Here is a 115,343-nt window from a genome sequence, read left to right as displayed (position 1 = left end):
AAATCACTTGGTCTTTCCCGCCATTGGTAGACATGATGATGAGTGTATTGTCGTCAATCCAGGCATGTGTGTAGGCACGCACCTTATAGCTGTTGGTCTTGAAGGGACGTTCTGCAATTACCTGAACAGCATTGTTCTTGATTTGATATTTCACGAAACGGTCATTGGTTGCGGGAATCTGGTAGTAATATTTTCCTTTAGAGATAGTCTCCATGGAGTAATCTCCCAGTTCCGAACCTTCTCTTTTCACAGTGATGACACCCTGCTCTGCGGCCAATGAGTTGACGCTATGGACGATAGTGGTATTCTTGCTACTCATCCCGCCGTGCTTGTCTACGGTTACAAATAGGTCGAAGTGATAGTTATCCTCATTGACTTCCGGGTCCGGATTAGGATTAGGTTCCGGGTCATCATCGGAACACGCTGTGAATGACAGTGCCATCATGGCAGCCATAAAGGCAATCAGTGTAAATTTGAATTTTCTCATTTTGAATGAATTATTAAATGATTAGTTAATGAATAGTCTGAATTTAGCAAAAAAAGCACGTCCGGGCTTCTGCAGCTTGTAGTTGTCATAGGCTGTCTTGTCGAGGAAGTTGGTACACTCCAAAGCCAGATTATAGCGTCCGCGTCTCCATGAGTAAGTGATGTCGGCATTACAGATGTGCTGGGCGGGAATGCGTGCCTTGTTGTCATACGAGCCGTAAGCTTCCCAGGTCAAAAAGTACCAGTGCACCCACTGATAGGTACAACCCAGGCGCAGTCTGCTTTCGGGCAGGGCGATGTTGCGGAAGGTATAGTATGCTTCTACACTGCCAAAGAGCCAGGGACGGTTGGGCACACGGTTGTTGTAGGTGGCGGAGGGTTTTCCGTCGCCCTTGTACTTCTGCTGGTCGCGGGTGTCTTGGTAACTGACGTTGGTGGAGAGCTGCAGTCTGCCTTGCCAGTCGTAGCGTATTTCCCCTTCCACACCTTTCACGTGGACGGCAGGGACGTTGGTATATTGCATCGTGCCTTCTTTCTCGGCAATGCTGGTCTGAATGTAGTTGTTTACCTTGCGGAAAAATCCGCTCATCTCGTAATAGAATGTATGTCCATTGCCCGGGTGCCATGTGCCGAATAGAGAAGCATTGAAGTTGTTACTGTTTTCCGGTTTCAGTGCCACGTTGGCATAGATGGTGGTACCGTTTCCCAACAGCTCGCGGGCAATGGGTAGTCTCACACTATGTTCGTAGGATACTTTGATGGATAAAGGTTCTACGATGGTGTATCGAAGTCCAGCACCGTAGCCCAAGTAGTTCTTGGTGGTGGAACCTTGCACATCCTTCGAGCCGGTCACGCTGGATTGGTCGGTCTGCCGGATATTGGGATGGTTGATGTAGTCTTTTATGAAGAATACGTTTTCCATCTTGCCATCCAACAGAGACTGGTTGTAGGAGAGTCCCAGGATATGTTTGGTAACCACATCTTTTGACGGCTCGAAGCTGGTATCAAGGTCATCGAAGCGGTCGTTTCCGGTACGGCTCAAATGGTAGTTCAGATTAAAGCTGTGATGGGTATTCAGCTGATAGTCCAGGTTGGTGCGCATAATGGTGAGCGGACGCTTGTAGTGGCGTATGGATGGTTCTTTGCCCATAATCTCGTTGCGCTGGCTCACGATGTATCCTCCATCCCAATAGTACTTCCGATAGGCAGTGTCCACGGTCAAGGAATGGTCCCAGGTGTGGGAGAGGGAGGCATTCAGTTGCATGTTCTTCAGGATGAAGTTGTACTTCTGATAGCGGGCAGAGATGTTCCAGGAATCGGAATTCCTTTCTGCCATTCCGTATACTTTGTTTTGGACAGACCCCGTCTGCAGTTCCTTGTCTGTTTTTGAATAGGAGGCGGAAACAAAGAAGGCATCAGCCCAGGATTTGTTGACAAATCCGGCTTCCACCTGTGCCAGTAGCGAGAAGTAGCCGTCATGAAAACGCTTGGGATTGCCATATATGAAATTGTCTCCGCTTTCGTCGCGCATCTGCACATTCTTCATTCTATAATCGTTTTTGGAGTAGTTGATGCCAACGGTTGGCCGGACTATTAGTCCGGTTCCCTTTTCTACGAACTGGGTGTTCAGGTCCGTCTTGTGTGTATGGAAGGAGCCGATGCCGTAAGATACATCCAGATAATTCTTCTTCTCCTGCTTTGTAATGATATTGATGGCACCGCCCAGTGCATCTGTTCCCAAGCTGGCAGGGACTACTCCTTTGTATATCTCAATCCGGTCTATGATGTTAATGGGTAAGTTGGCGAGGGAAACACCGCTTCCTTTGGTGTCCAGTGGCATTCCGTCCAGAAAGTAGCGGATTGAATTTCCGGACAAGCCGTTGATGGAGAGGTCGAAGTCCGAGCCAACCCCGCCTTCCTCTCTCACCTTGATGCCCGTTGTACGGTTCACCAGGTCGTTGAGGTTATTTAGTGAGTTTACTATCGGCTTGATGTCGAGTGCATTGACAGCAAAGGCCCCTTCCTTCACTTTCTGCGTTTGGGTCTTTCCGTATACTTCGACAGAATTCAATGCCACGGCGCTTTCCTGCAATGTGAAATTCTGTTTTTTATCCTGCCGGATGTCGAGGGATTGTTTCACGGTTTGGTAGCCCAGGAAGGAGACGATGAAGGTATGTTTACCCGGAGCGACTTGCAGTGAATACTTCCCCCGGTCGTCCGTATAGGTGCCGGAGGTGGTGTTTTCCACTGCGATGGTGGCTTGGGCTACCGGTGTCCCGTGCTGGTCTTTGACTTTTCCGGATAAGGTGACCTTATTCTGTGCCATACTACCTGCAGGCAGTAGGCAGATAAATGTAAATAGCAGTCCTGTGATGAATCTCATTTCAGTTCCTTATAAGCGTTCGTAACTTGCCCTCAAGGAAAAATGAACAAAGAGAAAGATTCCTTTATATGGATAAAGAATGCCTCGACTCAATGTTTTGTTGCTTTATTCCCCGAAAGCACTAAAACTATGTTGTCTTGGCAGGTCTTCTGACTTATCCCTCTTTGAATGCCTTCCCATCCGCCGGGCGGACAGTGGCTTGTAGAATATTCAAAGATTTTGGAAGGATTTACAGCAGCGGGTCTGTTCAGGATTTGCACCTGATTCCCTTTTTCATCACTCATCTCCAACAGAACCGGGAGAGGTGAAACCAAAACTGGGACAAAGATAACAAAAACTATTAGGTTTGCGAATACTCCTGATAATTTTTGTTATCTTTGCCCGCGAATTGGTTCCGGATGCATGTTTCCATCATCTGGATTAAAAGGGAATCGGGTGTAAATCCCGGACAGTCCCGCTGCTGTGAAGCTCCGTTTATATCATGAAAAACACCCTTGCCACTGATATGCATTGAAATATCGGGAAGGCTTCAGGATTAGGAGTCAGTCAGAAGACCTGCCATTCATTAAAGGCTGCCTTTGCTCGTGGGTTAGGAAGACAGTACGAAGATATTAGTTGAACATTTAAACAAGAAATGGAATGCCTTTGTTAAAGGTATGTCCGCATTGTGGTGTGACTATATATATCCTTTATATATTAAAGAAAAAGTAAAATGATTAAGAAAGTATTGATTGCCAACAGAGGTGAGATTGCCTTGCGCGTCATGCGTTCGTGCCGGGAGATGGGACTGCTTACAGTTGCGGTCTTCTCCGAGGCCGACCGCACCTCTCATCATGTGGCATATGCCGATGAGGCTTATCCGATAGGACCGGCCGTGGCAAAAGAGAGTTATCTGAATATTGAAAAAGTGATTGCCACGGCAAAGCGATGCGGTGCCGATGCCATCCATCCGGGTTACGGCTTTTTGTCGGAGAACTCGGAGTTTGCACGCCGTTGCAAGGAGGAAGGGATTATCTTTATCGGTCCCGCCGCCGAGACGATGGAGGCGATGGGCGACAAGATAGCTGCCCGCAAGCGAATGATTGCGGCAGGCGTACCCGTGGTTCCCGGAACGGAACAACCTTTGCAGAGTGCCGAAGAAGCCGTGCGCATCTGCAACGAGGTAGGTTATCCCGTGATGCTGAAGGCGTCTATGGGTGGCGGTGGTAAAGGTATGCGCCTTATCCATAACGAGAGCGAAGTGGTGGAAGCCTACAACACGGCACGCTCCGAGTCCATGTCCTCCTTTGGAGACGACACGGTCTATCTGGAAAAGTTCGTGGAAGAACCCCACCACATCGAGTTCCAGATATTGGGCGACAACCACGGCAACGTCATCCACCTCTTCGACCGCGAATGCTCCGTGCAGCGTCGCAATCAGAAGGTGGTAGAAGAAAGCCCGTCACCCTTCCTTACGCCGGAATTGCGCCGGGAGATGGGGGAGAAGGCGGTTGCCGCAGCCAAGGCAGTGAACTACTCCGGTGCAGGTACCATCGAGTTTTTGGTAGACAAGAACCGTCGGTTCTACTTCCTCGAAATGAATACGCGCTTGCAAGTGGAGCACCCCATCACGGAAGAAGTGGTAGGCGTGGACCTGGTGAAAGAGCAAATCCGCATTGCTAACGACGAGGTGCTGCACCTCAAGCAGGAGGAACTGTTCCAGCGCGGCCATGCTATAGAGTGCCGCATCTGTGCCGAAGATACGGAAAACAACTTCATGCCGTCTCCCGGTGTCATCAAGCAACTGACGGAACCGAACGGAATCGGTGTCCGCATTGATAGCTACGTGTACGACGGCTATGAGATTCCCATCTACTACGACCCTATGATAGGTAAGCTCATCGTATGGGCAACCACCCGCCAGTATGCCATCGAGCGTATGCGCCGTGTGCTCTACGAGTACAAGATTACGGGCGTAAAGACCAACCTTGCCTATCTGAAGCGCATCATGCACGTGCCCGACTTTGTGAAGGGAGAGTACAACACCCTCTTTATCGAGAAGAACGCCCGCATGCTGGTACGTACCAACACTGCCAACGAAGAGTTGGAGAACATCGCCATGATAGCTGCCTATATGGACTATCTGGTCAATCTGGAGGAGAATGTTTCGGCACAGCTGTCCGATGGCCGCCCCATCAGCCGTTGGAGGGAATTTGGCTTGCAGAAGGGAGTGCTCAGGATTTAAGGAATGGATAATTGATAATGGATAATTAATAATGGAAATACATATAGGAGACCGTATCGCAGACATTACCCTGGTGGGTAAGGAAGGGAATAAGGTACAACTTACCATTGACGGAAAGCCCTACGAAGTGGACATTGTGATGGCAGAGAACGGAAGTTGCTCCATCCTGCACAACGGAAACTCGTTCAACGCAGGCCTTGTGCGCGGCGAGGGCGGCAAGAGTTATGACATCAGCATGCTCCAGCGTTCCTTTCATGTGGACATCGTGGACACGCAAGCCAAGTATCTGCACATGAAGAAAGGAGCCGACGAGAAGCAGGGCGACAAGATTCTGGCGCCGATGCCGGGCAAGGTAGTGAGCATCCCCGTCAAGGTGGGCGACCGACTGGCTGCCGGAGACATTGCCGTGGTGCTGGAAGCCATGAAGATGCAGAGTAACTATAAGGTAAATGCCGACTGCATCGTCCGCAACATCCTCGTGAGCGAGGGCGAACCGGTAAATGCCAACCAAGTATTGATTGAATTGGAGTTGATAAAGGAGGAATAATCCCGAGTCGCATTCAGTCCGTATATTATAAATCACTAAATTGTAAATGCAAATATGAACAGAGAAGAAATATACCGCCAGTTTGAGGAACTGGATAAACGTGCCTCGCTGGGTGGGGGCGTAGACAAGATAGAGAAACAACACGCCTCCGGCCGCATGACTGCCCGCGAACGTATTGACATGCTGCTGGACAAAGGCTCGTTCAATGAGCTGGACAAGTTCGTGAACCACCGTTGCACCAACTTCGGCATGGAGAAGAAACAGATTGCCGGAGACGGCATGGTGTCCGGTTACGGAAAGATAGACGGCCGCCTTGTATTTGTCTATGCCTACGACTTCACGGCGCATGGCGGTTCGCTCAGCGAGACGAATGCCGCAAAGATTGTAAAGGTGCAGCAGCTTGCCCTGAAGAACGGTGCTCCCGTCATTGCCCTCAACGATTCGGGCGGCGCACGCATCCAGGAAGGTGTGAACAGCTTGGCAGGCTATGCCTCCATCTTCTATCAGAACACCATTGCGTCGGGTGTCATTCCGCAGATATCCGCTATTCTGGGTCCGTGTGCCGGTGGGGCATGCTACTCTCCGGCGCTTACCGACTTTATCTTCATGGTAAAGGAGCAGAGCCACATGTTTATCACCGGTCCGGACGTGGTAAAGACCGTGACCCACGAGGAGGTGGACAAGGAGGAACTGGGCGGTGCCTATACGCATAGCAGCAAGAGCGGCGTTACCCACTTCATGTGCAATACGGAGGAGGAGACACTGATGAGCATCCGCGAGCTGCTGAGCTTCCTGCCGTCCAACAATATGGAGGATGCTCCCTTCACTCCCTGCTCCGACGATATCCATCGCCGGGTAGAGGCGCTTCAGACCGTCATTCCTGAGGACCCGAACATGCCCTATGACATCAAGGATATTATAGAACCGGTGCTGGACAACCAGTACTTCTTCGAAGTGATGCCTCACTTTGCCAAGAACGTCGTTATCGGTTTCGGTCGTCTGAACGGGCGTTCGGTAGGTATCGTGGCAAACCAACCTGCCTATTTGGCGGGTGTGCTCGATATTGATGCCAGCGACAAGGCGGCACGTTTCATTCGTTTCTGCGACTGCTTCAACATCCCGCTGATAACCTTCGAAGATGTTCCCGGCTTCTTGCCCGGAACGATGCAGGAGCACAACGGCATCATCCGCCACGGCGCCAAGATTGTCTATGCCTATGCCGAGGCCACCGTGCCCAAGATAACGCTGATTACCCGCAAGGCATACGGCGGCGCCTACATCGTGATGTCCAGCAAACCGACGGGTGCCGACGTGAACCTGGCTTATCCGCAGGCGGAAATCGCCGTGATGGGTGCCGAGGGTGCAGTGAACATCCTCTACCGCAAGTCCTCTGCCGAAGAGAAGCAGGAGATTATCAAGGAGTATGAAGACAAGTTCTCCAACCCTTACCGCGCCGCCGAGCGTGGCCTCATAGATGAGGTCATCATGCCGCGTGACACCCGCTACAAGCTGGTGCAGGCATTGGAGATGGCGCACAACAAGAATCAGAGCAATCCACCGAAAAAGCACGGCAACATGCCTTTATAATAGTAGTTATTTTTTATGTGTGAAATGCGTATCCCCGGAGAAGTGATTTCTGTGGGGATACACTTTTTAAATAGAGAATTAAGAATTAAACAATAAGGCTGAAAAGTAAAAACTAAAGATAGAAACTATGGAACTATTAAGAAACCTCTTTGAGGGTTATCCCAACCTTTGGGGCGGAGGAGTGGCACACTCTGTCCTAATTCTGTCCCTGGTCATCACCTTCGGTATCATGCTGGGCAAGTTGAAGGTGGCAGGCATCTCGCTGGGTGTCACCTGGATTTTGTTTGTGGGCATTGTCTTCGGACATTTCGACATGAACCTCGACGAACATCTGCTGCACTTCCTGAAGGAGTTCGGCTTGATACTGTTTGTCTATTCCATCGGTCTGCAAGTGGGACCGGGATTCTTCTCCGCTTTCAAGAAGGGCGGACTTACGCTGAACATGGTAGCAATGCTTTCCGTCTTCCTCAGCGTGGTTATCACCATTGTGTTGCACTTTGCCACCGGAATCCCCATTACTACGATGGTGGGTATCTTGTCCGGAGCCGTGACCAATACCCCCGGTCTGGGTGCTGCCCAGCAGGCAAACAGTGACCTCAACGGGGTGGATGCTCCGGAAATCGCACTCGGATATGCCGTTGCCTATCCGCTGGGTGTGGTGGGCTGCATCCTGGCGCTGCTAGCCTTGAAGATTTTCATGCGGATTAACACCCAAAAAGAAGAGGAGGATGCCGAGCACGGGCTGGGTCATCTGCAGGAGCTGACCGTGCGTCCCATATCGGTAGAGATACGCAATGAGGCAATAGACGGCAAGCGGATCAGAGATGTGAAACCATTGTTGAACCGTGCGTTTGTCATCTCCCGCATCCGGCACACCGGCAGTCAGGAAACAGAACTGGCGAATGCCGATACGGTGCTGCACATGCAGGATGAAATTCTGTTCATTGCCAACCCGAAAGATGTGGAGGCCATTGTTGCCTTCTTCGGAAGAAAAATTTCGGTGGAGTGGGAACGGGAGGACAAGAACTTGATTTCACGCCGCATCCTCATCACCAAGCCGGAACTGAACGGCAAGTCTCTGTCTCAGCTCAAGATACGTAACAACTTCGGTGCCTGCATCACCCGTATCAACCGTTCGGGCGTGGACCTGGTGGCAACTCCCCACTTGCAGTTGCAGATGGGAGACCGTGTGACGATTGTAGGCAGTGAGCTTGCCGTGAGCCATGCGGAGAAGGTGCTGGGTAACTCGCTGAAGCGTCTCAACCATCCCAACTTGATTCCTATCTTCCTGGGTATTGCCCTGGGATGTATCTTGGGCAGTCTGCCGTTCATGTTCCCCGGCATTCCCCAACCCGTGAAACTGGGACTGGCCGGCGGACCGTTGGTGGTTTCCATCCTCATCAGCCGTTTCGGGCCTCAATATAAGCTGATAACCTACACGACGATGAGTGCCAATCTGATGATACGCGAAATCGGTATCGCCTTGTTCCTGGCCTGCGTGGGGTTGGGTGCAGGAAAGGGATTCATCGATACCATTATCTACGAAGGCGGCTATGTGTGGATTGGCTATGGGGCCATCATCACGGTTGTCCCGTTGCTGGTGACAGGATTCATGGGGCGCTATTTCTGGAAGCTGAACTACTATACGCTGATAGGTGTGCTGTCCGGAGCTAACACCAATCCACCTGCATTGGCCTATTCCTCGGACTTGACATCCTGCGATGCCCCTGCGGTGGGATACGCCACAGTCTATCCGCTGGCTATGTTCCTGCGGGTGCTGACGGCTCAGTTGCTGATACTGGCGTTGGCGTAGTTTCACCATAGATAATCTATGGTACATAGGTTGATTTGATAACAAGTAATGTAAAGGGAGCTAACAAGTAATGTTAGGCTGCTTTACATTACTTGTTATTTTTGTTTGTAGTATTCCTCCGCTTGTGCCAGTGTCTCCGGTTTGCCGATGTCGAACCAGCGGAATCCTTGCAGCGGATAGCCTTGTATGTGCACCTTTGTGCAGGCGGACAAGTAGAAAGGAATGATGGAGAACTTGCCGTTCCACTGCCCATCGTCCATCAGGTGGAAGAGGGAGGGGGAGATGATGTGGATACCTCCGAAGGCGAGTTCCCGGTACTTCGTTTCCCGGTAGTCGAAGCCTGCCGGTTTCACCTCTCCGGTGGACTTGTTTATCCAGCCGTGCAGGTGGTAGTCGTCGTCAAAAAGGAGATAGCGGGAAGTCTTGCGCTCGCTCACAAGCAGGGTAGACTCCGCATCGCTCTCCAGATGGTGGCGGTAGAGACCTGCAAGGTCAATGTCCGTCAGAATATCCGCGTTGTGCACCAGGAAAGGTTCTTGTCCGTCCAGAAAGGGGCGTGCCTTTTTGATGCCTCCTCCGGTGTCGAGCAGCATGCCGCGTTCGTCGCTGATGTGAATCTCCGTGCCGAAGTTGTCGTGGGCACGGAGGAAGTCGATAATCTGCTCCCCGAAGTGGTGGATATTGACCGTTATCTCGTTGAATCCTGCTTCCTTCAACCGCAGTATCACCCGTTCCAGCATGGGCTTTCCTGCTACGGGAACGAGGGCCTTGGGCATGTTGTCCGTCAAGGGGCGCAACCGGGTGCCCAGGCCGGCGGCGAAAATCATGGCTTTCATATTGGCATATTCTCACATTAGCACATTAAACTTTGGCCTTAAACGTCTGTTCAATATTCTGTTCTCTATGTATCAGGTTCACTTGCACGCCGAACTTCTTGTGCAGATGTTCCGCCAGGTGTTGTGCCGAATATACGGAGCGGTGCTGTCCGCCGGTGCAGCCGAAGCAGACAGACAGATTGGTGAAGCCGCGTTCCATGTAGCGCTTCACGGAAGCGTCGACAAGGGCGTAGGCATGCTCCAGGAATACGGCTATCTCGCCGTCGTCTTCCAGGAAGCGGATAACGGGTTCGTCCAGTCCCGTGAAGGGTTTGTAACGCTCGTACTTGCCGGGGTTGTTCACAGCGCGGCAGTCAAAGACGAAACCTCCTCCGTTGCCCGTGGAATCTTCGGGGATACCTTTTTTGTAGGCAAAGCTGGTGACTTTCACCACGAGGCGACGCTTTTGCAGGTCGTCTGTAAACTGTTTCAGATCGGTGAGTTCGCGCAGAATCCGGCAGAGGTAGGGATATTCTGGATAAGGTTCTTGGAGCAGTTGGCGAAGGTTCTCGATGGCGAAGGGGACACTTTGTATGAAGTGGGGCTTCTTCTCGAAGTAACCGCGGAAACCATAGGCACCCAGCACCTGCATGGTGCGGAACAATACGAAGTGGCGAAGCTGGGCATAGAAATAAGCCTCGTCCACGGGCTGGTACTTGCGCAGGGCGTCGATGTATTCCTTCAGCAACTCTTGGCGCAGGCTGTCGGGATAGTTTGCTTTGGCCTGCCACAAGAAGGAGGCAACGTCGTAGTAGACCGGACCTTTGCGTCCGCCCTGGAAGTCGATGAGCCACGGTTCGCCGTCCTTTATCATAACGTTACGGCTCTGGAAGTCGCGGTACATGAAGGTGGCGGAGCTGCTACGGAGCAACACGTCTGCCATCTTCTGGAAGTCGTCTTCCAGCCGGTCTTCCTGGAAGTCCATTCCCGTAGCCTTGAGGAAGCAGTATTTAAAGTAGTTCAAGTCCCACAGAATGCTGCGGCTATTGAACTCTGCCTGCGGGTAGCAGTAGGAGAAGTCCATGCCGTCGGCTCCGGCAAACTGTACGGCGGGCAGCAGACGGATGGTCTTGCGCAGCAACTGTTTCTCTTCCTCACCGAATACGCTGGTCTTGCGGCCTTTCTCGATGGCATTGAATAGGAGCGAGTCGCCCAGGTCTTCTTGCAGATAATAGATATCATCTTCGGAGCGGATGAACACTTGCGGTACGGGCAGTCCTTTCTGGCGGAAATGTTCTGCCATGTAGAGGAAGGCGCGGTTCTCCTCCACAGACTCTCCGCTGACGCCGATAAGTGTAGGACTTCCGATGAGGCGGAAGTAACGGCGGTTGGAGCCGGAGGAGGGGAGTTCGTCAATCTGTTCCGGTTCGTGTCCGGTATGTGCGATGTAGAGTTTCTTAAGTTCTTCGGTTATCATGGTGGTATGTTTTATTTTCGCAGCTAAGATAAAACTTTTGTCGGAGATATGCTTACCTTTGCAGGAGGAAAATATTTAATTTGATAGCTTCATAATGGATTCCATTCCTCAGTTTCTCATAGCCGCCCCTACATCGGGCAGTGGAAAGACCACCGTCAGTCGTGGACTGATGGCATTGTTTGTGAAGAAAGGTCTGAAGGTGCAGCCTTTCAAGTGCGGTCCCGATTATATAGATACTAAGTATCACGAGGCGGTATGTGGCCGTCCTTCCATCAATCTGGATACTTTCATGGCATCTCCGGAGCATGTCCGCAGTCTGTATGCACGCTATTCGGCAGATGCTGATGTTGCCGTGGTCGAGGGGATGATGGGGATGTACGACGGGTACGACCGCGACCGGGGCTCATCGGCAGAAGTGGCACGGCTCTTGGGTATTCCTGTGGTGCTGGTGGTCGATGCCAAGTCGGCTGCCTATTCCATGGCTCCTTTGTTGTCGGGGTTCATCAATTTCCGTCCGGATATACGTATTGCGGGAGTTATCTTCAATCGTGTCGGCTCACCCCACCACTACCGGATGCTGCAGGAGGTCTGTGAAGACTTGAACGTGACTTGTCTGGGCTATCTGCCCAAACGGAAGGAACTGGAGCAGGAGTCACGCCATCTGGGGCTGGATTTCAGCCGTTCTAAGGAGACGGAGGGGCTGGACATGCTGGCAGGCTTGCTGGAGGAACATGTGGACTGGGAACTGCTACTCTCGACAATCGGGCTTCCATTGCCTGCGGCGGCTGTGGAGGAGAAGTCGGTACTATCAGAGCCGGGGAAGCTGCATATCTCGGTAGCGCGCAACGAAGAGTCCTTTTCCTTCCTCTATGCGGAGCATCTGGATATTCTGCGCTGTATGGGCACGGTCACTTTCTTCAATCCGGAGCAGGACCGGGCTATTCCGCAAGAGACGGATTTGCTCTATCTGCCCGGCGGCTATCCCGAGAACCGTCTGGAGGAACTTGCCGGGGCAAGGCTTGCCAGGGAGTCTATCCGCAGCTATATAGAGGCTGGTGGCAGGACGCTGGCAGAATGCGGGGGGATGATATATCTTTCGCAGTCCGTTCTTTCTGATGGGGATACGGACGGGGGAGGCAGTGATACAGACGGAAGAAGCACCGGGAACAGTGTAAGCAATGTCGGAAATGAGATGGTGGGAGTATTACCTTTCAGCATCACGAACGAGCGTAAACGCAGGAAACTGACATTGGGATACCGTCGATTCGACTATAACGGATGGCGGCTTAAAGGACACGAATTCCATTATACGCAGCTTGCTGTGCCCGAAGCTGGTGGAAAAGAAAGTGGTGCGTACAGTCTTACTCCCTCGATAGTGCAGGTTTTCAATGCCAGAGGAGAGAAGGTCGCTACTCCCATTTTTCGTTATAAGAACCTGATTGCCAGCTATACACATCTGTATTGGGGCGAGATGGATGTGATGTCTTTGTTCGGTGGAGCCTAATCTTGTAAAACATCTTTTGAATCTGCTGGACTTTCCTTCTTTTTCCTTTCATGTTTTGCTTGAAAAGTCCCGGTATTTCTGCATATTTATATTCCAAATTTGTTTGTATCTTTGCGATAGAGAAAAGGTCTACGGGCTGTGAGGGAGTCCCCTTTACAATCCGGGCTATAGTAGCTGATTTTGAAGAGTTATCCCATGCAGGAAAGTCCTCTACACGTACCTCTGTAAAGGATGAACATCTTAAAATGGAGTTTGTCGATGGTGATTCGATTGGTGTTTTTGCCATAAAGGACGGTGCTATAATGGATGATATTGATAATGCCAAATTGGTTTACAATAGGTCAAGCGGCAGTTGGAATCCGGTGGGAAATGGTACACTTTATTGGTATGATGGAGTGAGTTATGTCGCATACTATCCATATAGGAGGAATATCACAATAGATGTCTCAAAGGGTATGGACGGAGCTATTGCCTCACTGACCGGGAATGAAAAACTGCAACCTTCGAAAGACCAGTCCACAACAGAAAAGCATATTGTCAGCGACTTGTTGATTGCCACCGGCGTACCTGCTATTGACAATTCTTCCGGAATAATCTTGAGCTTGCAGTTTCAACACCAGTTTGCATTGCTTGTGTTGCAACCGCAAGTATACGTAGGTTGTTTTGCTCCTGAAAAGGCAGGCTTTGTTTACCATATGGAATCGAGGGTTTTAGGAACAGACTCGGTAGCTATTAATGTGAGTCTGAATGGTATTACTCCATATCAGATAGATTCTTTGAAATATTGTGCCATTGTTCCGCCACAAGCAAATGCACGGGTTACCGGAAACTATACGACTACCAATGGAAGAGATGATACGAATATAAAGATAAATTATTCGGGCAGCTCCATTACTCTTGTTTCTGGAAAATGCTATACTCTGAAAGTTATCAGTCCCGTACCCGGTAAAGGAAGTATAGAAAGAAAGCTTTATCCCGGGGATTTTATCTTTCAGAACGAAATCGATAGAAGAATAGAGGTACATCCAGGAAATGGAATGTTGGAAGAAGATGGGAAAATCTATGATTATAAAAATGCTATCGGAATGGTAATTACTTGCGATCCGGAAAGGATGACAGACAAGAAGTGCAATGAAAAGGGATGGAATCATGCCTATGTGATGATGTTGGATAGTTTGAAAGAAGGGAATTGGGGACCGGTGGATTTAATCGAAGTGGGTATTGACACAATATCAATAGCTGATGTAAAGTCAAAGCATGATTTTAGTAGAATCAAGAATAACATGAATGGCTACTCTGAAACTTTACAGATGCTGGCAAATCATGAGGGTGATGCATCTTTTGTAAGCGACTGTCGTGCTTTTTATCTGGTGAAAACTTACAATAACAGCAATAAGGTACCGGATGGGATTGAACGCAGTCCGTGGTTTCTGCCAAGTATAGGGCAATGGTTTGATATGTTGGTGAATATTTGTGGAAGATCTCCGGAAAACTTCCAACACAATACCGGTAATGGTTTACAAGATGAAAAGTGGGGACAGGAAACGTTAGATAAATTAGAAGGACAGTTATCCAAAGTTGGTAAATCGTTACCGCAGTTTAACGTGAACTACAGACTTGGTTTCAGTTGCAGTTCTCAATATGATAAAGATAGAAACTGGATGCTTCTCTGGCATATCGATGATCCCTTATACAAATGGGAAAGGGTTTGTTTACAAGGATATAATAAGACTTCTGTATGGCATGTCCGGCCGTTTTTTGCTTTTTAATCATTCCTTGATTAAAAACAGTTCTAATCTAAGTTTGAATTCATTATGAAAAAGTCCGGATAGCGCATTGATATTTTATGTAATTTCGTTTGTGTTCTCGAAATAGTGGAGTATCTTTGTTTTCATTTAAATATATTATGATTATGAAACTGAATACTTATCGCTTGTCTTCTTTGGAAGACCCTACTGATGAACAACTGCATGCTTTGATGGAACAAGTGGCTGTTGCGGCCCGTGAAAGTTCTCGCAAGGCAAAAAGAGAATTGGAGCGGAGAATGCAAGAGGTGAGAGAAAAATTGAAAGCATATAGAGCTAAAAATGTAAGTGATATATCCATGTGATGAACGAAAAAAATCCGACACTTTGTATAGTAGCTGGTCCGAATGGTTCGGGTAAAACTTCTACGACAGTGCAACTGCTTCATAATGAATGGGCAGAAAATAGCCTTTACATTAATCCTGATAATATAGCGCAAGAACAATATGGTGATTGGAATTCTCCCGTTGCAGTATTGAAGGCAGCAGAATTGGCGACTAAAATGCGTTATGAGTGTTTAAGGAAAAGGCAAGATTTTGTATTTGAAACAGTCTTTTCCTCAGACGAAAAACTTGCATTTGTTGAAGAAGCAAAAAAAGCAGGATTTTTTATTCGCATTTTTTTTGTCTGTACAAATAATCCTGAGATAAATGTACGGCGTATTACACAGCGCTATTTGAATGGAGGGCATGAAGTTCCCATTTCCAAAATTATTTCCCGTTATTATAAATCGTTATTGAATATAGGCAAAGCAATATCCTTGGTTGATAGGGTATATGTCTACGATAATTCAATAGAAAATCAAATTCCTCGATTATTGTTCCGCACTGTAAACGGGACCCTCTTCAAACAATATGTAGAGGAAATCCCGCAGTGGGCACAGTTCCTTATCAAATAGAGAATGAAAAGAGTCTATACCAAAACTGGAGACAAAGGAACAACGGGTATTCATGGTGGCGCGCGTGTGCCGAAAGATGACATCCGTATCGAGGCAAACGGATGCCTTGATGAATTGAATGCCGTGATTGGTATCGTGCGCTCCATGCTGGCGGCAGAAGATGGATGGCAGGAGTTGCTGCATGCTGTCCAGCGGGAACTGATGGTGGTGATGAGCCATGTGGCCACTCCCTCGGGAGTGGTGAACCCTAATCCGCTTTCTGCCGCAGAGCTCACGCTGCGCTGTGAGCAGGAGATGGATGCCATGACCGTCCTGCTGATGACGGACAACGGCTACTTCCTTTTGCCTGGTGGCACTCCCATATCAGCCCAACTGCAGTTTGCCCGTACCGTGGCCCGCCGTGCCGAACGCCGTTTGTGGACACTCCATCGCCAAGACCCCGTGAACGAGGATATTCTGCGCTTCATCAACCGCCTTTCGGACTTGTTCTTCGTCATGGCCCGCATGGAGATGCAGCGGCAGGACTGGCCGGAGGAGAAATGGCAAGAGTTTGCCTACAAAAGGAAAAGACAGTAAGCACTTATCGCTAACCGCCGGGAAGCTGTTTTCAGCATAGGGGTTCTATTTGCTGTCCGAGCCTTAAATCATACAGACATGCCCGTACTTCCGCTTCGCTGCCGATATGCTTTCCTGCATCGTCGGACAGCTTCACGCATTCGCGCCATTCCTGGTTGACGTTCATCTTGCATTGCGTCAGTTTCATTACGATGTTGGAGGGCTTGAATCCGGTATCATTCGTCAGATTGGTGCCGATGCCGAAGGAGCAGCGGATTTTGCCCCTGCAATGCTCCTGGATGTCGAGTGCCTTGCCAAAATCGAGCGCATTGCTGAAGACGATGGTTTTAGTGGTAGGGTCGATGCCCAGTTCGCGGTAGCGGGCAACGAGCTTGTCGGTGAAATCGAATTCATCGCCGGAGTCGCAGCGTACACCGTCGAATAGTTTGGCCTGCTTGCGGCTCAGGTTACTTAAGAAAATGCCGGAGGTATAGGTATCGGACAGTGCGATGCCCAAGTCACCGTCGTACACGTTCACCCAGTTTTCCAAGGCCATGTAGTTGGCGTGTTTGTAGCCGAACTGTGCGCCGTGGAACATGAACCATTCATGCGGATGCGTCCCCATAGGCTTCATGCCGTATTTCATGGCGAAGTGGCAGTTGGAAGTCCCGGTACAGTATTCGGCGGCTTCCTTCAGACGGTCTATGACTTTGTCCTGCACTTCGAACGAGAAGCGTCTCCGGGTGCCGAACTCTGAAAAATACAGCTGGTGTCGGTTGGAGAGTGCCACCTTTTCGGACAGTTTGCAGAGTATGCCGTCCATGTCGGCCACGTTTCCCAAAGAACGGTTCTTTATTTCGGATACGATAGAAAGCAGGGGGACTTCGTAAAGGGTGGCCTTGTACAGATAGTCCGTGATTTCAATGTTCAGGTGCCGGTCCTCGTCCAGATGGATGCTTACCTTCTCCGGCTGGAAGCGGAAGGAGGAGAGCCACTCCCAATAGACCCTCGGCAGGAAACGGCAGTGGCGGGTCATGTATTCCAGCTCTTCGGCAGTAAGTACGGTCTGTGCCAGGCTGTCCACCGCCTCTTGCAGTTCTTTCAGAAACGTGTCCGTATAGGCGGTGTCGTCTCTGTCCTTGAAGCTGAAAGTGCCCATGGCATAGGGAAACAATTTGATGTAGGCATACGAGGTGGTGAATTTGTAAAGGTCTGTATCGAGTATGGTATGAATCATGGCAAAATATTCTTTAGTTATGATGTTCGATTTTGGGGATGAAGATAGTGAAAATTTCTTATTTGACCAGCCTCTATCTGTTAACAACGGCATATTCCTATTAAACCATGTTATAAATGAGACCGTCATGGACAGAAATTTTGGATATTTCGGGGAAGTCCGTACATTTGCAATGTGTTTTTCATAGTATTAGATTTAAGGTTAACAAAAGATTGGCTGTCTGGGATAGATAGCCTTTTTTTATGCCTTCACTTTTCCTTTTCCGTAGAGGTGGCGTGTAGTGCAGAGCGCCAAAGTTCCATAGACCAATACTTGTATCCACATCGTCAGCATCTGCGGCCATACGTCGGCCAGCGTTCCACCCATTGAATTCAGTTTTACAAAAGCAAGTACGGCAGGACCTGCCGGAAACAGATAGTGGGCTGCCTGCCAATACCATGGCATCAGCTCCAGCGGATAGGACACGCCCGAAAGGAAGATATAGCCCACAGAGAAGAAGGCTATCATCAGTAACGGCGCTTCGGAGTCTGTAAACCAGCGGGAGACGGCCAGGGCAAGGAAACTCGTGCCCAGCAGGAAGGGTATCATCATTGTGACGATGTCTCCTCCGCTGCCGATGTGGGGGATGCTGAACAGATGCGGCAGCAGTCCCAGCAGGAATAGGGAGAACACCACATACAGCATGAAGTATACGAAGGTCCTGCCCCCGACAATCCGTAATGTATCCTTCAATGAGTCGGCACGCATCAGCCGTATTCCTTTTCTTCGGGCTTCCGCTTCCTCGCCCGTTAGCATGGCAATCACCATCAGCATCGTCTGGAAGATGATGACAATTAGGACGGCGGGAATCAGATAGGAACCGTAGCCCTCCGTATAGTTGTAGAGCGCCGTGCCGGACACGCTGACGGGAGCGGACGAAGCCACTGCCAGCAACCCTTGCGGAGGTAGGAATACGGTGCCCTCCATGCGGTGGGCATCGTTCACGGCAAGCATGACGCGCGCACTGGATTCTTGCAGTCCTTTGAAGTTGAGGAAAGCGTCCGTGGCGGCATAGAGTACGAAGACCGAAGTTTCGCCCCGTGCCACACGTGCCTCGAAGTCGGCAGGCAGGTAAAGGATGCCTGCCACGTCGCCCTGCTTCATCCATTGGCGGGCTTCGAGGATGTTGGGTGTCTGGCCGTAGACGGCGGTCTGGGGAGTGGCGTCGAGCAGTCGGATGTATTCGCGGCTGAGGGCAGAGTGGGAGAGGTCTACCACTGCGACAGGAGCCTTGCGCACCAGGTTGGGGGCGTACATGTAGTTGTAGAGCAGTCCGTAGAGGAAGATACCGCCTGCCAGCACGAGCAGGATGGCGGGATTGGTGGCGATGGCATGCCACTCGTGGCGGATGACGGAAGCTGTTGACAATGCGGTAGGTGGGCAAGGTGATGGGGAGGCGGAGATTGCTTCTTCCCTTATCTCTTTTTTTATCCACCATTTCAGCAACGGCAGTATCAGCAGTGCCGTCAATAGGAAGATGAAGAGTGTAGCTACCGACTGCCAGAAGTAGGCAAACCCTGCATCGAAGTAAATCATGGCTTGTGCCGCCTCCGTGAAGTGCCGCACGGGGAAGAGGTAGGAGGCCGCATGCACGGGCGCATACATGGCTGTAACGGGAAACGTGACTCCGGACAGCGTAGCCCCCAACGACCCCACCATGGATACTACACTGATGATATAGGCAATCTTGGGAAAGACAGAATAGATAAAGACCGCCAATGCCTGGGTAGCGATGATGAAGAGCACGGTCACTGCATTCATCAGCCACAGACTGCCAGCGGAGGGGATATGTAGCGGGCCGAACAGTACATAGTTTGCCAGGATACCGATGGACGAGAAGATGAGGGTATAGGGCAGCAGTTTCCCTGCTACGGCAGTGAGGATATTGCCTCGTGCCATCTCCAGCCATTCGCCGGCGCTGCCGAATTTCAGTTCGCTGCCTATGGAGTAGACGGTGGTGAGCAGGATGAGTATCTGGAACAGTACGAAAAAGAAAGGCTGGCTCAGGTAGATGGAGTAGTCCATGTCCGGATTGTAGAGGGGATGGGTACTGGCTTCTACGGGGAGCAGAAAGGTCTGTATCTGTTCTCCGCTGACTCCCAGAGCTTCGGCCTGCATCACGATGGGCGAGAGCGCCACGGGGGCAAGCGTATTCTCGAACGCCGCCATCAGCTCGCTGCCTACCGAAAGAAGGGCATAGTGGTAATAATAGGTGAGCGTTGCGCCAGTTCCCGTCACCGCCTTCTGTTCGAAGCGGGGCGGGATGACGAGGTAGCCGTATATGTCCTTCTGTTGCAATGCCCGGCGGGCGTCGGCTTCGTCGGTGAAGTGCTCCGTCACACGGAAGGTGGGGGCGGCAGAGATGCGCCGGGAGATATTGCGCGAAGTGGCAGTGTTGTCCAGGTCGACGATACCCACGGGAATGTTCTCCATCTGTCCGTTTCCGAAGATGGTGGCCATGAAGAACAGACAGAGTAAGGGTAGCACGACGCAGACGCCGAGGTATAGACGGCGGGAGGTCATGCGGTGCCATTCGCGACGGATAACCATGCGAAGCGCTTTCATTGCGCAGCCAAATTCTTTATCTTTCATTTTTCATTCTTCATTTTTAAAAGTACGGACATCCCCGGTCTCAATCCCTCTACCTGCTGTGTGGGACGTGCGTGTATCTCGAACGTCTGCATGTCATAGCTGCCCGTCTGTTTGGTGGATTTCCAGGTGGCGAAGCTGCCCAGCGGACTGATGTAATAGATGCGGAATTCAATGTCCTTGCCGTCGATGGCGGGGACATCGGCACGGAAAGTGCCTCCCATCTTGAACTGCGGCATCAGGTCCTCGCGTATGTTCAGTACCACGTGTGCATCGTCCATCACGACAAGGCTCATGATGGGAGTGCCGGGGGCCACCAGCTCTCCGCGTTTGGGGAAGATGGTGGCTATCTGGCCGTCTTCGGGAGCAGTCAGGCGGGAGTCGACGAGGAGGGAGGAGACTTCATCGACGGTGCTTCGCGCCGCTTCCACCAGGCTGCGGGCCGAGGCGCGGTCCTCGCTCTGCGCTCCGTCTACGGCCATCTGGTATTGCTCGTAGGCGGCACGTTCGGCGGCTTGGGCGGCTTTGTACATGGCTTCCACCTCGTCACGCCGCTGGGAGGTGACGACACTGTCCTTATAAAGCGTTACAATGCGCTGGTAAGTGGTCTTGGCGAGGGCAAGGTCGCTCTGCGTCTTGTTCCAGAGTTGCCGGGCGGTGGCCACAATCTGGCGGCGGGTACCGGCGTCTATCTTCTTGTTCTGCTCCTGGGCCACCTGCTCCAGGGCATTCACCTGGCGGTATTTGGCTTCGATGGTGGGGCTGTTGATGACGACAAGCGTATCGCCTGCCTTCACCCAGTCGCCCTCTTGTACGAGGAAGGAGTCCACACGTCCGGGCAGCTTTCCGCTGATACGTATTTCCGTTGCTTCCACTTGTCCTTGCAGGACCAGGGGCTGCCGGCTCATGAGTAATATGCCGGCAAGCGAAATGATGACCGTTGCGGCCAGGATAATGACGAATGCAATGCTGATGCTTTTATTATTGATTTTCATAAAGGGTAGGTTTTAATAAGTTGTCTCGAAATATTTCTCGAACCGTTCCGGCGTTCCGCAGATAGCCAGCAGGTTCATCAGTGCCACATCATATTCGTAGTAGGCTGCCAGACGCGCCACGCGGACGGTTGCCAGCATCGTTTCCGCATCTACGACCTCGGTACTGGTTGCCATGCCTTCGGTAAAGGATTTCTTGCGGATTCGCACCAGCTCTTCGCTCAGTTCGATGGTGGTATTCAAGGCGCGTACGTTGTCTTGTGCCTTTTGCAGTTGGGTGTAGAGCTTGTCGATGCCTACGCTCAGGTCTTCTTTGGCTTTTTCTTGTCCCAGGGCAAGGGTCTGTTGGGCTATCTTCGACTGGCGGATGCGCTTCTCACGTGCCAGTCCGTCGAACAGGTTCCAGGTGAATCCCACGCCTACGATGGTGCGGGGGACGAGGTTGCTTTGTATGCCGTGGGCATAGAGGGTCTGCTTGCCGAATACGGCGATGTCCGGCAGGTAGCCGCTCTGGTCGATGCGGAGCTGCTGGCGGGCAATCTGTGACTGCAGTTGCAGTTGGTTCACGGTGTAGTTCTCCACCCGCATGGCTTGCAGGAACTCCTCTTTGGCGGGCAGTTGGTCGTTGATGAAAAGCTCCGAAGTAGGATGGATGCTGCATGTGTCTTGCAGGTTGAGCAGGGTGCGCAGGGCACTTTGCACGACGGAGGCCTCCTTCCGGGCAGCCTCCAGTGAACGGGCAGCTTCATCCATATTCACTTGGGCAAAGAGCCGGCCTGCCTTGTCTATCATGCCGGCAGCTTCCAGTTTAAGGGCATTCTGGTAATGGCGTTGCAGGCTGTTGTAGGTCTCCTGCCGCACGCGTACTACCTCTTGCGCAAGTTTCAGCCCGAAGTAGCTTTCTGCCAGCAGGGTGCGTTGCGTGGCATCGGTCTGTCCCCGGTTTTCGCGGGCGATGTCTATCATGGTGTTGCCTATCTTCGAGGCCCGGATGCGCTTGCCGCCGGAGAATACGACCCATTCGGCGGTCAGGCCGACGGAAGTCAGGTTGCGTGGAGCCAGTGGAAAAGCGAGGGTATGGGAGCCTATCTGGTCGAGTATGCTGCTGATGAATTGGTCGTCCGGCACGATGTTGTGCACAAAGTCTTTTGCCGGGTCGGTGAACTGGGAAAGGGGCTGTTTTACCTCTATCTTTTCGGAAAGATGCACGAACGTACCGGCACCTTGCAGGGAGGGGTACCAGAGGGCATTCAGTTTGTCACGTTCCGCACGGGCGGCTTCAATTCCCTTGTCAGCTATTTTCAGGCTGCGGTTGCCGTTTTGCATCTGCCTTAGGGCATCACCGAAGCTAAGGGGAAGGGAGGTTTGTGCAGCCACTTCACCGATGGCAAGCAGCACGCAGGCAGCAACCGGAAAAAATCTCCGGCATGATAGATTATTCATAAGTTCGTTCGGTTTAGGGGTTCTTGTTTCTCTAAACAAGAGGAGGTGGGAATTGTTCAGTAGTCATCTTTTTGAATAGAACGTTACAAATATAGGAATAGTTTCCGAAGATATGGCTTATGAATGGGAGAGATATTCGGATTTGCACTATCTTTGCATTCGCTAAAATGGAATTTATGGAGAAACTTCATCCGATTATGTTTGCCGGGACGGGCAGTGATGTGGGAAAGAGCATCATTGCTGCCGCCTTCTGCCGCATCTTCAAGCAGGACGGCTATCAGCCCGCACCGTTCAAGGCACAGAATATGGCGCTCAATTCATTTGCCACTCCCGAAGGGCTGGAGATAGGCCGTGCCCAGGCTGTGCAAGCAGAAGCCGCCGGAGTGCTTTGCCACACGGACATGAATCCGCTACTGCTGAAACCACAGTCGGACCATACCTCGCAGGTTGTCCTTAACGGGCGTCCTATCGGCAACCGCAATGCTTATGAGTATTTCCGCAAGGAAGGACGCGACGAGCTGCGCCGGGAGGTTTGTGCTGCCTACGACCGCCTTGCCGCCCGCTATAATCCCGTCGTGCTGGAAGGCGCGGGAAGCATCTCCGAAATCAATCTGCGGGATACCGACCTTGTCAATCTGCCGATGGCCCTGCATGCCGGAGCCGATGTAATTCTTGTGGGCGACATTGACCGTGGCGGTGTGTTTGCCAGCGTCTACGGTTCGCTGATGTTGCTTCGTCCCCATGAGCGGGAGCGAATTAAAGGAATTCTTATCAACAAGTTCCGGGGGGATATACGTCTCTTCGAGTCGGGCATTACGATGCTGGAGGAGCTTTGCGGCATTCCCGTTGTCGGGGTGGTGCCTTACTACCGTGATATCTACATTGAAGAAGAAGACTCCGTGGCGCTTGCCGCAAAGTCTGTCCGTGCCGAGAAGGGAAAGGTGAACATCGCCGTCATTCTGCTGCGCCACCTCAGTAACTTCACCGATTTTAATGTCCTGGAACGTGACCCGCGCGTACATCTCTTCTATACCAACAATGTGGATGAGTTGGCAAAGGCCGACGTCATCCTGCTGCCCGGCTCCAAGAGCACACTTAATGACCTTTACGAATTGCGCCGTAACGGTGTGGCGGCTGCCATCATCCGTGCCCACCGTGAAGGTGCCACCGTGATGGGTATCTGCGGCGGCTATCAGATGATGGGGCAGGAGGTGCTCGACCTTGAGCATGTGGAGGGGGACATTGAACGCCTGCCCGGACTGGGACTGTTGCCCATCAGTACCCGCATGTCGGGAGAGAAGGTGACCCGTCAGGTGAAGTTCGGTCTGTGCAATCCCCATTCTCCATCTTCCACTCTCCATTCTCCATTCATGCAGGGCTATGAAATCCATATGGGAGTGACCACCCCTGTGGAAGGTACTCCCGATTCTCCCTTGAATCTTTTGGAGAACGGCTCTACCGACGGTTACTGCGTGGACTCCACCTGCATGGGGACCTATATTCATGGCATTCTCGACAATCCGGAATTCATAGATTTCCTGCTTGCGCCTTTTGCAGACAAACTGTCCGGGAATGCCGGCGCTTTCGATTACCATACATTCAAAGAAGAACAATACGATAGGCTTGCCGAGCACGTGCGTCGCCACGTTAACCTGCCGCTTATCTACCAAATATTGACAAAGAACCATGATTGAAGGACACGGAGACGATTCCTATAAATACAGCCGTCCCATTACGGCAAACTTCAGCTCGAACGTTTACAACAGGGTAGACCTCTCTGCCTTGAAGGCGCATCTGTGTGCCCGGATTGACGGCATCGGCAACTATCCCGAACCGGAGCCTTACACGCTTGAGGCCTGCCTTGCCCGCCGCCACCGTCTTCCTGCCGAGGCAGTGTGCGTGACGAACGGAGCTACCGAAGCCATTTATCTCACCGCACAGACTTTCCGCGGGACAAACACCGCCATTGTGCAGCCCACTTTCAGTGAATATGCCGATGCCTGCCGCATGCACGGCCATCGGGTCACTTCCCTCTATCGGCTTCCTGCGGAGAGCGAGGGGTATCGCTTGTCGGAAGAGGTGCGCATGCTGTGGCTGTGTAATCCCAACAACCCTACCGGAACGGTTGTGGAGAAGGAATATCTGGCAACACTTATTAGTCATAATCCGCAGGTATGTTTCGTCATCGACCAGTCTTACGAGTTTTTCACCTTGCGTCCGCTTTTCTCTGCTGCCGAGGCGGCAGAGTTTCCCAACGTCTTGCTGCTGCACTCCATGACCAAGCGTTATGCCGTTCCCGGTCTGCGACTGGGATATGTCACCGGCGCCCCCCACCTGCTGCACCGTCTGCGTACTAACCGTATGCCCTGGTCGGTCAACCAGCTTGCCATTGAGGCAGGGCTCCATCTGTTGGAACATGATGTTCCCAATCCGCTGGATGTGGCGTCTTACTTGCAAGAGGCTGCCCGCCTGCGCAGTGCGCTCGAGGCATTGGGAGGACTGGAGGTATGGGCCACCGAAACCCATTTCATGCTGGTGTGCCTCCGTATGGGCAAGGCTTCCGCCTTGAAAGACTATCTGGCCGGGGAGCATGGCATCTTGATTCGGGACGCCTCCAACTTTGACGGGCTGAATGAGCACTTCTTCCGCATAGCCGCCCAGAGCCGGGAGGAGAATGACAGGCTTGTAAAAGCAATAGGACAATGGCTTGAGGAGGAATAACCGATGGAAGAAGATGTACTTATACTTTTGGGTGTCGCCTTCAACTTGAACCTGCCGCTTCTCACTGCCTGGCTGCTCGACCATTGGCTGGGCGACCCGGCGTGGCTGCCCCATCCGGTTGTGGCTTTCGGCAAAGCCATTTCTTTCTGTGAGCACCGGTTGAACCGGGGCGATTTGCGTTTTCTGAAAGGTGCGTTTGTGGCGGTGTCTCTTGTCTTGGGGGTATACGTCATTACGCTTTTGTTGCTCCGCTTGGCGGCACTCTTTTCTCCGGGCATGCTTCTGACGGTGCAAATATTGCTGATATTCTATTGCTTGGCGGGCACTACGCTGGTTCGCGAGGTGCGTATGGTGTTCAAGGCGGTGGACCGTTCCTTGGAGGAAGGGAGGATGCAAGTGGCACGTATCGTAGGGCGTGATACGTCTGCACTCTCGGCGCAGGAGGTGAGAACCGCGGCATTGGAGACTTTGGCAGAGAATTTGAGTGACGGGGTAGTTGCCCCCTTGTTCTGGTATCTGCTGTTGGGAGTTCCGGGCATGCTTGCCTATAAGATGGTGAACACGCTGGATTCCATGGTCGGCTACAAGAATGAACGCTATCGTCGGTTCGGCTGTTTTGCTGCCCGTTTGGATGATGTTGCCAATTATATTCCCGCCCGTCTGACAGCCTTTCTGATGGTACTGGTTTCCGGTCGCCTTTCCTTGTTTGCTTTTGTGGGCAGATATGGCAGCCAGCATGCCAGTCCCAATTCCGGTTATCCGGAAGCCGCCCTTGCCGGTATTTTGAATTGCCGTTTCGGGGGTCCGCACAACTATTTCGGCGAGGAGGTATGGAAACCTTATATCGGTTCTAATGAACGGCCTCTGAAGACGGAAGATATGCGTGTGGCTGTCCGCATCAACCGGCGTGTGGAGTGGTGGATGGTGGTTGCCGTAATAGTGACATCGACCTTGGCTTCCTTTTGTTTTTAAAATGTTGTTATTTTAACTGATTCTTTGTCCGTTCCAAAAAGATATAATATCTTTGCAAGACCGCGTTGCATTAAAAATGTAACTTTTAAAGCAGACAAAGTCTTATAAATGAGGATAAAGCAACTATATATATTCCTTTTCTTTATTTGGTTCGGGAGCACAATAATTGCATCGACAACAGATAAAGCGGATTCTTGGACTAAAGAAAAGGAAAGTATAGTCCATGAGGTCATCTCCACTTTTCACAACAGCCTCGGTTTCGACTATCTGACCCGGGAGGAGTGTGACTCGCTGAATGCCGACGGCCTTTTGTCCCAATTGGATGAATCCCAGCGCTACTACACCTATTTCGAACTGGAAAGGATACTTATAAAATCCTCCCTTTTCCGTGGAGAAATCCGTATGGCCATTGCCCAGAGCGACCAGATGTACTCCAAAGCCCGCGCGCTTGCCTACCCCTTCGGCAATGCCCTTGCGCTGAATGCCATGGGAGAGGTGTACAGCTATACCGGCAGGCTCCGGGAAGCCGGTGCCGCTTATGAAGAGTCCTTGAGACTGCTGGATGGGATGGACGGGGAGGATGTGCATATCCGTATGCTACTGGTGGAACTGATAGATTATAACCTGCGCATACGGAATGTAAACGGCGCCTCGCGTTATCTTGCACGTCTGAACCTCTATCCGGAAGACCGGCTTTCTCCGCTGGAGCTGGCCATGCGCCACATCTCCAATGCTTCCTGCCAATTATTCAAGGGTGACTTGAAAGCTGCCAGCCATTGTCTGGTACAGATAGGCCAGCTTGAAACGCAGCTGATTCCGGAGATACGGCAATACCTTCTGATTATAGATGCCCGTTATCTGGTGGCCACCGGAGAGCATGAGGCAGCCTTGACCGCCTACAATGATTTCCTTCAAACCGAATATGCCCGGATAAACCATAACATCTACAAGGAAGCTCTGCTCGAAAAAGCGGATTTACTGGTGAAGATGGGAAACAAGGAAGAAGCCTACGGACAGTACGGCAAGGTCTTTTCGTATATCAAGACTTCGTTCGAGAAGAACTATCCCAAGGAGATAGACCGGCTCTGTACCCGTTTCCAGGCCGACCAACTGGCCTACCAGAACGAACGCGACCGCATTGTATCCATGCGTTTCTATCTGGCAGGCATCACTGTGTCCGTACTGTTTCTGATATTCCTCCTGGTGTTGGGCTGGAAGAAAATATTCCGTTTGAAGCATTCCCAAATGCGGCAGGAGGCGATGAAGGAGAAAGCGGTGCAAGCCATACAACGGAAGAATATGTTTCTTTCGAACATGAGCCATGAGGTACGTACACCGCTGAATGCCATTGTCGGATTCTCGGCGGTACTGACGGATGAGGACGAGTCGTTCGATGACGAATCGCGCCGGGAATTCTCCGAAATTATCAAGGTGAATTCCTTTCAGTTGCTGAAACTTATCAATGACATTCTGGATTTCTCGGATTTCGAGAATGACAATATAACCTTCAACATCCGCACGCATGATGCCGTGAAGTTGTGTAATGAGGTCGTGGAGACCGTGATGGCCTCGCGCAAGCTGGAGGTTGAAATGCGTTTTGACACGGATTTGTCCGTCTTGATGCTGGATACGGACGATGCGCGCCTCCGCCAGGTCTTGATAAACCTGCTGGTGAATGCCGCCAAGTTTACGGAACAAGGCTCCATTGTGCTGGAACTGAAGATGGCTGATGCCGGTACGGCACTTTTCTCCGTGACGGATACCGGATGCGGCATTCCACCGGAGAAGCAGCACTTGATTTTTGAACGCTTTGAAAAGCTGAATGATTTTGTGCAGGGAAGCGGACTGGGCCTTTCCATCTGCCAACTGATTGTGAAATATATGAACGGCAAGCTGTGGGTGGACAGTGGGTACACCCGTGGCGCGCGTTTCTGCTTTACACATCCTTTGAAGTATAATCCCGCATTACACGGAGGAACGGCGCAATGAAACGAATACTGATTCTCATCCATGTTTTGTTTTGCGGATATATCTGTCCGCTGCTGGCAGAAGACACGGGGGCTGTCCGGTATCAGGACAGCATCCTGAAGGTTGCCGATGCCCTGCCGGCCACCCTTGTCCGGCTGACGTATCTCCGTGACATGGCCTACAAGCACCAGTATGCTCCCTATAACATGACTTTTTCCACCCGTCTGTACGAGGAGGCGCGGCGGCAGAAGAACGCTTTCTATGAGAATATGGGCGCTTACTATCTGGCGGCATGTTATGACAAGAAACACGACCCGGACAGTCTGTCGTATTGGGTGGATGTGCTGAAGGATTTTGTCTCCCAGGTAGGCACTTACGATTATTATCTGGAGCAGAAGGCTGCCATCAGCCGCGCCCTGGCTTCCAAGAGACAGATAGAGAAAGCGGTGTATGTGGCTAAGGAGACGTTGGAGGAATCAAAACTCCGCCATAGCAATAACGGGATGATAGCGGCGTATAACAGCTTGGGATGTGCCTACGGAGTGTCCAGCCGCCCGAATGAGGCACTGGACTCTTTCTTGGAGGCTTACCGGAATTTCTCTCCCCAGACAAAGGCCAGCCTGAAGGTGGATATACTGTCGCGTATTGCCCAGGTATACGGCAATGGCGGTAAAGACAGCTTGAAGCTGCCCTATTTGCATGAAATGGACATGACGTTGCAGACGGTTATTTCCAAAGAACCCGAGACAAGGAAGAACTGGAGCAATTTCGAGATTGACTGCGAAGTGAAGTATATCCTGCACTACATGAACCGGAAGAACTTTACAGTGGCGCACGAGCATATCGAGAAAGTAAAGAAACTGCTTGAACCGCATGTAGATCCCGTCTTTTGGCTGAATGTCCAGTTGATACAGCTTCAATACTATGCCAAGACCGATGAGTATGACAAAAGCATCGCATTGATAGACGAGGTGACCCCTACGGTACTGAACAACTACGTCTCCACCTTTGCCACTTTGATAAACTACAAGGCGAGTACGCAATATGACAAGGGGGACATTGACGGGGCCATCGAGACCCGGCGCTACCTCATACGCAAGCAGGATTCGCTGAACAATGCCTTCTCGGCCAACCAGTTGAAGCAGGTGAAGGAGATTTACCACATTGACGAGCTGTTGTTGGAGAAGCAGAAGATTCAGGACATGAATTACCGTATAGGATTTATATTCCTGGGCGTCTGCCTGCTGCTGATGCTGCTTTTCTACTTGTATACGCGCTATGTCTCCGGAAAGATTGCTGTCGTAGAGAAGAAGACGGCTGAAGCCGCTTTGCAGGCAGAGACGGACAACATCGCGAAGGAACGTCTGAAATCGGAAATCAGCCATGATATACGTACTCCGCTGAATGTGGTGGTGGGCTTTGCCGAATTGCTGACCGGAAAGGAGGAGCTGGATAAGGAGACTAAGAGGGAATACGGGCAGATGATTCAGACCAATGCGGAAAGTCTGCTGAATTATGTCAACAGCATTCTGGAATTGTCCCGCTTGGAGTCCGGCAAGATTCAGTATGAGGACGAGGAGTGTGACATTATTCAGTTGTGCAGTGAGGTGCTGGATAAAGTGAACGGCCGTGAGGAGAGCACTGTGTCTGTCAGCCTGCAGACCGACCTCAAGGAACAGCTTGCGAGGACAGACCGAAGGTGGTTCGATACATTGCTTGTCAGCATGCTGACTCCGTCAGAGAATGACACTGCCCGTTATGAGGCGATTATCCGCATCAGACGCGACCGGAGTAAACCGCTCCTTTATTTCGACGTGGTCAACACCCCGTTTGCAAAGGTACATTTTGAGAATAAAACGAGCTTGATTCGCCATGAAATCAATGCCCATTTTATTCATTATTTTGGAGGTATCTACAAGGTGCAAACCGAAGCGGAGGAAGGCCCTACTATTTCGTTCACTATTCCTTGTCGAGATTGATGCGGACGATGCCGCCGTAGGGCGTCAATGCGTCGAAGGCTTCTTCGGCTTTGAGGATTCCGGCATAGAGTTGCGCGCAGATGAGTACGCCGCCATGTGCGAAGATGGCAACGCGCGTATAGGGCTTCTTCTTTAATTCGTCCAAAAACTGGCTGACACGCCGGTATTGCATAGTAAAAGATTCTCCACCGGTAGCTGCCACGTTCATGTAGTCGGCATACCATTCCTGCAAGCGTGGGTCTTCATTCTGCTCGAACGGCTTCATCTCCCAGTCGCCAAAATTGATTTCCATAATCCGTTTGTCCCGTTCTGCATCGGGATAGCCGCAATAGGTGGCGAGGCGCACGCAGCGGGTTAGGGGACTGGTGTAGACGTGGTCGAACGGAAGGTATGCCTTCAGGTTTTCTGCCGTCACGGCGGCTTCCGTTTCAAACGTGGGTTTCAGGGGAACATCGGTCTGACCGTAGCACATCCCCGGAGGAACATCTACCGAAGTGTGTCGAATGAGTATTACTTCCATCTTTAATTTTCAGTTGTTAATTTATAATTAGAATAAGGCTTCCCAAGTAGAAGGACAGTTCGCATAGCAGGAAAGTGGCCCCGCAGCAGTCACCCGTATATCCTTGTAGGCGCCGCTTCATCAATCGGTAGAGCAGGAAGAAGGTGAGCAGTGGGAAGAGGGTGGCAATCCACAGTTTTATAGGCAGCAGCAGTACGAAAGGAAGCAGACCGCAAAGAAATCCGGCCAGTAACTCGTGCCAGCTCATGCGGTTGTAGACGGTCTTGCTTTTGCTGTCTTCCTCTTTCCGGGCATAGGGCAGGTAGTTGACAATCTGGGAGGCACAGAATTTGGACCAGCAGTCACCGCTGAGCACAAGGATGCAGAGAAGTCCCAGTGGCAGGTGATGAAGTTGGAACAACAGCAGGAAATAGCATATCAATCCGATGACACCGTAGCTTCCGATGTGGGAATCCTTCATGATGGCAAGAGTCCGTTCTCGGGTGGTGCCGCCACCAAAGCCGTCGAGGAAGTCCGCCAGTCCGTCTTCGTGCAGGCAACCGGTGACAAGCAGGCGTGCGATGAGGGCAAGAATCCATGCCAATGACACCGGCATAATCTGTCCGGCAAGCCACAGCACTGCCGCCATCACGCCTCCCGTCAGCCAGCCTACAAGCGGCCAATAGGGAACCACATGCTTGAAACACTCTGCCGGTACTTCCTTGATTTTCCAGAAGGGCAGTCGGGTGAGCATGATGAATGCTGCTAAGATATTATTCATGTTAAAAGTATTTGGTGATGGAGGCATGTGCAAAGTTATCCATTTCATTGAGCATCCGCACGGCCGAGTCGACAATGGGATATGCACAGATGGCCCCCGTTCCTTCTCCCAAACGCAGCCCCAGATTCAGCAGCGGACGGGCATGCAGGGCGTCGAGTACCAGTTTGTGGCCCGACTCGTCTCCGCAGTGTCCGAAGATGGCGTAATCCGTCACTTCCGGGTAGAGCCTGGCGGCGGCAAGCAGGCAGTTGGTCATGATGAATCCGTCAACAAGGATAATCATCCTCAGCTCGGCAGCTTGCAGCATGGCGCCTATGGCCATTACCATTTCCAGTCCACCAAAGTAGCGGATGATGTCCCGGGGAGAGCCGTCGCCTTTGTAATTCTCCATAGACTGTTTCAGCACTTCGTATTTGTGGCGGATGCCCGCGCTGTCGAGTCCGCTACCTGCGCCGACACATTGTTCCAGAGGAATACCGGTAAAGCAGGTCATCCACAAGGAGGATGAAGAGGTGTTTCCGATACCCATTTCACCGAAGCTGAGGACATTGCTGCCTTCTTCATGGCATTGGCGCACCACCTCGGCACCCCGTTCCAGGCACATCTCCATTTCCTCTTCCGTCATGGCTGCCTCGTGCAGATAACTCCGGGTGCTTTTACGTACTTTCATATTGATGATGCCTTTCTCGTAGGGGAGGTCGTAGTCTACTCCTGCATCTACTATTTTCAGGGTAAAGCCGTGCTGCCGGCAGAGAAAATTGACACCTGCCCCTCCATGAAGGAAGTTGCTGATTTGCTGCCAGGTGATTTCCTTTGGAGACAGACTGACACCTTCTTCTACAATGCCGTGGTCGGCGGCGAAGATAATGTTTTGCGGATGTTTCAAGGTGGGGGATAATGTCTGTTGTATGAGTCCGATTTGGAGTGCCAGTTCTTCTAAAATGCCCAATGAGCCTTTGGGTTTGGTCAGGTTGTTGATTTTGTCAATCAATGCGGGACGGATTGACTCGTCCGGACGGGTGATATGAAATGTTTTCATCAGTCTGTTGAATTTTAATTGTTTGTTGTTTTATGAATGAGTGTTTTTTACGGTAAGTGGGATGCCGGATACCATCAGTATCACTTCGTCGGCACGGGCGGCTACATATTGGTTCATCCAGCCTTGCATGTCCGTGAACTTTCGTTGCAGTTCGTTCTCGGAAGTTCCTCCCATACCTATTTCATTGGTTACAAAGATGAAGGTTGCGTCTTGTGCCGTGAAGCGGTCGAACTCTGCCTTTACTGCGGCAAGTGCCCGGTCGGTATCAGACTCGAGGTCGAAGAAGAAATTGGTACACCACAGGGTGATGCAGTCTATCAGGACAACCCGTCCCTCCAGCCGGTGGCGGCTGAGTTCTTTCTGCTCTTCGATGTTTGTCCATTCCGGTCCCCGGCGTTCCTGATGTCGGATTACCCTCTGGCGGAATTCTTCGTCCCAAATGCGTGCTGTGGCAAGATAAACGGGAGTGGGAGAGAGCTCGAGTGCCAGCTTTTCCGCATAGGTGCTTTTGCCGGAACGTGCTCCTCCGGTGATGAGTATGATTCGTTTCATTGGTATTTAGTCTGTATTTTGAAAGAATATCTTTGTTTTCCCGAGCAAAAATAGGAAATATTTGACGAAACGTTTGTTTTTTTAGGAAGGAATTTATTAACTTTGCCACCGTTTTTAAGGCATGACCTTGGAAATGTTTATGCGGCAGTAGCTCAGTTGGTAGAGCATCAGCTTCCCAAGCTGAGGGTCACGAGTTCGAGTCTCGCTTGCCGCTCTTTATAAAAGGCTGAATACTTAGTTATTCAGTCTTTTTCTTTTTTAAGAACATTCATTCTCAGGTATTAATAATTCTTCTAAACTATTTTTTAAGCTGCACTTATATTGTTTTTCCCCTTTTTCTGTTTTTCTTATTGTTTGTTCGCATATGTAATATAGCCGAAATATATATTACATCGTGAATAGTAAATTTGCAAAAATGCAACACTTTAAAAGTTAATAAATATAAAAGAAGTGATAATATATTCTTTATATGTTGCTTTTATTAAAAATTATCCATTTATTTGTCTGACAAATAATACTAATAGGACTAATAATAACACGATTTAATATATGGAAAACTTAAAAATTGATGGGCAGTCGATTACTTTGGTAGACCAAGTGGAAGACAAGTTATTGAATTATTTCAGAAGTCAGGACTTGAAAGTGGGTGATTCTATCCCTAACGAAATTGAGTTGTCGTCAGCGTTGGGGGTAGCTCGTAGTGTTCTTCGGGAAGCTCTTAGCCGTCTGAAAATGATGGGAATGATTGAAAGCCGTACACGTCGTGGAATGATATTAACTGAGCCTTTCATCTTAGGGGGAATGAAGAGAGTGGTTGATCCCCGTATTATGAGCCAGGAATCACTTCTCGATCTTTTGGGATTTAGGGTTGCCTTGGAGATAGGAATCAGTAGTGACATATTTCATAATATTAAAGAGCAGGATATTATGGAACTGGAAGAGATTGTTAATGCAGGCGTTGCATTGGGGAACAACGAATATGCCAATCTCAGCGAATATACTTTCCATTCAAAACTATACGAAATAACGGGGAATAAGACGATTGTACAGTTCCAAAGCATCATTCATCCGGTTATGAACTTTGTAAAAACCAATTTGAGGGAACGGGTGGAAGCCATAAATATAGAATTGGAGAAAAAGGGAAAGATTGTAACTCACACCGATTTATTGAACTTTATCAAGAATAAGGATGAAATGGGCTACAGAAATGCTATCGAGCAACACTTTTATGTCTATAAGAAGCTGATTTATGATAGGGCAGTGTTAGGAGAACAGAATAAGGGTCAATCACAATAAAAATATGACAAATGACACGGATTGTAAATAATTGTGTTGCATTGGTATGCCTTTGTTTGTTTTGGGGGCAAAGCCTAAGAGCTGCAGATGCTTCTCATTCTGAGCAGATAAAGTGGGGCAACGAGAGTGTTTTTAATGAGGACCACAACACTTTGGGGCTCTTTTCCGGAGTACTTGGCGGACAAATTGTATTGGCAGGCGGCACTTCCGACGATTATAGCCGATGGGGAAGAAATGCGGTATGCCTTTCTGAAAATGCCGGATTCGCTTTGTATGAAGATGTGTTGTCCAAGCCGTTGGCTTATGGCGCTTCCATAACACTCTCTGACGGTATCTTGTGTATTGGAGGGCGTGATTCTTCCCAATGCTACGAAGATGTATTTTTTGTCACAATGCAGCAGGGCAAACTGAATGTTTCGGAAGATTGGCCGCCACTTCCTTTTCCGTTGTCTAACGCGGCAGGAGCACTACTGGACAATAAGGTATATTTGTTTGGAGGCAGGAAGTCGGTAAGTCCGTCCAGGTTATCGGATTCTTTTTTTGTGCTGGACTTGTCGAACAAGTCCAGAGGATGGAAAGAACTACCGGGCTATCCGGGATGCGTCCGGGAAGATGCAATTCTCGTGGTACAGAACAACGGCGTTTCCCCTTGTCTGTATTTATTGGGTGGACAGACGGAAACGGAAGAAGGGTTGTCTTCTTGCTTGACTGATGGATATGTCTATAACCCCCAATTGGGTAAATGGAGTTCATTAGGTTCGGATTTTCCGAAAGGAATATGTGCTGCTGTCGCCAGCGGAGCCAACCATATACTTCTTTTTCAGAAAGAGCCGGAAGATACACAGCATCTTAAAAAAGAGAATGCTTTATGGAAATACCATACAATTACGCAGACTCTTGTCAAGTCTGAATGTATTCCAGGTACCTATGACACCATGCAAGTCTTGCAAAGAAACCGTTCCTTCGTTATACTCGGTAGCAATGCCAGTTCCGGAACGAATAGACTGTACAGCCTTCAAGGGGATATTGTTCCTTTGGAAAAGGGGTTGGGACTTGTCAATATCCTTGTGATTATCGGTTATTTTGCCGTATTGGCCGGAATTGGAATTTACTTTTCACGGCGCCAGAAAAGTACGAATGACTATTTCAAGGGTGGAGGACGCATTCCGTGGTGGGCTGCCGGGCTGAGTCTTTTCGGAACCGCGTTGAGTGCCATCACCTTCATGGCTATACCCTCCAAGGCATATGCCACTAACTGGAGTTATGTGTTGTTCAATACCGGTATTGTGTTTGTTGCCCCCGTCATTGTTTATGTCTTTATTCCTTTTTTCCGGAGATTGAATATAACGACTGCCTATGAATATCTGGAGATACGTTTCAATGTCTTTATCCGGGTTATTTGCAGTCTGGCCTTTATTATTTTCCAGGTAGGGCGTATGGGCGTTGTGCTTTTTCTGCCCTCCATTGCTTTGAATGTGGTGACTGGATTGGATATATTCCTATGTATCGGTATTATGGGAGTCTGTAGTATTCTATATACAATGATAGGGGGAATAGAGGCGGTTGTATGGACAGATGCCATTCAAGTAATTATACTGTTGGGAGGAGCGATATTTGCAGTGATATACATCTCGTGTTCTCTTCCCGGCGGATTGGGTGAAACGATTGATATTGCCGTGGCAAACGGTAAGTTCGATTTGGGAGCGACGAACTTTGACTTGAAGGATGCTACGATGTGGACCGTCATTATTGCCGCATGTTTTACCCATCTTACCACCTATGGGACGGACCAAAGTATGGTGCAGCGCTATCTCACTACCTCTTCGATGAAAGAGGCACGGAAGAGTGTATGGACCAATGCGATATTGACTGTTCCCGCCACACTGATTTTCTTCTTTATAGGCACTGCGCTTTATGCCTATTACAAAGTGTATCCTGAGAATCTGAGTATCAGTATTCCTAACGGCGATGCCATTTTTCCGTGGTATATTTTTACCCAATTGCCGGTCGGTATTGTAGGGCTGCTTATTTCGGGCATCTTCGCAGCGGCAATGTCCACTTTGAGCGGCAGTATGAATTCGGCAGCCACAGCTTATATAGTAGACATTTATTCACGTTTCTTTCATAAGGGAGAGGGTGGCAATGAATTGCATGCGGCACGTATGGCAACTTGTGTGATAGGAATCATTAGTCTATCTTTTGCTTTTCTTATGGCAACATGGAATATCGCTTCATTGTGGGACGAATTTAACAAGATACTCGGGCTCATATTGGGCAGTATGGGAGGACTGTTCATGTTGGGCATGCTTACCAAACGCGCCAATTCCGGAGGAGCAATCATTGGTATAGTCGCAAGTATCATCGTACAATTGTTTGTTGCCAGATTCCAGACGTTCCATTTGCTTTTGTACACGGCATCCGGCTTTATCTCATGTTTTGTCATAGGTTATCTGGCAAGCTTGTTCTTTAAGAAAAAATAGGTTTGAACCTATCATTAATTATAATATAATTTTATTTATGAACAAACGACTTTTAACAGGATTAATCGCTGCACCATTTACGCCAATGCACGAAGATGGTTCCTTAAATTTGCAGGTGATCGGGCCGTATGCAGAGTTTCTGATGCAAAAGAAATGTGTGACGGGAGTGTTTATTTGTGGCACGACGGGAGAATCCGTTTCTCTGACAACTGAAGAACGAAAGGCTGTTGCGGAAAAATGGATGGAGGCAGCCAAGGGAAAACTGAAAGTGATAGTGCATGTAGGTGGCATGTCGCAGGTTCAGTGTGCCGAGCTGGCAGCCCATGCGCAAGCTATTGGAGCTGATATGATAGCAGCCATGGCGCCCTGCTTTTTCAAGCCCGGTTCTGTAGATGAGCTGATAGGTTTTTTCAAGCCGATAGCTGCATCGGCTTCCCGCTTGCCGTTTTATTACTATAACATGCCGTCCATAACCGGGGTTTCCTTGCCGGTACACAAGTTCCTTATAGAGGGCAAGAAGCAAATTCCCAATCTGGTGGGAGTCAAGTTTACTCATAACAACCTGATGGAGATGCAGCAGTGCATTCATGCGGACGGTGGGGCGTTCGAAGTCTTGCACGGTTTTGATGAGATACTGATTACCGGATTGTCGGTTGGAGCTAAGGCTGCCGTAGGCAGTACCTACAACTATGTTCCGGGTATATACAAAGCTGTGATGGAAGCCATGGAAAAGGGAGACCTTGAAACAGCCCGTGAAATGCAATGGAAATCTGTTGAAATCATTGATGTGCTGATAAAGCATGGGGGAGGAGTCAGAGCTGGTAAGATATTCATGAAACTGGCAGGAATAGACTGTGGACCATGTCGATTGCCGATAGCTCCTTGTTCTGAAGAAGAGCTGGAGGAGACAAGAAACGAATTGAAAAATACGGAATTCTTCAAATACATTAATTAACTAAAAACGATTGCCTATGGAGATATTGCAACAATACATCCAATGAAAAAACTCATTGGCCAACTTAAGTTTGACCCCCGAAAAGGGAGGGGAAACGAGTATTGGCACTTCCCGTTTCCCCTTAAATAAATTACTGAAACAATTTATTATTAAAATCGTAACAAAGATGAGAAAAATATTTCATTTTCACCTCATAACTTTTCTACTATTTTGCCCATTTTTGCTTTGGGCACAAGAATTTAACCTATCAGGTGTAGTAGTGGACAATACTGGTGAAACTCTTCCAGGAGTTTCCATCGCTGTGAAGGGTACGACTCGAGGAGTTATTACGGATATGAATGGCGCTTTCCAGCTGAAAGTAAGCAAGGGGGAAACTCTTGTATTTTCCTATGTGGGCTATGATGAACAGCAAATCCTGATTACTAATCAAAAGATTCTTAACATCCGGATGGAACCGACCACCATGGGGCTGGATGAAGTGGTGGTTGTAGGTTATGGTACCCAATCCAAGCGTACCGTAACATCCGCCATCAGCAAGGTGGATGGAGAAACATTGAAGGCAACTCCTATCAATACTGTGGGAGAAGGGCTGAAGGGTAAAATTGCGGGTGTACGCGTGTACAATGAGAACAATACTCCGGGTGCAGAGGCTACGTTCTTGATTCGTGGTGGTTCATCTATCAGTCAGAGTAATTCTCCTCTTATATTAGTTGATGGCGTAGAGCGCAGTACAGCGGGTATCAATCCCAATGACATCGAATCTATCGAAGTCTTGAAGGATGCCGCTTCTTCTGCTATTTATGGTTCGCGTGCATCGAATGGAGTTGTCCTGATTACGACAAGAAAAGGAAAAAGCGGTGCTCCTCGAGTGACGTTTGAGGCTTCCTTTGCAAACGAGAATGTGGAGCGGATGATTGAGTATCTGGATGCTACCCAAGCTGTTACTATCATGCGCGATCGTTGGGCTTCCGGACCCAGTCCGGAAAAGTTATACCTTGACGGATATGCTTATAGTTCCGGCAATACGGATGCTTCCAAGTTTTCTACCCGTTACCTGAGGGATGGAGAGAGCATTCCGGCAGGATGGAAGTCTGTGGCTGATCCGTTGGATCCCAGTAAGACTTTGATTTTTGAAGATAATGATTGGGCCAGTACTTGTTTCAAGAATGCTCTTTGGCAAAATTATTATGTGGGGATAGAAGGAGGTACGGAGAAATTGAGCTATGTGGGCAGTATTGGCTATATGAAAGATTCCGGTGTAGGTGTAGGCACGGCATTCGACCGTTTCAATGCCCGTACTAATGTAACTGCCAAAATCAGAGAGAACCTGACTTTCAGTAGCAACATAGATTACAGCCAGACGAATAGCGAAGAGTATGCCAGTCAGTATCAGGTGATTTCCCGTGGACTGATGACCCCGGCTGTTCAACGTAAATATTGGGTGTCTGACAATGAATGGTACGGAACCCCGACGCCAGGTCCAAACTCTTCGTCTCCGAATCCGAGCTTCTACTCGTATTTTAATGATAACAATCAGCGTACCAACCGTTTGGGGTTAGTCGGCTCTCTTGATTGGGAAGTTTTGAAAGGATGGCATGCTGTGGGCACCGCTTCTTTGTTTACGCAAAACAGCCATGGAGATACATTCATGCGTGCCAACCCGATGAATGGAACGCGGAAGGCGACTACCAACATGACGGATGAGCAACGGAAGAAACTGGAATTCTACACCAGCTATACAAGAACGTTTGCCGATAAACACAGCATCAGTGCGATGGTAGGATATTCCTATCAGCAATATTTGTACAAGTATGTGTATGCTGCCACTACCGGACACAGCTCCGACAAGATACCGACATTGAACGGAGGTTCTGTTTATTCCGATGCAACGTCGACCAAGCAGGAAGATGTGAATATCGGTTATTTCGGCCGATTGAACTATGATTATCTGAAAAGATATATGTTGACTGCTACTTTCCGTGAGGACGGCTCTTCCCGTTTTGCCAAAGGCAACCAATGGGGATTCTTCCCCGGATTGTCTGTCGGATGGGTTATGAGTGATGAGCCTTTTATGCAGAATATCGGTTTTATAAGTAATTTGAAGTGGCGTGGCAGTTATGGGCAGACCGGTAACAACTCCATCGGCTATTACGATGCATTAGGATTGTATGCCATTACCACCAGTTACGATCAAAGTGCTGCGACCGTTTCTTCGGCCATGCCTAACAAGGCTCTTGAATGGGAGACTTCCACACAATTGGATTTAGGTTTTGATTTAGGCTTGTTCAAGAACCGCATCATTCTGGGTATCGATTACTTTAATAAGATTACGGATAACCTGATTACTTCCAAAGTATTGCCCAATACGTCGGGATACGGTTCCATCCTTACCAATCTTGGAAAAGTACGTTTCCGTGGTTTCGATGCTGAAATAACAACACGTAACATTGTCAAGAAGGATTTCACGTGGGAATCTAAATTCACCATTACTTACGTAAAGAACAAGGTGCTTAAACTGCCCGAAAACGGACGGGACAAGAACCGCCAGGGAGGATACTCTGTAAAAATGCAGGATGGCACGACCAAAGAATTCGGAGGTGTTGCCGAGGGTGAACCGTTGGGGCGTTTCTATGGATATAAGAAAGACTTTATCATTACAACTCCCGAGCAGGCTGCCAATGCCCGTTATGACACCTCATCCAAAGGTTGGGACTGGACCACGAAACAGAAACTGGGTGTCGGAAAAAAGACTATCGGAGACTATGAGTGGAAAGACCTGAACGGAGACGATATCATCAACAGCAATGATATGTTCCTGCTGGGAAATACGATTCCCCATACCACCGGAGGTTTGAACAATACTTTCACTTACAAGGGCTTCACTTTGAATGTCTATCTTGATTTTGCTTTGGGGCACTCCATTTCCAATGGTTATCTTCAACGCCAGATGTGTAATTTCATGAATGGAAACACCAGCCTGCCTGCTGAAATCCTAAAATGCTGGAATGTGGGGGATGACCCGAGTAAGGCCAAGTATGCCCGTTTCTCAGGCAATGACTCCGATGAGTTGAATAAGAATTTCCGGGACAACTCCGATGTTTTCACCCAGAAAGCAGATTATCTCTGTATCCGTGAAATCTCTCTGCAATATGCTCTGCCTCAGGCATTGCTGGCAAAGATTGGTCTGAAAGGGCTGGTATTGACCCTGGCCGGAAACAATCTGCATTATTTTACGGAAGTAATAGGCCTTTCGCCCGAAGTAGGTGCATCAAGCACTTATTCCGGCAGTTTCAATACCTATCCGCCTATCCGTAAGTTCTCTATCGGATGTAAAGTTACTTTGTGATAAAAGAAGTTTAATACGAAAAATAAGAATTATGAAAATAAAAATATTATCCGGCATTCTTCTTATAAGTGGGGTCTCGTTTTTTACATCATGTCATGGAGACCTGAATGTGATACAGCCCAGCCAGTTCACCAGCTTGTCCATGTGGACAGAGGAGAGCGATGCTACGAGTGCGGTAAATGGAGCATATACCCAATTCCGTTCCGCCTTTTCCGATTTGCTCAATATCTATGGAGAGCTGCGCTCAAACTGGTATGAGAGTGGGGCGGTAAATGATGCGTTTTTTAATAGAGTGGGTACAAACGTATTGCTGAGCGGTGATGCAGGTACAAATTGGAGTAGCATATATACTACCATTAATAGTGCAAATTTGATTCTGAAGCATACTCCGGAAATCTCTTTCACCAATGAAGCTACACGCAGTGAAGTGATGGCCAATGCCTATTTCCTACGGGCATATTGCTACTTTACGCTGGTGCGGGTATTCGGTGACTGTCCGTTACTGACTTCCGGCTTTGAGTCAGAAAAGCAGGAGGACATGTATCCCAGCCGTACGGCGGCCTCTGAAGTATATGCTCAGGTCGAAACCGATATAGAAGAAGCTTTAAGGTTGATGCCCGCTTCTTCCAAGCTTCTCCATAAGGCATCTCCGGCAGCCATCAACATGTTGCGTACTGAATATTACTTATGGAAGGCAAAGCGTCTGGGAGGAGGGAATGCGGCTCTGAGTACGGCGCAGTCTTCTGTTGATGCGGTATTGAAAGCCGGATATGCGCTTCTTCCCACGTTTGCCGATATTTTCAATTTAAACAACGAAGCCAATTCTGAGCTTATCTGGACATTGCCCTATATCGTCAATGAAAATGTGACTCCGGGAACATCCCCCAACTTTTTCGCCTATTATCTGGCACCTAACGGTGACAGAACCCGGCTGAGGGAAGCCGGATATACCGAGGATGAGGTTCCTGCCGGTTCCCATGCCCAGTATGTTGTGCCCACGCAAGCCTATTGCGATTTCCTGGCTGAGGATGCACGTGACACGCGTACGGATGTTTCAGTACGGGTATTCGAGGATAAGTTCCTGACGGAAGAAGTACAGATTAAAAGGATGGTTGTGAAGTTCAAAGGCTCCTTTGCCAATGATACGCGTAGTTTTGACAGTGATGTCCCCGTCTATCGTTTGGCCGAAGCCTATCTTTTGAAAGCTGAAGTGGAAAACGCCTTGGGAAATACGGATGCCGCTTTGCAGAATCTGAATGTAGTGGCCAAGCGTGCTTATGGGGTAGACAACTACTACACGGCAAGGACTCAGGATGCCATAGACAATGCCATTATCAGCGAAATACTGAAAGAGTTTGTCGCAGAATCAAAAGCATGGTGGGCATACCTTCGCTTTAATAAGGAATTCGAGCTTATTGAGACCTTGAAGGGGCGTGAAGGGGAGAAGAATGTTACCTTGTGGCCTATTGCTCCTGCTTGTCTCAATACTAATCCGAATATAACACAAACGGAAGGTTACAAATAAATATTGGGATGATATGAGATATAAGACTATACTTTTACTGGTCTTGTCTGCTTGGGGCATCATGGCATGCCAAAATTATACGGATAAGATAACGGTGGAGATTCGGCAACCGGTATATCCGGTGTTGACATTGAAGGAGCATAATCCGGTATTGTGTCTGCGTCTGATTAGGAACAGCGGCGTGGCATATCAGTTGGAAAAGATAAATTTCACTTTGGATGGAACTGTCCGTTCCGGTGATGTCGTTTCCGCTTCGCTGTTCTTGGATGAGAATTGTGGGCAGGTTTGTGCAAGTGCCAAAACGGTGAACAAACAATTGAGTTTTAAGGTAGGCCGGCAGATAGAGGAAGATACACTGACATGCTGGGTGACACTCCGACTGAGGGATGATGCGGCGCAGGCTACAAGCAAGATTGAAATCTCATGCAGCAGTGTTCAGACAGACTTGGGGCTGGTGGGCATCCGCCAGTTGCCCGCAGTAAAGCCGCTCCGTATAGGAGTGGCCCTGCGGCAGCCGGGTCAGGACGGGGTACACACTTCCCGCATTCCCGGATTGGTAACTTCGACGAAAGGTACCTTGCTGGCCTTGTATGATGCACGCAATGAAAGAGATGACGATTTGCAGGGCGACATTGATATTGCCATCAATCGCAGTGAAGATGGAGGGCGGACTTGGCAACCCATGCAGACTGTTCTGGATATGAAAGAATGGGGCGGGCTACCTCAGAAATATAATGGAGTGAGTGATGGTTGCATCTTGTCGGATGATTTCACCGGAGACCTCTATGTCATAGGGTTATGGATGCACGGAGTCTTGGACCCCAAGACGGGCAAATGGATAGAGAATCTTACCGATACCTCGACCGTATGGAACCATCAGTGGCGTGCGCACGGTTCTCAGCCGGGATATGGTGTCAAACAAAGTTCTCAATTCCTAATTAGTAAGAGTACCGACGACGGACTTACCTGGAGTGAGCCGCGTAACATTACCCGCCAAGTAAAAAAGGAAAAATGGTGGCTGCTTGCTCCCGGACCGGGTCGTGGCATCACAATGGAAGACGGTACATTGGTATTTCCGGTAGAGGGGCGGAACGAAGACGGGCTTCAGTTCTCTACAATCATGTGGAGTAAAGACAAGGGCGAAAACTGGACCGTAGGCGAACCGGCCTACTACAATACCAACGAATGTCAGGTGGTAGAACTTTCAGACCATTCCTTGATGTTGAACATGCGTGAGCGCAGCAACCGGGGACGTCAGGAAGGTAATGGGCGGGCCATTGCCGTCACTGCCGATTTGGGAAAAACGTGGACGGAACATCCCACGTCGCGCAGAGCTCTCATTGAACCGGCTTGCCAGGCATCCTTGCTGCGCCATGATTATATTGAAGACGGAGAAGAACGTCATGTATTACTCTTTGCCAATCCTAATTCAAAAGAGCGCCGTAACAACATTACCATTAAGGTGAGTTTCGATGACGGGCAAACTTGGCCCGAGGAGTATTGGACGTTGCTGGATGAAGGTAGGGGGGCGGGGTACTCTTGCATGACTTCCATTGACGAGCATACCATAGGTATCTTTTATGAGGGGAGCCAAGCCGACATTCAGTTCCAGGCTATCCCGCTGAAAGAATTATTGAAGAAATAAAAGTATAACACCTTAAAAAATAGACAAATATGAAACGCAGTGAAATCAATCGATATATCCGCGAAGCCAAAGCATTTATGACAAAGTACCACTTCATGCTGCCTCCATGGGCGGACTGGACTCCGGACGACTGGAAGACCAAAGGACCGGAATGTAATGACATCCGGGAAAGAGCCATGGGCTGGGACCTGACCGACTTCGGCTGGGGCGATTTCCTGAAAATCGGCCTGACGCTGGTAACCCTCCGTAATGGAAGTCTGCAGAAGAAAGACAAACCCTATTGTGAAAAGATTATGTTTGTCCGCTGCGGACAAGTGACTCCCACCCATTTCCATTGGCTGAAAACGGAAGACATCATCAACCGGGGTGGAGGAATCCTCTGCATGCGTCTGTGGAAGGCCGACAAGGAAACTGAAATGCTGACTGAAGAACCGCTTGTCGTTTCCATCGACGGAGTCAGTACACGGGTAGCTCCCGGAGAAACGGTGCGTCTTGCTCCCGGACAAAGCATTTGTTATGAGCCTTATCTCTACCATACTTTCTGGGCCGAGGACGACCATTGTCTGGTAGGCGAAGTCTCTACAGTGAACGATGACATGAGAGACAACCGTTTCCTCACCCCCAAGGGGCGTTTCCCGCAGATAGAAGAGGATGTTCCGGCCGAACATCTGTTGTGCAACGAATATCCCGAAGTTTAGAAAGTATGAAAGATAAGACCAACCTGACGGGATTGAATCCTGATAATTTCCGGTCCGTAATCAACGGAAAGGATACCGGCCTTTATATACTGCGCAATGGCAGCGGTATGGAGATGTGCGTCACGAACTACGGGGCCATCGTCTTATCCATCATGGCTCCTGATAGTCATGGTAAGTTTGAAAATGTCGTCATAGGCTTCGATACGCTGGAAGAGGCCCGCAGGCAAAGCAAGGACTATTATATAGGAGCTACTATAGGCCCCGTAGCCGGACGCATATTGCACGGCGCTTTCCGTGTAGGAGAAAAAGATTATCACTTACAGCTTAACTCTGTTTCTAATACTCTGCACAGTGGTGATAACGGTTTTCACACGGTGGTGTGGGAAGCACAGCAACCGTGTGAAAACCAACTTCTCCTCCGGCATTTCCATGCCGATGGAGAAGCCGGTTTTCCGGGCAATGTTACGGTAAGGATGATGTATACCTTGACGGACGACAATGGGTTCCGTATAGATTATGAGGCGGAGACAGACCGCGACACCTTGTTCTGTCCCACCAATCATGCCTATTTTAACCTGGCGGGCATGGGAACTCCCACTACTTCCATTGAAGACCATCTGGTGAGGATAAACGCGGATTTCTACCTGCCTATCGACATGAATACGAACAATACCGGTGAAGTCAGGGCAGTGGGCGATACGCCTTTTGATTTCCGCGACTACCATTCCATAGGCGAACGCATCAACCGGAAAGACTTGCAGCTGCTCAACGGCCACGGTTATGACCACTGTTTTGTCTTGAAGAAACCTGCGCTGCATGAGCTCTCTTTCGCCGCCACCTGCATCAGTCCGTCCAGTGGGCGCAGAATGGATATCTATACCACAGAGCCGGGGCTTATCATGTACACCGGCAATTATTTGCCGGGCTTCACGGGCATGCATGGCACTGTGTATCCGCGTCGTAGCGCCGTCTGCTTTGAAACCCAGTGCTTTCCCGATACACCGAACAATCCGCATTTCCCCTCCATCGTATTACGTGAAGGAGACCTTTATAAACAGACATGTATTTATCAATTCAGTACGCAACCATGAAAAACAGAATCATTCTTTGTTTGGGATGCCTGCTGGCATTCCTCCAGCTCCGGGCACAAGTCAATACCAACCAGCAGCATTTGTGCAATCCTAATTCTTTTTCCATCGTCCTGCTGGGCGACCCGCAAAACTACGTGAAGTATGACTATAACCAGCCGGTTTTTGAGCTGATGACGGCGTGGACCGCTCATCATATAGACTCCCTCCGTGTAAAGGCGGTGCTTTGTACGGGCGACTTGGTAGACCAGAATGAATGTATTCTACCTCCCTTCCCGCGTTTCGGGAATCTTACGAGCCGGGAGCAGTGGACATTTGTGTCGCGGGCTTTCGGGCGGTTGGACAACAAGGTCCCTTATCTCATTTCTACCGGAAACCATGATTACGGCTACACCCGTTCGGAGAACTCGATGACCCGTTTCCCGGAATATTTCCCGATAGAGCGCAACAGCCAATGGAAAAAGACCATCGTGGCTGCAACCAATAATAGAAACGGCCTGCCTACGCTGGAAAATGCCGCAATGGAGATAACGGACGAGCATTGGGGGAGGATTTTGATTATTGCCGTTGAATTTGCCCCACGTGATGAGGTCTTGTCATGGGCAAGGGAACTGGTGGCTGCCCCACGCTTCAAAGACCACACAGTGATTCTCATCACCCATTCCTATCTTACCGGCTTCGACAGCAAGCGCATCACCAAAGAAGGCTATAAGATAACCCCGTCCAATACGGGCGAAGGCATCTGGCAGAAGCTGGTGCAACCTTCTGCCAACATCCGTCTTGTGCTGTGCGGACACTATGCCACTCCGAATGAACGGTTGGACTATACCACGGGATTCCGTACCGACAAGAATGCAGCCGGACACGATGTGCACCAGATGATGTTCAACTGCCAGGCGTTGGGTGGCGGCATGAGTGGAAACGGGGGAGACGGCTGGCTGCGTCTGCTCGAATTCCTGCCCGACGGACATACGGTGCAGGTCAGGACCTATTCTCCGCTTTTCGGCTTTTCTCCTCAAACCAAGGACAAGGCATGGCGTACGGAATCTTATGACCAGTTTCAATTCACGATAAAATAAAAAATATGAAGCGTATATCAATTATTTATTCATTAATACTCTTTTGTATGTATTTATCAGCACAGACAAGTCCGGAGTGGACTTCCGGAAATGCGAAGAAATGGATGAAAAGTGCCGTTTGGTCCAATGGCTGGACTGTCTCTCCCCATAAATCAGTCAATGCTGTTGAATTTGCCTGCCAATATCATAAGAACAAGGATGTCTGGGATGCTGCATTCCGCTTTCTTGCCGAACATGATTTGGAAGCGCTGTCCATTGGCAACCATGTCATTCTGGAGGGGAAATGCTGGGCTACGGTCAGTGAATACATTCCCAAAGAGGTGGAGAAAGGGAATATTGAAAGTCACCTCCGTTTTGTCGACCTTCAGTATGTACTCTGGGGAAATGAAAAGATGGGGCTGGCAAGTGACATCGAAGTACGTCAGGCGTATAATTCAAAAAAGGATGTTGCTTTTTATACCTCTTCCCGGATAAAACACTACTCTGCCGATGCCGGCAGTTTCTTCTTGTTTTTCCCTTCGGACATTCACCAGCCTTCTGTTCGGGGAAAGGGGGAACTTGTTAAAAGCAGGAAGATTGTGATTAAAATAGAATATGTAGATTAGTGTGTTTTCGGTTCTATTAAAAATACTATTTGTTTTTCAAATAAATTTCCTTTAAAATTTGTACTTTTGCCGACTGTTTAGAGAAATCAACGAAAACTTTAAAAAACGAAATAGAATGGCAGTAGAATTGAAAGACCTTACCAAACGTAGTGAGAACTATTCTCAGTGGTACAACGAGTTGGTGGTAAAAGCCGATTTGGCAGAACAATCGGCTGTACGCGGCTGTATGGTGATCAAGCCCTACGGATACGCTATCTGGGAGAAGATGCAACGTCAGTTGGACGATATGTTCAAGGAAACGGGACACGTCAACGCTTATTTCCCCTTGCTTATTCCGAAATCATTCCTCAGCCGTGAAGCGGAACATGTGGAAGGCTTTGCCAAAGAGTGTGCCGTCGTGACGCACTATCGTTTGAAGAACGATCCGAATGGCGGCGGTGTGGTGGTGGACCCTGCTGCAAAACTGGAAGAAGAGCTGATTATCCGCCCCACTTCCGAAACCATCATCTGGAACACCTACAAGAACTGGATTAATTCATACCGCGACCTGCCTATCTTGTGCAACCAGTGGGCAAACGTGTTCCGTTGGGAAATGCGTACCCGTCTGTTCCTCCGTACCGCCGAATTCCTCTGGCAGGAAGGACACACGGCACATGCCACCCGCGAGGAAGCCGAAGAGGAAGCGGTAAAGATGCTGAATGTATATGCCGAGTTTGCCGAAAAATACATGGCGGTGCCCGTGGTAAAGGGCGTGAAGTCTGCCAACGAGCGTTTTGCCGGTGCCCTCAACACCTACACCATCGAAGCGATGATGCAGGACGGAAAGGCTTTGCAGAGCGGTACTTCCCACTTCTTGGGACAGAACTTCGCCAAGGCGTTCGATGTGCAGTTCGTCAATAAGGAGAACAAGCTGGAGTATGTTTGGGCTACTTCCTGGGGTGTTTCCACCCGTCTGATGGGAGCGCTTATCATGACGCATTCCGATGACAACGGTCTGGTACTTCCTCCGCACCTGGCTCCGATACAAGTAGTCATCGTACCTATCTACAAGAATGCGGAGATGCTGGCTAAGATTGACGAGAAAGTGGCAGGCATTGTTGCCAAGCTGAAGTCAATGGGTATTTCCGTGAAGTACGACAATGCCGACAACAAACGTCCGGGCTTCAAGTTTGCCGACTATGAGGTGAAGGGTGTTCCCGTTCGTCTGGTGATGGGTGGCCGCGACTTGGAGAACAATACAATGGAAATCATGCGTCGCGATACACTGGAGAAGGAGACGCGTTCCTGCGAGGGTATCGAAGAGTACGTGAAGGATTTGCTCGAGGACATTCAGGCAAATGTCTACAAGAAAGCGCTCGATTACCGCAACAGCCGCATCACCAGCGTGGACAGCTACGAGGAATTCAAGGAAAAGATTGAAGAAGGCGGCTTCATTCTGGCTCATTGGGACGGGACTACCGAAACCGAAGAGAAAATCAAGGAAGAGACCAAAGCAACCATCCGTTGCATTCCTTTCGATTCATTTGTTCCGGGTGACAAGGAACCGGGCAAGTGTATGGTTACCGGCAAGCCTTCTGCCTGCCGCGTGATTTTCGCACGTTCCTATTAATAATACCCACCCCGGATTACGCGGATTAACACAGATGATTTTAGGAGTTCTGATAATCAGAAACTTTTATCTGTGTCAATCCGCGTAATCCGGGGTGATTGTATATCTTGATACGTCCTCTCGGTTTTAAATTTATAGAGTTATCTCTCATCATGAATTGATGAACAGCTATTTATATTGCTTCAGAAATTCTGAGATTGTTTTGCGTACAGTTTCCGGAGATTGTTTTGAATGAAGCATTGCTGCAATGACAATCCTATTCTCATCAATCAATAATATATCACGTTAGGGGAAAGTTTTAAATGACGGACAGTAATGTTGTTAAATAGAGTAGAAAAATCACTGTCTATAATTCCTATATACGGATGTTTTGCTAAAAGATTTACTTTGTCTTGTATCTTTTGACGTGTTTTCTGTGCCGTCAACATGCCAAAATTATTCTCTACATAAATAAGTATCTCTAAAAAGTGCTCATAAGCCAACTTAGACCAGACTATTTCCATCCCATGCGTTCATTTATCATACTCTCTATTTGGGAGTTTGATATACAGTGTCCTGCTTTATTCTCTTCTAAGGCAAATAGAAGGGCTTCAGCCAAAGCATCTCGGGGAATACTGTTGATAAAGTCGTCCATCGGTATGGCTGATTGATGATAAGTTGCCATCATCGGTTCTTGTGCCGTTTGTTTGGGAGAGTCCTGCTCTTTATATGGTTTAATTTTACCCATTGCTTTTATTTTTAATCAAAGGTAAACTGAATAAATGAAAACTCCTAATATTCAATCCATTTATTTTCCACTGCATCAAAGCCAACCAATCTACATACTATTGTAACCTCCTTCACATCTTCTCGTAACAACTTTCCCTCATTTTTGCAGCGTAAAAAAAGAAAGGAGGCCCGAATATGAAACTGAACAGAAATGACTATACCGTAGAGGCGGCAGCCGGCGGTGGTTTTTACGCTTATTTTATGAATAATGTGTTGTGCAGCGCCTACGGTGAAACGCCTGACGAAGCCTGCGAAAACCTGGAACAGATTGTTGACGATTTTGTCAGTGATATGTATATGGTCGAGGAATTTGTCTGATATTCCGGCATCATATGCCGACCGAATTATCCTTTTTACGTATTCATTCCATAAATTCTCTTGAAGTCATGTCTGTGCGGTGCCGGTGTCATCTCCGAGGAGTTCGATTTGGAACGTCTGCTGGACTTCTCGGAGCATTTCCGTCCGAACATGGCTTTCCGCTATTGGGTGCGTAGCTGCGACTGGCGTATCCTGCGCTGTATAGAGAGGGAAGAAAAAGAGGAAACCTTTTTCGGGGTTTCCTCTTCCTGCCGTCCTTTCTTTCCGGCGACTTAAATGCTCACGTTCATCGCATTGGCTCCCAATGCTCCTAAGATAGCGGAGGCTACTGCAATCACGACTTTCAGAATTTTATCCCAGATACTTTTTTTCATGCTATATACGTTTTAAAAGTTGAACATACGAATCGGTAGTAAAATCAGTCATACTTATCCCAACGGATTTTCGCCCTGGTCTCCGTCCGAACCGCCTCCGTCTCCCGAGCCGGAACCGCCGCCGGAGCTTCCTCCTTCACCGTCTCCCTTGTTCAGCAAAGCTTCCAGGTCGTAGAAGTCAATCTTCTGCCCGGCACGCGTGGCGGCGATGTCCGGTCTTACGGTGCTGGAAGGCCGGAAATTGATTTTCACCGCTTTGATGTTCTTGGCGGTGCACTCCTTTACATCCAATACGCCTGCCGTACGCGCCGACAGGCTGAATACGCCGAAGTTCTTGATATTCACCGACTGGCCGCTGTAGAGGGTTGTTATCATGGCCTCCACAAAATTGGTCAATACACTCTGGATGTCTCCCAGTGTCAGCGAACTCTTCTCTTTCATCACATACGCAATGTCGTCCAGCGTCGCATTGTCGCCCAGTGTCACCAGCTGCGGGTAGAACTTTGCCACCGCATCTGCCTTTCGAGGATCTTTCCTCGCAATTTTCTTGAATGGTACTCCCATAAACAATTAAATAATTAAAAATTAACAATTAGAAATTAAAGTCCCGTATTGCAATACTCTTCTCTTTCTCCTTTAGGGGGGGGAAGAGGGGTGCTGCAAAAGTACTCCTCCGGCTTTTTCTGCTCATGGCTTTCTTCGGGTTACGCCGTCTCTTTCCCGTTTCCTTTCTGTTCAGGAAAAGTTCTTCGTCCGATGCCCGTTTATGTCTGTATATGCTTGGTCATATCGCTGATATTCAGTATCTTTATGGTGTAATAATCAACCAATAACATAAGGAATGAAAACAGAAAAAGAAAAGAGGGAAGAGGAGGAGGAAGACCTTCGTCCGTTCCGCATCCACGCCTATTCGAAGGAGGAGCTTGCCATGCTCTACAACCCGACTTACTGCATCAGCAATGCCATCTATACCCTGGCGGCATGGATACGCCACAACAAGGCGCTGAAGGGTGAGCTGGAGAAGGTGGGCTACAACAAATACCGGCGCACCTTCACTCCGCTGGAAGTGAAAGTGCTGGTGAAGTATCTGGGAGAACCCTGACAGGATGTCGGCCGGAAATAGGGAAGCCTTGTAAGGAAAACGCCAATATATGTAAAGCCCCGTAACAATATATGTTGTCATGCACAACAATATATGTTACGGGGCTTCTCTCTTCTCCTCGAATACCGGTTACTGATATAGCTGGATGTCCACTACTTCATATTCGGTCGTCTCCTGCTCGTTGGTCCGTGTACCGAATCCGTACTTTTCCAGTGCCTGCACCAGTACCAGCTGGGTGTGCGGGTTCACCTGCACCTTCCCGAATATGCTGAGCTTGGTCAGTATGACGCTGGCAGGGAGCCATTTTACCTGCAGGTCCTCGGGCAGCGGTTTGCGGAAGAAGACGAAGAGGTTCTCCTCCACGGGGTCTTTCATGCGGTGCCGTTCGTTGTGCTTGTTCAGCTGTTCTATCTCCTCGCCCTCGTACCAGTATCTGAAACCGTCTTTCAGCAAGGCGAGCGCCTGGGCGTAGATGCCGGGATGGTTCACCGGGGTGTGGTAGTCTATGCCGGTGACGGTGATGGGGAGGAAACGCCGGTTTCCACCGATGTCCTGCAGGCACTGCCGGTTGTTGGTGCTCGCGATGAAGGAGCAGTGGCGGGGCAGGGTGAAGGCTTCGATGTCGTAGGCCTTGCGCTGCGTCACGTTGTCCTGCGCGATGATTCGCTTCAATGCTGCCAGCTCGCCGGGCTTCACGCCTTCGAACTCCTCCATGTTGATGATGATTCGCGTGGCGAGCAGGCGGGCATCGTCCTTGTTGCTCGGGTCTATTATGCCGTTGTAGAAGTACTCTTTCCACTCGGGCGGCAGCAGGCGCCGAATCCAGCTGCTCTTTCCCTTTCCCTGCTCGCTGTAGAGGATGATGACGAGCTGGTTCATGTCCTCGTCGCTCAGTGCGCAGGCCACCAGGCCCACTATCCACCGTTTGAAGCCCTTCTGCCATAGCTCCCGGTTCTCGGTCGTCAGGGTGTCGGCCAGCCGGGCGATGTAGTCCGTCCCGTCCCAGGGGGGAAGCGCGTACAGATAGTCGGTGTAGGGGTTGAACTCCTTGGCGTAGTTGGAGTCTATCACGGCTCTGAGGAAATTCTGGTAGCAGGAGATGCCGGCCATCTGCAGGTCTACGAACATGGTGTTGTAGTCCTTTCCGCGCATGGGGCGGTAACCTTTTCCGGCATCTGCCGACGGGGTGTAGGGCATGAATTCGAGGCGGTCCAGGATGAGGTTCCTGCGGATGCCGTAGTGCTCTTCCAGAAAGCTCATCACTTGGTTGATGACGGGCTTTTTCTCTTCCTTCTTTGTGGCGGCTTCGCTGGTTTTGTCGGTATAGATGTAGGCATTGTGCAGGGGAGATTCCACGTCGGGATACTCTTGCCCGAACTCGTTTTTCGCCAGTCTGATGGCTGTCTGCTCGTCCAGGCCCTTGCTGTAGCATTTGTTGCCCAGGGCGAAGAGGAAGTTGTCGCGGTTGCCTGCCCGGAACCTGGTGGTGCGCTTCACGGCAGTCACGGCTTGGGAGAATATCAGCTTCTCCCAAGGCTTTGCGTCCTGCGGCGTGGCGGCAACGGAGGCGGGGAGGGGGTGTACCGTTTCGGCAGCCGTCCTCTTCTTGCCGCTTTCCTTCTTCGCAGGCGGGATGATGCGTGCCGGCAACGGGGAAATCTGTTCCAGCAGTGCGGCATTGATATAGGCATGCGGGTCGAAGGACATGAAGTATCCCCGCGAAATGTCCTTTCCGCTTCCGTCCACCTCTACTCCGAGAAGGGCCTCGTAGTGCTCTTTGGCGGCGCTGTACAGCTTCAGGTGTATCTCCTCGAGCGTGGCGTAGGTCACCTCGCCCTGCCGGAGACGGTCATACAGACGCCGGGCGTATTCCGTCTGCATGAAGACGAACAGCTTGTAGCCGTGCCTTTTGGGGGAGAGGAAACTGCCCAGGGTGTGCGGGTCTTCGTTGATGAGGGTCCGGGTCTGCTCCAACTGTCTCTCTTCCAGGTCGTCGATGTCGAGCGTGATGACGGGGTTGTAGCGGGTGATGCTCGGTGCGAGCCTTCTTTCCCGGTAGTTGGCCGTGAGGGTCCTGAAGGGAAGCTGCTTCTTGACGTGGTTGGCTTCCTCCACCTTTCCCTGCGCCACGAGGCTGGCGATTTTGATGATTAACTTGGCATGCTTGCCGTTTCTTATGTCAGCCATGTCCTGCGTGAAGGTTGTCTCCCCGCTGACGGCGCTGAAACCACGGTAGGTGGTCACTGGAATGTTTTCCATTCTACTTGTATTAAGTTTGCCTTATTGGCGGCGCAAAGATGCCGCTTATTTCCTTAGGAAGCAAAAACGGCCATCCGCAGTGGGATAGCCGTTTTTTTACAATTTGAATTCCTTGGTCCGTTTTACTCCTTGGGATATAGCTCATTGAAGAGCTTATATATCTCATCCTCAATACAATCGGGGTTCAGCGTATTGCCACTTCCGTCCGCGTCCATAAAGTTTACAAGCAGATGCAGCAACTTGGCGAAGGGGCTTACACCCTTCAGTCCGTGTTCCTTTTGGGGATTTATCAGCAGCGGGATGAAGGGTGTCAGGAAAGCCTTCCGCTCCTTGTATTCCACGGTTAACGACTTGTGTTCTACCATAGAAAGCAGGTCGATGGCCACTTGCACCTCTTTGCTCTCTTTGGTGTACAGCACTTGGTAATCCCTCCCTTTGATTTGCATCACGCTAATTGGCGTTTTTTTGTTCTCATAATTACAATTTGAAAATCTAATTTTATATTAAGTTAACGAATCGGGTGCAAAATTAATAAAAAAGAGAAGTCTGTGCACTATGTATTACACGGATTGGCACGGATTTTTGTAGTTTCTGTGCGTATCACTTTTGTGTATGTCCGTGCGTATCATCCTTTTGTTTCCGTGAGTATCCGTCACTCAGAACGTAGCGAAGAATTCTTCTCTGTGCTCCTCTGTGCCAATCTGTGTAATCTGTGGTGCCCCTCTCCGTGAACTAGTGAAGCGTGTGTGTAGTCTGTATGTATAGGGTGAGGTACCGGAACCTATGGTTATATATGTAACACACCCTTTCTTTAAAAAGATAAGAAATGACGCGTGTGCGCGTGTATCTTACCTAATAGGCGTAATTCTTTGATATATAGTGTGATGATGTCTGCATTAAAAAAGATTATCATTTTATCAATCAGAATATTTTGTACTTTCATTTCTTGACGTTACCTTTGCGTTCATTAAACGGAACGTGTTATAAAACATTTCTTTCATCATAAACGTTTCGTTGATAACGGCTTATCGCAAGATAGCTTGAATATAACTATTTCGTCGCCTTCCTTCCGAGATGGTGGAGGGTTTTGAAATAAAATGAATGCATATAGCCTATTTAAAGTAACCGCATTACATTACTTGACCGGGAGGTACTTCGCTACTCCGGTGTCCCCCAATCATATTTTTTTGTGAACGAGAATGCAGAAATGCACTGGTATGCAGTGCGTGTCACCTATAGCCGAGAGCTTTTTTTCAAGGATTACCTGGATGCAGCGGGCATTGAAAACTATATACCCATGCGCTATGAGTATGTCGTGAGGAAAGAGCGCCGCCTGCGCAAGCTTGTTCCTGCGGTCCATAACCTGGTCTTCGTCCGCTCCACCCGCGAGCGTATGGATGAAATAAAGAACAAACCGGGCATGAACATCCCCATCCGCTATATCATGGACCGCGAAACCCGCCAGCCCATCGTCATCCCGGACTCACAGATGCGCAGCTTCATCGCCGTGTCTGGCACCTACGACCAGGCTGTGCTCTATCTTGAACCCACCGAACTGAACCTCTCCCAAGGAACACGGGTACGCATCACCGGCGGCATCTTCGAAGGAGTGGAAGGGGTGTTTATGCGTGTGCGCCATGACAGGAGGGTGGTGGTGAACATCGAGGGGGTGATGGCGGTGGCGACGACGTTTGTGCATGCGTCGCTGGTGGAGGAGATAGGAGAAGGATAGAAGGGAAAACAGATTGTGTTTTTGAGTTTTTTCTTTTTTTGTTGAAGAATAATATCCATTGGAGAAATGATTTTTTGTTAAGAATAAAGATAATACTTGTTATAGCTCGTATTGGGTTCCTTATTTTTGTTTTTTAGATAGAAATTTCGATAATATGTAAAGGAAAGCGAAGCTCTACTTAAAATAAATAGATGTAATTCGTTTGCGTAAACTGTTTTCTAGCATCATGTTTTGCAATAGTGTAAATAGTTGAAGTGAATTGTAATTGAGCATGAATAAATATAAGCGATTAGGGAAAAATAGTTTACTTGTATTTATAGGTTCCATAGGCAGTAAGTTATTAGCCATATTGATGCTGCCTTTTTATACGGCATGGCTTTCTGTAGAGAATTATGGAGATATTGATCTGGTAGGCACTTATGTCTCATTGATAATGGGAGTGGTAACCCTATGTATAACCGATGCTATTTTCAGGTTTCCACAGGGTAAAAGCATAGACAAACAACGAACATTCTTTTCTTCAGGGCTGACAGTAGTTTCGCTCTCTTTGATTCTTTTTGGAGCAGTTTACTATTATTTATTGAAATATGTGGAAGATATTCAATGGGGGGTATTTGGCTCTTATGCTGGATATATATACGTCTTGTTGATTTTTAGCTTTTTACAATTATATCTTCAACAATTTTCAAGAAGTATAGACCGTATGTCTGTATTTGTAGTATCAGGCATTATTTTAACGTTTGTTACGGCTATATCTTCGTTATTATTAGTACCCAAGTGGGGTGTGGACGGTTACATTATTTCTCAATTGACCGGTTTTATTATTTCTTCTTTATACACAGTAGTTTCTATACATATACATACTTATTTATCGTATAAATCAATATCTATATCAACGATAAAAGAAATGTTGTCTTATTCGATTCCTATGATACCTAATGCTACACTTTGGTGGATATTAGGTACATCGAATAGATTATTTCTTGAATATTACCATTCGACAGACTTCGTTGGAATTTTTGCGGTATCCAATCGATTTCCGTCGATTATAACAATGGTGTTCAATACTTTTTTTCTTTCATGGCAGATTTCCGTGTTAGAAGAATTTAAGAAGCCCGATTTCCGGTTATTTTATAACCGTATCCTGAGACTGTGTTTTGTTTTATTATTATTGGTCGGTTTCTTCCTTTGCCTATCTAGCTATTGGCTAATCAAGTTTTTTGCGGACGAGTCTTATCTTGATGCTTGGAGATATATTCCATTTTTAGGACTGGCAGCAGTTTTTTCATCACTCTCTACTTTTGTGGGAACTATGTTTATGGCAACAAAGAATACACGCTATTTCCTTACCACCAGCCTTTGGGGAGGTTTTGTTTGCTTAGGAATGAACTTTTTGTTAATACCTCGATATGGAATCATGGGGGCTACTGTGTCATTACTGATTGCACATTTTGTTATATTATATTTGAGAACCATGAAGTCTGATAAATTTGTATGTCTTGATGGAAAATATGATTATCTATTGCAAATAGTGTTTTTGTTGGGAACTGCTGTTAGTATCTTATTTTTAGATACATGGTTCTTGAGAATGTTATCATTCCTGCTTTTTTTCTCTCTATTCTTGGTTTGGAATAGAAACTTTATAAAAGAGAGTAAAAATAAAATTGATTTTGTAATAAACAATAGATAATAAAATGTGTCTTGATAATGAAATAGGAAGTCCTAAAATTATTGTATTTGGAGAAAATCATCATAATACTTTAGGACTTATTCGTAGTTTGGGAGAAATAGGTCTGTTCTCATACTTAGTGTTAGTGAACTCCAATGGCTTGTATCCTTTTGTTGCGAAAAGTAGATACATAAAAAAAGTATGGATAGTGGATAACGTTCATGATGGTTTAGGTGTCATTTTAAGTGCATTTAATGAAGAAGAATGCAAGCCATTAATATTTCCGACATATGATAGTGAGGTTAAAATTCTTGGTGTAAATTTTGAAAAAATGAAGGATAAATTTATATTACCTGCTATTATAGATCGAAAGTGGACATTAGAGGAATGTTTGAATAAAGAATTTATGCGTACTCTTGCTCAAAGTATAGGGTTGAATACTCCTCAAAGTTGGGTTGTGGATTGTTCAGAAGAAGTAAATTTGCCCCAAGAGCTTATTTATCCTTGTATCGTAAAAGCAATAGATAGCTCTAGTAGTCCTAAAAATTATACTATACATCAATCTGAGCGTTCTTTGTTGGAGTCTATTAATGAGTTAAGTAAATATTGTGACATTGTACAAATACAAGAGTTTATCTTCAAAAAAACGGAGGTCATACTTTTGGGTTGGAGTGATGGAAAGGGAACTACTGTGATTCCCTGCTTGATGGATAAGATAAGAGAGTATCCAAGATACTTTGGTACTACAGGATTAGGTAGAGTCACAAAGAATATAGAGGAGTATATTCAAGTCGATAAGGTGTATGAATATATTAATCGTATGGGATATAGTGGTTTATTTAGTGTTGAATTCCTTTTGTCTGATAGAGAAGCTTACTTTTTAGAAATTAATCTTAGAAATGATGGTAATGGATATTTGCCCACTTATGGAGGAGTCAATTTGCCTTACCAATGGTATTTGGCTATGACCGATAATCAATTGATATTATCTTCTCTTCCTAAATATATAAATCATGATTTTATAATGATGAGAGAATTTTCAGATATAATGATTCCTATAAAATATGGATATTCTTATTTTAAGTGGTTTAAGGATTACTTACATGTTGATTGCTTTTTATATTGGAATAAAAAAGACAAAATGCCTTATTTCTATTATTTGTTTAACAAAATATTTAGATGTATAACAAGAATATTAAAGTGAATATGCGGAAAAAAGTACTCTTATTATTGTATTTTGTTGCATATTATCTTGGTATAATCCTTTTCTTTTACTGGATAAATCGCAGAAAACAACGTATTCTTGTTTTTCATCATATCATACCGGATGACTATGTAAATACTAGTTTTGAGCAGAAGATAGTTTGTACATCCCGTTCTAGATTTGAATGGATGATGGCTATTGTTAATAAGCGATTAAAAGTAACAACCGAATTAGGGGAGCCGGAATCAGCCGTTATAACTTTTGATGATGGGTATCGGGCAGCATTGATAGCGGATGAGGTGTTGGCGAAAAGTGCAAATAAAGCTTATTTTTTTATACCAATCGTAAATGTCGATTCTTTTATGCCTTTGTGGATAGACCAAATAATGGCATGGTTCGCTTATGTACCCGAAGGAGAATATAGAATTGTAAATCGCAAAGTAAGAATTGGGGATACGTTAAGCAGGCAACAAGAATTTTCTTCGTTAATCAATACATTGTATGAAAAATATGATAAGGTTTCCATATTAGGGATGTTGGAAGATATATATCCTTTCAGAGACTTACCTATTGATAAGGCATATTTTGCTCTCCGCTTTAAGGGACTGACATCGGAAGAAATCTTGGAATTGAAAAGGAAAGGCCATAAGATAGGAGGTCATTCTGTAAGGCATGATATATTGTCGATGCTTGACGAATGGGAGTTACGAGAGGACTTCAAGGAATGTTCAGAATATATGGAACGCTTGTTTAATACAAATTTATATGCTTATCCTTTCGGACATAGACGAGATGTAACTCCCGGTGTTATGAAAGAATGTAGCCAATCTGTTTTCACACTTGCCGTGATGAATGAGTATAATTCGGAAGCTTCAGATTTTTCATTATCGCGTATGAATATAAGTCATTATAATTCCCGTTTTGAGATAGAAGCCTCTTTATCTGGTTTTACTCAATGGCTTAAAAATGTATTAAGATGAATCAAGTGAATCAGACTGCTCGTCCGACTCGGATAGCGGCTTGGGATTTGTTAAAGTTGTTTGCTATATTTTTAGTGGTATATGGTCATTGTATGCAACATCTTTTGGAGGTAGATACCAGATATAATCCTATGTTTCTATGGATTACCTCTTTTCACATGCCATTATTCATGACTTTGTCCGGATTGTTTGCAAGGAATTCTTTTCGAGCATCTTTTAAAGATTATTTTATGAAACGTGGCAGGCAGGTCCTTTTGCCTTGTCTGTCATGGAGTTTGATTATATTTGCCGTTATCGTTATTTTAGGAGGTGACTTGCAAATATATACGATAAAATCATTCGCAATCAATTCTTTATGGTTTTTGAAAAGTGTGTTTGTTTGTGGTATTTTGGGATTTATAGCGTTTAAATCCCAACGCAATCGGGTTATGTGGGTTGTATTGACTCTTTTACTTAGTCAAGTGATATTGATTTGGAATGTATTTATTATGTATCCTTGTTTTCTTTTCGGGATATGTATTTTTAAATATTTGTCATGGATCTTGAAATACAAGTGCCTTGTGTTAGTGATATCGGGGTTGTTATTTATGGTATTTTCTTTATATGTATCTTTTTCACCTAATTTTTGGGTTAGGGATCAGGGTATCCGAGAAGCTCTTTTTTCAGGTACATTGTCCTTAATGGATAATGCTCTTTTTTTAATGAAGGTTATTTTGAAGAGGTATTTTCAGTTATTTATAGGGCTGCTAGGATCGTCTTTTTTTATCACGCTATTTTTTCTATTGTTTACCGGGTTACGTAATGTCTACTTGCTAAATTTAGCTAAACTGGGACAATATACATTAGGTGTGTATGTCATACAATCGCTTATTCTTGAAACAATACTTGTCCGATGGATTTCTTTTAGTAGTGATTACTTTTGGTCGTTTGATTTTGTGATAGCTCCTCTCATATCTTTGTTGATAGTTTATGTATGCCTATTCATTAATAAGGTAATTGTTTTCAAAGAGGGTAAACTTGCTACATTACTTTTTGGAGTCTCATGTTCGTAAACTTCTCATGATAAGTTGTAGAGATTTTTGTTATGTTATTTACTTATATAATATATAATGTAATACTTTTATTTGTATTGATATTTGGGTATTATGTAAAGGTGTCTTCGACGAAATTATCCGAATATATTTGTAGGACTATTGTGTTTTTATCAATTGTAATACCGGCTTCTATTCGTAAAGGAATAGGAACTGATTATTGGAGTTATGTGGGATTGTATCAGTGGTATAGTACAAATAGTGATGAACATGAAATCGGTTTTCAATTATTGGGGAAGTTGATGAATTTTTTCGGGTTTAGTTATCAATCGTTTATCGCCTCTCTAGCAATTCTAGCTTTTGCTCCAGTTTGTTATTATGTTCCGAAGAGAAATTTTTATCCGTTTATTGTTATTTATTTCTTTTTGCTATTCCTTAGTTGTATAAGTACTACTCGACAGGCGATATCGATAGCATTAGTAACTTGTGGAATATTTGCGTTATATAAAGAAAAGGGAACAATGAAGTACTTGTTCTGTGTAGTACTTGCCTTCTTTTTTCATTATTCTTCCATATTGTATTTCCCTATTCTGTTGTTTAAAAACATCAAATTTTCTAATACTAATATTTATATATGTTTAGGAATAATATTGATGATTATGTCTAGAGCCGATTTTATTGATAATTTATTTGCTAGTTCGATATTTCAAGATTCTCCTTATGGTGTATACGCTACTATTGGTCAATATAATAGAGAGGCTGAAGTAGGAACTGGACTAGGGATAATATTAAATTTGATGCTACCATGTTTATTTCTTATGCTAAATCGTAAAATTTCAAAGTATTATGACCATGTAGGCTTTTTTGTGTTTTTGACCATGTTGTTTGTGACGAGCTATTTTTTAGCTTCAAAAGTACATATTTTTGGTCGATTAATGGGATGCTTTATTTTTCTCCCAGCTTTTTTAATTCATCCAGTATGTAAAACTTTATCGTTGAAATATAATAACTTTCTCATATTCTTATTTTTTATAATATATTTGATATTATATGAAAAAATGATTGCTGTTAGCCAATCTAGCTTGGGAAATGGGCTAGGTATTTCTCCTTACACTACTATATTCGATTGATTGAAGATAATTATATATTTGACATAATGATAGATATTGTTCTTCTGTGGGTTGATGGAAATGACCCAGTATGGCTAGCGGAATATGAAAAATATGCTCCAAAGGTAAACGGTGATAAGCGAAATGTGCGTTTTCGCGATTGGGACAATTTGAGATTCTTGTTTCGAGGAATTGAGAAATATGCTCCTTGGGTCAGCAAGGTGCATTTCGTGACATGTGGACATATTCCAGATTGGCTGAATTTGAATGCACCTAAACTTAATTTTGTTAAACATTCGGATTTTATTCCTAATGAGTATCTTCCTACATTCAATTGCAATCCGATAGAAATGAATATTCATCGGATAAAAGATCTTGCGGAACAATTCATCTATTTTAATGACGATACTTTCTTGATCAATTCAGTTTCGGAAGAACGTTTCTTTAAAAACGGATTGCCTTGCGATATAGCAGCTTTAAATACAATGCAACCCAATACACAAGGTATAGACCATATCATTTGCAATGACTTGATATTGATTAATAAATATTTCGCTAAAAGGAGTCTTTTAAAAGAACATTTTGGGAAATGGATTAATGTCAGGTATCTCAGTCAATGGTATCGTACTTTGGCATTATTACCTTGGAGCATGCATACAGGTTTTGTCGATCCACATTTACCTAATGCTTATTTGAAATCTACGTTTGAACGGGTTTGGGAATTGGAACCTGACATACTACAAAAGACTACTGAATCCCGTTTTAGGAATATTACGGATGTAAATCAATATCTTATAAGATATTGGAGACTTTGTTCCGGTGAATTCTCTCCTTATAATGTTTGGAAGGACTCAGAATTGATTACCATACAAAATAATAATTTGGACTATATATCAGATGTGATACGTAATCAACGGAAAAAAGTGGTTTGCTTGAATGATGCGGATTCAACAGTTGACTTTGATAAGGCTAAAATGTCATTGATTAGGGATTTTGAGGTAATCCTCCCTGAGAAATCATCGTTTGAGAAATAATCATTTATATAGAGTTGTCAATGTCTTATTTAGTATAATAATGGATATCAAAGAATTAGTTAGGACCGGAATGTTTTCTGTGGGATATTTGATGTGTCATACTAAAAAAAGTAGAGTAGTATATTATCATGATGTCCATGTCGGTGATTCATGGACAAAAATGTCGACTCCTTTTGAATTGTTTAAATTGCATATAAGTGCTATACGAAAATCGGGGTTTGAGATTGTCCGTGATATTAATAATCCAAAAGGGGAGATACAAATCGCTTTCGACGATGGATTTCGTGGGTTGTTGGATTGTATGGATTGGTTGGTTTCCCAGAGAATATATCCTACAATATTCATCCCTATTTCATTGATTGGAAAAGAAGGGTATCTGTCTGAATCAGAGATATTAGAATTGCATAACGCAGGTTTCAATATTCAGTCGCATGGCATACGGCATAAGAACATGAGTGCAATGCCTGTGGACGAACTTTTGGATGATTTGTATGCCTCTAAAGCTTATCTCGAGAACTTCTTGGATAAGCAGATTGATAGTATTTGCTACCCTCAAGGGTATTATTCGGACCGGGTTATTTCTGAATCTCAAAATGCAGGTTATAAAAAACTTTATATTTCAGTACCGGGAGTATACGATATGGATGTAGCCTTGAAACATAGAACATTGTTTCAAACGATGTCTCCTCTTCAAGTTCGATTGACTCTTTATGGGGGAATGGATATTCTTTCGTCTCATTATAAGAAAATGCATTATAACACGATACGTAAATATTGATGGATACAGAAATATATAGTAAAAGACTCTCTGTTTCAGATAAAGAGCTTTTATTGCGATATTTGGCGAAAGCATATCCGTTTCGGACTAACCTTAATGCTTTTATTGATTTTACTTTATCGTATGTGCCTAAAGAAGGAATGGAAAAATCTTTATTGATTTTTAAAGGTAAAGAAATTATAGGAGCAAATATGTTCTTACAAACAAAAGCCAAGATAGGGAAGACTGAATATGATATTGTTTGGTCGTATGATACAAAAGTCTTGGATGAGTATCGTAAGACGGAGGCCGGAACTATTATTTGTGGGGAAATATTTTCGAATAAAAACAGTTTTGGTGCTGGATTATCCGGTATCTCAGTAGAGCTTAATAAGCGGATGCATGCTAAATTTATAGCGAAATCGCTTGCCTTTATTCGATTGAATAGATATTTGTTCAAATATATTTTTGCGCTATTTTGCCCTTCTATACGGAAACCATTAGTTGATGATTCTTCTTATCCACGTGAAATTAAAACTCGTTTAGGGCTATTTCGTCGATTAGAAAAGGCTATAGATTTGAATCAGCCTCGAGGCAATTACTGGAATGACAACCTGATAGAATTTGAACGTTCTACAAAGTTTCTTGATTGGCGTTTTTTTACATTGAAAGATAAATATCAAGTATATGCCCTTCGTAAAAAGGGGGAAAATGACGTGTATTTTGCTTGTCGGCAATATGATTTGTCTGGCATACCACTTCTTTATGTGGTGGATTATAGATTTTTGATTGATGATTTTGAAGAGCAGAAGGCAATTATAAAAGCCGCTCTTTTGCTATCAAGGAAAATGAAATTTGCTGGAGTATATATTCGTTCATCCTTGCCGGGATTATCAAAGCTGTTGAAAAACAATGTTTTTATCATGAAAAAAGGGGGGGCTGATATAGTAACTCGTTTTAAACCGGCTATTCAAGAGGAATATTCAGTTTTCCATACTCCGGCTGATTCAGATATGGATTTTAAGTGAATTGAGATATATTAAATTAATGGTTAGTACTCTCTGACATATTCTAAAAATAGCTATCATTAACATTTAAAACAGATAATAATGGAATTAAAAGACTTTATTGAGAATTTTGCTCAGCAATTTGATGATACAGAAGTATCTGCTTTTACGGCTGAAACGATGTTCAAGGATTTGGACGAATGGAGTTCACTCATTGCCCTCTCTATAATCGCAATGGTTGACGAGGAGTATGATGTACGGATCAAGGGCGATGATATTCGTTCCTCTGAGACGATTGAAGACTTATTTGACTTAGTAAAAAGTAGGAAGTAATGGCTTTTCTACAAGTAAACAATGTGGAAGTTGTGGGAATGGCTGTTACCGTTCCCTCAACTATTGAAGAGACTGTTAGCATATATGAAAAATGGGGAGATTATGACAATTTCGTTGCCACTACAGGTATAGAAAGACGTCGTAAAAGTAACTTTACCACATGTTCGTCCGACCTCTGTTTATGTGCTGCCGAGAAGCTGATTGCCGAGTTGGGGTGGGAGAAAGGGAGTATAGATGCTTTGGTGTTTGTTACTCAAACGCCAGACTATATTCTACCTGCTACATCTGCTATACTTCAACAACGTCTTTGTTTAAGCGAATCTTGTTACACACTTGATATTAGCCTTGGCTGTTCTGGTTGGGTTTACGCATTGAGTGTAATATCTTCTTTATTGCAAAATGGCACGATGAAACGAGGATTATTATTGGCTGGTGATACAATATTGAAAATCTGTTCACCGGAAGATAAGAGTACATATCCTTTATTTGGTGATGCGGGTTCTGCGACTGCTTTGGAGCATAAAGAAAAATCTTTTCCTCTTCAATTCTATTTCAATACAGATGGAGAAGGAAGGGAAGCAATCATTATCAGGGATGGTGGTTATAGGAATCCGTTTACGGTTCAATCGTTAGATAGAATTCATCAAGGTGAAGATATAGAGCGTAGTCGTTTAGAACTAGAGTTGGATGGTATGAACGTTTTTTCGTTTGGTATATCTAAAGCACCTAAATCAGTTAATGGTTTGTTAGAGCATTTCAATATCAATAAAGAATCTGTTGATTGCTTCACATTTCATCAGGCTAATCTTTTTATGAATGAAAAAATCCGTAAAAAGTTAAAATTGCCGGCTGAAAAAGTACCTTATAGCTTAAAAGACTTTGGTAATACCAGCTGTGCTTCAATACCTCTTACGTTAGTATCCCAAAGGTCTGATGAATTGCGTGTAAATAAATTATCTCATATAGGCTGTGGATTTGGTGTGGGGTTGTCTTGGGGATCTGTTTATTTCCATACAGATAATATTAAATGCCCTGACCTCATAGAATTTTAATTAATATGTATAATCCATTTTCTTTGGAAGGAAAAACTGTACTTGTGACCGGAGCCTCAAGTGGTATCGGCCGCTCTATTGCTATTGAGTGTTCTCGTATGGGGGCAAATGTGGTACTGACGGCTCGTAATGAAACTCGTCTTAAAGAGACTCTATCTCTAATGGAAAGTGGTAAGCATCTTATTTTCCCCGCTGATTTGACAAAAGAGGAAGATATTATCAAGATTGTAAATGAGATGCCCATGCTCAATGGAGTTGTAAACAATGCCGGAGTAGGTAATCGTGTATTGTGCAAAGCTATCAAGGAAAGCAATCTAAACGAAGTGATTCTCCCTAATTTGTATGGTCCCATCTTACTTCAACGTCATCTGCTCAAAAAGAAAAGAATTGCAAAAGAAGCTTCTATTGTGATGATTGCTTCGAGAGCTCCATTTGCGCCATCTATTGGTAATGCTGTTTATGCGGCTTCAAAAGGAGCTATTCTTGGTTATGCGAATGTGCTTGCATTGGAATGTGCACCACAGAAAGTAAGAGTCAATTCTATCTGTCCCGCAATGGTTTGGACTGAACTGATTGAAAAGGATGCGGCCTTGATGGGAGCGGATTATGAGGACTTACAACAAAAATATCCCTTAAAGAGGTATGGCAAGCCGGAAGATGTGGCTTATCTGAGTATTTATTTACTTAGTGACGCAAGCTCATGGATGACTGGTTCGGCTATTGACTTGACTGGGGGGGCGAAGGGACTCTAACGCTGTGATAAAAAGTATTATGAATGCATATATAAAAGAAATTGTATATTACCTGCCCCAAGCGGAAGTTACGAATGAGGCGATTGTTCGTGACTTTCCGGAGTGGAGTGTTGAGAAAATCGCTTCAAAGGTGGGGGTGGAAAAGAGACATGTGGCGGTGGACGATGAAACTGCTTCGGACATGGCCATAAAAGCGGCTGAATGCTTATTTCAAAGAGGGAAGATAAAAAGGGAAGATATTGACTTTGTACTGTTTTGTACGCAAAGTCCCGACTATAAATTGCCGACATCCGCTTGCATTATCCAGCATCAATTAGGATTGCGCAAGGATATAGGGGCATTGGATTTTAACTTGGGTTGTTCCGGTTATGTATATGGTTTGTCACTTGCCAAGGGATTGATAGCCGGAGGTATCGCCTCTAATGTTCTATTACTAACAGGTGAAACCTATAATAAATATCTACATCCAAAAGATAAGGGTAACCGTACTATTTTTGGAGATGCTGCTACCGCTACAGTGATAGGTACATCTGGATTTGCTCAAATCGGAGAGTTTTGCTTAGGAACAGATGGAAACGGGGCAAATAATTTGATTGTGAAATCAGGGGGAAGCCGTATACCCGAATTGCAAAATGATATCGAATTTGATGAGAATGGTAATCCTATCTCTTCTGATTATCTTTATATGAATGGTAGTGAGATATTCACTTTTACATTAGACATCGTACCTCCATTGGTAAACACTACATTGGCAAATAACGGATTGGAAAAGGAGATGATAAGCCAGTTCGTGTTTCATCAAGCCAATAAATATATGCTGAATTTTCTTAGGAAGAAACTTAAAATAGAGCAAGACAGATTTTATTATTGCCTATCCCGGTTTGGTAATACCGTATCCAACAGTATTCCTATCGCTTTGCGAGAGGCTATAAATGATGGTACGATTCGTAAAGGGGACAATGTTCTTTTGGCCGGATTCGGTGTAGGCTATTCTTGGGCTGGAACTATATTAAAATTTTAACTGTTAGCGTCCCATTATGACATCTTGCTTATTTTACTAAATGTCTTATTTTACCTATCCTAAAAGAATTTTCGAAAGGTGGTATAGAACTGATTGAGCCATTCTCCAATGACTCCCTCCTATCTAAGAATTTTTCCTTGAAAGACATCATCATGATGGCGAGACCTCATAATTTGATGCTTACTGGTCGCAAGGACTATGAGAATTTCTTGTTGATAACGACCGGAATCAATATTAATAATCAAAAAATAAGTCCACTTTTTGAATTATTAACTAGGAAATCTCTTTTATGGGCTATTTTCTGTACAATATGCCAATATTGGGTATTTACATTTTTCAGAACAAATGAACATTCTAATAAATTGCTCCAATCTCAAGAAAGGTGGAGGGCTTCAAGTCGCTGATTCGGTTTGTACTTGTTTGAATACAATTCCCCAACATCATTTTTTTTTAGTATTATCTTCATATATGGATGATACTGCTGATAGGGTATCGAAATACAAAAATGTCACTGTGGTGCGTCATGATATACAAAACAGTTGGTGCACATTGTTTTGGGGACGTGATAAGGTTATGGATAATATGGTAGCCAGATACAATATTGGCGGAGTTCTTACCATATTTGGACCTGCAAGATGGAAGCCAAAATGTAAACATCTATGTGGATTTGCCAGATCCCATCTCGTTTTGAAGGACTCACCCTATTTTCAACGTATGGCTTTGAAGGAAATAATGATAGAAAAGGTGAGAAATCTTTATTTATACTATTATTTCAAACGTGGTGTGACTGCTTTTTGGACTGAGAATCCTTATATTTCAGAGAAAGTAAAGCACTTGTTTCCTACCATAAAAGCCTATACTGTATCGAATTATTATAATCAGGTTTTCGATGATGAGAATAATCAAATAGAACATCCCTTACCGTCTTTTGGCGGCTGTACTTTACTGTCCATAAATACTTCTTATCCTCATAAGAATTTAGCAATTGCTATAGAAGTCGCTCGATATCTTAAAAAACATTATTCCGAATTTAATTTTCGGTTCGTTTTTACGGTGACAGAGAATGACTTGCCACCTATTCCCTCTTATTTGCGGGAGCACTTCTGTCTGATTGATAGAGTTAGTGTGGCAGAATGCCCCTCCTTATATCGTCAGGCAGATATAATGTTTCAACCAACTTTACTTGAATGTTTCACTGCCACATATGTTGAAGCGATGCGAATGCAGGTGCCAATTTTAACTACAGATTTGCCATTTGCTCATGGATTATGTGGAAATGCAGCTGTGTACTATTCACCGTTAAATGCAGAAGACTGTGCTAAATCAATCTATAAAATGGCTGTAGACAAATCTTTTCAAGATTATCTGGTCAGAGAAGGAATAAAACAACTTAATTCCTTCGATAATTATAATCGGAGAGCAGAAAAATTAATCGATTTGATATCAAATTTGGATGATTAATACATATTATATTTATGTCAATATTCAAAGATAAAGTCCTCCTTATTACCGGAGGCACCGGATCTTTTGGTAATGCCGTATTGCGTCGTTTTCTTGATAGTGACATCAAAGAGATCCGTATTTTTAGTCGTGACGAGAAAAAGCAGGATGACATGCGTCATCACCTGCAAAATCCCAAAGTAAAATTCTACATTGGTAATGTCCGTGACCGCCAGTCTGTGGACGGTGCCATGATGGGAGTGGATTATGTGTTTTCCGCCGCCGCCTTGAAGCAGGTTCCCAGTTGCGAGTTCTTCCCGTTGCAGGCTGTGCAGACCAATGTGATCGGTACGGACAATGTACTGGAATCCGCCATAGCGCATGGTGTAAAGAATGTGGTGGTACTTTCTACCGACAAGGCCGCCTATCCCATCAATGCCATGGGTATCAGCAAGGCCATGATGGAGAAGGTTGCCATAGCCAAGGGCCGTGCGTTGGGTGAGGAAGCCGGTACAACCATCTGCTGTACCCGTTACGGCAATGTGATGGCAAGCCGCGGTTCTGTAATTCCCTTGTGGGTGGAGCAGATAAAGAACGGCAGGCCCATTACGGTAACGGACCCCAACATGACCCGCTTCATGATGACGCTGGACGATGCCGTAGATCTGGTAATCTATGCGTTTGAGCACGGGCACAACGGTGACTTGTTCGTGCAGAAAGCTCCTGCCGCCACCTTGGATGTACTGGCGCAGGCCTTGAAGGAAACATACGCGCAGGTTGATCCGAAATACGGTGAGACGGAGGTGAAGACCATCGGCACGCGCCACGGCGAGAAACTGTATGAGACACTGGTAACCCGCGAAGAGATGGCAAAGGCTGTCGACATGGGCGACTACTACCGCATCCCCTGCGACACCCGTGACTTGAACTATGACAAGTTCTTCACGGAAGGCAATGAGGATATTGCCCGTATAGAGGACTATCACAGCCATAACACTGCCCGCCTGGATGTGGAGGGCATGAAAAAGCTTCTTTTGAAACTCCGTTTCATCCGCGAAGACCTCGGGATGGAGGAAAAGGCGAAGAGCGCGGAAATCAAGAGTGAATAAGTCTTTAATTTGAATAATACAACAGGAAAGAAAGAGGGAATGTATTGTTCCTTTAGAAAAAAAAACTATCTTTGCCATATTGAAACTAATAATTGAGAATATGGCAGCAACAGTATTAAATTCAGTTCAACAACATCTTTTGAAGATGTTTGCTTTTGATGGTTCGGAGGAGCGATTGAATGAAGTTAAAGAAGTGTTGACCAAATATTTTTCTCAGAAGTTAGATGACCGCTTGAATGACTTATGGGATTCGGGAGTTTTAAACCAAGAAAAACTTGATGAACTGAGAAAAATTGATGTCCGTACACTTCCGAAGAGATGAATAGAATTGTATTAGATACAAATAGCTTGATACAGTGCATTTCTCCCAAAAGCAGGTACCGTAAGATTTGGGATTGCTTTTTGGATGGAACGAATCAGTTATGCGTTTCTGATGAGATTCTTAATGAATATGAGGAAATATTAGAACGTTTGGCAGGTGTGGAAATAGCTAAGCTGGTGATTGATGTCATTCTCAATAATCCTTATACTTTGTTCTTTACTCCTTATTATAACTTCAATCTGATAAAATCAGATCCGGATGATAATAAGTTTGTGGACTGTGCAATTGTGGCTAATGCCAAGTTTATTGTTACGGAAGATCATCATTTTCATATATTGAAGCAATATAATTTCCCAAAAGTAAGTTTTATAGGTTTGGATGATTTCTGTCATTCACTATGAATATCTTCTCTTTTCTGTGACAAACAGAACCCATTAGTTTATGAAAATCTTAGTAACCGGCTCCCGAGGGTTTGTCGGCCGGAACCTTGTATCCCAGCTGCACAACATCCGTGACGGGAAAGCCCGCAATTACGGCATTGCAGGTGAGGAACTTGCCATTTACGAATATGACATGGACAGTGACCCGGCCGAACTGGATGTCTATTGCAGACAGGCTGACTTTGTCTTCAATCTGGCGGGCGTAAACCGTCCCAAGGATGCGTCTGAGTTTATGAAGGGGAACTTCGGCTTCGCCTCCACGCTGCTTGATACATTGAAGAAGCACGGCAATACCTGTCCGGTAATGATTTCCTCTTCCACGCAGGCCGCACTCGACAACCCTTACGGTGAATCGAAGCGGGCAGGGGAGCAACTGTTGTTCGAGTACTCCAGGGAAACGGGGGCAAAGGTACTGGTGTACCGCTTCCCGAATGTTTTCGGCAAATGGTGCCGCCCCAACTATAACAGCGCGGTGGCCACTTTCTGCAACAACATCGCCCATGACTTGCCCATCCGGGTGAACGACCCTTCGGTGGTGATGCATCTGGTTTACATAGACGATGTGGTGGACGAGCTTGTCTCTGCCCTGAGCGGCAGGGAACACCGCAACGGGGATTATTGCGAAGTACCCGTGGTGCATACCATTACCTTGGGCGGCATTGTGGAACTGATAAGGTCTTTCAGGCAAATGCCCGGTACCTTGTCCGTCCCGGATTTGAGCGATGCCTTTACAAAGAAACTCTATTCCACATACCTCTCATACCTGCCTGAAGAACGGTTCAGCTATCCCTTGAAGATGAATGTGGACGACCGTGGCAGTTTTACGGAGATTATCCGTACTTCCGACCGCGGGCAGTTCTCGGTGAACATCTCCAAGCCGGGCGTTACGAAAGGCCAGCACTGGCACCATACCAAGAACGAGAAGTTTGTGGTGGTGAGCGGGCACGGTCTGATACAGCTCCGCAAGATAGGTACGGAGGAGGTTGTCAGCTTCGAGGTAAGCGGCGGGAGGATGGAGGTCGTGGAGATGATTCCCGGTTATACGCACAACATTGTCAACCTTTCGGAAACGGAAGACCTGGTGACTTTCATGTGGTGCAACGAGTGTTTCGACCCGGCACGTCCGGACACTTATTTTGAAAAAGTCTGAAACGAGTTAAAGAATATAGGAACAGATGGATATAAAATTGGATTATTCGCAAGTCAGGTTTCAGGAGAACGGCAGACTGAAACTTCTGATTATAGTGGGCACCCGTCCGGAAATCATCCGCCTGGCGGCTGTCATCAACAAATGCCGCAGTTATTTTGACTGTCTTCTGGCCCACACCGGCCAGAATTACGACTATAACCTGAACGGTGTCTTCTTCCGTGACCTGAAGCTGAAAGCCCCCGATGTGTATATGGATGCCGTCGGTGATGACCTCGGTGCCACGATGGGGAATATTATCAACGCCAGCTACAAGCTGATGGTGCAGGTGAAACCTGATGCCGTGCTGGTGTTGGGAGACACGAACTCCTGCCTGAGCGTGATAGGCGCGAAACGTCTGCATATCCCCATCTTCCATATGGAGGCAGGCAACCGCTGCTTTGACGAGTGCCTGCCTGAGGAGACCAACCGCCGTATTGTGGACGTCATTTCCGATGTGACCCTCTGCTATTCGGAGCATGCCCGCAGATACCTGAACGCTTCGGGCGTGGCGAAAGAACGTACATACGTAACCGGTTCGCCCATGGCGGAAGTCCTGCATGAGAATTTGTCCGAAATAGAGTCCAGTGATATTCATCAGAGATTGCATCTCCAGAAAGGTAAATACATCCTGCTTTCCGCGCACCGGGAAGAGAACATTGACACGGAGAAGAACTTCCTGTCCCTTTTCAGCGCGGTTAACGCTATGGCCGAGAAATATGACATGCCCATACTTTACAGTTGTCATCCCCGTAGCAGGAAACGTCTGGAATCAAGCGGCTTTGCACTTGACAGACGTGTGATTCAGCATGAACCTCTCGGTTTCCACGACTACAACTGCCTGCAGATGAACGCCTATGCCGTTGTGAGTGACAGCGGTACCCTGCCTGAGGAGAGCAGTTTCTTCACTTCTGTGGGGCATCCTTTCCCGGCTGTATGCATCCGTACGAGTACGGAGCGTCCCGAGGCTCTTGACAAGGGTATCTTTGTCCTTGCCGGCATTGATGGGAAATCCTTGCTTCAGGCTGTAGATACTGCTGTGGAGATGAATAGGAGTGGTGACGATGGCCTGCCGGTGCCCAATTATACGGATGAGAATGTATCGGCCAAGGTTGTGAAGTTGATTCAGAGCTATACGGGGGTGGTGAACAAGATGGTTTGGAGAAAATAATGGTGAGACATGCCTAAGAAAATCTTGATACATAGCCTAATTTTCAGTCCGGATGGAGTTTCGACAGCCTATCTTTATAATGATATTGCTCTGAAATTCCAAGAAAACGGTTATGAAGTATTGGTATTGACAACTACGCCTCATTACAATGTTGTGGAATCACAACTGGCAGCACAACCTCTGAAATGGAAGGTTTGGGGGATTTGTAAAGAAAGCTGTTTTCATGGAATCAGAGTTCTTCATGTACCCCAGAAGAAATTCAGAAATACATTTCTGCGTGTCCTGGGATTTGTCTATTGGCATATTATCTCTTTCCTGATTGGTTTGTCCCAGAGAAATGTAGATGTCATACTGTCACCTTCCCCTCCTTTGACTATCGGTGTAATCAACATTTGGCTGGCGAAAATCAAGGGATGTAAAACCATATATAATGTGCAGGAAATATATCCTGACATCTTGAAACGAAAGGACGGGCTTGTTATAGAACAGCTACGTAGGATGGAACGGTATGTTTATAATAACTCAACGGCCGTAACGACAATAGACCAGGTCTTTTATAATGTAATAGCCGGAAGGTTTAAGGATAAGTCCAAGCTTTGTATAATACCTAATTTTGTAGATACAGAATTGTATAATTCTCAGGGTGGAAATGTAGAATGTCTGAATCCCCATTTTTTCCCTGCCACAGATTCTTTGAAATTGCTTTATGCCGGGAATATTGGTTATGCCCAAGATTGGGAGCCCTTAATTTGTCTGGCAGAAAAGACGAAAGGGTTTTCCATTGAATACTTTATAATCGGTGAGGGAGTCATGAAACCCGTTCTTGAGGAGAAAGTACGTGAGTTGGAGCTGGATAATGTGCATATTTTGCCCTATCAGCCCAGAAGTTTGATGCCGTCCATTCTTGCCTATTCAGACATCCAGTTTATTTTCATGAACCCTGAAATGGAGATGCAGGGATTCCCTTCCAAGGTTTATACAATCATGGCATGTGGTAGGCCTTTATTGGTCTGCTCGGGAAAGGATACGCCTATCATCAATTTCCTGCAGGAACATGGCTGTACAAAATTGATTACAGAGAAGAGTTTGGAAAAGAAGGTGGGAGAAATGGCGGATTGGCTGAATTCCGTCTCAAGAAGCGAACTGGCTTTACTGGGTCGAAATGGTGTAGAGGTGATTAAGCGATTATATTCAAAGGATGTGGTAACTCAAAAATATGTAGACTTAGTTGAAGCTTTATGAACATACGATATTTATCAGTCAATGATTAGGATAACTTGATATTTCCGGGTATCTTTGTGGAAAGATTGGATGTATGAGGAAGATTAAGCCATATAAGGAACAAGAACCGATGGTGCCGAATGTTGGTGAGCCGGTAGTTGTATATACGGGTAATGAGAATAATCCGAATATCGTTACGGAAGGACGTGATGACATTAGGCATGCTATTTCCGGTGAAGAATTATTGGATAGACTTTGCCCTCGTATAAAGGCTTTGTTTGGATGAGAGTCGTATTCGCTCCCGAAGTAGAGGAGGACTTGTATGGACTTATAAAAATACTTGTTGAGAAGGAGTATTTGGGTACTTATCCTTTTGCTATTTCTTATGTGGAAGAACTGATAGCTGATATTCAACAGAACATTCATTCTAAATTAAAAAAGAAAGCGCCCGCTTTTTTTGAGCGTTATGGTAAGGATATGTATTACATCACTTATCAACGTAATTCTAATACGACGTGGTATATTTTCTTCTCTGTCATTGGAGATACTTATTTTATTAAATACATAACCAATAATCACGTTTCCGGTCAGTATATTTTTTAGCATATTTCAATGAACATACTCGTCACTGGAATCCACGGCTTTGTGGGTTCCAATCTCGTTGTTGCCCTAAAGGAACGTCATAGCCTTTACGGGCTGGATATTGTCGCTCCTGAAAAGGAGGGGGTGGTAAAGACTTTTTTCTGGAAGGATATCGAACCGGCTTCTTTTCCGATGCGGAATCTTCCTGAATTCGATGCCATTATTCATCTGGCTGGTAAAGCCCATGACACGAAGAACCGGTCTGCTGCCCAAGCCTATTTTGATATCAATATGGGATTGACCCAAAAGATATTTGATTTCTTTCTGGAATCGTCTGCGAAGAAGTTCGTATTCTTCAGTTCTGTGAAAGCCGCTGCAGACAGTGTGGTGGGTGATATGCTGACTGAAGATGTGGTGCCTGCTCCGATAGGACCGTATGGGGAGAGCAAGATAGCTGCCGAGAATTATATTCTTGGCAAGTTGAATGTTGAAAATGGAGAACTGAAAGTTAATCCGTATGATGACAAGCAGGTCTATATCCTGCGTCCCTGCATGATTCATGGTCCCGGCAACAAAGGCAATCTGAATCTTCTTTATAATGTGGTGAGGAAAGGCATCCCCTGGCCTTTGGGGGCTTTTGAGAACAGAAGGTCTTTTACTTCAATAGACAATCTCTGCTACGTGGTGGAAGGTCTTTTGACCAAGGAGGTGGCGAGTGGTATCTACCACATGGGAGATGACGAGGCCTTGTCCACAAATGAGCTGATAGCTTTGATGTGTCGGGCTTTGGAGCGTAAGCCGCATATCTGGAAGATAAACAGAGGACTGATGGAGTTCTGTGCCCGGCTTGGGACTCTGCTCCATTTGCCTTTGAATACAGAGCGTCTGCGCAAGTTGACAGAGAATTATGTGGTGAGTAATGCGAAAATAAAGGCTGCCCTGGGAATTGACAGAATGCCGGTGAGGGCAGAGGAGGGGATAGTGAGAACGATAAAATCGTTCTCAAATATAAAAGTAAACAATTAAGAATTAAAAATTAAAGAGGAAAATATTGTTATGTATTATCTGCTTATACTGGTTCTGCTGTTTTTAGCAGAACTTTTTTATTTTAGAGTGGCTGATAGGTGCAATATCATCGACAAGCCCAATGAGCGGAGTTCTCATACGAAAGTGACTTTACGCGGTGGTGGGATTATTTTCTATTTCGGAGCGTTGGCCTATTTCCTGACGAGTGGCTTTGAATATCCCTGGTTCCTGCTTGCCTTGACACTGGTGACGTTCATCAGCTTCGTGGACGATATAAAATCCACCGGACAGATGACAAGACTGCTTTTTCATTTCTCTGCCATGGCTTTGATGTTTTATCAGTGGGGACTGTTCTCCTTGTCCTGGTGGTGGATAGTCATAGCCTTGATAGTCTGTACGGGTATCATTAATGCCTACAACTTTATGGATGGCATTAACGGCATAACCGGCGGTTATTCTCTGGTTATTCTTGCTGCGTTGGCTTATGTCAATAAGGAGGTGGTTACTTTTGTGGAAGCGGATTTCATCTATACCGTTATCTGTTCCGTTCTAGTCTTCTGTTTCTTCAATTTCCGCAAGCGTGCTAAATGCTTTGCCGGTGATGTGGGTTCGGTGAGCATTGCCTTTATCCTTCTTTTCCTGATAGGCAGGCTCATCATTGAAACGGAAGATTTCAGCTGGATAGTCCTTTTATCCGTTTATGGTGTGGATAGTGTACTGACTATCATTCACCGCCTGATACTTCATGAGAATATCGGGCTGCCGCATCGCAAACATCTGTATCAGATTATGGCGAATGAGCTGAAGATTCCTCATGTCATAGTCTCTCTGGTCTATATGACAATACAGACTTTTATAATAGTAGGATATATTTATTACCAACGGTATGGCTATATCTTCTTGATAGGGTGTATCTTACTGTTGAGCGCAATATACGTACTCTTCATGAAAAAGTATTTTTCAAGACATATCTCTTGAATTACTGTCTTCCATTATACAATTTCCACGGTCACCTGAATACCCAAAGCTTTGGCAATACGCTCGATATCACGCTTCTTTGTTTTTGTATTGCTGCAGGTCATAAGAAACCGTCCGTTGCCTAATGGTTTTTGAGCGCGCTGGTATTTCTCATGAAGTGTGTTTGATATCAAGGGAATCTTGCATACCTTGATATTTAAAGATTGCACTTGTTCCACACCTACTGTCATCACAAATTGCCGGAAAGTCTCGGCTGCTTGTGTTTCTTGAATTACTTTCCCATTACCAAAAGTAATCTTTAATCGGGATATTGGAGTATTGCTTTCCGTATCATTGGTTACTTGGTACAGTTTCTTTGCTGCTTCAAGAAATCTTGGAAATAATGTTCCCCACTGGTTGTTGACAACAATTTTTGTTCCGTCTGCCAATAAAATAACTTCATCAGGCTTAAGAAAGTAACGTTTCTTTAAATCGGGATGAGATTTGATTTTTTCTTGGACTTCTATCAAGGTACGTATTACACCCAATGCTTTACTGTGTAAATTGGATGGAAAGACTTTTTCCAGTTCAACATAGTTTATGTTGGGATGGTCTTTGATATAGTGCTTGATTACTTCCAATACAAAACGTCTTTTGACATAGAAGTTGATTCCATCCAATGAGAATTTTGTATGGTCTTTGGAGTCACTTTCTTTATAGTCGTTTTGTGAGTTTTTAGATGTTTGTCTCGTTTTAAGTTGTAATGAAGGGAGAATGCTCTTATTTTCGTAATGTACTGTAAGCGTAAGATTGGCAAATTCTTCATTAATGGCGGATTCCTCAAATCCTTCAGCTGTAAACTTGTCTTTGAGCAACGAAATCATATTCTTTACCCCATTGCCTTCGGATAAGAATTCTGACACCCTCCTATGCAGATTATTACGCGCTTGGATTTTTTTATATTGCTCATTACAGAATGTTTCTATTTTTTCCAGATTGAATTTGTCGTAAGTTAGCAGGTCACAGATGATGGAACCATTTACATCTTCTTTCTTAAATTCTGCTGTAAATACACAAATGGGATTCTCTCCATCATTGGGAATGTCATAGTAAAGTTGTATCTTTTCTCCTATATATAATCCGACATTAAGTTTCAACTGGCGCATATACGACATCAGTTGATTTTCTTGTCTTTCATTTCGTATATTAGACGGACGCTTTATTTCAATAGGGAGTACGGGGGATTGTGTGTCATGCTCGTTCTTTCGCCAAAGTACAATGTCCGGGCGTATGGAGTTGCTATTGCCTATCGGTAATGTATATTGGGATACCATTGTTCCATTGGTCTTCTTCCATCCAAGAAATTTCAGGCAGTTCTCTATTTCCCGCTGGTAGTCACCTTCTACCGAATTTGTTTCAAAATACGGTATCAGTGTTTCCACAATCTCAGGCCAATTTTCATTCATCTTTTATCGGGTTATATTAGGACATATTGTTTACACTTCTTTGGAGTGTGCATAAAGCAAATGTATTGACTTTATTTGAACTGCCCAAATTATAGTCATAAAAAATGAATCGGGCGGTGTACGATAAAAACAAATAGTCCCGGATTCTTGACAAAGAATCCGGGACTATTTGTTTTTATTGTTTTTGAGGGGCTTTACTTAGCCGGCTTCAACCATTTGTCCAGCCATTCAAAGAAGGTACGTTGCCACAGCACGCCGTTTTGAGGCTTCAGCACCCAGTGGTTTTCGTCCGGATAGATAAGCAGTTCGGCAGGAACGCCACGCATCACGGCTGCATCGAAGGCGGCCATTGCCTGGTTGGCAAGGATGCGGAAGTCCTTCTCTCCGTGGATGCAGAGGATAGGGGTGTCCCATTTGTCGACAAAGAGGTGCGGGGAGTTGGCGAAAGTGCGTTGTGCCGTAGCGTTGTTCTTTTCCCAATAAGCGCCGCCCATATCCCAGTTGGCAAACCATTTCTCTTCCGTTTCCAGATATTGCATTTCCATGTTGAAGATACCGTCGTGTGCGATGAATGCCTTGAAGCGTTTGTCATGGTGTCCGGCAAGCCAATATACGGAGAAGCCTCCGAAGCTGGCACCTACGCAACCCAGGCGGTCTTTGTCGACGAAAGGTTCCTTGGCCATTTCGTCAATGGCAGTGAAGTAGTCCTTCATGCACTGGCCGCCGTAATCACCGCTGATGGCTTCGTTCCATTCTACACCGAAGCCAGGAAGACCACGGCGGTTGGGAGCTACGATGATATAGTCGTTTGCCGCCATAATCTGGAAATTCCAACGGTAGCTCCAGAACTGGCTGACGGGACTCTGAGGACCACCTTCACAGAAGAGGAGGGTGGGGTACTTCTTGTTAGGGTCGAACTGTGGAGGATAAATCACCCAGGTCAGCATCTGCTTGCCGTCGGTGGTCTTCATCCAGCGGGCTTCCACCTTACCCATCTCCAGCTGGTCGTAAATCTGCTTGTTTTCTGTGGTCAGTTGCACTGCTTCTGCAAAAGCGTCGCCGTTGCGTGCACTGTTTACGGCATAGATTTCGTCGCCCATGCTCATGGAGTGGCGTTTGGCGATAATCTTGTCTCCGCAAAGGGCAAGCGAAGCATAGTCGTACATGCCGTCGGTGAGCTGGGTAAGCTTGTCGTTTCCGGCAAGGTCGATGTTGTAAATCTGTGTCTCGCCATGCCATACACCGATGAAGTAGATGCTCCGGGAATCTTTGTTCCACAAGAAGGCGTCCACGTTCGATTCGAAAGCTTTGCTTACAAAACGTTTCTCGCCGGTCTCGAGGTTCATGATAAACAAGCGGTTCAAGTCGGCTTCGTAGCCGTCACGTTCCATGCTCTGCCAGGCGATGTATTTGCCGTCGGGAGAGTATTGGGGATTCGTATCATATCCCTTGTTTTCTTCCGTGATGTTTTTGGTTTCCTTGGAGGCAAGGTCGTAGATATAAATGTCGGAGTTGGTGGAAATGGCATACGCCAGTCCGGTTTTCTTACGGCATGTATAGGCCACCTTATCAGAAGACGGGCTCCATGCCAGCTGCTCGATACCGCCCCAGGGCTTCATCGGGCTTTCGTATGGCTCTCCCTCAAGAATATCAGTGACATTGCTGATGGCATTGCCGTCGAAATCGGCAACGAATGGATGGGGAGCAGTAGTCACCCATTCGTCCCAATGCTTGTACATCAGGTCGGTAACGATGATGCCGGTGGCTTTAGGAAGGTCCGGATGTTTGTCTGCCGTACTCTTCACGGTCTTTACCTGGGCAATGAAAAGGAGTTTCTTGCCGTCGGGCGAGAAAGAGAACCCTTCGATGTCTCCCTCGTATTGAGTCAGCTGCTTGCGTCCGCTGCCGTCGGGATTCATTTCCCATACCTGGCTGCTGCCGCTTTCGTTGCAAAGGAAGGCAAGCTTCTTGCCGTCCTTAAACCACGTGGGCTGTCCTTCTTGCCAGGCGTCATGCGTTATCTGGGTATTGTCACTACCGTCGGCATTCATGACGAAGACTTCGCTGTTACTCTTGTTCTGGGGCACGCTGTAATAAGATACCGTGTAGGCAATCTGCTTTTCGTCGGGGGATACGGCCACACTGCCGATGCGTCCCATCGCCCAGAGTGCCTCGGGTGTCATACGCTTTCCTTCAATCTTGATGTCCGACCGCTGGATGAGCGTTGCTGCGTCCTGCTGCTGTCCGGCATCTTTTGTGCCTCCGCAAGAGGCCAATGTCATGGCTGCTGACATAAGTAGTAGATTTACTTGTTTCATATATGCTTTTTGTTTCAGTTATTTTAATGCAAAGATACTAAATTTTCCTTCCTTGCCAATTTCCACGTTTGATATATAGCCAGCAGAAAATGAGAATAAAGCTGGAATAAACCATTTCCGAGGTCCAGCAGATGGCCACGTCGAGTTGTAGAATCAGAATAATGTAGGTGATATAGGCTGTGTAGATGACCAGCGTAGCCATCTCCAACCCCCATGCCGTACGCGTGTTGCCGGTTCCGGAAACTGCCTGGAAATAGACATTGGCGGGAACCAGAAACAGATAGGTGGAGCACATCACCCAGAGTGAATGCACGGCAGCGTCCTGCAGGTCGGGCATGTCGGTATAAATTCCCAGAATCAGCTTGGGGAACAGCGCGAAAAGCAATGCCAGCGGAAGTACGAAAACATAGGCTATGCGTACATGCTGCCGGATAGTGCCTGCCACGCAATCGGAGTGGCCTGCACCGATGAGGTTGCTGACCAGTGAACCGCAGGTAGAGGCAAATGCCATGAGTACCATGAACAGTATGCCGGACACATTGCGGACAATGTTGGTCACTGCCAGCGAGCGCTCTCCCAGATGCTCTACATAAAGGAAGAAAAGGAACCAGGTGGAGAGGGAGAAGAAATTCTGTATCATGGTCCAGAAAGAGACGTTCAGCATCCGTTTCAATACGCCCAGCCGGAACTTAGGAATACGGTCCAGCCCGTACTTGCGGCAGTCGATGCGGCTGCGGGTATAGAGGATGAAGAATAACAGCGAAACCAGCTCGGCCAGTGAGGAGCCGATGGCGGCTCCGGCAATGCCGAGCGCCGGGAAACCGAATTTACCGAAAATCAGGATATAGTTGAATACGACATTGCTCAACACCATGACGATGGAGTTCAGTGTCAGTGTCTTGGTCTGGGTGGTTCCCAAGAAAAAGGCACGGAACATGACTGCGCTGAACGAGAAGAAGGCACCGAATACACGCCAATGCAGGTAGCTGGTGGCTGCTTCGTAGATATGTTCCGAAGCGACGATGCGTTTCAGGATAATCGGTGAGAAACAATAGGATAGCAGGAACATGACTGCCGCCATCCCGACTTGGAAATAGATGCCCTGATAGAACAAGTCACCGATTTCCTTATACTGCTGTTCGCCGTTGCGCCGGGCAATGAGTATCTGGGCCCCGATACTGAAACCGAAGGCAACCATGAAGATGACCATGTAGAAGACACCGGCGATGGCAGATGCTCCCAGCTCGACTTCGCCCACACGTCCGAGGAAGGCGGTGTCCGTCATACCTATCAGTTGCTCCATAAGGAGGCTGATTAGGATGGGGTAGGCTATAAGCCAGATTTGTTTGTAGGTGTATTTAGTCTGCATAATTTAGAGTCTGTGATTTTTTCATTGGCGTAAGGATAAGAAAGCCGGGCAAATGTCATTGTCCGGCTTTCTGCAAAAGAATATCTTGAACGGTAGTCTTACTACTTTTTGTTCTGTCTCTCTTTCATCATCTGTTCCTGCTGTTTCTGCATGGCTTCCAGACGGGCGGCGAAACCGGTTTTCTTCATCTTCTTCGGGTCTTTCTTGTTGGCTTCCAACTGGGCAAGAAGGGCTTCCTCATTGGTTGTCTTGCGCATGATGAGCGTTGTTACCACACTGATTAACGTAGAGATGAAGTAGTAATAGTTCAATCCCGAAGGATAATCGTTCAATATGAAGAGGAACATGACAGGCATCAGGTATGACATCCACTTCATGGCAGCCATCTGCGGATTGGCACCCGTATCCTGCTGCTGCATCATGTACTTCGTGTTCAATATGTTGGTAACCGTCATCAGCAGGCAGAACAAGCTGAGGTGGCTGCCCAGGAACGGGATATGGAACGGGAAGTTGATGAACGCATCATAAGTGGAAAGGTCGTCTGCCCATAAGAAGCTCTGTTGGCGGAGTTCAATGGCACTCGGCACGAACATGAACAAGGCCATCAGGATAGGGAACTGTATCAGCATCGGCAGACATCCGCCCATCGGGCTGACTCCGTACTGGCTGTAGAGGCCCATCACTTCCTGCTGCTTCTTCATGGCATCTTCCTGCTTGGGGTACTTCTTGTTTATCTCGTCGATTTTCGGTTTCAGTACGCGCATCTTGGCAGAAGACATGTAGGTCTTCCACGTAGCCGGGAATACCACTGCCTTTACAATCAGCGTCATGAACAACAGTACGATACCCATGCTCAAACCCCAACTGGACAACCAGTCGAAGATGTTGATGGTGAACCATTTGTTTATCCAGCGGATGAGCGGCCAGCCCAGATAGACCAGACGGTTCAGCTCCCACTTATCGTCACGTCCCTTGTCGAGTGCGGTCAGAGTCTTGTAGTGATTGGGGCCGAAGTAGAAGAACAGCTGGGTAGGTTCCTTGCCGGTAGGATCGAACTTCGTGCTCATCTCTGCAGAATAGTCCTTGATGTAGCCGCTGCCTTGAGTCTCCATCTTGGAACTCAGCTTGGTCTTTTCAAAGTCGGCATCTGCCAGGAATACCGAAGAGAAGAACTGGTTCTTGAAGGCAATCCAGTCCAGACGTTCCGGAACTTCCTTTTCATCGTTCTTGTTGGCGGACAGATAATCGGTACCCTCTCCGGCGATTTTGTAAGTCAGCTCAGCCAGACGGTTCTCGTAGGTGTAACCCTTCTCTATCTGACGGGCACGCTGAGACCACTCGATGTCCACATAATTGTTGGTAGCCGCCAGCTTGCCTTCCATATTGACTGCCTGAATAGTAAAGTCTATCAGGTATGTGTCATTGTGCATGCGATATGTAAAGTCGATATAGCTGTTGCTGTCTGCCGACAAACGCATGGTGACGGTACTGTCCGTACGGTTTACTGCGGTGAAATAATAGTCTTCCGTCTGGATAGTCTCTTTCTTGTTGTAAAAGAGGAAATTCATGGAGGCGTCGTTGCCGCTGAACAGTGTGACGGGGGTCGTCTTGTCTTGTCCCATGTATTCCTTCAGCGTGGCCGAAGCTATGCGCCCGCCTTTTGTATCTACGGTTATTTCTGCCAGGTTGTTCTGGATGGTTACCTGCGAGTTGGTTCCTTGACGGGCGTCGAAGAAGAGGGCAGTGGAGTCAACGCTTGCTTCCGCTCCGCTTTCGTTGGCCAGGGCTGCTTCCGCCTTGGCTTTCAAGTCGGCTTCGCGCTGTTGCACCTGGGCTATGGAGTCGTAGTAACGTTGCTGTGCTTCCAACTGCTCCTGGCTGGGACGGCTCAGAAAGCTGAAACCTACTAACAATATCGCTATCAGAACAAGACCTGTGATGGTATTTTTATCCATTCTTTGTTGATTACAGATTACTAATTACAAATTATTTCTTTTCGTTTTCATTTTCAATGGCGGCCTTCACGAATGCTACGAACAGCGGGTGCGGATGCAATACCGTACTGCTGTATTCGGGATGGAACTGGGTACCGACAAACCACTTCAATGCGGGTATCTCGACAATTTCTACCAGATCCGATTCGGGGTTTATACCCACACACTTCATGCCTGCTGCTTCGTAGGCCTCCTTGAAGCTGTTGTTGAATTCGTAGCGGTGGCGGTGACGCTCCTGGATATGCTCGGTACCGTATGCCTCGTATGCCTTGCTGCCTTTCTGCAGAACACATTCATAGGCACCCAGACGCATGGTTCCACCCATATTGGTGATGGACTTCTGCTCTTCCATGATGTCGATAACATTGTGCGGTGTCTTTTCATCCATCTCACGTGAGTTGGCATCGGCGTAGCCCAGTACATTACGGGCAAATTCGATGGCGATACACTGCATACCCAGACAGATACCGAAGGTGGGGATGTCGTGCGTACGCGCATATTTGATGGCTACGAACTTGCCGGCAACGCCGCGTTCGCCGAAGCCTGGACCGATAAGTACGCCTGCCATGCCTTTCAGGGCTTCTGCCACATTCTCGTCAGTCAGCTTTTCACTGTTCACGAAGTCTACCGATACCTTGCGGTCATTGTAGGTTCCTGCTTGTGAAAGGGCCTCGCGGATGGACTTGTAGGCATCCTGCAAGTCATATTTGCCCACCAATGCGATGTGCAGCGGGGCAGTCTCTTCGGCTTTGTGACGGCGTTCGAGGAAAGCGCGCCACGGTCCCAGTCCCGGAGTGTCGCCGACGGGAAGTCCCATTTTCTTCAAAATGGTAACGTCCAGTCCCTGGCTCTGCATCAAGATAGGCACTTCGTAGATGGTAGGCGCGTCGATGCTTTGCACCACGGCATTCTCGTCCACATTGCAGAACAGAGCCACTTTCTTGCGCAGGGTGGTACTCAACTCGTGTTCCGTACGCAGTACGAGGACATCAGGTTGGATACCGGCACTTTGCAGTTCCTTTACGGAGTGCTGGGTGGGCTTGGTCTTCAGTTCACCGGCAGCTGCCAGGTAGGGGACATAAGTAAGGTGTACGCACAAGGCGTCTTTTCCCAGTTCCCACTTCAGCTGACGGATGCTTTCCAGATAGGGCAGAGACTCAATGTCACCCACTGTACCGCCAATCTCGGTAATAACAAAGTCGAATTTGTATTTGTTTCCCAGCAGTTTTACATTACGCTTGATTTCGTCTGTAATATGGGGAATAACCTGAATTGTCTTTCCCAGATAGTCACCCCGGCGCTCTTTGTCGATGACGCTTTTGTAGATACGTCCGGTCGTGATATTGTTGGCCTTGGTGGTCTGGATGCCCAGGAAGCGTTCGTAATGGCCCAAATCGAGGTCGGCTTCGTGGCCATCCACGGTAACGTAGCATTCGCCGTGTTCATAAGGGTTCAGTGTACCCGGGTCGATGTTGATGTACGGGTCAAACTTCTGGATGGTTACCTTGTAACCTCTTGCTTGCAGCAATTTACCGATGGAGGATGAGATGATACCTTTACCTAATGAAGAGGCAACACCACCGGTGACGAAAATATACTTTGTTTCTCCCACAACTATATTATTTTATTAATTGTTTAATCTAATGCCAAGAGCCTATACGGCTTGTCGTTCAAGGTGCATACTGCTCCCGTCAGTACACGTAGAACTTAAAAAGCGCAAAATTATAAAAAAAAGAGGAAGTAGAGAAAGTTTCGATGAAACAATTATTAAAAAATACGATTTCATCGAAGAAAGTCCTTCTTGCCTTTTTCTTATGGCTTTTCTATGTTTTCTAAACATTTTAAGCTAAATTTGCGCTCGAAACATAGACTTTAGGGCATTATGAAGAATAGACACATTGCATTTTGGTTAATTGCTACGATGATTTCTTCGTCGGTGATGGCACAGAATACGCTGGATACCGCCTCGAAGAACAGTGGACAGGAAACAACTGCCAAAGCCGACACCTTGCCGGATATAATGAAAGAATACATGATTCTGAAATTGAAACCGGAAGGTATGGGGTACAGGCTGGATACTGTTTCCATATTATATGAAAGGTATATCGGAGTGCTGGATTATTTGAATGACCCCACGACTCCGGAGCGTTATATACCTTCCAATCCGAACTACTATAGGTTGTTCCTTCCCCTTACCTATTATTATGCCCCCATGAGACGCCTTTCCAAGGTGGACTGGCATTTCCAGGTGCCTGATACGGTGCCTGCCCTGACGCGCGAGATGTTGCCGTTCGACACACTGAGTTTCACCTCAAAGGACCGAGCCAACAAACTGGTGGACCGTACGCTGCTGAACACGTATGTAGATTGTCCCAATCTGGTTGTAATGACCGAGAAGGAGGTGATGAAAGGGAAGATATTCAAGGATAATATAGAGAAGGAGGTTTCTTCCAAGCCGTCCGTCGTGAAACTGTTTGCACAAGAGAATATGGTGGGAGTGAAGGAGGAAGCCGACGTGATTATCCACAAGCCCAACTGGTGGGTGACGGGTGGAAACGGTTCATTGCAGATTACCCAGAACTATATCTCCGACAACTGGTACAAGGGAGGTGAGAGCACTAACGCCGTGCTTGCCAACCTGCAATTGTTTGCCAACTATAATGACCGTGAAAAGGTGCAGTGGGAAAATCTGCTCGATGCCAAGCTGGGCTTCAGCTCCGCACCTTCCGACGAGTTTCATAACTATCTGGTAAGTACCGACCAACTCCGGCTGTACAGTAAACTGGGTATTCAGGCTGCGTCCAAGTGGTATTATACCATCACGACTGAGTTTAAGACCCAGTTCTGCAATGGCTACAAGGCCAACAGTGAAGAGCTGGTTTCGGCTTTCTTTGCTCCGGCAGACTGGTCGAGCAGTATCGGTATGGACTACAAGTTGAAGAAGCAGAAATTCAGCTTGTCCGTTTTCATGGCTCCGCTGACGTACATGCTGCGCTATGTAGGAAATAAGGGGGTGAATGAAGTGAGTTTCGGTCTTGATGAGGGCAAATGCGTGAAGCATAACTTCGGTTCGCAGATACAGCCTACACTTTCATGGACCATCATTCCTTCCATCACGCTGGATTCCCGCTTGGACTTCCAGACCAGTTATGAGTGGACACGTATTGAATGGGAAAACACGGTGAACTTTGTGCTGAACCGCTATCTTTCCACCAAGCTCTATGTGCACGCCCGCTATGACGACAGTGCCAAGCCGACGGAAGGGGACAGCTATTTTCAGGTAAAAGAATTGCTCAGTTTCGGTATCAATTATAAATGGTAAATAAACAAATGGTCTGTTCGGAGTGAACAGATTATCTGTTTTGGTTAGTCAGACGGTCTGTTTTTCCTTGACAGACCGTCTGTTTTTTGTCTTTTTGTAGTCTGTGGCAGGTGAAAAAACATAAAAACATAGAAAAAGCACGTTTACGAACACAGAAAATGCATAGGAAAGGTTTGCAGTTCACAAATAATGCGTAAATTTGCCGCGATTTGTAATGCACACTTTGCAAAATGGCGAATACTATAAAACATCAAGGTATTGTGGAAAACATAAACGGTTCTCATCTCCAAGTGAGAATCATCCAGACTTCAGCGTGCGCTTCGTGTAGTGTCAAGGGACATTGTACCTCTGCGGATACAAAAGAGAAACTTGTCGATGTGGCCGATGCCAATGCCGCATCCTACCAGCCCGGCGACCGTGTATGGGTGACGGGCGAACTTTCAATGGGAGTGATGGCAGTTCTGTTTGCCTTTATATTTCCTTTCCTTATTCTGATAATCTCACTATTTGTCTTTATGGCTATCTGGAATGACGAGCTGCGTTCCGCGCTTTGTTCGCTAGCACTTCTTGTACCTTATTATTATATATTGTGGCTGAACAAGTCGCGGATGGGTAAGAAGTTCTCATTCTCCGTACGACCGATGAACTAACTAATAATAAAACAAATAATTAATAAACAACTAATTTATGAATGTAATTCTGATTGCAGTGATTTCATTGGGAGTTATAGCGCTGGTATCAGCCGCTATTCTTTACGTGGCTTCCAAGAAATTCGCCGTGTATGAAGATCCGCGGATTGCCCAGGTAGCAGAGGTGCTTCCTCAGGCAAATTGCGGTGGATGTGGTTACCCCGGTTGTAGCGGATTTGCAGATGCTTGTGTAAAGGCAGGTTCGCTGGATGGTAAACTTTGTCCGGTGGGTGGACAGCCCGTCATGACAAAGATTGCCGAGATTCTGGGCTTGGATGCCGCTGCTGCCGAACCTATGGTTGCGGTGGTGAGATGTAATGGAACTTGTGCCAACCGTCCTCGTGTGAACCAATACGATGGCGCCAAGAGTTGTGCCATTGCGGCTTCTCTCTATGGTGGTGAAACGGGTTGTAGTTATGGCTGTCTGGGATGCGGCGACTGTGTGGCTGCCTGCCAGTTCGATGCTATCCACATGAATCCGGAGACCGGACTTCCCGAAGTGGATGAGGAAAAGTGTACGGCTTGTGGAGCTTGTGCCAAGGCTTGTCCGAAATCTATTATTGAAATCCGTCCTCAAGGCAAGAAATCACGTCGTATTTACGTACAGTGTGTAAACAAGGACAAGGGGGCCGTAGCACGCAAGGCTTGTACCGTGGCATGTATCGGTTGCGGCAAGTGTGTGAAGGTTTGTCCGTTCGAGGCTATCACGCTGGAAAACAATCTGGCTTACATTGACCCCAATAAGTGTAAATCCTGTCGCAAGTGCGAGGAAGCTTGTCCGCAAAACACAATCATTGCCCTCAACTTCCCGCCGCGCAAACCGAAGGCTGACGATGCAGCTCCCCAAGTAAAGGTTGCAGCTCCTAAAGCTGAGGTTGAGACTCCCAAAGCAGAGGTTTAGACTTCCCAAGTTGAGGTATGAATTAATAAAGTAAATAAACGACTAAAAATACAGAATTGTATGTTGAAGACATTTTCAATTGGTGGAGTCCATCCACACGAAAATAAACTTTCAGCACATCAGCCTATCATCAAGGCAGAGATTCCGGCCAAGGCCGCTATCTTGCTGGGACAGCACATCGGTGCTCCTGCCAAGCCTATCGTTGCCAAAGGTGATGTTGTGAAAGTGGGTACAAAGATTGCCGAGCCCGGCGGTTTTGTATCAGCAGCCATTCATTCGTCTGTCAGCGGGAAAGTCGCTAAGATTGACACGATTGTCGATGCCAGCGGTTACGCCAAGCCTGCTATATTCATTGACGTAGAAGGGGATGAATGGGAAGAATCCATTGACCGTTCCGAAACGTTGGTGAAGGAATGCAGTCTGACCTCCGAGGAAATCGTGAAGAAAATCGCTGATGCCGGTATCGTAGGTCTGGGCGGTGCATGCTTCCCTACGCAGGTCAAGTTGTGTCCTCCTCCTGCATTCAAGGCAGAGTGTGTCATCATCAACGCCGTAGAGTGCGAACCGTATCTGACTGCCGACCATCAGCTGATGCTGGAACATGCGGAAGAAATTATGGTAGGTGTATCCATTCTGATGAAAGCGGTAAAGGTGAACAAGGCATTCATTGGCATTGAGAACAACAAGCCCGATGCCATCCAGCTGATGACGAAAGTCGCTTCCAGTTATGCAGGTATCGAGGTGGTACCCTTGAAGGTACAATATCCGCAGGGTGGTGAAAAGCAGTTGATTGATGCAGTCATCAGTCGCCAGGTTGCAGCCGGTGCGCTGCCTATCTCCACGGGAGCTGTGGTGCAGAATGTGGGTACCGCATTTGCCGTTTACCAGGCCGTACAGAAGAACAAACCTCTGTTTGAACGTGTCATTACCGTGACTGGTAAGTCGTTGGCAAAGCCGTCCAATTTCCTGGCACGTATCGGTACGCCGATGAAGCAGCTGATTGAAGCTTGCGGCGGTCTGCCCGAAGATACGGGCAAGATTATCGGCGGTGGCCCGATGATGGGTAAAGCTCTGGTAAATACGGATGTACCGACAGCCAAAGGAAGCTCCGGTATTCTGATTATGAACGAGAAGGAAGCCAAGCGCGGCGAGGTACAGCCTTGTATCCGTTGTGCCAAGTGCGTGGGAGCCTGCCCGATGGGGTTGGAGCCGTATCTGCTGGCTACCGTTTCGGCCCACGGAGATTTTGAAAGAGTAGAGAAAGAAGACATTATGTCGTGTATAGAATGCGGTTCATGCCAGTTCACTTGTCCTTCCAACCGTCCGATGCTGGATTATATCCGCTTGGGTAAGGGTAAGGTAGGAGCGATGATCCGTGCACGTCAAGCTAAAAAATAACGAAGTATGAATAAATTAATCGTATCCCTTTCGCCCCACGTTCACGGCGGTGACAGCGTGAAGAAGAATATGTACGGTGTGCTTATCGCATTGATTCCGGCATTTCTCGTTTCGCTTTACTTTTTCGGACTGGGTGCGCTGATTGTTACGGCCACTTCCGTAGCAGCCTGCTTGTTCTTTGAATGGGCCATCGGCAAATTCCTCATGAAAAAAGAGACCACAACCATCACCGACGGCTCTGCCATCATTACCGGTGTGTTGCTGGCCTTTAACCTGCCTTCCAACCTGCCCATCTGGATTATCATCCTTGGTGCCTTGTTTGCCATCGGGGTAGGCAAGATGTCCTTCGGAGGTTTGGGTTGCAATCCCTTTAACCCTGCACTGGCAGGACGTGTATTCCTGTTGCTTTCATTCCCCGTGCAGATGACGACATGGCCGGCTGTAGGCCAGTTGACAGCCTATACGGATGCCACGACGGCTGCTACGCCGCTGGCTATTATGAAAGGTGTCATCAATGGTGCTCCGGGCATGTCCCTGAGCGACCTTCCGGGAGCTTTCGACCTTCTGATAGGTAATAATGGAGGATGTCTCGGTGAGGTGAGTGCCTTGGCGCTGCTGCTTGGTTTGTTCTACATGTTGTGGAAGAAAATCATCACCTGGCACATTCCGGTATCTATTCTGGTGACGGTATTCGTGTTCTCCGGTATCATGTATCTGGTCAATCCGGAACTTTATGTATCCCCGGTCGTACAGTTGTTGTCCGGTGGTCTGATGCTGGGTGCTGTCTTTATGGCTACGGACTACGTGACTTCTCCGATGAGCCACAAAGGTATGCTGATTTATGGTGTTTGCATCGGCCTACTGACTGTCATCATCCGTCTGTTCGGTGCATATCCGGAGGGTATGTCGTTTGCCATTCTGATTATGAATGCGTTCACTCCGCTCATCAACACCTATGTTAAACCTAAACGCTTTGGGGAGGTAGCGAAGAAGAAATGAAAAAGTTAGAATCATCCTTGAAGAATATGTTGCTGGTACTTACGGGCGTTACCGCAATCTCCGTAGCGTTGCTGGCTTATGTAAACGAATTGACGAAGGAGCCCATTGCGCAGGCCAATGCAAAGACCTTGAGCGATGCCGTAAGTGCGGTGGTTCCGGGCTTCGACAATGACCCCATCGCCGAGAAGAAGATGCAGGAAGTAAACGGAGTACAGTATTCTGTATATCCTGCCACCAAAGGCGGAGAATATATCGGAGCTGCTGTGGAAGCTGTTGCCATGGGTTTTGGCGGTGAGCTGAAAGTGTTGGTCGGTTTCGATGCTGAAGGCAAAATCATCGACTACTCCTTGTTGTCGCATGTGGAAACTCCGGGGTTGGGTTCCAAGGCTGCCGACTGGTTCAAGAAAGGCAATAAAGGTGACATCACCGGCATGAATCCGGGTGAAGCTGCATTGACAGTGAGCAAGGACGGTGGTAAAGTAGATGCCATTACAGCGTCTACCATCACCTCACGTGCTTTTTTGAATGCAGTGAATGCGGCTTATGCTGCCTATGCCGGTCAGGAAACTGCCGACGGCACTACCGGCGCTACTCAAAAGAATGTTGAACAACCTGCTGATTCCGCAGCTCCCGAAGCTGTGGATACACTCAGCGCTAAATGAGAAAGGAGTAGAAGATATGAATAATTTTAAAGTTATGATGAACGGGATTATCAAAGAGAATCCTACGTTTGTACTCCTGCTGGGTATGTGTCCTACACTGGGTACCACTTCCTCTGCCATTAACGGTATGGGTATGGGACTGGCTACAATGTTCGTGCTGATATGTTCCAATGTGGTGATTTCTGCCATCAAGAATCTGATTCCCGATATGGTGCGTATCCCTTCATTCATTGTAGTCATAGCATCATTTGTGACACTGTTGCAGATGATAATGCAAGCTTACGTTCCTGCATTGTACGCCACACTGGGCCTGTTCATTCCGCTGATTGTTGTAAACTGTATCGTATTGGGACGTGCCGAGGCATTTGCTGCCAAAAACAATCCGGTGGCTTCCTTGTTCGACGGTCTGGGCATGGGCTTGGGCTTTACCATTGCACTGACATTACTGGGTGCCGTGCGTGAGTTCCTGGGAACCGGCAAGATATTCAACTTGAGTATCCTTCCTGAAGAATACGGCATGTTGGTATTTGTCCTTGCTCCGGGTGCATTCATTGCATTGGGCTATCTCATTGCTTTAATCAACAGTATGAAGAAGAATTAATAATGAAAAATTAAAAATGAAAAAATTGAGAACGTATCGGCGGTAGGCTGCCGGGCTTTTAATTTTTAGTTTTTAATTCTTAATTTAATGATTATGGAATATATATTGATATTTATCTCGGCAATCTTTGTAAACAACATCGTATTGTCGCAATTCTTGGGAATTTGCCCGTTCTTGGGAGTTTCCAAGAAAGTGGAGACTGCATTGGGCATGTCGGCAGCGGTGGCATTCGTGCTCACCATCGCCACTATCGTGACATTCCTTATTCAGAAGTATGTGCTCGACGCTTTTGATTTGGGCTATTTGCAGACTATTACCTTTATCTTGGTGATTGCCGCATTGGTGCAGATGGTAGAGATTATCCTGAAGAAAGTTTCTCCTTCTCTGTATCAGGCCTTGGGCGTGTTCCTGCCGTTGATTACTACCAACTGCTGTATTCTCGGTGTGGCTATCCTTGTTATCCAAAAAGATTATGATTTGCTGACGGGAGTGGTTTATGCATTCTCCACGGCACTTGGTTTCGGCTTGGCACTGACACTGTTTGCAGGCCTGCGCGAGCAAATGAGCCTGGTTAGTGTACCGAAAGGTATGAAGGGTACTCCGATAGCTTTGATTACTGCCGGACTGCTGGCAATGGCATTCATGGGCTTTTCGGGGGTTGTGAAGATTTAAAGAAGAAAAAACGGAAATAAAGTGGAAGGGGGATAAACTAAAATTTATCCCCCTTTTTCTGTTTTTATTAATTTATTTCCTTACATTTGTGGCGTATTGATAACCTAAAAGCTAAATTATCTATATTTAATATGAAAGGGAAAATCTTAGTTACGGGTGGAACCGGTTATATTGGTTCTCACACGGTGGTGGAACTTCAAAACGCAGGTTATGAAGTTGTTATTATTGATAATTTGTCAAACTCCAGCGCAGATGTTGTAGATAACATAGAGAAGGTATCGGGCATCCGCCCTGCATTCGAGGAATTGGATTGCTTGGATTATGCCGGTCTTGACGCTGTGTTTACCAAATATAAAGGCATTAAAGCCATCATTCACTTTGCGGCCAGCAAGGCTGTGGGTGAATCTGTCCAGAAACCATTGCTTTACTATCGTAATAACCTGGTTTCACTGATAAACCTGCTGGAATTGATGCCGAAGCATGGAGTGGAAGGTATCGTATTCTCTTCTTCCTGCACAGTTTACGGCCAGCCGGACGAACTTCCGGTAACGGAAAAGGCACCTATTAAGAAAGCTGAGTCTCCGTATGGAAACACGAAGCAAATCAATGAAGAGATTGTACGTGATACGGTTGCTTCCGGTGCTCCGATAAACGCCATCTTGTTGCGTTACTTCAACCCGATAGGTGCACACCCCACAGCATTGTTGGGAGAGTTGCCTAACGGTGTACCGCAGAACTTGATTCCTTATCTTACCCAGACCGCTATCGGCATCCGTGAGAAACTGAGCGTGTTTGGTGACGATTATGATACTCCCGACGGTTCTTGTATCCGCGACTTCATCAATGTAGTCGATTTGGCCAAAGCACACGTAGTGGCTATCCGCCGTATCTTGGAGAACAAGCAGAAGGAAAAAGTGGAAGTATTCAATATCGGTACAGGTCGTGGACTTTCCGTATTGGAACTGATTAATGCTTTCGAAAAGGCTACCGGTGTAAAACTGAACTATCAGATAGTAGGTCGGCGTGCCGGTGATATTGAGAAGGTATGGGCAAACCCGGAATTGGCAAACAATGAACTGGGTTGGAAGGCAGAAACAAGTATTGAAGATACTTTACTTTCTGCATGGAAATGGCAGTTGAAGCTTCGTGAAAGAGGTATTCAATGACAAACTTTGAATTTGTGTTTTTTAACAAATAGGCAATAAACAAATGCCTCCCCGCATTTGTTTATAATGTGCAAATCAGCCTGAAGCTGTTTATGTATATGTGAATATCCGTAACTAGTACGTATGCCTCCCCGGCATAGACAGGTAAGATTGCATAGTAGTTTTGTCGTGTTTTATTTTGTGTTTGTGTTGTGAATAAGCCTTGTCGAGAGACAAGGCTTATTTTTTGTATATTATATACAGAACCTCTGTTGTCAATTCAGTGTTTTTTTCATAAGATGGGTGGGCAATTCCTTTTTCTTGCTAATTGTTAACTGATGTTATCATGTCTGTAACAATTTGTTCCAATTGTAGTATTAATCGTTCAAAATAGTCTTTTTTGTTCAAAAAATGCTATACACGGTAACAACTACATGCAAATTGTTTATACATTTGCGTTGTTGTTTATGTAACTATTGGGATGAACAAACCATAGCTGACAAACGTTAATAGGTACGAGTACATAGCTGATGAAAGACGCGACTTGGCTGACTTGTTAATGAGGATACACGCGACTTACAACTTAGTATTGGGAAAAATAATTAAGGAAATATAGAATAAAAAGATTGCTTATGTCACAGATTGTCGGACATATCTCACAGGTAATCGGGCCTGTAGTAGACGTCTATTTCGAAGGAACGGAGGCAGAAATGATGTTGCCGAGTATTCACGACGCACTGGAAATAAAAAGGTCGAACGGCAAAAGACTGATTGTAGAGGTACAGCAGCACATTGGTGAAAACACGGTGCGTACTGTTGCTATGGACAGTACGGACGGCCTGCAGAGAGGAATGACAGTGCATCCGCTGGGAGGCCCCATCACCATGCCGATAGGTACACAAATCAAAGGCCGCCTGATGAACGTAGTGGGCGACTCTATCGACGGCATGAAGGAGTTGGACCGTACAGGTGCTTATCCCATCCATCGCGACCCCCCTAAGTTTGAAGATTTGACTACCGTACAAGAGGTGCTTTATACAGGCATCAAGGTTATCGACTTGCTGGAACCATATAGCAAGGGCGGTAAAATCGGTCTGTTTGGTGGCGCCGGTGTAGGCAAGACGGTGCTTATCCAAGAGCTCATTAATAATATTGCGAAGAAGCAGCACGGCTTCTCTGTGTTTGCCGGTGTAGGAGAACGTACACGTGAAGGCAACGACCTGCTGAGAGAAATGATTGAATCCGGTGTTATCCGTTACGGAGAAGAATTCAAGAAAGGTATGGAGGAAGGCCATTGGGATTTGTCCAAAGTAGATTATGACGAAGTGGCCAAATCACAAGTGTCTTTGATATTCGGTCAGATGAACGAACCTCCCGGTGCGCGTCAGTCCGTGGCATTGTCTGGGTTGACGGTGGCCGAGTCCTTCCGTGACATGGGAGCGGAGACGGACGGTCCGCGTGACATTCTGTTCTTCATTGATAATATCTTCCGTTTCACCCAAGCCGGTTCCGAGGTTTCGGCCTTGCTGGGCCGTATGCCTTCTGCCGTAGGCTATCAGCCGACACTGGCAACGGAAATGGGTGCCATGCAGGAGCGTATTACCTCTACAAGAAACGGCTCTATCACTTCCGTGCAGGCTGTATATGTGCCTGCCGATGACTTGACGGACCCGGCACCTGCCACAACGTTTACCCACCTCGATGCCACCACGGTGTTGAGTCGTAAGATTACTGAACTTGGTATTTATCCTGCTGTGGACCCGTTGGAATCTACTTCACGCATTCTCGACCCACACATCGTGGGGGTAGAACACTACGAAGTGGCACAACGTGTAAAACAAATATTGCAGCGCAACAAGGAATTGCAAGACATTATCTCCATCCTTGGTATGGAGGAACTCTCTGATGCCGACCGTACGTTGGTGAACCGTGCACGTCGTGTGCAGCGTTTCCTTTCACAGCCGTTTGCCGTTGCCGAGCAGTTTACGGGTGTCCCAGGTACAATGGTTTCCATTGAGGACACTATCAAAGGCTTCAAGATGATTCTTGACGGGGAGGTGGACTACCTGCCCGAACCTGCTTTCTTGAATGTGGGAACCATTGAAGAAGCCATTGAGAAGGGTAAGAAACTACTGGAGCAGGCAGGGGGAAAAACGATTAAAAATTAAAAGTCTGGGAGCTTTGATGATGAAAAAGTTGCATTTGAATATTGTTTCACCGGAGAAGGAACTCTTCAACGGGGAAGTGGAAAGTGTTACATTGCCGGGCACTATGGGCTCTTTTTCTATCCTGCCGCAGCATGCACCGATTGTATCATCGTTGGGAACGGGGAAATTGATTTACGCAACGGACGGTGAGGAACATGAGTTGGATATTCAAAGCGGATTCGTGGAGATGAGTAACGGAAGGGTTGCCGTCTGTATAGAACAGCAATAGGCTATTAAAAAATTAAAAATTAAAAAATAGAGGTTGTTGGCGTGACTATTACTAAGAGAAACTACTTATTGCATACAGCGCTCTTGACGGTATTGATAGGAATTGTAGGCGGTTGGGCGTATTTTTCGATAAATCCGCATCACTATTTCGGCGGTTATCCGCTGATTCCGCTTTTCTTCTTTGTTTTCGGAGTATTCATGATTAATATGACCGAAAGCTGCCGTCACCGGATGCCAGGACGAATGTTGCAGATTTATCTGCTGATGCGTGTGATGAGAATGCTGGTCTCCATGATTGTGATGCTGGTTTATTGCGTTGCAGTACGTGAGGAAGCCAGGGCGTTTTTGTTGACGTTTATAGCCAACTATCTGATATATTTGATTTATGATTCCTGGTTCTTCTTCACTTTTGAGGCGAATCGGAAACTGAAAAAGAAAAGTAACAATGAAAAGATTGCGTAACATACTGACTGTAATTCTGCTGGCACTGGGCATGTTGCTACCCGCCACGGTGCGGGCCGAGAATACGGTGGACGTGAAGGAGATTGTCTTCGGGCATATCGGCGATTCTTACGAATGGCACATCACGACGTGGGGCGAAACTCACGTTACGATTCCTTTGCCGGTAATAGTGCATAGCTCTACCACCGGATGGCATGCCTTTCTATCCTCACGTCTGGAGGAGAACGGTGGAAGTTATGAAGGCTTTTCCATCGCTCCCGCAGGAAGCAAGTACGAAGGCAAGCTGGTGGAGTATGATGCCACCGGAAACGAAATACGCCCGTTGGACATCTCCATCACGAAGGTGACACTGGCTTTGCTCATCAACAGCGCATTGCTGCTTCTCATCATTTTGAGTGTGGCGCACTGGTATCGCAAGCACCCGCAGGGAAGTGCCGCTCCCGGTGGTTTCATCGGGTTTATGGAGATGTTTATCATGATGGTGAACGATGATATTATAAAGAGCTGTGTCGGTCCGAAGTACCGTAAATTCGCACCTTACTTGCTGACGGCCTTCTTCTTTATTTTCATCAACAACATTATGGGGCTGATTCCTTTCTTTCCCGGAGGGGCCAACGTGACGGGAAATATAGCCATTACGATGGTATTGGCCATCTGTACTTTCTTGGCCGTGAATATCTTTGGAACCAAGACTTATTGGAAAGATATCTTTTGGCCGGATGTGCCCTGGTGGCTGAAGGTACCGGTCCCCATGATGCCGTTTATCGAGTTCTTCGGTATTTTCACCAAACCGTTTGCTTTGATGATACGTCTTTTTGCCAATATGCTGGCAGGGCACATGGCAATGCTGGTGCTTACCTGCCTGATATTCATCTCGGCCAGTATGGGACCTGCTTTGAACGGAACGCTGACCGTGGCATCGGTGTTGTTCAATATCTTTATGAATGCACTTGAGTTGTTGGTTGCCTTTATCCAGGCATATGTGTTCACCATGCTGTCAGCCGTGTTCATCGGTCTGGCGCAGGAAGAGCATAAGGAGAAGGCGGTGAAGTGATACGATTATTGGGAATATAAATATTAATAAAAATAACCATTTAAAAACTGAAAGTTATGTTACTATCTGTATTATTGCAAGCTGCTGCGGCAGGTGTGGGAGTTAGTAAACTGGGTGCAGCCATTGGTGCTGGTTTGGCTGTTATTGGTGCTGGTGTAGGTATTGGTAAAATCGGCGGTTCTGCTATGGAGGCCATTGCCCGCCAGCCGGAAGCATCCGGAGATATCCGTATGAACATGATTATTGCCGCTGCCTTGATTGAAGGTGTTGCTTTGTTGGCAGTAGTTGTGTGTTTATTGGTATTCTTTTTATAATGTACAATCTACCATTTACCATTTACAATTTGTCCGTGCAGCATCACCGCGCAGCCAAATTGTAAATCGTAAATTGTCAAATAGTAAATAAAATTATGTCATTGTTATTACCCGATAGTGGTCTGCTGTTCTGGATGCTCCTTTCATTCGGTGTGGTGTTTGTGGTGCTTGCCAAGTACGGTTTTCCCGTTATCACCAAGATGGTGGAAGGTCGCAAGACCTACATCGACCAGTCTTTGGAAGTGGCACGCGAAGCAAATGCCCAGCTCTCCAAACTGAAAGAGGAGAGTGAAGCGTTGATTGCTGCTGCCAACAAAGAACAAGGACGTATTCTCCGGGAGGCGATGCATGAGCGTGACAAGATTATCGTCGAAGCACGCAAGCAGGCGGAAGCCGCCGCGCAGAAGGAGCTGGACGAAGTTAAAAAGCAGATACAGCAAGAGAAGGAAGAGGCCATCCGCGATATTCGCCGCCAGGTGGCAGTCTTGTCCGTAGATATAGCCGAGAAAATTATCCGCAAGAATCTGGACGAGAAACATGAGCAGATGGAGATGATAGACCGGATGCTGGATGAAGTGCTGGCCGCAAGTAAAAACAATTAATTCTCAAAGAAATGGATATAGGAATCGTTTCGATGCGTTATGCGAAAGCATTGATGGAATATGCCAAGAGCATGGGGGCAGAAGATACTCTGTACAAGGAGTTTTGTATGCTCGACCGTAGCTTCAGGAAACATCCGGATTTGCGCATGGCATTGGAAAACCCCATCCTGACGATACGTGAGAAGTTAACACTTATCTGTACCGCTGCTGTGGGGGATGCTCCTGCGGGCCGTGAGTTTGCGCGTTTCATGACCCTGGTGTTGAAGAACCGGCGGGAAAACTTTCTCCAGTACATCTGCCTGAGTTTTCTGGATTTGTACCGGAAAGACAAGCATATCGGTGTAGGAAAGCTGATAACAGCCGTTCCCGTCAGCCAGGAAGTGCGGGAGCGCATCCATGACAGTGCTTCCTCCCTGCTGCATGCCAGCATGGAGCTGCAGACTGAAGTGGATCCCTCCATTGAAGGTGGTTTTATCTTCGACATCAACGACTTCCGTCTGGATGCCAGTATTGCTACGCAGCTTAAGAAAGTGAAACAGCAGTTCATTGATAAGAATAGAAGAATCGTGTGATTTACGATTTGACAATTTACAATTTACTTATTTAATAGTCTTGTGATGCGTAAGTTGTAGAGGTCAAACAGTATATGATTCGGGTTCTTTCAAATAGTAAATAGTAAATTGTAAAATAGTAAATACTAAGATGTTGTCTGAAAATATAAAAGTAAGCGAAGTCTCCGATATTCTCCGCAAGCAACTGGAAGGGATTGACACCCGCGTACAGTTGGACGAGATTGGCACGGTACTGCAAGTCAGTGACGGTGTAGCCCGTATCTATGGGTTGCGCAATGCCGAAGCCAACGAGTTGTTGGAGTTCGACAACGGCATCAAGGCCATTGTGATGAACCTCGAAGAGGATAATGTGGGTGCTGTGTTGCTTGGCCCTACGGATAAAATCAAGGAAGGCTTCATTGTAAAGCGTACCAAGCGTATTGCTTCCATCATGGTGGGAGAGGGTATGCTGGGCCGTGTAATAGACCCTCTGGGTGCGCCGCTCGATGGCAAAGGACTGATAGGCGGAGAACTTTATGAAATGCCGCTGGAACGCAAGGCGCCGGGAGTTATCTTCCGTCAGCCGGTGAATCAGCCGCTACAGACCGGTCTGAAGGCTGTGGATGCCATGATACCTATTGGCCGCGGACAGCGTGAACTGATTATCGGTGACCGCCAGACCGGTAAGACGGCCATTGCCATCGATACCATCATCAACCAGCGTGCCAATTTTGATGCTGGTGATCCGGTGTATTGTATTTATGTAGCCATTGGTCAGAAAGGTTCTACCGTTGCCTCTATCGTGAATACCCTGCACCAGTACGGTGCGATGGACTATACCATTGTGGTGGCTGCTACGGCGGGCGACCCGGCTGCATTGCAGTATTACGCTCCCTTTGCAGGGGCTGCCATCGGAGAGTATTTCCGTGATACCGGCCGTCATGCGCTGGTGGTCTATGACGACTTGTCCAAGCAGGCGGTGGCCTATCGTGAAGTGTCTCTGATTCTGCGCCGTCCATCAGGACGTGAGGCCTATCCGGGTGATATCTTCTATCTGCACTCCCGTTTGTTGGAACGTGCGGCGAAGATTATCAGCCAGGAGGAAGTGGCACGCGAGATGAACGACCTGCCGGACAGTCTGAAAGGCAAGGTGAAAGGTGGCGGTTCGCTGACTGCATTGCCCATTATCGAAACTCAGGCAGGAGACGTGTCCGCCTATATCCCAACGAATGTGATTTCAATCACTGACGGGCAGATATTCCTTGATACGAACCTCTTCAACCAGGGTAACCGTCCGGCCATTGACGTGGGTATCTCTGTGAGCCGTGTGGGTGGTAATGCCCAAGTCAAGGCTATGAAGAAGGTGGCAGGTACATTAAAGATTGACCAGGCACAGTACCGGGAGCTGGAAGCGTTTACCAAGTTCAGTGGCGATATGGACCCCGTGACGGCATTGACCATCGACAAGGGACAGAAGAATACACGCCTGCTGGTACAGCCCCAATACAGCCCGATGCCGGTAGAAAAGCAGATTGCCATTCTTTATTGCGGCACGCACGGCTTGTTGAGGAATGTTCCTTTGGACAAGGTCAGCGAGTTTGAACGCAACTTCCTTGAGTCTCTTGAGATGAACTATCGCATGGAGGTACTCGACGTTTTAAAGACGGGTGCCATCAATGACGATGTCTGCAAGAAGATTGAGGAGACAGCAGAGGCGGTTGCAAGACAATTCATGTAATTTACGATTGGACGATTTACGATTTACGATTGGGGCTACTCTATATGGTAAGTGGTAAATCGGCTGCAAGCAAAAGTAACTTCAATCGTAAATCGTAAATAATTAAATCGTAAATAGATATATGTCTTCACTGAAAGAGGTAAAAAATAGAATAAGCTCCGTCAAGAGTACACGCCAGATAACATCGGCTATGAAGATGGTGGCATCTGCCAAACTGCATAAGGCGCAGGGGCGGATTGAGAATATGCTGCCTTATCAACGGAAGCTGAATGAGATTCTGACGAACTTTCTGCGTACGGATGCTTCCTTCGAGTCGCCCTATACCGAGAAAAGACCCGTGACGAGAGTAGCGGTTGTGGCGTTTTCGTCCAATAGTTCCTTGTGCGGTGCATTCAACTCGAATGTGGCGAAGATGCTGGAACGGGCTTTGGAAGATTACCAGTCGCTGGGCAAGGAGAATATTCTGATATATCCCGTTGGGAGAAAGATGGAGGAAGCCGTCAAGAAAATGGGATATGTGCCGCAAGGCAGCTACCAGGTGATGGCAGACAAGCCTTCGTACGTTGAAGCGTATGAGCTGGCAGAGAAGTTGATGCATGAGTTTGTGGAAAAGCAGATTGACCATGTGGAGCTGATTTACCATCACTTCAAATCGATGGGTTCGCAGGTGCTGCTCCGCGAGAATTATCTGCCCATTGACCTGACGCAAGTAGCGCAGGAGGCGGCAGAAGATGTACCGGAGGATGCCCGCAGTTTTAATAATGATTACATTGTGGAACCTTCCGTCGGCGAACTGATAGCGGAACTTCTGCCAAAAGTGTTGAGTCAGAAGATATTTACCGTGCTTCTCGATTCCAATACTTCGGAACATGCTGCCCGTATGCTTGCCATGCAGACGGCGACAGATAATGCCAACGAGTTGATTCAAGATTTGACGAAACAGTATAACAAGAGCCGTCAGCAGGCCATTACGAATGAGCTGCTCGATATTATCGGCGGTAGCTTGAAATAGTTCGGATTGCCCCGTAAAGGGCTTTCTCAGGATGGGTACAAATAAATGGAATAATAGGACAAGGATAACGAAATAACCGCTATCTTTGTCCTATTATCATATATGACTACTGATGAAATCCGTATCATTCTGAGAGAGAGCGGATTGGTTGAATAATAAACATATCAATGGAGAATAATCCCGAAATAGCGCTTGCATGGCAATTCATTGAAAACACAGGCACTCATCTTTTTTTGACCGGCAAGGCAGGTACCGGTAAGACAACTTTCCTGCGAAAACTGAGGGTGGAGAGTCCGAAACGGATGATTGTACTTGCACCGACGGGAATTGCCGCTATCAATGCAGGCGGTGTCACCATCCACTCCTTTTTCCAAGTACCTTTTGCTCCTTATGTGCCCGAAAGCTCATTCAGCGCAGATGGCAAGGCAACCTACCGTTTTCGTTACGGGAAAGAGAAAATCAACATTATACGCAGCATAGATTTATTGGTCATCGATGAAATCAGTATGGTCCGTGCCGACTTGCTCGATTCGGTGGATGCCGTCTTGAGGCGGTTCCGCGACCGGAACAAACCCTTTGGCGGCGTGCAACTGCTGATGATTGGCGACTTACAGCAGCTGTCTCCCGTAGTGAAAGACGATGAGTGGCAGATGCTGCGCAAATACTATGACACGCCTTATTTCTTCTCCAGCCAGGCCTTGAAGCAGACGGAATATTGCACCATAGAACTAAAGAAAGTCTATCGGCAGAACGATGGGACTTTTCTTGAACTACTGAACCGCATTCGCGAAAACCGTTGTGACGGGCAAGTGCTGGAAGCCTTGAACCGCCGGTATATTCCCAATTTCGTACCAGATAAAGAAGAAGGATACATCCGCCTGGTGACCCACAATTATCAGGCCCAACGGATTAATGACCATGAGCTGGAACAACTTCCGGGACGCTCGTATGCCTTTCGTGCCAAGATTGACGGAAAGTTTCCCGAATATTCCTATCCCACGGATGAAGTACTGGAACTGAAACGCGGTGCCCAGGTAATGTTTGTGAAGAACGACACCTCCGGTGAGCACCGTTACTACAATGGCATGATTGGAGAGGTGACAGCCGTGTCGGCAGATGGAATTGAAGTGCGCAGTAAGGGAAGCGACGCTACCTTCTTACTTCAGGAGGAAGAGTGGACGAATGCCAAATACGTGCTTGATGAGGAAACCAAGGAGATTACAGAAGATATTGAAGGAACATTCCGGCAATATCCGCTGAAGCTGGCGTGGGCGATTACCATTCACAAAAGCCAGGGACTGACGTTTGAACGTGCCGTGATTGATGCCAGTGCCTCCTTTGCACATGGGCAGACCTATGTGGCTCTGAGCCGCTGCAAGACATTGGAGGGAGTGGTGCTCAGTGCCCCGCTTTCTGCAAAGGCCGTTATCAGTGACCATGCAGTAGATACCTTCACGATGGAGGCACGGAGAAACGAGCCGGACGAGAAACGCTTCCGTTCCTTGCAGCAGACCTATTTCCTGGAACTGCTGTCGGGCTTGTTCGATTTCCAGCCCATGGAGCAGGCTTTGCGGCGGTATGTGCGGCTGATAGACGAACACTTGTACAAGCTCTTTCCCAAGCAACTCGCAGCCTGCAAGGAGGAAATGGAACGTTTTCACGACAAAGTGACGAAAGTAGCCCAGAAGTTCAGTATCCAGTATACCCGCCTGATTGATACTGCGCAGGACTATGCAGCCGACCCGACTTTGCAGGGGCGCATACACTCTGCCGCCACTTATTTTCAAGAGCAGTTGCAACCGCTGGATGCGGTGATGGCGAGTACGGTAACTTCTGATAATAAAGAGTTGAAGAAGAAGCTCCGGGATGCCATGGAGGAGCTGGAGGAAGTGTTTGACATGAAGACTGATTTGCTGGATTATGTGCTGGAGAATGGTTTCCATATGGCAGGATACTTGAAGCAGAAAGCACTGCTTTCCATTGATGATTCGGCTTCGCAGAAGGGTAAAGGCAAAGGGAGAAGTGCTGCTGCCAAAGAAGGGCAGGGAAGCAGTAAGCTGGCTGATAAAGAGAAACGTCCGCGTGAGCGGAAACGCGATGCTGCGGCTGTTGAAGTACCCACGGATGTGCTGCATTCGGAACTTTACAACCGCTTGGTAGCATGGCGCAATGCAGAAGCTTCCGCATTAGGGCTGCCCGTATACACCGTCATTCAGCAGAAGGCAATTCTAGGCATCAGCAATCTGCTTCCTTCGGATAAGGCCATGCTTGTACGCATTCCGTATTTCGGAAAAAAAGGGGTGGAGAAATATGGAGATGTGATTCTGGAGATGGTACGTGTGTATCGCAAAGAGAAAGGACTGGCAGAGCCGGAGTTGCTGTAGTCGAATCTGCTGCCATCCGAACTTGCATTATTTACTATCCGAACATCAGCTTTATTCCTTCCTCCAGCGTATGCGGTCGATATCCCAGTTCCCGGCGTACCTTTTCTATACTCAGCCCGCTGAAACGGGGACGTGGCGTCTTTTCATTCATCTCCTTCGTAGTGACGGGACGGATGAGCGAGCGATTCAGTCCCAATACGTCCGCTACCCAATAAGCGATGTCTGCAATGGTCAGGCACTCGCTGCCACAGAGGTGGTAGATGCCGTTTTGTGGGTGATTTATCAGCTTCTCCACTCCTTGCGACACGTCTCCCACGAAGGTGGGCGTACGCCATTGGTCGGACACGACGAACACTTCCTCATTGTTCCTTAATCTGTTTGCCACCAGTTGGAGCACATTGCCATGCTGTCCGGGCAGGGAGGCACCGTACACCACCACTACACGCACGATGGCATAATCCTTGCAAACGGCAGCGATACGTTTCTCACCTTCCAGTTTGGTGTAGCCGTAATAATTAACGGGAGCGGGAATATCCTCCTCCGTATAGGGTCGGTCCGTATCACCACCGAAAACGAAGTCGGTGGAAAGATGGATAAAACGGCTGCCTCCCGCCTCACAGCATTCTGCCAGATGCTCCACGGCAGTAATGTTGACGGCATCCGCTTCTGCATGGTGCGTTTCGCAATAATCGGGGACGGAGAGGGCGGAGGTATTGATTACAACATCCGGCTGTACTTCCTGGAAAAGCTTTTCCACCGCCTGGCGGTTGCATATATCCGTACGGATAAAGCGATAGTCGCCCGAATGAGGACAGATGTCGTCGTGCAGGGAACAGCCCGTTGTCTGGTAAGACTGATTATGGGATAAATCGTCCAGGATGCGCCTGCCGGTAAAACCGTTGGCGCCTATCACCAATATTTTCCTTTTCATAATTACGTTTATAAATGCGCGATTGAAGACAGACAAAAGAAGCATGCTGGGGCTGCCAGAGTCACATTGTCACTTCGGCCCCTTTCAATATGGATAGTTCCTTCCCTGCTGCACTTCAATGCGTATGCCGAAGGCTCCGTTGGCTGATTTCAGCTCGAACGCCCCTTTGAAATTGTTCTTTTCCCAAGGCAGTGCGGAAGGGTTGGGCACTTTCCAGCCGTCTTTGTCATATTCGCCGTACGTATGGATGCGCATGCCGTTCTTCAAAGTGAAACTTCCCATTTGCAGGTTGTCAGTAGAGCCCCAGAAGCCCGTCAGTCCGAAGGGATTCGAACTGAAATACCGGGAGTTGCTGAGTGAGAATATGTTCGAAAGACCTTGTGAATAAGTCACGTTCGGGTTCAACTGGAAGATGCGGCTATAGTCTTTGCTGGCATCCGGTATCTCCAAAGTGAATTTGGGAAGAGTGGGGGTGGACAGATTCATCAGCCCCATATCCAGCAGGAAGCCGTCGTAATTCTTCACGTCCGGCAGAAGCTCCTTTTCAGACGGAGACATGCCTTCGGGAGACGCTTCGCCACGTACTGCAGTACGTACCGTATCGGCAGGCATCCCGTTCTGTGCGCTGACGGATGACATGCCTGCAAGTAAAATGATGATGCAGAAGAAGATTCGTTTCATAGTTCTTTGTTCACAATTTCAGTTGCTGTCTGCCGCATAGGGGCGGACTGAACAAAGATACTCGTTTCCCTCTATTTCTGGAAATATCTTTGTATTATTTCTATTTCTTTATACGAATGGTAGGGGCGAAGATGGGCGAATTTACCCATTTCATTTTAGTGGGGTCGTATCTTCGTTCCATCCCTCCGTTGAGGTCGAGCCAGTCCGTCACTTTCAGTTCCAGTACCATGCCATAACCGCTTTGCGGATACATCGGGTTCATATATCCATGAAAGGAGTTACTTCTCCCGTAGCCCGAATACTGGCCGAAGGCATGTAGACGCATGTAGGGATTGATGCGGTAGGATACGGAGGCATTGTAGCCTATGTCCCATTGAGTACCCCGGGGAGCATCCCTTTTGGCATACTGGGCGCCGGCAATGGAGGAGGGGGTAGAGATGGAATAGTGGGCGGCATACACTCCGCCGCTCAGTTCCCAATGTCCGTCGGGACTGTAATAAGTAACTCCTGCGCCAGCCTGCATGATGGAGCCCATTGCAGGATAGGTGTTATGGCTGCCGTACATCGTCAGTACGACTTCCGGCGAGAGCAGGAAATCGGCGAAACGCTGGAAGTCCCATTCAAAGATGTTTTTCTGAAAGTGTATCTTCTTCATGTCCGTCCAGGGCAGGGGCTCCACATAGTCGGAGGGAGGGAGATGGAGATTTATCTCTTCCTGCTGTTCGTCTTGCAGACTTTGTTGGGGCTGGCTTTCATCAAGGCCCGTACGCTTGTTCTCTTTTGGAGAAAAGGGAATCTGCTCTTTCTTTACGGGAGGCCGGTTCTTTATTGTGTCTTCCGGAATCTCGCTCTGTGCATAGGCGCAGAGTGAGGAACAGATAAAAGTAATGAATAATAACTTTTTCATAAATAGTAGTTTAGTTTTAGTTTAGTTCACTATTAGTTTATATCCTATTCCCCGCACATTGACGATACGGATGCGCTCGTCTCCGGCCAGTTTATGCCGCAGTTTGGTGATGAACACATGCAGGCTGCGGGAGTTGAAGAAGCTGTCGTCTCCCCAGAGGTCGAGCAATACGTTCTGGGTGTTGACCACCTGGTTACGGTTCTCGCAAAGACGTTTCAGTATCTCGGACTCGCGGTGGGAGAGTTCCACTTCCGTATCCGCGTTAGGTGAAGTCGGGGTGCCTGCAAAAGCAAGTCGTTGAGTGACGGAATTGAAACGGTAGTCACCGATTTCAAAAACGGTAGTTTCTTTGGGCTTTTCCTCTGTAAAGGAGAAAGCTTTGCCTACCAGGGCCTTTATGCGGATAATGAGTTCCTGCATTCCGAAAGGCTTTTTCAGGTAGTCGTTGGCACCCAGCTCAAACCCTTCCACCACATCGTTGATGGCGGAACGGGCGGTAAGGAACAGTACCGGGGTCTGTTTGTCGGTCTGCCGGATGCGGCGCACCATCTCAAAGCCGTCCATGCGGGGCATCATCACGTCTGCCACCAGCACGTCGGGACGGAGGTCGAAGAACTTGCGCAATCCCTCTTCACCGTCTGCTGCGGTGTGGATGATGAAGTTCTGCCCTTCCAATGTGTCCTTGATAATCATGGCGAGGGTCTGTTCGTCCTCAACCAGAAGTACGGTTATCTTTTCCATAATTGTCGCTTTTGTTACAAGTAATGTAAAGCTCCTTAACAAGTAATGTAAAGTACCCTAACAAATAATGTTATCATATCCTTATCGTAAAGGTACTTCCTTTTCCCAACTCACTCTTTACCGATACGCTGCCACCATGCTTCTCTATCATGGTCTTCACATAGAACAATCCCAGCCCATAGCCTTTCACATCGTGCAGATTACCCGTGGGTACGCGGTAGAATTTGTCGAAGATGTGCTTCTGCTTCTCGGGAGCAATACCGATACCGTGGTCGCTGACGGAGATTTCGGTCTGTTCATTCTGCCCTTCGACGGTTACCTTGCGGCAATGGATGGCCACTTCGGCCTCTCCGTGCGAATATTTGATGGCGTTGTCTATCAGGTTGCTGATGATGTTGCTGAAATGCGTGCGGTCGGCAAGTACGCTCAAATCTTCCGGTTCGATGTCCACCGATATGTGGACGGAGCTTTCCGCTTTCAGCTTGTGTTGTTCGATGAGCGTTTCCAGAATATCACGTATTGCAAACTCCTCCGGGTGCAGGCGGAAAGTCCTGCGGCGTTCCATACTCATGGAAAGTATCTGTTCAACCAGTCCACTGAGGCGCTGAAGCTGTTCCTGGCAGATACGCAGGTATTTGTCGCGTTGGGCCTTTTCCTCCGCTTGGTTGAAGTTGAGCAGAGCGTCGTTGGCGGCGTAGGCTACGGCGATGGGGGTCTTCAGTTCGTGGGTGATGTTGTTGGTGAAATCGCTCTTCATCTCTTCCAGTGTCTTCTGTTTCAAGATGGTGCGTATCAAGAACCAGAAGGAGAAAGCGAGTACAATCAAGATGATGAATGACGTGGTGAGAATGCCCGACATCTGCCGCAGAACCAGCATGCCGACCGGTTCCATGATGAGACGGTAGCTTTGACTTGTATTGATGTCGAAAGAATAATTATATTCCACGGCTTTTGAGGTAGGCACATAGCCGGGAGTACCGATGTTTACCAATGTATCTATATAGAGAATGGTAGAGTCCCATTTACTGCCTTTGTGAAGATGTAGCAGCCTATGGGGAAGATTGATGTTACGGTCGTGCAGGAATGAAGTCAGCAGGCTGTCATAAAGCATTACGTCGGGGTCGGAAATGATGTCCAGTCCCGAATGCAGTCCGCGCTGGAAGTAGGTGGCGAGTTCCAGCATACTGTTTTGGTCGCGCAAAATCACATCCAGTCCCCCTTTGGCACTCAATGCGGATTGGGGAGAGCTGTCCGAGTCCTTGACACTGACTTCCACGCGGGTTGAATCGTTCGGGTGGGTCACGTAAACACTGTCTCCTTTGGGCATGAAGGTTTCGTGCAGGGTAGCGTTGTCCAAAGAATCTTCACGGGAGATGGTGGTACTGCTACGGACAAATGATTTTCCGTCATCGCTGTATCCGGCTGATACGCTGACTTCACCGTGGTTGATGTCGTCCTGCTTCATTTTATCCACGCGTATCATCATTTCGTTATAGTCGCTCATGCGCATGGCTTCGGTGATGTCCCTTTCCATTTCACTGTGCATGGTATGGTAGAGCCCCGTCAGCCAGTAGGCTTGGTAGGCGAAGATACCGGCCAGGGAGACGATGACAAGTATGGCAATATATTTGAATGGCAGTTTCATGTTTGTTTCCGGTTACTTTTATACATACAAAGGTAAGATTAATATTGTGAAACCTATCATCCGATAAGACTAAATAACACTCCCGATAACACTGGATAACACTTGGTAAGCCGCTGATAACACAAGTTTCTGCTGATTCTGCCGTACTTTGCAGACGAAGATTTGCAGAAGAAGAAGAATATAAACATAAATAAAAAGAAGAACATGAAACGATTCTATTTACTCCCTATTGTATGCTGTGCTTTGAGCATCAGTCTTTCGGCACAAGAGAACAACGGCACTGCAACCACCTCCGGTGCGGACGACAACCGCATCCTCAGCGCCGACAGCCTTATCACGACCGATGCCCGTCTGGACAGTCTTTATCAGACCTTGCCGGAAGTGATGATTACCGGTGAACGCCCCATCGTAAAGGCAGCGCAAGGCAAGCTGGTGTACGACCTGCCCCGCCTTATCCAGAACCTCCCCGTAGATAATGCCTACGATGCCGTGAAAGAGCTTCCCGGCGTCATCGAGATGAATGGAGGGCTGCAGTTGGCAGGTCAGGGAGTCACCGTTATCCTGGACGGCAAAGTAACCACCCTCAGCACAGAGCAGCTCTATTCCTTGCTGCGCAGCATCCCTGCCAGCCGCATAGAGAAGGCGGAAGTGATGTACAACGCCCCTGCACGCTACCAGGTGCGTGGCGCACTTATCAATATCACCCTGAAACAATCGGCAGGCGGCCCCGGCTCCTGGCAAGGCGAACTCTATGCCAAGTATCGCCAGAAGCATAACGAAGGCTTTGAGGAACGCGCCAGCCTGCTCTTCAGCAAAAATAAATTCTCAGCAGATTTTCTTTACTCGCACAGCCATGGCCGGGGCTACTCTACTACCGACAAAGAGGCTGTGCACACTCTGGCAGACGGCTCGGTTCACCCCATGACAACAGATGAGGTGGGCCGTGGCCGCAGCCATACCCATAATTTCAGGGTAGGGGCGGACTATAACATCGCCAAGGACCATCAGCTGAGTTTCGTCTATAACGGTGGCTATTCCACCTCCCACAACTGGAAGGGCGTGACGGGCACGCAGGTGTCCACAACTCATAGCAATAGCACCGACTGGCTGCACAACGGCCGTCTGGACTATCGTACCCCTTTCGGCCTCAAAGCCGGTGCCGAACTGACCTACTACCGCTCTCCGTCCAACCAACTACTGCATAGCCGTATGCAGGATGAGGAACTCGATTTCTACACGGAAGACTGTCAGCGCATCAACCGCTGGAAATTCTTTCTGGCCCAGGAGCACAGTCTGGGAAAAGGTTGGGATTTGAATTACGGAGCCATCTATACTACCAGCATCGACAACAGCTACCAATATTATTATGACCCCGAAACCGGCGGACAACTGACCTCATCGGATGCCTTGAGCAATATGAAGTCCCGCCGCCGCGAGCAGACCTGGAATATCTATGCAGGTTTCAGCAAGAGTTTCGGCGACAAACTCGCTTTGGACGCTTCCCTGGCTGTGGAGCATTACAAGACTCCCGTCTGGAACCAGTGGGACTGGTATCCCATCGTCAACTTGAACTATATGCCGTCACCGGGACATATCCTTCAGCTCTCTCTGAGCAGCGACAAGGACTATCCCGACTACTGGGCGGTGCAGGATGCCGTCTCTTACATCGGTGGCGGATACTCTGAGCTGCATGGTAATCCGTTGCTGAAACCGGCACAAGAGTATGAGCTGAAAATGACCTATATTTTGAAGAGCAAATACATCTTCAGCGCTTGGTTCAACCATACCAAGGACTACTCCGTACAGACACTCTACCAATCCTCCGAACGTCTGGTTGAAATCTACAAGACACTCAATTTTGATTATCAGCAACAAGCAGGAATACAAGCCTCTATCCCATTTAAGGTGAAGGATTGGTTGAATTCTCGCCTTACCCTCATCGGCTTGTGGCATCGCGAAAAGGATGGTGATTTCTGGGATATTCCTTTCGACAGAAAGCAATGCTATGGCATTGCCCAGATGAACAATACTTTTACTCTCTCCACCAAACCCGACTTGAAGCTGACGGTGACCGGATTTGTGCATAGTAAAGCCATTCAGGGCATCTACGACCTGCCTACGTCGGGCAATGTGAATATTGCCCTGCGCTACGGCTTCGCCAAGAACAAAGCCATCCTCAACCTCTACTGCAACGACATTTTTGAGACGGGACAGATTTCTCCCCGCATCCGCTTCCAGACGCAGAATGTGACGAATCATTACTCATGCTTCCGCGAATTCGGCGTATCGTTTACCTATAAATTCGGAGGATATAAGGAGAAGCAACGGGAGGCGGTGGATACGTCGCGGTTTAAATAGATGGAAATAGCAGCGTGAAGGTACTTCCTTCTCCAAGGTGAGAGCTGACAGTGATGTTTCCGTTGTGCTGGTGCATGATTTGTCGTGAAATGGTCAGCCCGATTCCTGAACCGGATGGCTTGGTAGTAAAGAAAGGGATGAAGATACGTTCCAGTACATCCGGTTCGATGCCGGTCCCGTCGTCTGCCACACGCAGGTAGGGGTGGTCAGTGGAAGTGATGCCTGAGGAAAGAACGATATGTTCTGCCTCGTTTTCACGGGCATTCTTTATGAGGTTGATAAGGATCTGTTCAATCTGGGCTTTGTCTGCAATGATGCATAGGGAGTTTCTGGGAAGCGAGAGCTGTAAGTCGTTCCGTTCACTTTGCATAAGTTGCAGGGTATCTTGCAGAATATCCTGCGCGGTGTGTGGTTTCAGTAAGGGCTGTGGAAGATGGGAAACCTCCCGGTAGTTGCCGACAAAGTGTACCAATCCGTTGCCGCGTCGGCTGATGGTCTGGAGCATCTGGAGTATTTCGGATTTGGTTCCCTCATCGCCCTTCAGCTCTTCTATCTGTCTGGACAGCAGTTCAGTGAGAGAGATGATGGGGGTGATGGAGTTCATGATTTCATGCGTCAGTACGCGGATCAGTTTCTGCCAAGCCTCCGTTTCTTGGCTGTCCAGGGCAGAGTGTATGTTCTTCATGCTGGCGATGATGAGTTGTCTGCCTTGAATGGTAAATTCCATACCTGAGAGGGCAAGTTGGATATGCTCATCTTTCCGTTTAATTTGCAGGACAGATAGGTCACCGGCCTTGAGCTTATACAATTTTCCGGGCAATTCGGAGTGGAAAGGATGAAGGTCGTCGATCCTTTTGGGTACTTTGAGGGCTATATTGTCGGTATTTGAGCCGATGAGCCGTTTGGCCGCTTCGTTCATCCACTCCATAGTTCCGTCCGGGGTATAGACCAGTATGGCAATGTCTATGTGGTTGGCAAGTGCCTGGAAGTATTGCAGCCGACTCTCCTTCTTTTGCAGATTACGGCGGTAGTGCTCCAATGCTTCCTGCATCTCTGCCAGCAGTTCCGGCGGCAGCGAACGTTGGCTTTCACAGCCTTGTATCGGAGAAGAAAGAAATTCGGAATAACGTACAGCCCATATGAATTGTGCCATAGCCCGGGCTGAACGCAGAATATAACGGTAGATGGCATAGGCTACGCCCAGCGTTAGCAGGATGGAGATGCATAAACTGATGTAGAAGCCATGAAGGGCAAGGCAGGCGGTGGTTATGCAGCATAGCAGCAAGGCCATTGTCAGGCAGAGGGGAGATTTTGTCCAGGTTTGTTTCATAGCTTAAATTTCTCGATTCTTCTGTAGAGTGATGTTCTTGTGATGCCTAACATTTCTGCCGCCAGCGTGATGTTGCCGCCACAGATGCGGAGTACTTCGTTGATGTTCTCTTTTTCCATCCGTTCTATATTGTATCTTTCCCTTTCGGAGACCGCTTCTTGTGATTGCCTGTTCCGGAGGTTGAAGTCTTCCGCAGTCAGCAGTGTACTTCCGGAAAGAATTACTGCACGTTCGATGGCATGTTCCAATTCCCTTACGTTTCCCGGCCAGCGATAAAGCTGCATCTGCTTGCGTGCTTCTTTTGAAATGCCACGAAGGTCTTTCCTGTATTTCTTCTTGTAGCGTTGCAGAAAGAAATCGGCCAGTAGGAATAAGTCATTGCCCCGTTCACGCAGAGGAGGAATACGGATTTCAATCGTATTGATGCGGTACAGCAAGTCTTGGCGGAATTCTCCCTTGTCAATAGCTGCGTATAGGTCGGAATTGGTAGCGCATATCAACCGCACATCCACCGGATAAGAAGCGGTGGAGCCGATCCGTGAACTTCTCCGTTGCTCGATGACTGAGAGCAGTTTGGCTTGTAGCGGCAGTTTCAGATTGCCTATTTCGTTGAGGAACAAGGTACCTCCCGAAGCTACTTCCATCCGTCCCGGTTTACCGTTGCGCGCATCGGTAAAAGCTCCTTTTTCATAGCCGAAGAGCTCGCTTTCGAACAATGTTTCGGGGATGCTTCCCAAGTCTATCGGCACATACACTTCCTTTTTCCGGGGCGATTGTTCGTAGACATATCTGGCAATCAAATCCTTTCCCGTTCCGTTTTCTCCCAGTAGCAGGAGGTTGGCGTCTGTGTCGGAAAATTTGCGGATGGTCTGGAAAATGGCGTGCATGGCAGCCGACTCCCCGATTACTTTTGTCGGTTCGGCAGGAATGCAGAGAGTTCCGGCTTGTCCTTTCAAGGTCTCCTGCTGTTTTTTCAGTTTTTCCTTTTGCTTCTTCAAGGCTTCCACTTCCGTACGGCTGAAACTTAGTTGCAGGGCAGAAGACACGGTGGCCAGTAGTTTTTCGTTCTGCCACGGTTTTGGAATGAAGTCTGTAGCACCTTGTTTGATGGCTTGCACGGCTTTTTCCGTATCGGCATAGGCTGTGATGAAGATGACGACGGCTTTTGCGTCCAACCTTAGAATCTCTTCCAGCCAGTGGAATCCTTCCTTTCCACTGACGGCATCCCGTCGGAAGTTCATGTCCAGCAGAATGACGTCGAAACGAGTACGGGAAATGACGGGAAGTAATTCCCGAGGGTCGGAAAGGAGCGTGACGCTTTCTGCCAGTGGGCGCAACAGCAGCTTCAGAGTGAAAAGGATATCTTCATTGTCATCGACAATCAGTATTTTGCCTTTTTTCATTGCGGATAATTAAGTGATTAGATAGAGATTAAAAAACATCTTCTCCTTACAGATATGGGCAAAGGTACAGAA

General features: G+C 47.1%; 102 protein-coding genes, 1 tRNA gene and 2 riboswitches (1 of these 105 cut by a window edge). Of the genes, 73 read left to right on the top strand and 30 right to left on the bottom strand.

Features of this window, described 5'->3' with window-relative positions; genetic code table 11:
- Together DW947_RS00855 and DW947_RS00850 are read right to left on the bottom strand one after the other, a co-directional pair.
- A protein-coding gene (locus DW947_RS00855; RefSeq protein WP_008663413.1) for a hypothetical protein crosses the window boundary here: on the bottom strand, positions 1-487 show its 5' portion. It extends 836 nt beyond the left edge of the window; 487 of the gene's 1,323 nt are visible here — the first part of the coding sequence; the start codon lies at positions 485-487; the stop codon falls past the left edge of the window.
- Positions 488-508: 21 nt separating this feature from the next.
- Entirely contained in the window at positions 509-2,869 is a 2,361-nt protein-coding gene (locus DW947_RS00850) for a TonB-dependent receptor (RefSeq protein WP_118940790.1), read from the bottom strand.
- Between the two features lie 121 nt (positions 2,870-2,990).
- A riboswitch (cobalamin riboswitch) is annotated at positions 2,991-3,199 on the bottom strand.
- Positions 3,200-3,241: 42 nt separating this feature from the next.
- Positions 3,242-3,447: riboswitch (cobalamin riboswitch) on the top strand.
- Positions 3,448-3,581: 134 nt separating this feature from the next.
- Here DW947_RS00850 and accC point away from each other — a divergent pair.
- The 4 genes from accC to DW947_RS00830 all read left to right on the top strand — a co-directional run bounded on the left by accC (position 3,582) and on the right by DW947_RS00830 (position 9,040).
- Positions 3,582-5,093, top strand: a complete 1,512-nt coding sequence (accC, locus tag DW947_RS00845; RefSeq protein ID WP_057252490.1) for an acetyl-CoA carboxylase biotin carboxylase subunit — start codon at positions 3,582-3,584, stop codon at positions 5,091-5,093.
- 31 nt (positions 5,094-5,124) lie between these two features.
- Complete coding sequence (locus DW947_RS00840; protein ID WP_005836686.1) at positions 5,125-5,640, top strand: biotin/lipoyl-containing protein; 516 nt, start codon at positions 5,125-5,127, stop codon at positions 5,638-5,640.
- A 54-nt stretch (positions 5,641-5,694) separates the two neighbouring features.
- The gene (locus tag DW947_RS00835; RefSeq protein WP_009038542.1) at positions 5,695-7,227 is read left to right on the top strand and encodes an acyl-CoA carboxylase subunit beta; all 1,533 of its coding nucleotides are present in this window, start codon (positions 5,695-5,697) and stop codon (positions 7,225-7,227) included.
- A 127-nt stretch (positions 7,228-7,354) separates the two neighbouring features.
- On the top strand, positions 7,355-9,040 hold the full coding sequence (locus tag DW947_RS00830; protein ID WP_009038541.1) for a putative transporter: 1,686 nt from the start codon (positions 7,355-7,357) through the stop codon (positions 9,038-9,040).
- A gap of 95 nt (positions 9,041-9,135) precedes the next feature.
- Here the strand turns inward: DW947_RS00830 and DW947_RS00825 are convergent, their stop codons facing one another.
- Both DW947_RS00825 and DW947_RS00820 read right to left on the bottom strand, forming a co-directional pair.
- The gene (locus DW947_RS00825) at positions 9,136-9,876 is read right to left on the bottom strand and encodes a nucleotidyltransferase family protein (RefSeq protein ID WP_009038540.1); all 741 of its coding nucleotides are present in this window, start codon (positions 9,874-9,876) and stop codon (positions 9,136-9,138) included.
- A 25-nt stretch (positions 9,877-9,901) separates the two neighbouring features.
- Entirely contained in the window at positions 9,902-11,332 is a 1,431-nt protein-coding gene (locus DW947_RS00820; protein ID WP_009038539.1) for a phosphotransferase, read from the bottom strand.
- Positions 11,333-11,426: 94 nt separating this feature from the next.
- On the opposite strand from DW947_RS00820, the gene DW947_RS00815 reads away from it, so the two are divergent.
- The 5 genes from DW947_RS00815 (at position 11,427) to DW947_RS00795 (ending at position 16,115) form a co-directional block, all read left to right on the top strand.
- A complete protein-coding gene (locus tag DW947_RS00815; protein ID WP_009038538.1) occupies positions 11,427-12,836 on the top strand; it encodes a cobyrinate a,c-diamide synthase in 1,410 nt (469 codons plus the stop codon).
- A 50-nt stretch (positions 12,837-12,886) separates the two neighbouring features.
- The gene (locus tag DW947_RS00810; protein WP_117962419.1) at positions 12,887-14,605 is read left to right on the top strand and encodes a fimbrillin family protein; all 1,719 of its coding nucleotides are present in this window, start codon (positions 12,887-12,889) and stop codon (positions 14,603-14,605) included.
- Positions 14,606-14,748: 143 nt separating this feature from the next.
- A complete protein-coding gene (locus DW947_RS00805) occupies positions 14,749-14,946 on the top strand; it encodes a hypothetical protein (protein WP_005836934.1) in 198 nt (65 codons plus the stop codon).
- Positions 14,946-15,539: a zeta toxin family protein gene (locus DW947_RS00800; RefSeq protein WP_005829300.1), complete on the top strand. Its 594-nt coding sequence runs from the start codon at positions 14,946-14,948 to the stop codon at positions 15,537-15,539. Before DW947_RS00805 ends, DW947_RS00800 begins: the two co-directional genes overlap by 1 nt.
- 3 nt (positions 15,540-15,542) lie before the next feature.
- Positions 15,543-16,115 carry a cob(I)yrinic acid a,c-diamide adenosyltransferase gene (locus DW947_RS00795; RefSeq protein WP_005836935.1) on the top strand — a complete coding sequence of 191 codons (573 nt, stop codon included), beginning with the start codon at positions 15,543-15,545 and terminating at the stop codon, positions 16,113-16,115.
- Between the two features lie 31 nt (positions 16,116-16,146).
- On the opposite strand, the gene pncB is transcribed toward DW947_RS00795, so the two are convergent.
- From pncB to DW947_RS00775, 4 genes are all read right to left on the bottom strand, one after another.
- Positions 16,147-17,331, bottom strand: coding sequence for a nicotinate phosphoribosyltransferase (pncB, locus tag DW947_RS00790; protein WP_005829296.1), 1,185 nt, complete (start codon positions 17,329-17,331; stop codon positions 16,147-16,149).
- A 240-nt stretch (positions 17,332-17,571) separates the two neighbouring features.
- Positions 17,572-19,962 carry an ABC transporter permease gene (locus DW947_RS00785; protein ID WP_117962421.1) on the bottom strand — a complete coding sequence of 797 codons (2,391 nt, stop codon included), beginning with the start codon at positions 19,960-19,962 and terminating at the stop codon, positions 17,572-17,574.
- Positions 19,959-20,954, bottom strand: a complete 996-nt coding sequence (locus DW947_RS00780; protein WP_016273657.1) for an HlyD family secretion protein — start codon at positions 20,952-20,954, stop codon at positions 19,959-19,961. Before DW947_RS00780 ends, DW947_RS00785 begins: the two co-directional genes overlap by 4 nt.
- A gap of 12 nt (positions 20,955-20,966) precedes the next feature.
- Positions 20,967-22,394 (bottom strand): TolC family protein, encoded by a 1,428-nt coding sequence (locus tag DW947_RS00775; protein WP_117962423.1) that lies wholly within the window; start codon positions 22,392-22,394, stop codon positions 20,967-20,969.
- Between the two features lie 176 nt (positions 22,395-22,570).
- On the opposite strand from DW947_RS00775, the gene DW947_RS00770 reads away from it, so the two are divergent.
- The 5 genes from DW947_RS00770 (at position 22,571) to DW947_RS00750 (ending at position 30,034) form a co-directional block, all read left to right on the top strand.
- Positions 22,571-24,088, top strand: coding sequence for a cobyric acid synthase (locus tag DW947_RS00770; protein ID WP_182012120.1), 1,518 nt, complete (start codon positions 22,571-22,573; stop codon positions 24,086-24,088).
- Positions 24,081-25,115 carry a threonine-phosphate decarboxylase gene (locus DW947_RS00765; RefSeq protein ID WP_117962426.1) on the top strand — a complete coding sequence of 345 codons (1,035 nt, stop codon included), beginning with the start codon at positions 24,081-24,083 and terminating at the stop codon, positions 25,113-25,115. Before DW947_RS00770 ends, DW947_RS00765 begins: the two co-directional genes overlap by 8 nt.
- 3 nt (positions 25,116-25,118) lie before the next feature.
- On the top strand, positions 25,119-26,087 hold the full coding sequence (cbiB, locus tag DW947_RS00760) for an adenosylcobinamide-phosphate synthase CbiB (RefSeq protein ID WP_117962428.1): 969 nt from the start codon (positions 25,119-25,121) through the stop codon (positions 26,085-26,087).
- 108 nt (positions 26,088-26,195) lie between these two features.
- On the top strand, positions 26,196-28,076 hold the full coding sequence (locus tag DW947_RS00755; protein WP_117962430.1) for a sensor histidine kinase: 1,881 nt from the start codon (positions 26,196-26,198) through the stop codon (positions 28,074-28,076).
- On the top strand, positions 28,073-30,034 hold the full coding sequence (locus DW947_RS00750) for a sensor histidine kinase (protein ID WP_117962432.1): 1,962 nt from the start codon (positions 28,073-28,075) through the stop codon (positions 30,032-30,034). Before DW947_RS00755 ends, DW947_RS00750 begins: the two co-directional genes overlap by 4 nt.
- Here the strand turns inward: DW947_RS00750 and cobC are convergent.
- Genes cobC through cobU form a run of 4 tightly spaced genes read right to left on the bottom strand, consistent with a single transcriptional unit; the run spans position 30,015 to position 32,905 of the window.
- Positions 30,015-30,554, bottom strand: coding sequence for an alpha-ribazole phosphatase (cobC, locus tag DW947_RS00745; RefSeq protein ID WP_044467839.1), 540 nt, complete (start codon positions 30,552-30,554; stop codon positions 30,015-30,017). The genes DW947_RS00750 and cobC overlap by 20 nt on opposite strands.
- Before the next feature lie 16 nt (positions 30,555-30,570).
- Complete coding sequence (cobS, locus tag DW947_RS00740) at positions 30,571-31,314, bottom strand: adenosylcobinamide-GDP ribazoletransferase (RefSeq protein WP_117962434.1); 744 nt, start codon at positions 31,312-31,314, stop codon at positions 30,571-30,573.
- A gap of 1 nt (position 31,315) precedes the next feature.
- Positions 31,316-32,353 carry a nicotinate-nucleotide--dimethylbenzimidazole phosphoribosyltransferase gene (gene cobT, locus DW947_RS00735; protein ID WP_044467841.1) on the bottom strand — a complete coding sequence of 346 codons (1,038 nt, stop codon included), beginning with the start codon at positions 32,351-32,353 and terminating at the stop codon, positions 31,316-31,318.
- 30 nt (positions 32,354-32,383) lie between these two features.
- A complete protein-coding gene (cobU, locus tag DW947_RS00730) occupies positions 32,384-32,905 on the bottom strand; it encodes a bifunctional adenosylcobinamide kinase/adenosylcobinamide-phosphate guanylyltransferase (RefSeq protein ID WP_087332474.1) in 522 nt (173 codons plus the stop codon).
- 141 nt (positions 32,906-33,046) lie between these two features.
- On the opposite strand from cobU, the gene DW947_RS00725 reads away from it, so the two are divergent.
- The 12 genes from DW947_RS00725 to proS all read left to right on the top strand — a co-directional run bounded on the left by DW947_RS00725 (position 33,047) and on the right by proS (position 49,231).
- Positions 33,047-33,119, top strand: a tRNA-Gly gene (locus DW947_RS00725).
- 335 nt (positions 33,120-33,454) lie between these two features.
- Positions 33,455-34,201, top strand: a complete 747-nt coding sequence (locus tag DW947_RS00720) for a FadR/GntR family transcriptional regulator (protein WP_005829254.1) — start codon at positions 33,455-33,457, stop codon at positions 34,199-34,201.
- A gap of 11 nt (positions 34,202-34,212) precedes the next feature.
- Positions 34,213-36,681, top strand: coding sequence for a sodium:solute symporter family transporter (locus DW947_RS00715; protein WP_087332473.1), 2,469 nt, complete (start codon positions 34,213-34,215; stop codon positions 36,679-36,681).
- Positions 36,682-36,718: 37 nt separating this feature from the next.
- Positions 36,719-37,636: a dihydrodipicolinate synthase family protein gene (locus DW947_RS00710; protein ID WP_005829247.1), complete on the top strand. Its 918-nt coding sequence runs from the start codon at positions 36,719-36,721 to the stop codon at positions 37,634-37,636.
- Between the two features lie 166 nt (positions 37,637-37,802).
- Positions 37,803-40,982, top strand: a complete 3,180-nt coding sequence (locus DW947_RS00705; RefSeq protein ID WP_005836952.1) for a SusC/RagA family TonB-linked outer membrane protein — start codon at positions 37,803-37,805, stop codon at positions 40,980-40,982.
- Positions 40,983-41,013: 31 nt separating this feature from the next.
- Positions 41,014-42,507, top strand: coding sequence for a RagB/SusD family nutrient uptake outer membrane protein (locus DW947_RS00700; protein WP_119958415.1), 1,494 nt, complete (start codon positions 41,014-41,016; stop codon positions 42,505-42,507).
- 13 nt (positions 42,508-42,520) lie between these two features.
- Positions 42,521-44,152 (top strand): sialidase family protein, encoded by a 1,632-nt coding sequence (locus tag DW947_RS00695; RefSeq protein WP_119958414.1) that lies wholly within the window; start codon positions 42,521-42,523, stop codon positions 44,150-44,152.
- A 29-nt stretch (positions 44,153-44,181) separates the two neighbouring features.
- Positions 44,182-44,850 (top strand): D-lyxose/D-mannose family sugar isomerase, encoded by a 669-nt coding sequence (locus tag DW947_RS00690; RefSeq protein WP_119958413.1) that lies wholly within the window; start codon positions 44,182-44,184, stop codon positions 44,848-44,850.
- 5 nt (positions 44,851-44,855) lie between these two features.
- Entirely contained in the window at positions 44,856-45,941 is a 1,086-nt protein-coding gene (locus DW947_RS00685; protein WP_005829232.1) for an aldose epimerase family protein, read from the top strand.
- A complete protein-coding gene (locus DW947_RS00680; RefSeq protein ID WP_016273674.1) occupies positions 45,938-47,017 on the top strand; it encodes a metallophosphoesterase in 1,080 nt (359 codons plus the stop codon). The genes DW947_RS00685 and DW947_RS00680 overlap by 4 nt, the downstream gene beginning before the upstream one ends.
- Before the next feature lie 47 nt (positions 47,018-47,064).
- Positions 47,065-47,622: a YhcH/YjgK/YiaL family protein gene (locus DW947_RS00675; RefSeq protein ID WP_016273675.1), complete on the top strand. Its 558-nt coding sequence runs from the start codon at positions 47,065-47,067 to the stop codon at positions 47,620-47,622.
- A gap of 115 nt (positions 47,623-47,737) precedes the next feature.
- Positions 47,738-49,231: a proline--tRNA ligase gene (proS, locus tag DW947_RS00670; RefSeq protein ID WP_005829226.1), complete on the top strand. Its 1,494-nt coding sequence runs from the start codon at positions 47,738-47,740 to the stop codon at positions 49,229-49,231.
- A 269-nt stretch (positions 49,232-49,500) separates the two neighbouring features.
- Here proS and DW947_RS22075 read toward each other — a convergent pair whose 3' ends face one another.
- Both DW947_RS22075 and DW947_RS00660 read right to left on the bottom strand, forming a co-directional pair.
- Positions 49,501-49,734 carry a type II toxin-antitoxin system RelE/ParE family toxin gene (locus DW947_RS22075; protein WP_229095583.1) on the bottom strand — a complete coding sequence of 78 codons (234 nt, stop codon included), beginning with the start codon at positions 49,732-49,734 and terminating at the stop codon, positions 49,501-49,503.
- Entirely contained in the window at positions 49,725-49,958 is a 234-nt protein-coding gene (locus tag DW947_RS00660; protein WP_008663499.1) for a hypothetical protein, read from the bottom strand. The genes DW947_RS22075 and DW947_RS00660 overlap by 10 nt, the downstream gene beginning before the upstream one ends.
- 176 nt (positions 49,959-50,134) lie before the next feature.
- Between DW947_RS00660 and DW947_RS00655 the strand changes: the two genes are divergently transcribed.
- The gene (locus DW947_RS00655; RefSeq protein ID WP_005829223.1) at positions 50,135-50,317 is read left to right on the top strand and encodes a hypothetical protein; all 183 of its coding nucleotides are present in this window, start codon (positions 50,135-50,137) and stop codon (positions 50,315-50,317) included.
- 60 nt (positions 50,318-50,377) lie between these two features.
- Positions 50,378-50,593, top strand: a complete 216-nt coding sequence (locus DW947_RS00650) for a hypothetical protein (RefSeq protein WP_044468509.1) — start codon at positions 50,378-50,380, stop codon at positions 50,591-50,593.
- Here the strand turns inward: DW947_RS00650 and DW947_RS21470 are convergent.
- The gene (locus DW947_RS21470) at positions 50,590-50,691 is read right to left on the bottom strand and encodes a smalltalk protein (RefSeq protein WP_005829220.1); all 102 of its coding nucleotides are present in this window, start codon (positions 50,689-50,691) and stop codon (positions 50,590-50,592) included. The two genes, DW947_RS00650 and DW947_RS21470, sit on opposite strands and share 4 nt — an antisense overlap.
- Before the next feature lie 54 nt (positions 50,692-50,745).
- A complete protein-coding gene (locus tag DW947_RS00645) occupies positions 50,746-51,255 on the bottom strand; it encodes an HU family DNA-binding protein (protein ID WP_008663501.1) in 510 nt (169 codons plus the stop codon).
- Positions 51,256-51,532: 277 nt separating this feature from the next.
- On the opposite strand from DW947_RS00645, the gene DW947_RS00640 reads away from it, so the two are divergent.
- Positions 51,533-51,793 carry a DUF4248 domain-containing protein gene (locus tag DW947_RS00640; protein ID WP_005829216.1) on the top strand — a complete coding sequence of 87 codons (261 nt, stop codon included), beginning with the start codon at positions 51,533-51,535 and terminating at the stop codon, positions 51,791-51,793.
- Between the two features lie 129 nt (positions 51,794-51,922).
- Here the strand turns inward: DW947_RS00640 and DW947_RS00635 are convergent, their stop codons facing one another.
- Both DW947_RS00635 and DW947_RS00630 read right to left on the bottom strand, forming a co-directional pair.
- Positions 51,923-54,052 (bottom strand): VapE domain-containing protein, encoded by a 2,130-nt coding sequence (locus DW947_RS00635; protein ID WP_119958412.1) that lies wholly within the window; start codon positions 54,050-54,052, stop codon positions 51,923-51,925.
- A 122-nt stretch (positions 54,053-54,174) separates the two neighbouring features.
- Positions 54,175-54,498, bottom strand: coding sequence for a hypothetical protein (locus DW947_RS00630; RefSeq protein WP_005829213.1), 324 nt, complete (start codon positions 54,496-54,498; stop codon positions 54,175-54,177).
- A 761-nt stretch (positions 54,499-55,259) separates the two neighbouring features.
- Between DW947_RS00630 and DW947_RS00620 the strand changes: the two genes are divergently transcribed.
- From DW947_RS00620 to DW947_RS00505, 24 genes are all read left to right on the top strand, one after another.
- Positions 55,260-55,784, top strand: a complete 525-nt coding sequence (locus tag DW947_RS00620; protein ID WP_119958411.1) for a UpxY family transcription antiterminator — start codon at positions 55,260-55,262, stop codon at positions 55,782-55,784.
- Positions 55,785-56,055: 271 nt separating this feature from the next.
- Positions 56,056-57,474 carry a lipopolysaccharide biosynthesis protein gene (locus tag DW947_RS00615; protein ID WP_119958410.1) on the top strand — a complete coding sequence of 473 codons (1,419 nt, stop codon included), beginning with the start codon at positions 56,056-56,058 and terminating at the stop codon, positions 57,472-57,474.
- Between the two features lie 4 nt (positions 57,475-57,478).
- A complete protein-coding gene (locus tag DW947_RS00610; protein ID WP_119958409.1) occupies positions 57,479-58,657 on the top strand; it encodes an ATP-grasp domain-containing protein in 1,179 nt (392 codons plus the stop codon).
- Positions 58,633-59,637 carry a polysaccharide deacetylase family protein gene (locus tag DW947_RS00605; protein ID WP_118132187.1) on the top strand — a complete coding sequence of 335 codons (1,005 nt, stop codon included), beginning with the start codon at positions 58,633-58,635 and terminating at the stop codon, positions 59,635-59,637. The genes DW947_RS00610 and DW947_RS00605 overlap by 25 nt, the downstream gene beginning before the upstream one ends.
- Entirely contained in the window at positions 59,634-60,689 is a 1,056-nt protein-coding gene (locus DW947_RS22070) for an acyltransferase family protein (protein WP_118132102.1), read from the top strand. The genes DW947_RS00605 and DW947_RS22070 overlap by 4 nt, the downstream gene beginning before the upstream one ends.
- 32 nt (positions 60,690-60,721) lie before the next feature.
- A complete protein-coding gene (locus DW947_RS00595) occupies positions 60,722-61,798 on the top strand; it encodes an EpsG family protein (protein ID WP_119958408.1) in 1,077 nt (358 codons plus the stop codon).
- 26 nt (positions 61,799-61,824) lie between these two features.
- A complete protein-coding gene (locus DW947_RS00590) occupies positions 61,825-62,811 on the top strand; it encodes a stealth family protein (protein WP_119958455.1) in 987 nt (328 codons plus the stop codon).
- A 40-nt stretch (positions 62,812-62,851) separates the two neighbouring features.
- On the top strand, positions 62,852-63,589 hold the full coding sequence (locus DW947_RS00585) for a polysaccharide deacetylase family protein (RefSeq protein ID WP_133303600.1): 738 nt from the start codon (positions 62,852-62,854) through the stop codon (positions 63,587-63,589).
- Complete coding sequence (locus DW947_RS00580; protein ID WP_119958406.1) at positions 63,589-64,596, top strand: hypothetical protein; 1,008 nt, start codon at positions 63,589-63,591, stop codon at positions 64,594-64,596. Before DW947_RS00585 ends, DW947_RS00580 begins: the two co-directional genes overlap by 1 nt.
- An 81-nt stretch (positions 64,597-64,677) precedes the next feature.
- Positions 64,678-64,908, top strand: a complete 231-nt coding sequence (locus DW947_RS00575; RefSeq protein WP_119958405.1) for an acyl carrier protein — start codon at positions 64,678-64,680, stop codon at positions 64,906-64,908.
- Entirely contained in the window at positions 64,908-65,960 is a 1,053-nt protein-coding gene (locus tag DW947_RS00570) for a 3-oxoacyl-ACP synthase III family protein (protein WP_119958404.1), read from the top strand. The genes DW947_RS00575 and DW947_RS00570 overlap by 1 nt, the downstream gene beginning before the upstream one ends.
- A gap of 5 nt (positions 65,961-65,965) precedes the next feature.
- Positions 65,966-66,712, top strand: coding sequence for an SDR family NAD(P)-dependent oxidoreductase (locus DW947_RS00565; protein WP_207805246.1), 747 nt, complete (start codon positions 65,966-65,968; stop codon positions 66,710-66,712).
- A 19-nt stretch (positions 66,713-66,731) separates the two neighbouring features.
- Positions 66,732-67,733 (top strand): 3-oxoacyl-ACP synthase III family protein, encoded by a 1,002-nt coding sequence (locus tag DW947_RS00560; protein WP_119958402.1) that lies wholly within the window; start codon positions 66,732-66,734, stop codon positions 67,731-67,733.
- A gap of 468 nt (positions 67,734-68,201) precedes the next feature.
- Complete coding sequence (locus tag DW947_RS00555) at positions 68,202-69,194, top strand: glycosyltransferase (protein WP_243635069.1); 993 nt, start codon at positions 68,202-68,204, stop codon at positions 69,192-69,194.
- Between the two features lie 14 nt (positions 69,195-69,208).
- Positions 69,209-70,282 (top strand): polysaccharide biosynthesis protein, encoded by a 1,074-nt coding sequence (locus DW947_RS00550; RefSeq protein ID WP_008663517.1) that lies wholly within the window; start codon positions 69,209-69,211, stop codon positions 70,280-70,282.
- Positions 70,283-70,382: 100 nt separating this feature from the next.
- Positions 70,383-70,604: a hypothetical protein gene (locus DW947_RS00545; RefSeq protein ID WP_005829183.1), complete on the top strand. Its 222-nt coding sequence runs from the start codon at positions 70,383-70,385 to the stop codon at positions 70,602-70,604.
- A complete protein-coding gene (locus tag DW947_RS00540) occupies positions 70,601-71,005 on the top strand; it encodes a putative toxin-antitoxin system toxin component, PIN family (RefSeq protein ID WP_005829181.1) in 405 nt (134 codons plus the stop codon). Before DW947_RS00545 ends, DW947_RS00540 begins: the two co-directional genes overlap by 4 nt.
- Before the next feature lie 40 nt (positions 71,006-71,045).
- On the top strand, positions 71,046-72,194 hold the full coding sequence (locus DW947_RS00535; RefSeq protein WP_119958400.1) for a capsular polysaccharide biosynthesis protein CapF: 1,149 nt from the start codon (positions 71,046-71,048) through the stop codon (positions 72,192-72,194).
- A 25-nt stretch (positions 72,195-72,219) separates the two neighbouring features.
- The gene (gene wecB, locus DW947_RS00530) at positions 72,220-73,401 is read left to right on the top strand and encodes a non-hydrolyzing UDP-N-acetylglucosamine 2-epimerase (protein ID WP_119958399.1); all 1,182 of its coding nucleotides are present in this window, start codon (positions 72,220-72,222) and stop codon (positions 73,399-73,401) included.
- Between the two features lie 9 nt (positions 73,402-73,410).
- Entirely contained in the window at positions 73,411-74,643 is a 1,233-nt protein-coding gene (locus tag DW947_RS00525; protein ID WP_087332456.1) for a glycosyltransferase family 4 protein, read from the top strand.
- 73 nt (positions 74,644-74,716) lie between these two features.
- Positions 74,717-74,908, top strand: a complete 192-nt coding sequence (locus DW947_RS00520; protein WP_035457993.1) for a hypothetical protein — start codon at positions 74,717-74,719, stop codon at positions 74,906-74,908.
- Positions 74,905-75,225: a hypothetical protein gene (locus DW947_RS00515; protein WP_005829173.1), complete on the top strand. Its 321-nt coding sequence runs from the start codon at positions 74,905-74,907 to the stop codon at positions 75,223-75,225. Before DW947_RS00520 ends, DW947_RS00515 begins: the two co-directional genes overlap by 4 nt.
- A 9-nt stretch (positions 75,226-75,234) precedes the next feature.
- Positions 75,235-76,230: an NAD-dependent epimerase/dehydratase family protein gene (locus tag DW947_RS00510; protein ID WP_119958398.1), complete on the top strand. Its 996-nt coding sequence runs from the start codon at positions 75,235-75,237 to the stop codon at positions 76,228-76,230.
- A 30-nt stretch (positions 76,231-76,260) separates the two neighbouring features.
- Complete coding sequence (locus DW947_RS00505; RefSeq protein ID WP_117962454.1) at positions 76,261-77,208, top strand: MraY family glycosyltransferase; 948 nt, start codon at positions 76,261-76,263, stop codon at positions 77,206-77,208.
- 14 nt (positions 77,209-77,222) lie between these two features.
- Here DW947_RS00505 and DW947_RS00500 read toward each other — a convergent pair whose 3' ends face one another.
- The 5 genes from DW947_RS00500 to DW947_RS00480 all read right to left on the bottom strand — a co-directional run bounded on the left by DW947_RS00500 (position 77,223) and on the right by DW947_RS00480 (position 85,946).
- Positions 77,223-78,353 (bottom strand): hypothetical protein, encoded by a 1,131-nt coding sequence (locus DW947_RS00500; RefSeq protein ID WP_243635068.1) that lies wholly within the window; start codon positions 78,351-78,353, stop codon positions 77,223-77,225.
- A gap of 494 nt (positions 78,354-78,847) precedes the next feature.
- Positions 78,848-80,971: an alpha/beta hydrolase family protein gene (locus tag DW947_RS00495; RefSeq protein ID WP_119958396.1), complete on the bottom strand. Its 2,124-nt coding sequence runs from the start codon at positions 80,969-80,971 to the stop codon at positions 78,848-78,850.
- A 37-nt stretch (positions 80,972-81,008) separates the two neighbouring features.
- Positions 81,009-82,340 (bottom strand): MATE family efflux transporter, encoded by a 1,332-nt coding sequence (locus DW947_RS00490; RefSeq protein WP_119958395.1) that lies wholly within the window; start codon positions 82,338-82,340, stop codon positions 81,009-81,011.
- A gap of 101 nt (positions 82,341-82,441) precedes the next feature.
- On the bottom strand, positions 82,442-84,295 hold the full coding sequence (gene yidC / locus DW947_RS00485) for a membrane protein insertase YidC (RefSeq protein ID WP_119958394.1): 1,854 nt from the start codon (positions 84,293-84,295) through the stop codon (positions 82,442-82,444).
- A gap of 31 nt (positions 84,296-84,326) precedes the next feature.
- Positions 84,327-85,946, bottom strand: coding sequence for a CTP synthase (locus DW947_RS00480; protein ID WP_005829157.1), 1,620 nt, complete (start codon positions 85,944-85,946; stop codon positions 84,327-84,329).
- Between the two features lie 270 nt (positions 85,947-86,216).
- On the opposite strand from DW947_RS00480, the gene DW947_RS00470 reads away from it, so the two are divergent.
- From DW947_RS00470 to DW947_RS00380, 19 genes are all read left to right on the top strand, one after another.
- The gene (locus DW947_RS00470; protein WP_087332449.1) at positions 86,217-87,656 is read left to right on the top strand and encodes a DUF3078 domain-containing protein; all 1,440 of its coding nucleotides are present in this window, start codon (positions 86,217-86,219) and stop codon (positions 87,654-87,656) included.
- A gap of 230 nt (positions 87,657-87,886) precedes the next feature.
- Positions 87,887-88,306 (top strand): SoxR reducing system RseC family protein, encoded by a 420-nt coding sequence (locus DW947_RS00465; RefSeq protein WP_008663545.1) that lies wholly within the window; start codon positions 87,887-87,889, stop codon positions 88,304-88,306.
- Between the two features lie 37 nt (positions 88,307-88,343).
- Positions 88,344-89,246 (top strand): Fe-S cluster domain-containing protein, encoded by a 903-nt coding sequence (locus DW947_RS00460; RefSeq protein ID WP_005829147.1) that lies wholly within the window; start codon positions 88,344-88,346, stop codon positions 89,244-89,246.
- Positions 89,247-89,306: 60 nt separating this feature from the next.
- Positions 89,307-90,644 carry an electron transport complex subunit RsxC gene (gene rsxC / locus DW947_RS00455; RefSeq protein WP_005829145.1) on the top strand — a complete coding sequence of 446 codons (1,338 nt, stop codon included), beginning with the start codon at positions 89,307-89,309 and terminating at the stop codon, positions 90,642-90,644.
- Positions 90,645-90,650: 6 nt separating this feature from the next.
- Entirely contained in the window at positions 90,651-91,643 is a 993-nt protein-coding gene (locus DW947_RS00450) for an RnfABCDGE type electron transport complex subunit D (RefSeq protein ID WP_005829143.1), read from the top strand.
- A complete protein-coding gene (locus tag DW947_RS00445) occupies positions 91,640-92,305 on the top strand; it encodes an RnfABCDGE type electron transport complex subunit G (protein ID WP_005829140.1) in 666 nt (221 codons plus the stop codon). Before DW947_RS00450 ends, DW947_RS00445 begins: the two co-directional genes overlap by 4 nt.
- A 16-nt stretch (positions 92,306-92,321) precedes the next feature.
- Positions 92,322-92,906 (top strand): electron transport complex subunit RsxE, encoded by a 585-nt coding sequence (gene rsxE / locus DW947_RS00440; RefSeq protein ID WP_005829138.1) that lies wholly within the window; start codon positions 92,322-92,324, stop codon positions 92,904-92,906.
- A 93-nt stretch (positions 92,907-92,999) separates the two neighbouring features.
- Positions 93,000-93,578, top strand: a complete 579-nt coding sequence (gene rsxA, locus DW947_RS00435) for an electron transport complex subunit RsxA (protein ID WP_119958393.1) — start codon at positions 93,000-93,002, stop codon at positions 93,576-93,578.
- 131 nt (positions 93,579-93,709) lie between these two features.
- On the top strand, positions 93,710-94,744 hold the full coding sequence (galE, locus tag DW947_RS00430) for a UDP-glucose 4-epimerase GalE (RefSeq protein ID WP_005836990.1): 1,035 nt from the start codon (positions 93,710-93,712) through the stop codon (positions 94,742-94,744).
- A gap of 611 nt (positions 94,745-95,355) precedes the next feature.
- Complete coding sequence (gene atpD / locus DW947_RS00425; RefSeq protein WP_005829130.1) at positions 95,356-96,891, top strand: F0F1 ATP synthase subunit beta; 1,536 nt, start codon at positions 95,356-95,358, stop codon at positions 96,889-96,891.
- Between the two features lie 19 nt (positions 96,892-96,910).
- The gene (gene atpC, locus DW947_RS00420; RefSeq protein ID WP_034523421.1) at positions 96,911-97,159 is read left to right on the top strand and encodes an ATP synthase F1 subunit epsilon; all 249 of its coding nucleotides are present in this window, start codon (positions 96,911-96,913) and stop codon (positions 97,157-97,159) included.
- A 41-nt stretch (positions 97,160-97,200) separates the two neighbouring features.
- On the top strand, positions 97,201-97,620 hold the full coding sequence (locus DW947_RS00415) for a hypothetical protein (protein WP_005829126.1): 420 nt from the start codon (positions 97,201-97,203) through the stop codon (positions 97,618-97,620).
- Positions 97,604-98,674 (top strand): F0F1 ATP synthase subunit A, encoded by a 1,071-nt coding sequence (gene atpB, locus DW947_RS00410; RefSeq protein WP_009038492.1) that lies wholly within the window; start codon positions 97,604-97,606, stop codon positions 98,672-98,674. The genes DW947_RS00415 and atpB overlap by 17 nt, the downstream gene beginning before the upstream one ends.
- 56 nt (positions 98,675-98,730) lie before the next feature.
- Entirely contained in the window at positions 98,731-98,988 is a 258-nt protein-coding gene (atpE, locus tag DW947_RS00405) for an ATP synthase F0 subunit C (RefSeq protein WP_005829122.1), read from the top strand.
- Positions 98,989-99,083: 95 nt separating this feature from the next.
- Complete coding sequence (gene atpF, locus DW947_RS00400; RefSeq protein ID WP_005836994.1) at positions 99,084-99,590, top strand: F0F1 ATP synthase subunit B; 507 nt, start codon at positions 99,084-99,086, stop codon at positions 99,588-99,590.
- A gap of 11 nt (positions 99,591-99,601) precedes the next feature.
- Entirely contained in the window at positions 99,602-100,162 is a 561-nt protein-coding gene (locus DW947_RS00395; protein ID WP_005829118.1) for a F0F1 ATP synthase subunit delta, read from the top strand.
- Between the two features lie 133 nt (positions 100,163-100,295).
- Positions 100,296-101,879, top strand: coding sequence for a F0F1 ATP synthase subunit alpha (gene atpA, locus DW947_RS00390; RefSeq protein WP_085929908.1), 1,584 nt, complete (start codon positions 100,296-100,298; stop codon positions 101,877-101,879).
- A gap of 121 nt (positions 101,880-102,000) precedes the next feature.
- Entirely contained in the window at positions 102,001-102,891 is an 891-nt protein-coding gene (locus DW947_RS00385; RefSeq protein WP_044467776.1) for a F0F1 ATP synthase subunit gamma, read from the top strand.
- Positions 102,892-103,058: 167 nt separating this feature from the next.
- Positions 103,059-105,275 (top strand): AAA family ATPase, encoded by a 2,217-nt coding sequence (locus DW947_RS00380; RefSeq protein ID WP_117962457.1) that lies wholly within the window; start codon positions 103,059-103,061, stop codon positions 105,273-105,275.
- A gap of 34 nt (positions 105,276-105,309) precedes the next feature.
- On the opposite strand, the gene DW947_RS00375 is transcribed toward DW947_RS00380, so the two are convergent.
- From DW947_RS00375 to DW947_RS00355, 5 genes are all read right to left on the bottom strand, one after another.
- The gene (locus DW947_RS00375; RefSeq protein WP_165859455.1) at positions 105,310-106,206 is read right to left on the bottom strand and encodes an SDR family oxidoreductase; all 897 of its coding nucleotides are present in this window, start codon (positions 106,204-106,206) and stop codon (positions 105,310-105,312) included.
- A gap of 84 nt (positions 106,207-106,290) precedes the next feature.
- Positions 106,291-106,887: an occludin gene (locus tag DW947_RS00370; protein ID WP_117962459.1), complete on the bottom strand. Its 597-nt coding sequence runs from the start codon at positions 106,885-106,887 to the stop codon at positions 106,291-106,293.
- Positions 106,888-106,987: 100 nt separating this feature from the next.
- Positions 106,988-107,794: a hypothetical protein gene (locus tag DW947_RS00365; protein WP_117962461.1), complete on the bottom strand. Its 807-nt coding sequence runs from the start codon at positions 107,792-107,794 to the stop codon at positions 106,988-106,990.
- Between the two features lie 21 nt (positions 107,795-107,815).
- Entirely contained in the window at positions 107,816-108,535 is a 720-nt protein-coding gene (locus tag DW947_RS00360; protein WP_035448477.1) for a response regulator transcription factor, read from the bottom strand.
- A gap of 73 nt (positions 108,536-108,608) precedes the next feature.
- The gene (locus tag DW947_RS00355) at positions 108,609-110,180 is read right to left on the bottom strand and encodes a sensor histidine kinase (protein ID WP_117962464.1); all 1,572 of its coding nucleotides are present in this window, start codon (positions 110,178-110,180) and stop codon (positions 108,609-108,611) included.
- A gap of 204 nt (positions 110,181-110,384) precedes the next feature.
- Between DW947_RS00355 and DW947_RS00350 the strand changes: the two genes are divergently transcribed.
- Entirely contained in the window at positions 110,385-112,538 is a 2,154-nt protein-coding gene (locus DW947_RS00350; protein WP_117962566.1) for an outer membrane beta-barrel family protein, read from the top strand.
- On the opposite strand, the gene DW947_RS00345 is transcribed toward DW947_RS00350, so the two are convergent.
- Complete coding sequence (locus tag DW947_RS00345) at positions 112,531-113,868, bottom strand: sensor histidine kinase (protein WP_117748785.1); 1,338 nt, start codon at positions 113,866-113,868, stop codon at positions 112,531-112,533. The two genes, DW947_RS00350 and DW947_RS00345, sit on opposite strands and share 8 nt — an antisense overlap.
- A complete protein-coding gene (locus DW947_RS00340) occupies positions 113,865-115,271 on the bottom strand; it encodes a sigma-54-dependent transcriptional regulator (protein WP_117748784.1) in 1,407 nt (468 codons plus the stop codon). Before DW947_RS00340 ends, DW947_RS00345 begins: the two co-directional genes overlap by 4 nt.
- Between the last annotated feature and the right edge of the window lie 72 nt (positions 115,272-115,343).

The organism is Bacteroides sp. AM44-19, assembly GCF_003603395.1.
In the GTDB taxonomy this organism is placed as follows: domain Bacteria; phylum Bacteroidota; class Bacteroidia; order Bacteroidales; family Bacteroidaceae; genus Bacteroides; species Bacteroides uniformis.
Note: the sequence above shows the minus strand (reverse complement) of the source record. Positions and strands in the feature narration are given on the sequence as shown.

Coding starts and splice junctions, on each gene's coding strand:
- DW947_RS22075 (WP_229095583.1), bottom strand. CDS start 49,734: ATGGAAATAGTCTGGTCTAAGTTGGCTTATGAGCACTTTTTAGAGATA.
- atpE (WP_005829122.1), top strand. CDS start 98,731: ATGTTACTATCTGTATTATTGCAAGCTGCTGCGGCAGGTGTGGGAGTT.
- accC (WP_057252490.1), top strand. CDS start 3,582: ATGATTAAGAAAGTATTGATTGCCAACAGAGGTGAGATTGCCTTGCGC.
- DW947_RS00490 (WP_119958395.1), bottom strand. CDS start 82,340: ATGCAGACTAAATACACCTACAAACAAATCTGGCTTATAGCCTACCCC.
- DW947_RS00815 (WP_009038538.1), top strand. CDS start 11,427: ATGGATTCCATTCCTCAGTTTCTCATAGCCGCCCCTACATCGGGCAGT.
- DW947_RS00630 (WP_005829213.1), bottom strand. CDS start 54,498: ATGCAAATCAAAGGGAGGGATTACCAAGTGCTGTACACCAAAGAGAGC.
- DW947_RS00685 (WP_005829232.1), top strand. CDS start 44,856: ATGAAAGATAAGACCAACCTGACGGGATTGAATCCTGATAATTTCCGG.
- DW947_RS00500 (WP_243635068.1), bottom strand. CDS start 78,353: ATGCGCCAGTTGAAACTTAATGTCGGATTATATATAGGAGAAAAGATA.
- rsxA (WP_119958393.1), top strand. CDS start 93,000: ATGGAATATATATTGATATTTATCTCGGCAATCTTTGTAAACAACATC.
- DW947_RS00640 (WP_005829216.1), top strand. CDS start 51,533: ATGAAAACAGAAAAAGAAAAGAGGGAAGAGGAGGAGGAAGACCTTCGT.
- DW947_RS00535 (WP_119958400.1), top strand. CDS start 71,046: ATGAAAATCTTAGTAACCGGCTCCCGAGGGTTTGTCGGCCGGAACCTT.
- cbiB (WP_117962428.1), top strand. CDS start 25,119: ATGGAAGAAGATGTACTTATACTTTTGGGTGTCGCCTTCAACTTGAAC.
- DW947_RS00710 (WP_005829247.1), top strand. CDS start 36,719: ATGAACAAACGACTTTTAACAGGATTAATCGCTGCACCATTTACGCCA.
- DW947_RS00595 (WP_119958408.1), top strand. CDS start 60,722: ATGTTATTTACTTATATAATATATAATGTAATACTTTTATTTGTATTG.
- DW947_RS00460 (WP_005829147.1), top strand. CDS start 88,344: ATGAATGTAATTCTGATTGCAGTGATTTCATTGGGAGTTATAGCGCTG.
- DW947_RS00340 (WP_117748784.1), bottom strand. CDS start 115,271: ATGAAAAAAGGCAAAATACTGATTGTCGATGACAATGAAGATATCCTT.
- DW947_RS00570 (WP_119958404.1), top strand. CDS start 64,908: ATGGCTTTTCTACAAGTAAACAATGTGGAAGTTGTGGGAATGGCTGTT.
- DW947_RS00795 (WP_005836935.1), top strand. CDS start 15,543: ATGAAAAGAGTCTATACCAAAACTGGAGACAAAGGAACAACGGGTATT.
- DW947_RS00365 (WP_117962461.1), bottom strand. CDS start 107,794: ATGAAAAAGTTATTATTCATTACTTTTATCTGTTCCTCACTCTGCGCC.
- DW947_RS00540 (WP_005829181.1), top strand. CDS start 70,601: ATGAATAGAATTGTATTAGATACAAATAGCTTGATACAGTGCATTTCT.
- DW947_RS00655 (WP_005829223.1), top strand. CDS start 50,135: ATGAAACTGAACAGAAATGACTATACCGTAGAGGCGGCAGCCGGCGGT.
- DW947_RS00360 (WP_035448477.1), bottom strand. CDS start 108,535: ATGGAAAAGATAACCGTACTTCTGGTTGAGGACGAACAGACCCTCGCC.
- DW947_RS00695 (WP_119958414.1), top strand. CDS start 42,521: ATGAGATATAAGACTATACTTTTACTGGTCTTGTCTGCTTGGGGCATC.
- DW947_RS00515 (WP_005829173.1), top strand. CDS start 74,905: ATGAGAGTCGTATTCGCTCCCGAAGTAGAGGAGGACTTGTATGGACTT.
- DW947_RS00770 (WP_182012120.1), top strand. CDS start 22,571: ATGGAGAAACTTCATCCGATTATGTTTGCCGGGACGGGCAGTGATGTG.
- DW947_RS00555 (WP_243635069.1), top strand. CDS start 68,202: ATGGATGATACTGCTGATAGGGTATCGAAATACAAAAATGTCACTGTG.
- atpB (WP_009038492.1), top strand. CDS start 97,604: ATGAAAAGATTGCGTAACATACTGACTGTAATTCTGCTGGCACTGGGC.
- DW947_RS00590 (WP_119958455.1), top strand. CDS start 61,825: ATGATAGATATTGTTCTTCTGTGGGTTGATGGAAATGACCCAGTATGG.
- DW947_RS00525 (WP_087332456.1), top strand. CDS start 73,411: ATGCCTAAGAAAATCTTGATACATAGCCTAATTTTCAGTCCGGATGGA.
- DW947_RS00550 (WP_008663517.1), top strand. CDS start 69,209: ATGTCAATATTCAAAGATAAAGTCCTCCTTATTACCGGAGGCACCGGA.
- atpC (WP_034523421.1), top strand. CDS start 96,911: ATGAAAAAGTTGCATTTGAATATTGTTTCACCGGAGAAGGAACTCTTC.
- DW947_RS00675 (WP_016273675.1), top strand. CDS start 47,065: ATGTATTTATCAGCACAGACAAGTCCGGAGTGGACTTCCGGAAATGCG.
- DW947_RS00380 (WP_117962457.1), top strand. CDS start 103,059: ATGGAGAATAATCCCGAAATAGCGCTTGCATGGCAATTCATTGAAAAC.
- cobS (WP_117962434.1), bottom strand. CDS start 31,314: ATGAATAATATCTTAGCAGCATTCATCATGCTCACCCGACTGCCCTTC.
- cobU (WP_087332474.1), bottom strand. CDS start 32,905: ATGAAACGAATCATACTCATCACCGGAGGAGCACGTTCCGGCAAAAGC.
- DW947_RS00690 (WP_119958413.1), top strand. CDS start 44,182: ATGAAACGCAGTGAAATCAATCGATATATCCGCGAAGCCAAAGCATTT.
- DW947_RS00585 (WP_133303600.1), top strand. CDS start 62,852: ATGGATATCAAAGAATTAGTTAGGACCGGAATGTTTTCTGTGGGATAT.
- DW947_RS00470 (WP_087332449.1), top strand. CDS start 86,217: ATGAAGAATAGACACATTGCATTTTGGTTAATTGCTACGATGATTTCT.
- atpD (WP_005829130.1), top strand. CDS start 95,356: ATGTCACAGATTGTCGGACATATCTCACAGGTAATCGGGCCTGTAGTA.
- DW947_RS00715 (WP_087332473.1), top strand. CDS start 34,213: ATGACACGGATTGTAAATAATTGTGTTGCATTGGTATGCCTTTGTTTG.
- DW947_RS00800 (WP_005829300.1), top strand. CDS start 14,946: ATGAACGAAAAAAATCCGACACTTTGTATAGTAGCTGGTCCGAATGGT.
- DW947_RS00385 (WP_044467776.1), top strand. CDS start 102,001: ATGTCTTCACTGAAAGAGGTAAAAAATAGAATAAGCTCCGTCAAGAGT.
- DW947_RS00680 (WP_016273674.1), top strand. CDS start 45,938: ATGAAAAACAGAATCATTCTTTGTTTGGGATGCCTGCTGGCATTCCTC.
- DW947_RS00820 (WP_009038539.1), bottom strand. CDS start 11,332: ATGATAACCGAAGAACTTAAGAAACTCTACATCGCACATACCGGACAC.
- DW947_RS00605 (WP_118132187.1), top strand. CDS start 58,633: ATGTATAACAAGAATATTAAAGTGAATATGCGGAAAAAAGTACTCTTA.
- DW947_RS00850 (WP_118940790.1), bottom strand. CDS start 2,869: ATGAGATTCATCACAGGACTGCTATTTACATTTATCTGCCTACTGCCT.
- cobT (WP_044467841.1), bottom strand. CDS start 32,353: ATGAAAACATTTCATATCACCCGTCCGGACGAGTCAATCCGTCCCGCA.
- DW947_RS00565 (WP_207805246.1), top strand. CDS start 65,966: ATGTATAATCCATTTTCTTTGGAAGGAAAAACTGTACTTGTGACCGGA.
- pncB (WP_005829296.1), bottom strand. CDS start 17,331: ATGATTCATACCATACTCGATACAGACCTTTACAAATTCACCACCTCG.
- DW947_RS00805 (WP_005836934.1), top strand. CDS start 14,749: ATGAAACTGAATACTTATCGCTTGTCTTCTTTGGAAGACCCTACTGAT.
- DW947_RS22070 (WP_118132102.1), top strand. CDS start 59,634: ATGAATCAAGTGAATCAGACTGCTCGTCCGACTCGGATAGCGGCTTGG.
- DW947_RS00785 (WP_117962421.1), bottom strand. CDS start 19,962: ATGAAAGATAAAGAATTTGGCTGCGCAATGAAAGCGCTTCGCATGGTT.
- DW947_RS00370 (WP_117962459.1), bottom strand. CDS start 106,887: ATGAAACGAATCTTCTTCTGCATCATCATTTTACTTGCAGGCATGTCA.
- DW947_RS00780 (WP_016273657.1), bottom strand. CDS start 20,954: ATGAAAATCAATAATAAAAGCATCAGCATTGCATTCGTCATTATCCTG.
- proS (WP_005829226.1), top strand. CDS start 47,738: ATGGCAGTAGAATTGAAAGACCTTACCAAACGTAGTGAGAACTATTCT.
- DW947_RS00495 (WP_119958396.1), bottom strand. CDS start 80,971: ATGAAACAAGTAAATCTACTACTTATGTCAGCAGCCATGACATTGGCC.
- DW947_RS00660 (WP_008663499.1), bottom strand. CDS start 49,958: ATGGGTAAAATTAAACCATATAAAGAGCAGGACTCTCCCAAACAAACG.
- DW947_RS00810 (WP_117962419.1), top strand. CDS start 12,887: ATGTTTTGCTTGAAAAGTCCCGGTATTTCTGCATATTTATATTCCAAA.
- cobC (WP_044467839.1), bottom strand. CDS start 30,554: ATGGAAGTAATACTCATTCGACACACTTCGGTAGATGTTCCTCCGGGG.
- DW947_RS00610 (WP_119958409.1), top strand. CDS start 57,479: ATGTGTCTTGATAATGAAATAGGAAGTCCTAAAATTATTGTATTTGGA.
- DW947_RS00465 (WP_008663545.1), top strand. CDS start 87,887: ATGGCGAATACTATAAAACATCAAGGTATTGTGGAAAACATAAACGGT.
- DW947_RS00510 (WP_119958398.1), top strand. CDS start 75,235: ATGAACATACTCGTCACTGGAATCCACGGCTTTGTGGGTTCCAATCTC.
- DW947_RS00705 (WP_005836952.1), top strand. CDS start 37,803: ATGAGAAAAATATTTCATTTTCACCTCATAACTTTTCTACTATTTTGC.
- DW947_RS00635 (WP_119958412.1), bottom strand. CDS start 54,052: ATGGAAAACATTCCAGTGACCACCTACCGTGGTTTCAGCGCCGTCAGC.
- DW947_RS00700 (WP_119958415.1), top strand. CDS start 41,014: ATGAAAATAAAAATATTATCCGGCATTCTTCTTATAAGTGGGGTCTCG.
- DW947_RS00645 (WP_008663501.1), bottom strand. CDS start 51,255: ATGGGAGTACCATTCAAGAAAATTGCGAGGAAAGATCCTCGAAAGGCA.
- DW947_RS00575 (WP_119958405.1), top strand. CDS start 64,678: ATGGAATTAAAAGACTTTATTGAGAATTTTGCTCAGCAATTTGATGAT.
- DW947_RS00520 (WP_035457993.1), top strand. CDS start 74,717: ATGAGGAAGATTAAGCCATATAAGGAACAAGAACCGATGGTGCCGAAT.
- DW947_RS00825 (WP_009038540.1), bottom strand. CDS start 9,876: ATGAAAGCCATGATTTTCGCCGCCGGCCTGGGCACCCGGTTGCGCCCC.
- yidC (WP_119958394.1), bottom strand. CDS start 84,295: ATGGATAAAAATACCATCACAGGTCTTGTTCTGATAGCGATATTGTTA.
- DW947_RS00450 (WP_005829143.1), top strand. CDS start 90,651: ATGAATAAATTAATCGTATCCCTTTCGCCCCACGTTCACGGCGGTGAC.
- galE (WP_005836990.1), top strand. CDS start 93,710: ATGAAAGGGAAAATCTTAGTTACGGGTGGAACCGGTTATATTGGTTCT.
- DW947_RS00445 (WP_005829140.1), top strand. CDS start 91,640: ATGAAAAAGTTAGAATCATCCTTGAAGAATATGTTGCTGGTACTTACG.
- DW947_RS21470 (WP_005829220.1), bottom strand. CDS start 50,691: ATGAAAAAAAGTATCTGGGATAAAATTCTGAAAGTCGTGATTGCAGTA.
- DW947_RS00505 (WP_117962454.1), top strand. CDS start 76,261: ATGTATTATCTGCTTATACTGGTTCTGCTGTTTTTAGCAGAACTTTTT.
- DW947_RS00830 (WP_009038541.1), top strand. CDS start 7,355: ATGGAACTATTAAGAAACCTCTTTGAGGGTTATCCCAACCTTTGGGGC.
- DW947_RS00560 (WP_119958402.1), top strand. CDS start 66,732: ATGAATGCATATATAAAAGAAATTGTATATTACCTGCCCCAAGCGGAA.
- rsxE (WP_005829138.1), top strand. CDS start 92,322: ATGAATAATTTTAAAGTTATGATGAACGGGATTATCAAAGAGAATCCT.
- DW947_RS00620 (WP_119958411.1), top strand. CDS start 55,260: ATGCACTGGTATGCAGTGCGTGTCACCTATAGCCGAGAGCTTTTTTTC.
- wecB (WP_119958399.1), top strand. CDS start 72,220: ATGGATATAAAATTGGATTATTCGCAAGTCAGGTTTCAGGAGAACGGC.
- DW947_RS00840 (WP_005836686.1), top strand. CDS start 5,125: ATGGAAATACATATAGGAGACCGTATCGCAGACATTACCCTGGTGGGT.
- DW947_RS00345 (WP_117748785.1), bottom strand. CDS start 113,868: ATGAAACAAACCTGGACAAAATCTCCCCTCTGCCTGACAATGGCCTTG.
- DW947_RS00755 (WP_117962430.1), top strand. CDS start 26,196: ATGAGGATAAAGCAACTATATATATTCCTTTTCTTTATTTGGTTCGGG.
- DW947_RS00375 (WP_165859455.1), bottom strand. CDS start 106,206: ATGAAAAGGAAAATATTGGTGATAGGCGCCAACGGTTTTACCGGCAGG.
- rsxC (WP_005829145.1), top strand. CDS start 89,307: ATGTTGAAGACATTTTCAATTGGTGGAGTCCATCCACACGAAAATAAA.
- DW947_RS00615 (WP_119958410.1), top strand. CDS start 56,056: ATGAATAAATATAAGCGATTAGGGAAAAATAGTTTACTTGTATTTATA.
- DW947_RS00750 (WP_117962432.1), top strand. CDS start 28,073: ATGAAACGAATACTGATTCTCATCCATGTTTTGTTTTGCGGATATATC.
- DW947_RS00720 (WP_005829254.1), top strand. CDS start 33,455: ATGGAAAACTTAAAAATTGATGGGCAGTCGATTACTTTGGTAGACCAA.
- DW947_RS00835 (WP_009038542.1), top strand. CDS start 5,695: ATGAACAGAGAAGAAATATACCGCCAGTTTGAGGAACTGGATAAACGT.
- DW947_RS00355 (WP_117962464.1), bottom strand. CDS start 110,180: ATGAAACTGCCATTCAAATATATTGCCATACTTGTCATCGTCTCCCTG.
- DW947_RS00545 (WP_005829183.1), top strand. CDS start 70,383: ATGGCAGCAACAGTATTAAATTCAGTTCAACAACATCTTTTGAAGATG.
- DW947_RS00395 (WP_005829118.1), top strand. CDS start 99,602: ATGGATATAGGAATCGTTTCGATGCGTTATGCGAAAGCATTGATGGAA.
- DW947_RS00775 (WP_117962423.1), bottom strand. CDS start 22,394: ATGAATAATCTATCATGCCGGAGATTTTTTCCGGTTGCTGCCTGCGTG.
- DW947_RS00765 (WP_117962426.1), top strand. CDS start 24,081: ATGATTGAAGGACACGGAGACGATTCCTATAAATACAGCCGTCCCATT.
- DW947_RS00580 (WP_119958406.1), top strand. CDS start 63,589: ATGGATACAGAAATATATAGTAAAAGACTCTCTGTTTCAGATAAAGAG.
- atpF (WP_005836994.1), top strand. CDS start 99,084: ATGTCATTGTTATTACCCGATAGTGGTCTGCTGTTCTGGATGCTCCTT.
- DW947_RS00350 (WP_117962566.1), top strand. CDS start 110,385: ATGAAACGATTCTATTTACTCCCTATTGTATGCTGTGCTTTGAGCATC.